The sequence below is a fragment of the Ferrimonas pelagia genome, from assembly GCF_039543565.1.
Lineage (GTDB): Bacteria > Pseudomonadota > Gammaproteobacteria > Enterobacterales > Shewanellaceae > Ferrimonas > Ferrimonas pelagia.
On record NZ_BAABJZ010000106.1, the window covers coordinates 1 to 114,412 of the forward strand.

Annotated in this window: 102 protein-coding genes and 2 pseudogenes (1 of these 104 cut by a window edge); 56 read left to right on the plus strand and 48 right to left on the minus strand. The window is 55.8% G+C overall.

Annotated elements, in window-relative coordinates:
* Positions 1-161: 161 nt before the first annotated feature.
* On the minus strand, positions 162-1,172 hold the full coding sequence (gene gap, locus ABEA08_RS20660) for a type I glyceraldehyde-3-phosphate dehydrogenase (protein WP_345337334.1): 1,011 nt from the start codon (positions 1,170-1,172) through the stop codon (positions 162-164).
* A 1,109-nt stretch (positions 1,173-2,281) separates the two neighbouring features.
* Here gap and ABEA08_RS20665 point away from each other — a divergent pair.
* The 4 genes from ABEA08_RS20665 to ABEA08_RS20680 all read left to right on the plus strand — a co-directional run bounded on the left by ABEA08_RS20665 (position 2,282) and on the right by ABEA08_RS20680 (position 4,921).
* Positions 2,282-3,706, plus strand: coding sequence for a glyceraldehyde-3-phosphate dehydrogenase (locus ABEA08_RS20665; protein ID WP_345337336.1), 1,425 nt, complete (start codon positions 2,282-2,284; stop codon positions 3,704-3,706).
* Between the two features lie 54 nt (positions 3,707-3,760).
* On the plus strand, positions 3,761-4,258 hold the full coding sequence (locus ABEA08_RS20670) for a TlpA family protein disulfide reductase (protein ID WP_345337338.1): 498 nt from the start codon (positions 3,761-3,763) through the stop codon (positions 4,256-4,258).
* 66 nt (positions 4,259-4,324) lie between these two features.
* Positions 4,325-4,648 carry a zinc ribbon domain-containing protein gene (locus ABEA08_RS20675; protein WP_345337339.1) on the plus strand — a complete coding sequence of 108 codons (324 nt, stop codon included), beginning with the start codon at positions 4,325-4,327 and terminating at the stop codon, positions 4,646-4,648.
* Entirely contained in the window at positions 4,649-4,921 is a 273-nt protein-coding gene (locus tag ABEA08_RS20680; RefSeq protein WP_345337340.1) for a YeaC family protein, read from the plus strand. It begins immediately after the preceding gene.
* A 106-nt stretch (positions 4,922-5,027) separates the two neighbouring features.
* Here the strand turns inward: ABEA08_RS20680 and ansA are convergent, their stop codons facing one another.
* Positions 5,028-6,038, minus strand: a complete 1,011-nt coding sequence (gene ansA, locus ABEA08_RS20685; RefSeq protein ID WP_345337341.1) for an asparaginase — start codon at positions 6,036-6,038, stop codon at positions 5,028-5,030.
* Between the two features lie 87 nt (positions 6,039-6,125).
* The gene (sppA, locus tag ABEA08_RS20690) at positions 6,126-7,961 is read right to left on the minus strand and encodes a signal peptide peptidase SppA (protein ID WP_345337343.1); all 1,836 of its coding nucleotides are present in this window, start codon (positions 7,959-7,961) and stop codon (positions 6,126-6,128) included.
* A 160-nt stretch (positions 7,962-8,121) separates the two neighbouring features.
* Here sppA and ABEA08_RS20695 point away from each other — a divergent pair, with 160 nt between their 5' ends.
* Together ABEA08_RS20695 and ABEA08_RS20700 are read left to right on the plus strand one after the other, a co-directional pair.
* The gene (locus tag ABEA08_RS20695) at positions 8,122-10,134 is read left to right on the plus strand and encodes an oxidoreductase (RefSeq protein WP_345337345.1); all 2,013 of its coding nucleotides are present in this window, start codon (positions 8,122-8,124) and stop codon (positions 10,132-10,134) included.
* A gap of 99 nt (positions 10,135-10,233) precedes the next feature.
* The gene (locus ABEA08_RS20700) at positions 10,234-10,611 is read left to right on the plus strand and encodes a VOC family protein (RefSeq protein WP_345337346.1); all 378 of its coding nucleotides are present in this window, start codon (positions 10,234-10,236) and stop codon (positions 10,609-10,611) included.
* A 93-nt stretch (positions 10,612-10,704) separates the two neighbouring features.
* On the opposite strand, the gene ABEA08_RS20705 is transcribed toward ABEA08_RS20700, so the two are convergent.
* From ABEA08_RS20705 to ABEA08_RS20770, 14 genes are read right to left on the minus strand one after another with little or no spacing between them, the layout of a single operon-like run.
* Entirely contained in the window at positions 10,705-11,304 is a 600-nt protein-coding gene (locus ABEA08_RS20705) for an OmpA family protein (protein WP_345337347.1), read from the minus strand.
* A 25-nt stretch (positions 11,305-11,329) separates the two neighbouring features.
* Complete coding sequence (locus tag ABEA08_RS20710; protein WP_345337348.1) at positions 11,330-12,715, minus strand: TadE/TadG family type IV pilus assembly protein; 1,386 nt, start codon at positions 12,713-12,715, stop codon at positions 11,330-11,332.
* Between the two features lie 2 nt (positions 12,716-12,717).
* Complete coding sequence (tadF, locus tag ABEA08_RS20715) at positions 12,718-13,305, minus strand: tight adherence pilus pseudopilin TadF (RefSeq protein WP_345337349.1); 588 nt, start codon at positions 13,303-13,305, stop codon at positions 12,718-12,720.
* Positions 13,271-13,729, minus strand: coding sequence for a pilus assembly protein (locus ABEA08_RS20720; RefSeq protein ID WP_425557393.1), 459 nt, complete (start codon positions 13,727-13,729; stop codon positions 13,271-13,273). Before ABEA08_RS20720 ends, tadF begins: the two co-directional genes overlap by 35 nt.
* Before the next feature lie 38 nt (positions 13,730-13,767).
* Entirely contained in the window at positions 13,768-14,514 is a 747-nt protein-coding gene (locus ABEA08_RS20725; RefSeq protein ID WP_345337351.1) for a hypothetical protein, read from the minus strand.
* Positions 14,511-15,422: a type II secretion system F family protein gene (locus ABEA08_RS20730; protein ID WP_345337352.1), complete on the minus strand. Its 912-nt coding sequence runs from the start codon at positions 15,420-15,422 to the stop codon at positions 14,511-14,513. The genes ABEA08_RS20725 and ABEA08_RS20730 overlap by 4 nt, the downstream gene beginning before the upstream one ends.
* Before the next feature lie 2 nt (positions 15,423-15,424).
* A complete protein-coding gene (locus ABEA08_RS20735; RefSeq protein WP_345337353.1) occupies positions 15,425-16,342 on the minus strand; it encodes a type II secretion system F family protein in 918 nt (305 codons plus the stop codon).
* Positions 16,339-17,625, minus strand: coding sequence for a TadA family conjugal transfer-associated ATPase (locus ABEA08_RS20740; RefSeq protein WP_345337354.1), 1,287 nt, complete (start codon positions 17,623-17,625; stop codon positions 16,339-16,341). Before ABEA08_RS20740 ends, ABEA08_RS20735 begins: the two co-directional genes overlap by 4 nt.
* Positions 17,626-17,628: 3 nt before the next feature.
* On the minus strand, positions 17,629-18,843 hold the full coding sequence (locus tag ABEA08_RS20745; protein ID WP_345337355.1) for a CpaE/TadZ family protein: 1,215 nt from the start codon (positions 18,841-18,843) through the stop codon (positions 17,629-17,631).
* A 12-nt stretch (positions 18,844-18,855) separates the two neighbouring features.
* Positions 18,856-19,344 (minus strand): hypothetical protein, encoded by a 489-nt coding sequence (locus ABEA08_RS20750; protein ID WP_345337356.1) that lies wholly within the window; start codon positions 19,342-19,344, stop codon positions 18,856-18,858.
* On the minus strand, positions 19,341-20,675 hold the full coding sequence (locus tag ABEA08_RS20755) for a type II and III secretion system protein family protein (RefSeq protein ID WP_345337357.1): 1,335 nt from the start codon (positions 20,673-20,675) through the stop codon (positions 19,341-19,343). Before ABEA08_RS20755 ends, ABEA08_RS20750 begins: the two co-directional genes overlap by 4 nt.
* Positions 20,676-20,712: 37 nt before the next feature.
* Positions 20,713-21,510, minus strand: coding sequence for a Flp pilus assembly protein CpaB (cpaB, locus tag ABEA08_RS20760; RefSeq protein WP_345337359.1), 798 nt, complete (start codon positions 21,508-21,510; stop codon positions 20,713-20,715).
* A gap of 12 nt (positions 21,511-21,522) precedes the next feature.
* Positions 21,523-21,930: a prepilin peptidase gene (locus ABEA08_RS20765; protein WP_345337360.1), complete on the minus strand. Its 408-nt coding sequence runs from the start codon at positions 21,928-21,930 to the stop codon at positions 21,523-21,525.
* A 21-nt stretch (positions 21,931-21,951) separates the two neighbouring features.
* On the minus strand, positions 21,952-22,179 hold the full coding sequence (locus ABEA08_RS20770) for a Flp family type IVb pilin (protein WP_345337361.1): 228 nt from the start codon (positions 22,177-22,179) through the stop codon (positions 21,952-21,954).
* 367 nt (positions 22,180-22,546) lie between these two features.
* Here ABEA08_RS20770 and ABEA08_RS20775 point away from each other — a divergent pair, with 367 nt between their 5' ends.
* Complete coding sequence (locus ABEA08_RS20775) at positions 22,547-23,221, plus strand: hypothetical protein (protein WP_345337363.1); 675 nt, start codon at positions 22,547-22,549, stop codon at positions 23,219-23,221.
* A 57-nt stretch (positions 23,222-23,278) separates the two neighbouring features.
* Here the strand turns inward: ABEA08_RS20775 and ABEA08_RS20780 are convergent, their stop codons facing one another.
* Positions 23,279-26,131 (minus strand): hypothetical protein, encoded by a 2,853-nt coding sequence (locus ABEA08_RS20780; RefSeq protein ID WP_345337364.1) that lies wholly within the window; start codon positions 26,129-26,131, stop codon positions 23,279-23,281.
* Positions 26,132-26,762: 631 nt separating this feature from the next.
* Between ABEA08_RS20780 and ABEA08_RS20785 the strand changes: the two genes are divergently transcribed.
* On the plus strand, positions 26,763-27,467 hold the full coding sequence (locus ABEA08_RS20785) for a GTP pyrophosphokinase (protein ID WP_345337365.1): 705 nt from the start codon (positions 26,763-26,765) through the stop codon (positions 27,465-27,467).
* Here ABEA08_RS20785 and ABEA08_RS20790 read toward each other — a convergent pair.
* The 4 genes from ABEA08_RS20790 to ABEA08_RS20805 form a co-directional block, all read right to left on the minus strand.
* Positions 27,434-27,955 (minus strand): GNAT family N-acetyltransferase, encoded by a 522-nt coding sequence (locus ABEA08_RS20790; RefSeq protein ID WP_345337367.1) that lies wholly within the window; start codon positions 27,953-27,955, stop codon positions 27,434-27,436. The two genes, ABEA08_RS20785 and ABEA08_RS20790, sit on opposite strands and share 34 nt — an antisense overlap.
* 28 nt (positions 27,956-27,983) lie before the next feature.
* The gene (locus tag ABEA08_RS20795) at positions 27,984-28,256 is read right to left on the minus strand and encodes a DksA/TraR family C4-type zinc finger protein (RefSeq protein ID WP_345337368.1); all 273 of its coding nucleotides are present in this window, start codon (positions 28,254-28,256) and stop codon (positions 27,984-27,986) included.
* Positions 28,257-28,312: 56 nt separating this feature from the next.
* Complete coding sequence (locus ABEA08_RS20800) at positions 28,313-29,602, minus strand: NAD(P)/FAD-dependent oxidoreductase (RefSeq protein ID WP_345337369.1); 1,290 nt, start codon at positions 29,600-29,602, stop codon at positions 28,313-28,315.
* A gap of 150 nt (positions 29,603-29,752) precedes the next feature.
* On the minus strand, positions 29,753-30,079 hold the full coding sequence (locus tag ABEA08_RS20805) for a DMT family transporter (protein ID WP_345337370.1): 327 nt from the start codon (positions 30,077-30,079) through the stop codon (positions 29,753-29,755).
* A gap of 511 nt (positions 30,080-30,590) precedes the next feature.
* Between ABEA08_RS20805 and ABEA08_RS20810 the strand changes: the two genes are divergently transcribed.
* The 4 genes from ABEA08_RS20810 to ABEA08_RS20825 all read left to right on the plus strand — a co-directional run bounded on the left by ABEA08_RS20810 (position 30,591) and on the right by ABEA08_RS20825 (position 33,619).
* Entirely contained in the window at positions 30,591-31,016 is a 426-nt protein-coding gene (locus tag ABEA08_RS20810; protein WP_345337371.1) for a hypothetical protein, read from the plus strand.
* A gap of 41 nt (positions 31,017-31,057) precedes the next feature.
* Entirely contained in the window at positions 31,058-31,327 is a 270-nt protein-coding gene (locus tag ABEA08_RS20815; RefSeq protein ID WP_345337372.1) for a hypothetical protein, read from the plus strand.
* Entirely contained in the window at positions 31,315-31,725 is a 411-nt protein-coding gene (locus ABEA08_RS20820) for a hypothetical protein (RefSeq protein WP_345337373.1), read from the plus strand. The genes ABEA08_RS20815 and ABEA08_RS20820 overlap by 13 nt, the downstream gene beginning before the upstream one ends.
* A 499-nt stretch (positions 31,726-32,224) precedes the next feature.
* Positions 32,225-33,619 (plus strand): sodium-dependent transporter, encoded by a 1,395-nt coding sequence (locus ABEA08_RS20825; protein WP_345337374.1) that lies wholly within the window; start codon positions 32,225-32,227, stop codon positions 33,617-33,619.
* A 72-nt stretch (positions 33,620-33,691) separates the two neighbouring features.
* Here ABEA08_RS20825 and fghA read toward each other — a convergent pair whose 3' ends face one another.
* Both fghA and ABEA08_RS20835 read right to left on the minus strand, forming a co-directional pair.
* The gene (fghA, locus tag ABEA08_RS20830; protein WP_345337375.1) at positions 33,692-34,534 is read right to left on the minus strand and encodes an S-formylglutathione hydrolase; all 843 of its coding nucleotides are present in this window, start codon (positions 34,532-34,534) and stop codon (positions 33,692-33,694) included.
* A 67-nt stretch (positions 34,535-34,601) separates the two neighbouring features.
* Positions 34,602-35,747 carry an S-(hydroxymethyl)glutathione dehydrogenase/class III alcohol dehydrogenase gene (locus ABEA08_RS20835; protein WP_345337376.1) on the minus strand — a complete coding sequence of 382 codons (1,146 nt, stop codon included), beginning with the start codon at positions 35,745-35,747 and terminating at the stop codon, positions 34,602-34,604.
* Positions 35,748-35,894: 147 nt separating this feature from the next.
* Between ABEA08_RS20835 and ABEA08_RS20840 the strand changes: the two genes are divergently transcribed.
* From ABEA08_RS20840 to ABEA08_RS20855, 4 genes are all read left to right on the plus strand, one after another.
* Positions 35,895-36,803: a LysR family transcriptional regulator gene (locus ABEA08_RS20840; protein ID WP_345337453.1), complete on the plus strand. Its 909-nt coding sequence runs from the start codon at positions 35,895-35,897 to the stop codon at positions 36,801-36,803.
* Positions 36,804-36,828: 25 nt separating this feature from the next.
* A complete protein-coding gene (locus ABEA08_RS20845) occupies positions 36,829-37,185 on the plus strand; it encodes a sigma factor-like helix-turn-helix DNA-binding protein (protein WP_345337377.1) in 357 nt (118 codons plus the stop codon).
* Positions 37,186-37,356: 171 nt separating this feature from the next.
* Positions 37,357-38,154, plus strand: a complete 798-nt coding sequence (locus tag ABEA08_RS20850; RefSeq protein WP_345337378.1) for a class I SAM-dependent methyltransferase — start codon at positions 37,357-37,359, stop codon at positions 38,152-38,154.
* A 43-nt stretch (positions 38,155-38,197) separates the two neighbouring features.
* Positions 38,198-38,926 (plus strand): rhomboid family intramembrane serine protease, encoded by a 729-nt coding sequence (locus ABEA08_RS20855; RefSeq protein ID WP_345337379.1) that lies wholly within the window; start codon positions 38,198-38,200, stop codon positions 38,924-38,926.
* Here ABEA08_RS20855 and catB read toward each other — a convergent pair.
* Positions 38,881-39,531, minus strand: a complete 651-nt coding sequence (gene catB / locus ABEA08_RS20860) for a type B chloramphenicol O-acetyltransferase (protein ID WP_345337380.1) — start codon at positions 39,529-39,531, stop codon at positions 38,881-38,883. The genes ABEA08_RS20855 and catB overlap by 46 nt on opposite strands.
* Before the next feature lie 80 nt (positions 39,532-39,611).
* A complete protein-coding gene (fusA, locus tag ABEA08_RS20865; RefSeq protein ID WP_345337381.1) occupies positions 39,612-41,699 on the minus strand; it encodes an elongation factor G in 2,088 nt (695 codons plus the stop codon).
* 437 nt (positions 41,700-42,136) lie between these two features.
* Here fusA and ABEA08_RS20870 point away from each other — a divergent pair, with 437 nt between their 5' ends.
* A complete protein-coding gene (locus tag ABEA08_RS20870; RefSeq protein ID WP_345337382.1) occupies positions 42,137-42,538 on the plus strand; it encodes a septal ring lytic transglycosylase RlpA family protein in 402 nt (133 codons plus the stop codon).
* Between the two features lie 218 nt (positions 42,539-42,756).
* Here the strand turns inward: ABEA08_RS20870 and ABEA08_RS20875 are convergent, their stop codons facing one another.
* Together ABEA08_RS20875 and ABEA08_RS20880 are read right to left on the minus strand one after the other, a co-directional pair.
* Entirely contained in the window at positions 42,757-43,245 is a 489-nt protein-coding gene (locus tag ABEA08_RS20875; protein WP_345337383.1) for a hypothetical protein, read from the minus strand.
* Between the two features lie 14 nt (positions 43,246-43,259).
* On the minus strand, positions 43,260-44,060 hold the full coding sequence (locus ABEA08_RS20880; RefSeq protein ID WP_345337384.1) for a cytochrome C: 801 nt from the start codon (positions 44,058-44,060) through the stop codon (positions 43,260-43,262).
* 401 nt (positions 44,061-44,461) lie between these two features.
* Here ABEA08_RS20880 and ABEA08_RS20885 point away from each other — a divergent pair, with 401 nt between their 5' ends.
* Positions 44,462-45,199 carry a winged helix-turn-helix domain-containing protein gene (locus tag ABEA08_RS20885; RefSeq protein WP_345337385.1) on the plus strand — a complete coding sequence of 246 codons (738 nt, stop codon included), beginning with the start codon at positions 44,462-44,464 and terminating at the stop codon, positions 45,197-45,199.
* Complete coding sequence (locus ABEA08_RS20890; RefSeq protein ID WP_345337386.1) at positions 45,189-45,722, plus strand: hypothetical protein; 534 nt, start codon at positions 45,189-45,191, stop codon at positions 45,720-45,722. The genes ABEA08_RS20885 and ABEA08_RS20890 overlap by 11 nt, the downstream gene beginning before the upstream one ends.
* 114 nt (positions 45,723-45,836) lie before the next feature.
* Here ABEA08_RS20890 and ABEA08_RS20895 read toward each other — a convergent pair whose 3' ends face one another.
* A complete protein-coding gene (locus tag ABEA08_RS20895; protein ID WP_345337387.1) occupies positions 45,837-46,847 on the minus strand; it encodes an alpha/beta hydrolase family protein in 1,011 nt (336 codons plus the stop codon).
* A gap of 152 nt (positions 46,848-46,999) precedes the next feature.
* Positions 47,000-47,713, minus strand: a complete 714-nt coding sequence (locus tag ABEA08_RS20900) for a pseudouridine synthase (RefSeq protein WP_345337388.1) — start codon at positions 47,711-47,713, stop codon at positions 47,000-47,002.
* Positions 47,714-47,859: 146 nt separating this feature from the next.
* Here ABEA08_RS20900 and ABEA08_RS20905 point away from each other — a divergent pair, with 146 nt between their 5' ends.
* Positions 47,860-48,594, plus strand: coding sequence for a hypothetical protein (locus tag ABEA08_RS20905; protein ID WP_345337389.1), 735 nt, complete (start codon positions 47,860-47,862; stop codon positions 48,592-48,594).
* Positions 48,595-48,646: 52 nt separating this feature from the next.
* Positions 48,647-48,967: a cupin domain-containing protein gene (locus tag ABEA08_RS20910; protein WP_345337390.1), complete on the plus strand. Its 321-nt coding sequence runs from the start codon at positions 48,647-48,649 to the stop codon at positions 48,965-48,967.
* Between the two features lie 77 nt (positions 48,968-49,044).
* On the opposite strand, the gene ABEA08_RS20915 is transcribed toward ABEA08_RS20910, so the two are convergent.
* The 4 genes from ABEA08_RS20915 to ABEA08_RS20930 all read right to left on the minus strand — a co-directional run bounded on the left by ABEA08_RS20915 (position 49,045) and on the right by ABEA08_RS20930 (position 52,979).
* Positions 49,045-49,695, minus strand: a complete 651-nt coding sequence (locus ABEA08_RS20915) for a transglycosylase SLT domain-containing protein (RefSeq protein WP_345337391.1) — start codon at positions 49,693-49,695, stop codon at positions 49,045-49,047.
* A gap of 152 nt (positions 49,696-49,847) precedes the next feature.
* Positions 49,848-50,282: a hypothetical protein gene (locus tag ABEA08_RS20920; RefSeq protein WP_345337392.1), complete on the minus strand. Its 435-nt coding sequence runs from the start codon at positions 50,280-50,282 to the stop codon at positions 49,848-49,850.
* A 114-nt stretch (positions 50,283-50,396) separates the two neighbouring features.
* On the minus strand, positions 50,397-52,283 hold the full coding sequence (gene pepF, locus ABEA08_RS20925) for an oligoendopeptidase F (protein ID WP_345337393.1): 1,887 nt from the start codon (positions 52,281-52,283) through the stop codon (positions 50,397-50,399).
* A 189-nt stretch (positions 52,284-52,472) separates the two neighbouring features.
* The gene (locus ABEA08_RS20930) at positions 52,473-52,979 is read right to left on the minus strand and encodes a YgjV family protein (RefSeq protein WP_345337394.1); all 507 of its coding nucleotides are present in this window, start codon (positions 52,977-52,979) and stop codon (positions 52,473-52,475) included.
* 536 nt (positions 52,980-53,515) lie between these two features.
* Here ABEA08_RS20930 and ABEA08_RS22065 point away from each other — a divergent pair.
* Positions 53,516-53,887 (plus strand): annotated as a pseudogene (locus tag ABEA08_RS22065) (methyl-accepting chemotaxis protein); the annotation flags it as partial.
* A gap of 153 nt (positions 53,888-54,040) precedes the next feature.
* Positions 54,041-54,358 carry a CZB domain-containing protein gene (locus ABEA08_RS22070; RefSeq protein WP_425557394.1) on the plus strand — a complete coding sequence of 106 codons (318 nt, stop codon included), beginning with the start codon at positions 54,041-54,043 and terminating at the stop codon, positions 54,356-54,358.
* Positions 54,359-54,465: 107 nt separating this feature from the next.
* Here ABEA08_RS22070 and lon read toward each other — a convergent pair whose 3' ends face one another.
* Positions 54,466-56,916, minus strand: coding sequence for an endopeptidase La (lon, locus tag ABEA08_RS20940; RefSeq protein ID WP_345337396.1), 2,451 nt, complete (start codon positions 56,914-56,916; stop codon positions 54,466-54,468).
* A 318-nt stretch (positions 56,917-57,234) separates the two neighbouring features.
* Here lon and fdhF point away from each other — a divergent pair, with 318 nt between their 5' ends.
* On the plus strand, positions 57,235-61,356 hold the full coding sequence (gene fdhF, locus ABEA08_RS20945; protein ID WP_345337397.1) for a formate dehydrogenase subunit alpha: 4,122 nt from the start codon (positions 57,235-57,237) through the stop codon (positions 61,354-61,356).
* Positions 61,357-61,457: 101 nt separating this feature from the next.
* Here the strand turns inward: fdhF and ABEA08_RS20950 are convergent, their stop codons facing one another.
* The 3 genes from ABEA08_RS20950 to ABEA08_RS20960 form a co-directional block, all read right to left on the minus strand.
* The gene (locus ABEA08_RS20950) at positions 61,458-62,255 is read right to left on the minus strand and encodes an SDR family NAD(P)-dependent oxidoreductase (protein ID WP_345337398.1); all 798 of its coding nucleotides are present in this window, start codon (positions 62,253-62,255) and stop codon (positions 61,458-61,460) included.
* 197 nt (positions 62,256-62,452) lie between these two features.
* A complete protein-coding gene (locus ABEA08_RS20955; RefSeq protein WP_345337454.1) occupies positions 62,453-62,866 on the minus strand; it encodes a DUF1643 domain-containing protein in 414 nt (137 codons plus the stop codon).
* A gap of 209 nt (positions 62,867-63,075) precedes the next feature.
* Entirely contained in the window at positions 63,076-64,455 is a 1,380-nt protein-coding gene (locus tag ABEA08_RS20960) for a PepSY-associated TM helix domain-containing protein (RefSeq protein WP_345337399.1), read from the minus strand.
* A 173-nt stretch (positions 64,456-64,628) separates the two neighbouring features.
* Here ABEA08_RS20960 and ABEA08_RS20965 point away from each other — a divergent pair.
* The 6 genes and pseudogenes from ABEA08_RS20965 to ABEA08_RS20990 all read left to right on the plus strand — a co-directional run.
* Positions 64,629-65,236: pseudogene (locus ABEA08_RS20965) on the plus strand (transposase); the annotation flags it as partial.
* A gap of 269 nt (positions 65,237-65,505) precedes the next feature.
* The gene (locus tag ABEA08_RS20970; protein ID WP_345337400.1) at positions 65,506-65,781 is read left to right on the plus strand and encodes a hypothetical protein; all 276 of its coding nucleotides are present in this window, start codon (positions 65,506-65,508) and stop codon (positions 65,779-65,781) included.
* A gap of 235 nt (positions 65,782-66,016) precedes the next feature.
* Complete coding sequence (locus ABEA08_RS20975) at positions 66,017-68,170, plus strand: TonB-dependent receptor (protein WP_345337402.1); 2,154 nt, start codon at positions 66,017-66,019, stop codon at positions 68,168-68,170.
* A gap of 194 nt (positions 68,171-68,364) precedes the next feature.
* A complete protein-coding gene (locus ABEA08_RS20980; protein ID WP_345337403.1) occupies positions 68,365-69,084 on the plus strand; it encodes an ABC transporter ATP-binding protein in 720 nt (239 codons plus the stop codon).
* Positions 69,084-70,517, plus strand: coding sequence for an ABC transporter permease (locus tag ABEA08_RS20985; RefSeq protein ID WP_345337404.1), 1,434 nt, complete (start codon positions 69,084-69,086; stop codon positions 70,515-70,517). The genes ABEA08_RS20980 and ABEA08_RS20985 overlap by 1 nt, the downstream gene beginning before the upstream one ends.
* Positions 70,517-71,794 carry a DUF3526 domain-containing protein gene (locus ABEA08_RS20990; RefSeq protein ID WP_345337405.1) on the plus strand — a complete coding sequence of 426 codons (1,278 nt, stop codon included), beginning with the start codon at positions 70,517-70,519 and terminating at the stop codon, positions 71,792-71,794. Before ABEA08_RS20985 ends, ABEA08_RS20990 begins: the two co-directional genes overlap by 1 nt.
* A gap of 311 nt (positions 71,795-72,105) precedes the next feature.
* Here the strand turns inward: ABEA08_RS20990 and ABEA08_RS20995 are convergent, their stop codons facing one another.
* A complete protein-coding gene (locus tag ABEA08_RS20995; RefSeq protein WP_345337406.1) occupies positions 72,106-73,611 on the minus strand; it encodes a PH domain-containing protein in 1,506 nt (501 codons plus the stop codon).
* A gap of 1 nt (position 73,612) precedes the next feature.
* Positions 73,613-74,263: a PH domain-containing protein gene (locus ABEA08_RS21000; RefSeq protein WP_345337407.1), complete on the minus strand. Its 651-nt coding sequence runs from the start codon at positions 74,261-74,263 to the stop codon at positions 73,613-73,615.
* Between the two features lie 303 nt (positions 74,264-74,566).
* On the opposite strand from ABEA08_RS21000, the gene ABEA08_RS21005 reads away from it, so the two are divergent.
* The 4 genes from ABEA08_RS21005 to ABEA08_RS21020 all read left to right on the plus strand — a co-directional run bounded on the left by ABEA08_RS21005 (position 74,567) and on the right by ABEA08_RS21020 (position 78,315).
* Positions 74,567-74,983 (plus strand): thiol-disulfide oxidoreductase DCC family protein, encoded by a 417-nt coding sequence (locus ABEA08_RS21005; RefSeq protein ID WP_345337408.1) that lies wholly within the window; start codon positions 74,567-74,569, stop codon positions 74,981-74,983.
* The gene (locus tag ABEA08_RS21010; protein ID WP_345337409.1) at positions 74,983-75,747 is read left to right on the plus strand and encodes an SDR family NAD(P)-dependent oxidoreductase; all 765 of its coding nucleotides are present in this window, start codon (positions 74,983-74,985) and stop codon (positions 75,745-75,747) included. Before ABEA08_RS21005 ends, ABEA08_RS21010 begins: the two co-directional genes overlap by 1 nt.
* A 133-nt stretch (positions 75,748-75,880) precedes the next feature.
* Positions 75,881-77,428: a YjjI family glycine radical enzyme gene (locus ABEA08_RS21015; RefSeq protein ID WP_345337410.1), complete on the plus strand. Its 1,548-nt coding sequence runs from the start codon at positions 75,881-75,883 to the stop codon at positions 77,426-77,428.
* A 35-nt stretch (positions 77,429-77,463) separates the two neighbouring features.
* Positions 77,464-78,315 carry a YjjW family glycine radical enzyme activase gene (locus ABEA08_RS21020; RefSeq protein ID WP_345337411.1) on the plus strand — a complete coding sequence of 284 codons (852 nt, stop codon included), beginning with the start codon at positions 77,464-77,466 and terminating at the stop codon, positions 78,313-78,315.
* Positions 78,316-78,425: 110 nt separating this feature from the next.
* Here the strand turns inward: ABEA08_RS21020 and ABEA08_RS21025 are convergent, their stop codons facing one another.
* The 5 genes from ABEA08_RS21025 to ubiG all read right to left on the minus strand — a co-directional run bounded on the left by ABEA08_RS21025 (position 78,426) and on the right by ubiG (position 83,797).
* Positions 78,426-78,683, minus strand: a complete 258-nt coding sequence (locus tag ABEA08_RS21025; RefSeq protein WP_345337412.1) for a 2Fe-2S iron-sulfur cluster-binding protein — start codon at positions 78,681-78,683, stop codon at positions 78,426-78,428.
* Position 78,684: 1 nt separating this feature from the next.
* Positions 78,685-79,821 (minus strand): class Ia ribonucleoside-diphosphate reductase subunit beta, encoded by a 1,137-nt coding sequence (gene nrdB, locus ABEA08_RS21030; RefSeq protein WP_345337413.1) that lies wholly within the window; start codon positions 79,819-79,821, stop codon positions 78,685-78,687.
* Between the two features lie 8 nt (positions 79,822-79,829).
* A complete protein-coding gene (gene nrdA / locus ABEA08_RS21035) occupies positions 79,830-82,112 on the minus strand; it encodes a class 1a ribonucleoside-diphosphate reductase subunit alpha (protein WP_345337414.1) in 2,283 nt (760 codons plus the stop codon).
* Between the two features lie 301 nt (positions 82,113-82,413).
* The gene (locus ABEA08_RS21040; protein WP_345337415.1) at positions 82,414-83,079 is read right to left on the minus strand and encodes an HAD family hydrolase; all 666 of its coding nucleotides are present in this window, start codon (positions 83,077-83,079) and stop codon (positions 82,414-82,416) included.
* Between the two features lie 4 nt (positions 83,080-83,083).
* Positions 83,084-83,797: a bifunctional 2-polyprenyl-6-hydroxyphenol methylase/3-demethylubiquinol 3-O-methyltransferase UbiG gene (gene ubiG, locus ABEA08_RS21045; RefSeq protein WP_345337416.1), complete on the minus strand. Its 714-nt coding sequence runs from the start codon at positions 83,795-83,797 to the stop codon at positions 83,084-83,086.
* Positions 83,798-83,981: 184 nt separating this feature from the next.
* Here ubiG and gyrA point away from each other — a divergent pair, with 184 nt between their 5' ends.
* The 11 genes from gyrA to ABEA08_RS21100 all read left to right on the plus strand — a co-directional run bounded on the left by gyrA (position 83,982) and on the right by ABEA08_RS21100 (position 97,339).
* Positions 83,982-86,612, plus strand: a complete 2,631-nt coding sequence (gyrA, locus tag ABEA08_RS21050) for a DNA topoisomerase (ATP-hydrolyzing) subunit A (protein WP_345337418.1) — start codon at positions 83,982-83,984, stop codon at positions 86,610-86,612.
* A gap of 55 nt (positions 86,613-86,667) precedes the next feature.
* Complete coding sequence (serC, locus tag ABEA08_RS21055; RefSeq protein ID WP_345337420.1) at positions 86,668-87,732, plus strand: 3-phosphoserine/phosphohydroxythreonine transaminase; 1,065 nt, start codon at positions 86,668-86,670, stop codon at positions 87,730-87,732.
* A gap of 31 nt (positions 87,733-87,763) precedes the next feature.
* Complete coding sequence (gene hisC / locus ABEA08_RS21060) at positions 87,764-88,870, plus strand: histidinol-phosphate transaminase (RefSeq protein WP_345337421.1); 1,107 nt, start codon at positions 87,764-87,766, stop codon at positions 88,868-88,870.
* Between the two features lie 21 nt (positions 88,871-88,891).
* Positions 88,892-90,181 (plus strand): 3-phosphoshikimate 1-carboxyvinyltransferase, encoded by a 1,290-nt coding sequence (gene aroA / locus ABEA08_RS21065; RefSeq protein ID WP_345337422.1) that lies wholly within the window; start codon positions 88,892-88,894, stop codon positions 90,179-90,181.
* A gap of 118 nt (positions 90,182-90,299) precedes the next feature.
* Positions 90,300-90,992 (plus strand): (d)CMP kinase, encoded by a 693-nt coding sequence (gene cmk, locus ABEA08_RS21070; RefSeq protein ID WP_345337423.1) that lies wholly within the window; start codon positions 90,300-90,302, stop codon positions 90,990-90,992.
* 93 nt (positions 90,993-91,085) lie between these two features.
* Positions 91,086-92,756 carry a 30S ribosomal protein S1 gene (gene rpsA / locus ABEA08_RS21075; protein ID WP_345337424.1) on the plus strand — a complete coding sequence of 557 codons (1,671 nt, stop codon included), beginning with the start codon at positions 91,086-91,088 and terminating at the stop codon, positions 92,754-92,756.
* A gap of 69 nt (positions 92,757-92,825) precedes the next feature.
* Positions 92,826-93,107 (plus strand): integration host factor subunit beta, encoded by a 282-nt coding sequence (gene ihfB, locus ABEA08_RS21080; protein WP_345337425.1) that lies wholly within the window; start codon positions 92,826-92,828, stop codon positions 93,105-93,107.
* 92 nt (positions 93,108-93,199) lie between these two features.
* The gene (locus tag ABEA08_RS21085; RefSeq protein WP_345337426.1) at positions 93,200-93,493 is read left to right on the plus strand and encodes a LapA family protein; all 294 of its coding nucleotides are present in this window, start codon (positions 93,200-93,202) and stop codon (positions 93,491-93,493) included.
* Complete coding sequence (gene lapB / locus ABEA08_RS21090; RefSeq protein WP_345337427.1) at positions 93,493-94,653, plus strand: lipopolysaccharide assembly protein LapB; 1,161 nt, start codon at positions 93,493-93,495, stop codon at positions 94,651-94,653. The genes ABEA08_RS21085 and lapB overlap by 1 nt, the downstream gene beginning before the upstream one ends.
* Before the next feature lie 20 nt (positions 94,654-94,673).
* Positions 94,674-95,372, plus strand: a complete 699-nt coding sequence (gene pyrF / locus ABEA08_RS21095; RefSeq protein WP_345337428.1) for an orotidine-5'-phosphate decarboxylase — start codon at positions 94,674-94,676, stop codon at positions 95,370-95,372.
* A 212-nt stretch (positions 95,373-95,584) separates the two neighbouring features.
* Positions 95,585-97,339 (plus strand): acyl-CoA dehydrogenase family protein, encoded by a 1,755-nt coding sequence (locus tag ABEA08_RS21100; protein ID WP_345337429.1) that lies wholly within the window; start codon positions 95,585-95,587, stop codon positions 97,337-97,339.
* Between the two features lie 6 nt (positions 97,340-97,345).
* On the opposite strand, the gene ABEA08_RS21105 is transcribed toward ABEA08_RS21100, so the two are convergent.
* From ABEA08_RS21105 to dacB, 3 genes are all read right to left on the minus strand, one after another.
* Complete coding sequence (locus ABEA08_RS21105; RefSeq protein ID WP_345337430.1) at positions 97,346-97,666, minus strand: hypothetical protein; 321 nt, start codon at positions 97,664-97,666, stop codon at positions 97,346-97,348.
* 145 nt (positions 97,667-97,811) lie between these two features.
* Positions 97,812-99,065, minus strand: a complete 1,254-nt coding sequence (locus ABEA08_RS21110) for a hypothetical protein (protein WP_345337431.1) — start codon at positions 99,063-99,065, stop codon at positions 97,812-97,814.
* Positions 99,062-100,474: a D-alanyl-D-alanine carboxypeptidase/D-alanyl-D-alanine endopeptidase gene (gene dacB / locus ABEA08_RS21115; RefSeq protein ID WP_345337432.1), complete on the minus strand. Its 1,413-nt coding sequence runs from the start codon at positions 100,472-100,474 to the stop codon at positions 99,062-99,064. The genes ABEA08_RS21110 and dacB overlap by 4 nt, the downstream gene beginning before the upstream one ends.
* A gap of 455 nt (positions 100,475-100,929) precedes the next feature.
* Here dacB and pssA point away from each other — a divergent pair, with 455 nt between their 5' ends.
* The 11 genes from pssA to ABEA08_RS21170 all read left to right on the plus strand — a co-directional run.
* The gene (gene pssA / locus ABEA08_RS21120; RefSeq protein ID WP_345337433.1) at positions 100,930-102,282 is read left to right on the plus strand and encodes a CDP-diacylglycerol--serine O-phosphatidyltransferase; all 1,353 of its coding nucleotides are present in this window, start codon (positions 100,930-100,932) and stop codon (positions 102,280-102,282) included.
* A gap of 108 nt (positions 102,283-102,390) precedes the next feature.
* Entirely contained in the window at positions 102,391-103,551 is a 1,161-nt protein-coding gene (locus ABEA08_RS21125) for a GGDEF domain-containing protein (RefSeq protein WP_345337434.1), read from the plus strand.
* A 31-nt stretch (positions 103,552-103,582) separates the two neighbouring features.
* The gene (locus tag ABEA08_RS21130; RefSeq protein ID WP_345337435.1) at positions 103,583-104,776 is read left to right on the plus strand and encodes a methyltransferase; all 1,194 of its coding nucleotides are present in this window, start codon (positions 103,583-103,585) and stop codon (positions 104,774-104,776) included.
* Between the two features lie 155 nt (positions 104,777-104,931).
* The gene (locus ABEA08_RS21135) at positions 104,932-106,122 is read left to right on the plus strand and encodes an amino acid aminotransferase (protein ID WP_345337436.1); all 1,191 of its coding nucleotides are present in this window, start codon (positions 104,932-104,934) and stop codon (positions 106,120-106,122) included.
* A gap of 286 nt (positions 106,123-106,408) precedes the next feature.
* Complete coding sequence (locus ABEA08_RS21140) at positions 106,409-107,764, plus strand: oligosaccharide flippase family protein (protein WP_345337437.1); 1,356 nt, start codon at positions 106,409-106,411, stop codon at positions 107,762-107,764.
* Positions 107,758-109,104, plus strand: a complete 1,347-nt coding sequence (locus ABEA08_RS21145) for an O-antigen ligase family protein (RefSeq protein ID WP_345337438.1) — start codon at positions 107,758-107,760, stop codon at positions 109,102-109,104. The genes ABEA08_RS21140 and ABEA08_RS21145 overlap by 7 nt, the downstream gene beginning before the upstream one ends.
* Entirely contained in the window at positions 109,083-110,159 is a 1,077-nt protein-coding gene (locus ABEA08_RS21150) for a glycosyltransferase (RefSeq protein WP_345337439.1), read from the plus strand. The genes ABEA08_RS21145 and ABEA08_RS21150 overlap by 22 nt, the downstream gene beginning before the upstream one ends.
* 147 nt (positions 110,160-110,306) lie before the next feature.
* Positions 110,307-110,651, plus strand: coding sequence for a hypothetical protein (locus tag ABEA08_RS21155; RefSeq protein ID WP_345337440.1), 345 nt, complete (start codon positions 110,307-110,309; stop codon positions 110,649-110,651).
* Positions 110,641-112,071: a GumC family protein gene (locus tag ABEA08_RS21160; RefSeq protein ID WP_345337441.1), complete on the plus strand. Its 1,431-nt coding sequence runs from the start codon at positions 110,641-110,643 to the stop codon at positions 112,069-112,071. Before ABEA08_RS21155 ends, ABEA08_RS21160 begins: the two co-directional genes overlap by 11 nt.
* Positions 112,072-112,083: 12 nt before the next feature.
* Positions 112,084-113,163: a glycosyltransferase gene (locus ABEA08_RS21165; protein ID WP_345337442.1), complete on the plus strand. Its 1,080-nt coding sequence runs from the start codon at positions 112,084-112,086 to the stop codon at positions 113,161-113,163.
* On the plus strand, positions 113,160-114,412 hold the 5' portion of the coding sequence (locus ABEA08_RS21170) for a sugar transferase (RefSeq protein ID WP_345337443.1). It continues 481 nt past the right edge of the window; only the first 1,253 of its 1,734 coding nucleotides appear in the window; it begins with the start codon at positions 113,160-113,162; its stop codon lies off the right edge, out of view. The genes ABEA08_RS21165 and ABEA08_RS21170 overlap by 4 nt, the downstream gene beginning before the upstream one ends.

A 114,412-nucleotide genomic window follows, 5' to 3' on the forward strand; every position in this document is an offset into this window, starting at 1 on the left:
CCTTTGTACTGCCAATCCGGCGAGAGCGCCATTACCCTCGAGCTGTGAAGCGTCGTCCCCAGAAATACGCAGTTCGGCGACCACGAAAGAAAAATGCCAGTCAGCTTAACTGACTGGCATTACCGCCGAAGCGGTGCTTTTCATTATTCGTGACGGACGACTTACTTAGCAGTCATCAGAGCAACGGCGTTGTCCAACATACGGTTGGAGAAGCCCCACTCGTTGTCGTACCAGGACATAACCTTAACCAGACGGCCGTTTACGCGGGTCTGGGTGGCGTCGAATACGGAAGACGCTGGGCAGTGGTTGAAGTCAGAGGAAACCAGCGGCTCGTGGTTTACGTACAGAACTTCAGCCAGTACAGGGTTAGCCGCAACAGCTTTCTCAACGATGGCGTTGATCTCTTCAACAGAGGTGTCTTGCTTAGCAACGAAAGACAGGTCAACAACAGAAACGTTCAGGGTTGGTACACGTACCGCACCGCCGTCCAGTTTGCCAGCCAGCTCTGGAATAACCAGACCAACAGCGGCAGCAGCGCCGGTCGCAGTTGGGATCATGTTGGACGCAGCAGCACGGGCGCGACGCAGATCGGTGTGGTAAACGTCAGACAGACGTTGATCGTTGGTGTAAGCGTGAACGGTGGTCATCAGACCGTTCTCGATACCAACGGCATCGTGCAGTGCTTTGGCGAATGGGGCCAAGCAGTTGGTGGTACAGGACGCGTTAGAGATAACGGTCATGTCAGAGGTCAACACATCTTGGTTTACGCCGTAAACAACAGTCGCGTCTACTTCTTTACCAGGAGCAGAGATGATCACCTTCTTGGCACCCGCAGCGATGTGGGCAGAGGCTTTCTCTTTGGTTGTGAAGATCCCGGTACATTCGAATACCACGTCCACACCCAGCTCGGCCCATGGCAGATCGGCAGGGTTACGCTGGGAGAAGGTTTTGATCAGATCGCCATTGATCTTGATGCCGTCTTCTACTTGCTCAACGTCCGCGTTAAAGCGACCGTGTACGGTGTCGTACTTGGTCAGGTGAGCGTTGATCGCTGCGTCACCCAAGTCGTTGATGGCAACGATCTGGATTGGGTAGTCTTTGTTGCTCTCGTACAGAGCACGTACAACGTTACGACCGATACGGCCGTAACCGTTAATGGCAACCTTAATCATACAAGGAGTCCTAGTTTTTAAGTTAGCAGTTCATTATGTTGTAAATTTACAATAGATAAGGCGCGTAGCAAAGCGACACACCGCAAATTGTTTGTAATCAAACAAAAAAAATTCGGTGTTCTGGCCAGTTAATCAACTTTAGTACAGGGCTTAGCCAGTTTTATGCGAAGAAGTGGAAATTTTCCGGGTTGAGCCTGGGCTCCGATTACGCTTTGCGCAAACAAAATGTAAGTAACTTACATTTTGAACGTTTCTTCAATGTGTTGTGATGGTCGTGAGCGCGGAGGGAGGCGAGTGGTTATGTCGAAATGAAATGGCACTCAACCGGCACCGCGCGGCTCCCTCATCATGGGTTGCTGCCGTTGTCCTAGCCGTGGGGAGTTCGCCGCATCGTGCTTGGTCGTCGGCCACAGCCGTGTTGGGTGCTGGTGCAGATCAAGGGCTTCATGCATCAGCCGATACTGGGCGCTAGGCACAATGGTGGATCGCACGCTCGCTGTGCGGCAAGGCCGTCCGGCCTCTCGAGTTGGCGGTATTCAGTACATAGCGCTGCGCCATTTGTGAGCAAACCTTAAGCATAAGCGAATGAGTTTAATATTATTTTCGAGACTTGTTCGGAGTGCAAGTCAGTTGGATGCGGTCTGAAGGGATTGAGGGCGATGAGCCACTAGTGACCGACTCCTGCGGACGTCATGGGGAACGCGGCGATGGGCAGATCGCTTGGTTCGGTGCGTTGCGCAGATTCTGCTGGCGTTGACCGAGGCGAGCAACAGGCTGGGGGAGATCGCCTTGCGGCTCAGCGCCGGAGGCAACCATTGTTCGAGGCGATATCCGAGACAGGGACGTTGATGAGGTTCCGTGTCGACCGGGATCGGCTTACGAAAAGGATGGGGTTATATAATTACAGGACGCTCGGCGCTTGGAGATTTTTCGTTATTTTGTAACGGCTTAGCGTTTGAGGCGGTGGTGGATTGCTTCCCGAGATATTTGTAGAATGGATGGATAAAAACTGGCCATTCATGGGTTTGATTTGTGGGTACGAACTCGAGTCCATAGCCAATTTTCTGTAGCTGTCCCAACCTCATGGGCGTATTTTAGGATGATGCAAAATGACCGCGGATAAATACCTTCAAAGCTGGCAAGAGCGTTTTGAATTGGCGGAGGCGATGCAGCCTTTGATCGGTAAGTTGTACCGAAACCAAGGTGTCGAGGTGCTGATCTACGGAAGGCCTTTGTTGAATGCCTCGACCATCGATATCACCAAAGCGCATCGGTTGGTGAAGAAATACGAAGGCAGCAAGTTGCGCTTGCGCGAGAGCTTTCCCTTTATTGAAGCGTTAAGTCGTTTGAATGTGAAGCATGCGCGGGTGGATATTGGCAAGATGGCGGTCAGCTATTGGCGTAATCACGGCGATGCCTCCGAGATCGAAGCCTATATGGCCGAACAATTAGCACCTGCGGTCGATAAGGTGTTGGCCCCTCGGGATGTGGTGCTGTATGGCTTTGGTCGGATCGGTCGCTTGCTGGCTCGGTTGTTGATTGAGCGCACCGGTGTGTCCAATACCATGCGTTTACGGGCGATCGTGGTCCGTGGCGGTCGTGAAGGCGACCTGGAGAAACGTGCAAGCCTGCTTCGCCGTGATTCCATTCATGGTCCGTTCAATGGCTCCATTGAGGTGGATGCTGAGAACAATGCGTTGATCGCCAATGGCACCTACATTCAGGTGATCTACGCCAACAGCCCGGATCAGGTCGATTACACCGCGCATGGGATCGATAATGCGCTGGTTGTCGATAACACCGGGATCTGGAGCGATGAAGAGGGTTTGGGCCAGCACTTGCAGTCCAAAGGGGTAGCAAAGGTTTTGCTGACCGCGCCAGCCAAAGGCGAGATAAAGAATGTGGTCTTTGGTGTGAATGATGATCAAGTGTTGGAAGATGATCGGATCATCTCGGCCGCCTCCTGTACCACCAACGCCATTACGCCGGTACTGAAAAGTGTGTATGACAAATTCGGGATCAACAGCGGTCACGTTGAAACGGTGCACTCCTACACCAACGATCAGAACTTGATCGACAATTATCACAAAGCCGATCGCCGTGGCCGCAGCGCACCACTGAATATGGTGATCACCTCGACCGGTGCCGCCAAGGCGGTTGCGAAGGCCTTTCCAGAGCTGAAGGGGAAACTGACCGGCAACGCGATCCGGGTGCCCACGCCGAACGTTTCGATGGCCATCATGAATCTGAACCTAGGGCAGCAGACCACTCGGGAAGAGATGAATGAATATTTACGCTGGGTTGCGTTGCACTCTGATTTGCAAAATCAGGTGGATTACACCACCTCTACCGAATTGGTCTCGACCGATCTGGTTGGCAGTCGATTCGCCGGGATCATCGATTCTGAAGCGACCATTGTCGAAGAGGATCGGACGGTACTTTATGTCTGGTATGACAATGAATTTGGTTACAGTTGCCAAGTGGTTCAGGTTATGCAAAAAATGCTAGGTGTTAATGCCTTGTCACTGCCATAATCGCCGTTAAGCACCAGTTAGAGGCCAGCTCTTTCGGAGCTGGTTTTTTTATCGATGGATAAACTTCTTCAAAACATGGTGATCTACAGTACGATCCTTGCTGTCGGCTTCTGGTTAACCGGCCAGTGGCGTGCGCATGGGATGATCCCTGTTGGAGCACCAATCAGCCATTATGAGCTCAATGATCTTCAAGGCGGGCGAGAGTTCTTACCGTCGGACGGTCGTGCTCAATTAATTTATCTCTTTGCTCCCTGGTGCCGGATCTGCTCAATAACGATTGAGGACATCAACAGTCGCCACGCGGATTACAATAATGTGGTTTCAATCGCATTGTCCTATCAGTCAGTGGAAGAAGTTCGGGTATTTGTGGGCGAAGGGGCCGCTCCTAACCAGGTGTTACTCGGTAACCCAGCCTTGGCGGGAGAGTTTAATATCTTGGCTTTCCCTAGCTATATCATCATTGACTCGCACGGGCGGATCGCGGCGCGGCGTACCGGCTATATGCCGGGTTGGATGCTGTCGCTGTACCTAGCTTGGTACGGTGTCGAATAGCGCACTTTTGTTTTTGCGACGCTGTGCCAGTATATTGGCCCAAAATCTCTCAACACGGAGTGCCCAATGGCGTTGATCCGATGTGCCGCCTGCGGCAAACGCATTTCTGATAAATCCCCACATTGCCCTCATTGCCAGCAAAGTCTTTCGACCGATCCGGCTGCACTAGAGCGTGCCGAGCGAATGAAGGCGATCAATAATGAACAACAATTGATGACCCACAGCTTCATCGCCATGTTTTTCTTGGTCGGCGGCTTTGCTGTCTGGTGGTGGGGGGGAGAAGCCGCGCAAGGCTGGCGTGAAACCGTCGGCGTTACCTCGATGGCGGCGGGCTCTATCTTTTACCTGATCACCCGGGTGCGAGGGATCATCGCCAAAAGGAAACGTTAAATGGATTTTCAGCAAACTGTTGATGGATTAACCCAGGAGATGGTCGCGCGCTTGCAAAGCGCCATCGAATTGGGGAAATGGCCGGATGGTCGAGTGTTAACTCAAGCACAGCGTGACAGTGCGATGCAGGCGGTCATACTCTGGCAGGCAAAATATGCCGATCAGACCCAGCACCTGACGGTGGCAAAGGGTGGGGAGCTCAATCACCTGTCCAAAGCCGAGCTAAAACGGCAGTTTAATGAAACGCCGATAGCCCGGTTCAAGCCCGAATAGGGTATGCCAACAAAAAAGCGCCGAGAGGCGCTTTTTTCATGGCAGTTTTTGGCTGCGCTGCGCGCGCTAGATTGGCTGAGTTCAAGGCACAGGCGGTGTGGTGCGCCTACTGGCTAAGCTCACCGCGCAGTGATTGCTGCATTAACTGCTGACGCTGCGCAAAGCTCAGTGGCTGAGACAGCAAATAGTGCAACTTGGTCAGCGCCGCTTCGGTGGTCATATCAAAACCTGAGATCACACCTGAGCGGGAAAGGGCGTTGCCGGTGGCGTACCCTGCCATATTCACTTTGCCTTGCAGGCATTGTGTCAGGTTGATCACCAAGATCTCCCGTTGCTTCGCCTGCTCCAAGAGATTGAGCAGGTCGGCACGCTCAGGGGCATTACCGACGCCATACGAGAGCAGGATCAAGGCTTTAACGGGCTGCTGCAGCATATTGGCGATCACTTCGGTGCTGATCCCCGGGTAGAGCGTTACCACGCCGATGGCTTGAGGTGTGATGGGGTGTACGGTTAACTCTCGGCCAGCGACCGGTGCGATCGGATCTTTGCCCATGCGGATGGCGATCCCCGCTTCAAGCAGCGGATCCATGTTCGGGCTGTCGAACGCGGCAAAGCCGTCGGCATGCACCTTGGTACTGCGATTGCCGCGCAACAGCACATTGTTGAAGAACAAGCAGACTTCGGCGATCGGGTAGTTGGCCGCGATATATAGGGCATTGAGCAGGTTTTGCTGGCCGTCGGAGCGCAGCTGCGCCAGCGGGATCTGTGAGCCGGTGACGATCACCGGTTTGTTCAGATCGTCGAGCATAAAGGACAGCGCCGAGGCGGTGAACGCCATGGTATCGGTGCCGTGTAGGATCACAAAGCCATCGAACTGATCGTAATGGGCTTGGATATCATCGGCGATCAACTGCCAGTCATCGGGACTCATGTTGGAGGAATCGATCAGCTGATCGTATTCGTGGATCTCAAATTCTGGCATCTCTGCCCGGAAGAATTCGGGGTTGGCCTGCACACTCTCTGTAAGAAAGCCGGTCACCGGCGCGAAACCGTGTTCGGTACGTTGCATGCCAATGGTGCCGCCGGTGTACGCGACATAGATCCGTTTGCGTTGCATCTGAGGAGATCCTGAAACTTTAGATGGCGCGATTATAGCGGTGAAGGCGGGAAAAGAAAGCCCGGCGCAAGCCGGGCAGGGGAGGGATCACAAGCTGGTTTCACACTCAAGACAGAGCATATAGATGTGTTTGGGATCATCCAGTTGCATCTGCAGTTGGAACGGCGCGAGCAATTGCTGCGCCAAGATCTCTATACTGGACACATCCCGGCTCGGCAGCCAAGCCTGTACCGTGCCAAAGATATGCTGCAGAAACTCCTGCTCCGGGCTCAGTTTAGGTCCGATCACCCGTTGTTCAAAATCGTCCAGTTGCGTCAGGGCGGCGGCGGTATCGATGGCCTGTTGCAGGCCACCCAATTCATCCACGAGGCCTAATTCCAGCGCCGCACTGCCGCTCCACACGCGGCCCTGTGCGACGGCATCCACCTCTTCGAGGCTCATATCACGGGCATTGGCCACCAGATCAATAAAATCTTGATAGCCTTTATTCATGTTGAGTTGGAGGATCCGCTTAAAGCTGTCGGGCAGCGGGCGCAACACGCTGAGTCCGGCCATTTCTGTGGTGCCGACACCATCGGCGCTGACTCCGATGGCTTCAGCGGCCTCTTCGAAGGTGGTGATCAGGCTGATGATCCCGATGGAGCCGGTGATGGTATTGGTTTGCGCGTAGATATGATCGGCGTTGGCGGCTATCCAGTAACCGCCGGACGCGGCCACGCTGCCCATCGACGCGACCACGGGTTTGCCCGCCTCTTGCAGTGCCAGTACTTCCTGGCGGATCTGCTCTGAGGCGTAGGCACTGCCGCCGCCACTGTCGATGCGCAGTACCACGGCCTTGATCTTGTCATCTTGACGAGCTTCGCGCAGCAGGCGTGCGGTGCTGATCCCGCCGATGGTGCCGGCCGGTTGTTCGCCATTAAGAATGGTGCCCTTGGCAACGACGATCCCGATCTGATCCTCGCTATTGGGCTCCAGCATCGGTTTGACGTGACCCAAATAGCCGTTCAGGCCAATGGCTCGCAATTCCTTTTTGTCGGCGCTGCTGGCACCGAATCGGGCAAACAGATCCTCTCGCATCTGGATGTCGGTATAAAGCTGATCGATCAGGCCGGTTTGCAGTGCCATTTCGGCAAAGTCACCTTGATGATCCGCCAGGACTGAACTCAAGTGTTCCAGATCCATGTTCAGTAGAGCAGACTCGATATTGCGGTTTTGGGCAACGGTGGTGGTGTAGCTGCCCCAGAGATCGTTCAACAGTGCTTCATTGGCTTCCTTGGCCGGCGCTGACATGCCTTGCTCTGTGTAGGATTCGGCAAAGGATTTGTACTTGCCGACGCGGAAGAGGTGGGTGTTGACCTTGAGTTTGGCTAGGGCTTCTTTGTAGTACAGGCGGTAGATCCCCATCCCCTCAATCGACACCATGCCGCCGGGATTGAGCTGGATCTCATCGGCAAAACTGGCCAGATAATAGTTGCGCTGATCCAGCCAGCCGGCCTGCATTAATACCGGTTTGCCGCTTTGCTTAAAGCGGTCGATAGCATTGCCAATGTCATCCAGTTTGGCCTGTCCCGCGACGAGTTGCCCCGGACGCAAAACCAAGCCGCCTATGCGTGAGTCCGCTGCGGCCTGGTCGATGGCAAACAGCAGATCGGCCAGCAATATCTCCTGTGGCCCATCGGAGCTGCTACCGGTGATCATCTCAAACGGATCGAGCTGTCGTTTCTGCTCTACGATGATCCCGTCTAACTCGAGGATCAGAGCTGCGCCTTCTTCCAGTTTGGCCTGATCGTCGCCGCTGACGGTCACCAAGAGGAAGCCTAGGAAGATGAAAAACACCAGATTGACGACGATGCGCCGAAAGGTATTAAGGAGCGAGCCAATCAACTTGATGAATCGCATAAACATTGAGGGTTGTTTCGACATGATGTCCGTCCGTATAAAGCGTCAAACGTATGCTATCGCATGACGGGCGCTCGAGGGGAGTGCTAATTGTAACGCTTTATAATTCAGTGCTGGACTTGTGGTCAGTTTTGCTTCGATCTAATCTGGAACACAAGTTTCAAACAGTCGTTTAAGGAAGAGCATGAGCTATCCCAATTTGTTAGAACCGCTGGACTTGGGCTTCACACAACTCAAAAATCGTGTGCTGATGGGATCGATGCACACTGGCCTTGAGGAGGAGAAAGGCGGCTTCGCCAAGTTGGCCGCGTTCTACGCCGAGCGGGCGAAAGGCGGCGTTGGCCTCATGGTGACGGGTGGGATCTCGCCGAACTTTCGAGGACGGCTGTATCCGCACGCCAGTCAGCTGTCCTTTTCGTGGCAGGTGAAGAAACATCGGCTGATCACCGATGCGGTACACGCAGAAGGGGGCAAGATCTGTATGCAGATCCTGCACGCCGGGCGCTATGGTTACCATCCGCTTTGCGTGGCACCGAGCGCGATTAAGTCACCCATTTCCAAATTCAAGCCTAAGGCATTGAGTCTGGGCGCGATAAAAAGCACGGTGCGTGACTATGCCCGCAGTGCCAAATTGGCGCAGAAAGCGGGCTATGATGGGGTCGAGGTGATGGGCTCAGAGGGCTATTTCCTTAACCAGTTTTTGTGCCGCCATACCAATCACCGACAAGATCAATACGGTGGCAGTTTGGAAAACAGGGCGCGACTCGCTTTGGAGGCGGTGCGGGCGATCCGCGATGAAGTTGGTGAACAGTTTATCCTGATCTTCCGGTTGTCGATGCTGGATCTGGTCGAAGGCGGTAATCACTGGGATGAGGTGCTGAAGCTGGCGAAATGGCTGGAGCAAGCGGGCGTCACCATCATCAATACCGGGATCGGCTGGCACGAAGCGCGGGTGCCAACCATTGCCACCAGTGTGCCGCGAGCGGTCTTCGCCGGGATCACCGAGCGGCTGCGTCAGCACGTATCCGTGCCGGTGATCGCGACCAACCGGATCAACACGCCAGAGATCGCCGAGCAGATCCTGGCAGGCGGTCAGGCGGATATGGTGTCAATGGCGCGACCCTTGCTGGCGGATCCCCATTTTGTCAACAAGGCGGCTGCCGGGGAGCGCGCCGATATCAATGTGTGTATTGGCTGCAATCAGGGTTGTTTGGACCATACCTTTAAGCTGAAACGCGCCACTTGTCTGGTTAATCCCTTTGCGTGTTATGAGACGGATCTGTTCCTACCCGCCGCCGAAAAGCGGCAACGGGTGGCCGTGGTTGGGGCAGGACCTGCCGGGATGGCGAGCGCTTGTTACGCGGCAGAGCGGGGCTTTGAGGTGGTGCTGTTTGAGGCACGCGCTGAGCTGGGGGGACAGTTTAATCTGGCGGCGCAGATCCCGGGTAAAGAGGAGTTTCAGGAAACCCTGGCGTATTTCCGCCATCGGTTGGAAAAATTTGGGGTGGAGGTCAAACTCAACTGCAAAGCCAGTCCGGACACACTGCAAGGTTTTGATCGCGTCTTGCTGGCCACCGGCGTGACGCCGCGGGTGCCCCAGTTTAGCGGGGTTGAGCGTGCTGTGACCTACCAACAAGTGCTACGTGGCGAGGTCGAGGTGGGCCGCTCCGTGGCCTTGGTCGGCGCAGGTGGGATAGGGTTCGATATGGCTGAGTATCTGTCAGAGCCCCATGAGTCACCGACCTTGCACCCGCAGCAGTGGCTGGCCCAGTGGGGGATCGATCTGGATTATGAGGAAAATGGCGGACTGACCGAGCGTCATAGCTCGGCATTCGAATCGGCCCGTGAGATCTTCCTGCTACAGCGCAAAACGACCAAACCTGGCGCGGGGCTGGGTAAGACCACAGGGTGGATCCACCGCGCAGTATTGAAGGACAGAGGGGTGAATACCCTGATCGGCGTCAGCTACCACAAGCTTGATGAGCAGGGGCTGCACATCGAACGGGATGGAAAAGCACAGTGCTTGGCCGTCGATTCCGTGGTGCTGTGCGCCGGTCAAGAGTCCAATCGAAGCTTGGCGGATGAGCTTGATCAGCACCAGATCGCCTATCAGTTGGTCGGGGGGGCCGATCTGGCGGCAGAGCTGGACGCCAAGCGGGCGATCCGGCAAGCGGCCGATGTGGTGGCGGCGCTGTAGATAATGGTCGGAGCGCAGCTCGACAGAATAGGACTGGCATGAGCCGGTCCTTTTCTTTATGTTTTTGACTCACCGTCATAAACCACAAGGATGAATGGAATGATTGGATACGTAACCTTGGGCACCCATGATCTGCCTCGCGCTGCCGCGTTTTACGATGCACTGTTGGCGGAGTTGGGCGGCAAACGCTTTCTGGACACCGAGCAGTATATTGCGTGGATGGCAGGCGAAGATCAGGCTGGGCTAGGTTTGACCTACCCTCAAAATGGTGAGCCTGCGAGTGTGGGCAATGGCACCATGGTCGCGTTAGCGGCGGATTCCCCGGCGAAGGTCGATGCGGTTTACCGCAAAGCCATCGAGTTGGGCGCGCAATGTGAAGGCCCTGCGGGGCCGCGGGAGTCGGGGTTCTACGCCGGCTATTTTCGCGATCTGGACGGCAACAAGCTCAACGTCTTCTATATGAGCGCTGCGCAGTAGCTTACTTCAAGCGGAACGAGGCGTTAGGCATTCACACGGCGGGTTGAAACCGTATGAATGCCTGTGGCTGTTTTGGCTTTACTTGTCTCTGTCTCATTGCTTTTTAATGATCTCCACTCGGCGGTTTTGGCTGCGGCCCGCCTCGGTGTTATTGGGCGCGATAGGTTGGGACATTCCCTTTGAGTCCGACGTTAACCTTTCGGCGTTGATCCCCTGCTGGACTAAGTGGTCGTTAACGGAATGGGAGCGTCGCAGCCCTAACGCTTGGTTGTATTCGGGGCTGCCAATGGCGTCGGTGTGGCCCGTCAACTGTAAAGAGGATGACTGAGCGTGTTCTCGCTCTGCGACCCGATTGAGGATCGTGATAGAGCTTCGCGTTAATTGTGAGCGGTCAAAATCGAAATAGACGCGTGCGTGAACCGCATCATCCATCTCACCATATTCTCTGCAATCGTCTCTGCTCACTGCCATTCTGGCGTGTGCACTGGCAAGGGCTTGTGTCGGTTGATAGGAAGTGGTCGTTTCAATTTGCATGAATTGACCCTGATGCGGCAACACATCGCTACCGGTATTGATACGGACAACGTATTCATGTCCCCCACCGTCTGCCTGGCCGCAATACTGTATGTGATTGGCTTGTGCCAAGCAAAGTCCAGGAATAAGAGATAAAACACAGATGGACAGTGTTTTCATTGGATTTCTCCTGCTAAATGTATGGTTAGGTACTTGGGCTAAGTCGGCCGATCTCTTCGGTGATCAGCTCAAGGATGGTATTTAAAATCTCGTCTCTATTATTGGCCTTATAAACATTGTCTTCACCGACACAAGCGCGAAGCCCGGGGTTGGTTGAGTCGACTTTATAGTCAAAGCCGATTAGGGCGATCTTGGCTTCTATCTCTTTTTGTGGGTCGCTTAAAGCGCCTCGGATCTCGTCGCATAATCCAGCGTCATTGAGGCGTGTCATGGTCGTCGGATAATTATCTTGTCCGTCGGATAGGATGATCAACAAGCGTTGATCGTTGGCTTTGTTTGCATCTACCCGTTCTTTAAATAGTCGCGCGGCGCGGATCAGTCCTTGGTAGGACGAAGTGCCATACCAAGGGTCAAAGGTGCGTATGGTGCCTTCGACCTGTTTAAAGTTATCGGTAAATGGTATGTCCCAAAATTTCGACTTGAGGTACAGGTTTTGGTAGTTCGTTTTTGAGCTGGAACTGCTAATACTTTCGTAATTGAGCCGGCAACCACCAGCCGTATCTTTGAAGTCATCTTTCCCTAACTCTATTTGGCGGAAGTAGTTTGGTTCGTCCCAGTTATTGGCGGTCTTAGTCGCATTGCTTATAGTGATGGTTGAACTTCCATTCGGGACGACATAGCTCATATAGCATCGGCGCATCTCTTCATCGTTTCCGCTCTTTCCATCTTTAGGGTAACTAAAGGTCTCTTCTGCCGGGCTGGTATAACGATTATATGGAATAAAGGCCACATGGTTGGTGTCATCGGCTTCGAGGTCATTGTATTTTTGCAGTTCGGCCATGACCTCACTGACCACATCAAACAGGTCCTGATATTTCTCTTTAGAGCCACCTGTCCACTCATCCTGCATAGAGCCGGAGAAGTCGGCAATAAAAGCGACATCAATGGCTCGGTTTTGGTATTTGTTGACAAAGGAGCGACCGGCGACGCTGTAGGTTTCTGGTAGAGTCTGTAATCCACCGATAAACCAAGGTTGATGCTGGGTTTGGGCGATTACCTGATACTGAAAATAGCGATGTCCGCCTTGTTGTAAGTTGGCAAGGCATTCAGGGATCTGATCGCAGTGCTTTTTGATAATGTTTGTCGATTCTATTTTGACGATGTCACGCATGTACTCCAGTAGATATTCATTGACCAGAGTTTCAGCCAGTTCAAGATCGGTGCTGTCATCAACATCGACGGTTCTCGCTGAGACCGCAAGGCTTGCGGCTTCTGTGGCATCTAAGAGGCGTGCCTTATCTTGCAATGCCTTTACGCCGTCGATCCCAAGCACAAACATCCCAAACAAGGCGGGAATTAAGATAGCAAAGAGAATGGTAGCGGTCCCTTTCTGCCTGGCATAACGAGTCATAGTTATCTCCCAACGATCACGGCAGTGGATGCCACATATCGATATTGGTCAGAGCCGGTCAGATCGCCAAACCAACTTCCGGTTTCATAGCAGAGTGTGACTCGATACAAGCGAGCATTACGGCCCCAGCTGGTAACAACGCCCAGTTGTTGTTGGCGCTGGTCGAGTGATTGAGATGGAAGGCAGGTGGCAACCGCTGTTTGTCCTGCAACCGTGCCTGGAACGTAAAAACGGACTGGCAATGGTGTTGTGCCGTTATAAAGCTGCTCTTCAACGTAGGCGCTCAAGCGCTGCTCGTCGAAGCTTGCTGTGGTTCTGCGCAGCGAGTGCTTAATCAGTTGGTGGACCTTGTCCACGTCCTCTTGATTTAGCTCATCTACGCTGTCGTAGAGCTGGGTTCGTTCTTTGAGCAAACCGACAGCGGAAAAGGAGAGCCGGTCCAACTTCCCCCTCATCGACAACTTGCTGACGATGTCACCGGTGAACGCCAGCATCAGTGAGAACACCACCGCAATAATGGCGAATTCAACCGTAAAGGAGCCTTGGAGCTTACGTTTACTGATTGGCGAACTGGAATTGATCTCTTTCATATTCTTGTACCACGATGACTTCTCGGGTGATTGGAATGCCTTGAGTCGTAAAGTAGCTAAACAGGCTATTGAAGTCGTAGGAAAGGCTGTAGATAGCGATGGCACCGTTGTTGACTTGGCCGCAGGTGGCCAGTGTTTCGTCCTCAAGTGGCAGGCACTCCTCGGCAATAGCATCATCAAACAGCTCGATAAGATCGGCATAATGGCGAACTGACAGGCGAAACTTGTTTTTATCAACGAGTGAATACCAGATCGCATTGCTGTCATTGAGTTGATCTAAAAAATGATCGCCATACCCACTATTGAGCCGCTTAGATGAGCGCGACACCTCAGCGATAGCCAGATCGGACAGCCCATTGACATAGGACAAGTAGCTCATCTCCACCCACGCCATGATCAATAGCCAAAAGGCAAAAAAGCCCATGGCAAACTCAACCGTGATTGAACCTCGATGATGGGTTTTCATGGCGCTACCGATTCTCTATTGCTGAACAGACGGTTTATTTCATGGCGGATCTGACTTTGGTCAACGTACTTGAACTGCTCGTTAGCTAGCTCAGTAAAGGGGTGGTCGACATTGGTCATCGCGAGCGCAACCAATAGATTGGTCTTTACCTTTTTATTGGCTAGGCCATTGTCATAGATTGGCATCAGTCTTTTTACCGCGTCATCAAAGCGGGACTCAAGAATGTCTAACATCGCCAAGTTATTTATAATGGTTATATCGCTAAAGTGTAATGAGCGAGCTTGGTTGAGTTGACGTCGAGCATCCACGTAGTCGCCCTGATAGGCTAACACCACACCGAAAAGGTTGTATGCTTGTGCATTTTTAGGAAAGGCTTTGAGTTCCTTCTGGAGATGCAGCTCAGCCTTTTGCAATTGATGATTGTGGAAAAAGGCTTGTGCTTTGGTAAAGTTCAGGTTGATCGGTTTTGAATCATCGGGTAACGCTTCCATATGAAATAGCGCTGAGTCGATGTCGCCAGCGTGCACGTAGCTGTCTACGAGCTTAATGCGCAGATGAAGATTTTCGCCGTTCTCAAGTTGATACTTATACAACTCTATGAGCGAGTGGTAGTCGCTATTTTTGATATACACCTCTTCACTGGCGATAAACTCAGGGGTGACCTTGTTCAAGTTAGCGACCGGTGTTGTTGAACTGCAGGCGGCCAAGAATAGAAACGATGTGAATAGATAAAGCCATTTCATGATAACATCCTCATTACGCCAGGGGCGGCCACTAATATCACGACGGGCATCATGACAAACAGGATCAAAGGGATAGACATCTTGGCGCCTAACTTTCCTATTCTTTCTTCCAGAATCAACATCTGCTCTTGTCGGATGTCCTCGGCTAGGGTCACTAATATGGTGTAGATACTGGCACCATACTTAAGGCTCTGTTTTAACGTCATGACGAAGGAGCGAAACTCGGGTGTTGGTACAAATTCATAAAGATCGTCTAAGGCGAGCTCCATTCCTACGATTTTTGCTTTGTCATTGAGCCGACTAAGCAAATAGCTGAGATCTTTGTCAAATAGGCTTAGCTCTTGAGATAAATACCGAACAGAGGACTCGATGGTCATACCACTTTGAACACAGATAGCGATGAGATCAGTAGTGTAGGGCAGAAGTCCAGAGAGCTTCTTTTTTAACGCATTTCTTTTTGCATTCAAGTAAAAGTCTGGACCGACAATGGTTAGGCTCAACCAAACTGCAATGGCCATTACGTTGGTGGGCAGCTCTGCTTCTTTGCCGTAGTAGAGATAGTAGCCCAATACCCCAAGGAGAAAGAGCCCATACTTGATGGGAGCAAAGTATTTTGACAAGCGGGTGTCATAGAGTCCGGCCGCTATCCATTTGTCTTTCATCTCCTGTTCATCGGTCATCAGCACATTTTCAGCGGTTTTTGTCACCAGTGTGACGGAACGCTGTAATGGAGACTGGTCTGATCGTGTTATATCAATGCCCGCGCGGCTCAACTGTTGGTTACGACGTAGTAGGTTAACCGTCATTACCATCATTAAGATCACGCCGGTAAAAAGCAGACACAACATTAACGTCAGTTGAGCTCGTGGGGAAAGTTGACTCAACGTCGTCATGGCAACATCAATCATGATCACTTCACTCCCTTCATTAGCAATGTGATGATGCCAAGGCCAATCGCTTCACTGATAAGCACGTAATAGAGGATCGGCCGTCCAGCCTCACTGAACATGACAAACTCGTAGTTCTCGGGACTGATGTACTGCATCATGATGAGAAACAGAAACGGGATGGCCGCGACGATCTTGGCCGAGCCGCGCGCTTCAGATGTGAGCGCCAGCTTTTTCTTTTCTATCGTTCGCGCATTAAACATGAGGCGGTTTAGGCGAGAGATGATCTCTTTGAGTTGACCGCCCTGATTCATGTTGGCTCTGAGCGTGATAACAAAGAAGTAAAAGTTGTTATAGGGGAAGCGTTGACACGATTTTCTAAAGACCTCATCCGGGTTTTCACCGATCTGCAGTCGCTGACTCATCCTTTTAAACTCGCTACCTACCGGGCCTGTCATGGTGTCGCCGACATAGCGGATGGCATGCACCAAACTTTCGCCGGACGATACGGCACTGGCGAGCATATTTAGTGCATCAGGGAACGCTTGATTGAAGGTATTAAACTCACGCTTTTTAAGCCAAAGCGTGATACAACCAAGACCAGCAATAATCACTATCATCGCGACAAGGAGCGGATCGCCTCGGACAAAACGGCGGTTGAATTCGATGGAAACCAGTCCAAGGGCAAGGACCGTCACTAGGATCTTAAGCCATGCCAGCTTGCCGATGTGTTGATAGAGGTTGTTGATGGCATCCAGCTGCTGCTGCCACCAGTTGCGATGGTAGAGTGCCGCAAAATTGACACCGAGTTCATCCTCCTGCATATGGTGAAGCAGCTCGGTTTTGGCTCTTTCAAGATAGGGGTGTTTGACTTTCGAGTCGCGCCACGCAAGCACTAACAACACGAGGCTGAGGGCCAGCAGCGACAAGTAGAAGATCATACCGCCTCCATTTGTGGTCGCATCGCGTTGGTAAGCTCTGCGTGTAAACCGAAAAAGGCAGATTTCTCAAGCAAGACTGAGCGCTTCATTAGGCCGTGGGTGACAAAATCTCCGGCGATCATGCTTTGTGGGCTGGCGCTGTGGTTCGGGACAAATCGATAGATCTCCTCCAATACAACGCTGTCACCCTCCAGCCCTATCACCTCGCTAATGTTCATTATCTTGCGCGACCCATCGTGCAGGCGGCTGACCTGGACGATCAGATCGATGGCGCTGACGATGGTGCGACGGATAGCATCGAGAGGCAGATTGTTGGTGGCCATCATTACCATGGATTCGACCCGCGCAATGGCGTCGCGGGGAGAGTTGGCGTGCAGTGTTGACATCGAGCCATCGTGCCCGGTGTTCATCGCTTGGAGCATCTCAAACGCCTCACCGCCCCGACACTCACCAACGATGATCCTATCTGGGCGCATCCGTAGAGCATTGATCACCAGATCGCGTTGATTGACGGCGCCGGTGTTTTCGACACTGGGTGCGCGGGTTTCGAGTCGGACGACATGGGGCTGTTGTAGCTGCAGCTCTGCTGCATCTTCGATGGTGACGATGCGCTCTCTATCCGAGATATAGCCAGAGAGCGCGTTTAATAGCGTGGTTTTCCCTGAGCCTGTCCCGCCGGAGATCAAGATATTGAGTCGGCAGCGTGCGGCGATGGAGAGCAATTTGGCCATCTCAGGTGTCATTGAGCCAAATTCGCAATATTTGTCGAGGCCAAAGCGGCCTTTTTTGAACTTACGGATGGAGATCACCGTGCCATCGATGGCAAGGGGAGGAATAATGATGTTTACGCGGCTACCGTCGACAAGGCGGGCATCGCACATCGCCTGTGAGTCGTCGATCCGGCGGCCAACCTGGCCGGCGATCCGTTTGGCTATCGTCAGCAACTGCTTTTCGTCGACAAACTCTACCGGCGTTTTTTCAACCATGCCTTTGCGTTCGATAAAGACACTTTGATGGCCGTTGATCATGACGTCGGAAACTGAGTCATCGTCCATTAGATCTTGCAGCGGACCGAGCCCTAACAGCTCGTCCAACAGACTTTTGACATAGTCCTGTCGAACAGCCAGAGGAACGGACCAGTCTTCTCTTTGTAAGATAAGCTCAACCGCTTTATCCAGCTGTTTGGATAGCTGTTCCCGCGACAGCTTTTCGATGGCTTCAGCTTCAAGAGCCTGAAAGATATGCTCCCTGACGACGGTAAATATGTGCTTAGCGTTGACCATGGTTTATCTCCCTTTGAGGCCGAATATTCCACGACGATGCGATTGACAAGATCTACCCAGAATATGGTTTGCGAGCTTCTGAACCGCCTGGCCAAACCCGGATTGGAATAGCTTGTTATCATCCTGGGCGAGGACCAGTTGATTGATGTTCTTGGTATAGGGGATCACCACATCAATCTCATGTTTTAGATACTCCTTGATCTCAGCTTGCGTTACCGTTGCCAATTTAGGCGGGAAGATATAATTGAGCACGATGGTGATCTTGGCGGAATTAATCGATTTATTGAGGAACTGCTGCAATCGACCGGCATCGCGCAGTGCCGATACCGTGGGGGACAGGATAATGACGAGCTTATCCGCACTGTCGGTAAGATGGTTACTGTGATATCCCACGGACAGAGGGAAGTCCTCGACCACGAAGTTAAATTCCGTTGTCAGTTCTTTGATCACAGCACTGGTGTAATCGGTCATTTCGCCCAAGCGCTTTTCCTCGGAGGCGAGCGACAGCACGGAAAGTGAGCTATTGGAGCGCTTTAGTAGTCCGTGTGCCGCGGATGAATCGAGTCCAGTTCCGACCGTTGACAGGGAGAGGTTTCGCTTTTGAAAATCGGTCATCCCCATCATGATGTCGAAGTTGCCGCCCCAGTAGTTATGGTCGACCATGACGCAGCTGGATCGACCGCGATGGGACAATATCTTGCTGAGCTCAGTGGTGATCGCGGTGGTGCCGACCCCACCTTTGGCGCCGATCAATCGGATCCGTTTGGCTTTTCGAACCGGTAAACCGATTTTTTTGTCGGTACCTTCGTCGAAAGTCGATTGCAGGTAGCCCAGAAAGTCATCGCGGGGGATGGGCCAAAGGACGTAATACAGGCCCATCTCGCGCAGCTCACGGATAAGGGTGATGCTATTTTCACAGCCCAAGACAATGACTCGGGTATTGACAGGTAGAATGCTACTGAGCTCTGCAGCTTCGGTGGCGACATCCTTCTCTTGCGTCAAATCCAGGATAACGAGTTGCAAGTCTTCGCTTTTTTTCATTTTTATAATGTTGTTGGTTTGCAGCGACTCAGAGATAGAGAGCGTTAAACCGTCAAAACGAAAGGCCTCTTCGACGAACTCTAGGCATGCCTGGGATTGGTAAAATAGAGCACCCGTCAAGGCACTCTCGCTCTTGGCTTGCGTTTCGGTGTTGATGGATTCGGCGAGGTTAAACATGATGTCTCCAACCTATTTCTCTGATACTGCTTTTTCTGGGCTTGTCATCGATTTCCAGCGCAGGCCTTCGGTAAAGCAGCCGACATTCGCTTGCCAGTTTAATTTTCCGACGGTGGTTGGCTGACAGATCGGTGAGATGACGATATAGGCCGAGGTGCTTATCTGGAGATCGGCGTTGTTCTCAAGTGGCTCCAGCCGTTGGCTAAGGTGGATCTGATCTCGAGACAGCCCGCGTTGATTGAGCTTGTCGGCATAGCGCTTGGCGAGCGTCTTTCCGGTGACGGAGTGCCAGCGCAGCGATATCGAGTGAGAAGCGATGATCGGCCAATGGTGATCGGTAAAGGTGTCCAACACTTGCTCCGCTTGCTCTGGATCGGCTATCAGCAGGTTGAGTTCATAGTCTGCTGGCAGCAGGCTGATATCCGGGCCGCTATTTAGGCTGACACCGCATCCAGCGAGCACAATGAGGGCTGGGAGCCAAGTAACTAGGAGCCGTTTCATAATTTGAAGCCTCCGTCCGAGAGAATGGCCTCAACCCAAGGCTGGGGACGCTGCTTGGCCTTGACGCCAAAGAAGCGATGCAGTGTTGAGGAGCGCTGAATGTAGGGCAGTTGAACCTGGGTGGCGGCAACCGGTTGGATCAGGTTGACGGTGGCGACGATCACCAGCTCGGTTTTGCTGCGCTCGGTTAAGGTGTGGCGGAATAGGGCGCCCAGCACAGGGATATCGCCGATAAAGGGGATACGACGAAGCAGCTCCTTATCCTCTGAGTTGATAAGACCCGCGAGCATAAAGCTTTGGCCGTCGGCCAGCTCGATGGTGGTTCGAGCTCGACGGGTTTTTAACGCAGGCAAGCTGTAAAGCTCGTTGGAATATTGGGTATCTAACGCACTGACTTCAGGCATCAAGGCCAGCATGATTTTGTCGTCGCGCATCACCTTGGCAGACACGTCCAGTTTGACCCCGAACTCCTTGTATTCCACATTAGTGCCGCCATCGACGATGGTGACGATAGGCAACTCGCCCCCCACCAGAAAGCTGGCGGTTTCATTGCTGATCACCGAGAGGTTTGGCTCGGCAAGAATTTGCCCGACCGTGTCGTCTCCAATCGCCGTGATGATGGAGACGATGTCGCTGGCGCTGAAGCTAGTGAGCTGATCGATAAATACGCCGGGGTTGCCGTCGGAGCCGAGTTGGATCCCGAAGCTCTCCATAAAGGAGTGAGAGACTTCAGCGATGGTCAGTTTAACGTTGACCTGGCGGGTCATGGCGACCTCGATCTGATTGACGAGGCCCGGGTAACTGCGCTTGGTCAAGAACGGTAATGGGTAGCTGTTAGAGTTTGAGGAGCCTTGGCTACCATCGGGTTGCCACTCGAACTTGGTTTCCGCTGGGGATTTGGCCAAGAGCTCGCCCACTAACTGATGGATCTCATCTTTGTCTTTTTCGGTGGCCACTTTGCCACTGAGCACCGTTTGTTCGCCAAGGTTGAAGACGGTGACATTGGCGTCGGGATAACGCAGCTGGATCTGCTGTTGGATGGAAACCAGGCTTTTGTTGACCTCGAGATGCCGCGACAGCAGTGTCTCGCCATTTTCGTCGTAAACGATAAGCGCACTGGCGCCGGATCGTTTGCCGAAGATCACCACATGGTTGGCGTCGACCACCTGATAGTCCGCTATTTGGGTGTCGGAAATAAACACCGTCCCGACGTTACTGGAGAAGGAGAGGGGGTGGGCCCCGCCTTCGCTTAAATTGAGTATCTGCATGGCGTGACCGATCGGTGCTCCGATCAAGATCAACAGCAGGCTGATGGTCCTTAGCGCTTTCATACTCGCTCCGTGAAGACTGACAAACTGGATCCGTGGTTTACTTGATCACCGTGGTTTCGGCCCGAAGTTCGGTGATGGCCCGGAAGTTGGGTAGTACGTCACCTGAGTTGGCTAACATCTCCTCAGCCCCTTTCTGACCGACGGACTTGTGCACCTCTATCGACGCCAACTGCCGTGCGATACTCATGGTGGCCACCTGGCGACGAGTCAATTCGAGGATAAGGCTGACTTTTGGTGGTTTCTTATTGCTGCCTTCTTGCTCTATCACCTGCAGCACCGGTACCTCGATAAGGACCGGACGCAGCTCTAGCGATTTGTCGCTGTTGCCCACCTCGCGATCTCGCGCTAGATTGTTTTGCGTGGAAGACATAGCAACAATGTCGACGACGCTGCCGTGACGGATGATCCCGCCGATGATCGCGCTGGCCGACACCTCGATTGGGAAGGGCACATAGCCATCGCGCAGCGTCAGCTCGACGTAGCCATCTTCATGGGGGGCGACAAAGTCACTTTGGATCACGTAGCGGCCCTGTGCGATGTCATGCTGTGCCACCATATCCGGCCAGATCTCCAGCGCGACATCGCCATCAAAGCCTGCCTCGAAGGCATCCGCTTGGTTGATGGACTTGATGGCCAAGTGATCGCGCTTTGCGATCTCACCCTGCTGAAGCGGGCGCTTGGCATACCAGACTCGGTATGTGACCGTCGGTTCGGTGGGGACGCGTTCGACCTCATTATTGAGGGCCGTCTGCTGGGGTTGCAGCAGGCCGGACAGGCCATAGGCACTCATACCGACCAGGATCAGCGATACGAGGATGAGCAGTTTGGATCTCATGGCGGTAACTCCTTAGCCAGAAGCAAGCAGACCGAACGTTCCTGCCAGGCAGATAGGGACGGCATAGGGCACGGTGTAGGCCCGAGGCCGTTGCTGAATCATGCAGGCAAGCCAACACAACCCAGCGACGATACCGCCCGCCCAGACCATCAGCAGCAGGGTCAGGGTGAAGTAGGGCGCGGCGATAAATAGGGCGATGACGGTCAGCAGTTTGACATCGCCCCCGCCGATAACTCGATAGCGAAACAGCAGCAGCCCAAGCAGTAAGCATCCCATCGCTTGGAGGCAAGCCTGCCCAGTGGGCAGGCCAAACACCATTAGCAGCACCAGCAGCAGGAGCAGGACGCTGCGATTGGGAATAGTTCTTGCGACAACGTCGGTCATCGCAATCACGAGTAGTAACGCTAAGTAGGCATACATAATGCTAAAGAACTATGCGGCTTAAGGGTTTGCATTAGTGATGTTGGTTGTTATGGTTGCTATTGCACCTGTTAAGGCTGATTTTAAACCAGCTGCATCAGTAACAAACACCGCTAGTACCATCGCAGACATGGCGACGGCCAAAATGGCGTATTCCACTGCAGTTACACCGCGCTCGTCTTTGAGCATGGCGCGGAAGTCATTAATCCAGAGCTGGGTGTGAACGGTGGCTTTGGTTAACATGTTCATCATCATTTCCTTTTGTTGGCTAAAACATGGGGGTTGCAGTCAAAGAGTGACCATTCGGATATATACGCTAGACTGCGAACCGTCGTTCTCTTTGTCGTAGTTATATTGGCCCAGTATCGGTTTGGTTTCAGTATCAAGTCTGCATCAGTTGTTTGTTGCTGGTTTGTGGTCTTTGAGTGAGCCCTTTGTTTTTGATTAAGTAATTCATGCGTTTACAGGTCAGACCTGTTGTTTTGTGGTTTCGTGTGTCTCGCTGATATTAAATTGATACTGACTTGATACGCGAATTAGTTGGTGTGGCCCGATAAGGGAAAGGTATTTTTGTTGCTATCGCATCACCTCTAATTTTGTTTGCTGGAGCTGCTCTATGACCTTGTCGATTAATATAGTTGACCAACACTCAAGCGCTTTGGTGTCAATGGGGGTTAAAAAGAGCAATCCAAGTCAATTAACCATCGTTTATCAGACCTGCGAGCAATATACCGTACAGGGTGAACGGTATAATAATTATATGGTGGTTATCACGGAAGGTCTGTCGAATCCGGTCGGTAAAGCACCCTTGCTTATTTTTAGCGGGTTGGCCGCGAGCCGAACCCCGAAGCAGCTTGTGCTTGATACTCAGTTAGACTTGCTCAATAACAACTATACGGTGGCGCTGGCGCTGGGTGATGAGATCCCAAAGACGATCTGCTCTTATTCCCAGCTTACCAAGGGACAAACCGGTGCGTCATTTGTCAACAAGGTTGCATTAGAGGCGATTGAGACGACAGGTAACGAATTGACGGTTTGCGTGCGATATCAATGTCTCGATGGGGTTGAGCCGGCTGAGAATGGTGATAGCATCGTGGTGTTTGATATCACCGGCTGTGCACAAGCGATAGGTAGCGAAAGACTTAATACGGAACGCCGCTCTGGGGTTATTCCTGTGACTCTGAAAGGCGTGCAAGCGGGTGCGCTGATGAGCGTTGGTTATTATTTGGGTAATGAGTATGGCGCTTGTGCTTCCCGTCAGAGATTTCGGCTTCAGGAGTCGAAGGCTTAACATTCATGACTAACGTGTTGAATGTTATTGAGCTAAGGATATCGCCAACAGTCCTATTTAATCGACGAGCGCCTCTATGCCGTGGTGTGTTTCAATAAGCCGGCGCTGTCTGGGTGAGCAGTATGGGTGACTGAGTGCGTCGTCGAGGTAGCGGCGATCGTTGGTGCAGATGGACTTTAGCGCGAGCAGTTCAGAAATATAACAGTTGGACTGGTTTTGAAGTGATGCAAGCGCTGCGTCATCGATCAGCTCGAGAGCAGTATCATACTGACGTTCGGCGATGAGTAGTTCACCGAGGATAACCGCGTAGAGACTGAAGCAGAGTGTACCGCCGGCGTTGGTCATCCAATTTTCGTACGCAGCCACAACCTGGCCGATTTGATTGCTGTCACCCGAGATCTGATATTCTGCCCAACCTTGGATCATCGTTGCGAGACCTTGATAGTAGGCGAAGGTATTCTCGCTACTGAGGGAGAAAAGCCGTTGTGCATGATATTTTGCTTGGCTAGGGGCGCGCATATGTAAGTGAAACAGTGCTGCGGTTTGGTAGGCGATGGCCTGGCTAAAGAGGTTTGATGTCTGCGCTGCGATATCGAGCAATTCTGCCAGTGCATCCGCACTGTCTGATTCATCCAGCATCAGTTTTGCCATCACGATGATGTAGTAGGGCAGTACTCTGGGATCTTGCCCTTCGACAGACAGGATCTCGTCTAGCTCAAAGGGGTTAAAGTAGCTCAGTGCTCGTTTGGCATTGTCCACTGCGTTTTGGTGCTCCCCTCGCCAAAGGCTGGTGTTGCTCAGTGCTGTCAAAGACAACATTTTATAATAGTTGTTTTTTCCCATTTTGGTGAGTTCATCAGATTTTACGGCATAGTATTGCGCCATTTTTAAGTTTCCGTTTGAAAAATAAAATGACCACAATCCAAACAAGCTTTCCATCTTTCGCGTGGTTGTTGACAGGAGTTCACATTTATCGAGAGTTGATAGATAGATCTCCTCTAATTTGTAATGGCCCCAGCCGTGCTGTTGTTTATATAGGTTGGCTTGAAGCAAGAGCAGATCTATTTCGATACTTTCACTTATCGGTTGCTCGCAAGTCCTGGCCTGAATTGGGCTCGCGTCGGCCTTGTTCAGGTAACGGAGCCCTTCTGTGATCGCGTGCTCCGCTGCTATATACTCTGCGGACTCTAGGTTTAGGTAGGCGATCTTACGGCAACACCACGCGACGTTCGCGAATAGCATGGCACTTTTGTAATGCTGGTTTGCGCTTTCAAGCAGAGCAAGCGTTATATTGTCTTCGTTCGAGGTGAGTATCTCCGCGATACGTTGATGTATATGCTGGCGTTGCTCCGGTTCGATTAAATCTAATATGATGGCCCGCGTGATGCGGTTTATTAGGGTTACCTTGTGAAAATCACTGTATGTAACAAGCCCACATTCAATGATTTGGTTGATACAATTACCAGCTCCTAGAATACCATTGGCTTGAGAGATGGTTAATTCATTGTCATAGATGGCTAAGATATGGATAAGTTGCTTTTGAGCCGAAGAGAGCAGTTCCATTCTGCTCTGAATTTCCATGCGTAAAGCGTCTTCGATGTTGTCTGTCTCGCGTAGTAGTAAAATCCGTAAGAAGGTCGGAATGCAAGATGAACTCACGATGATTTGTTCGGCTTGCGCTCGCTCTAAATTAAGACGATCTTGTAGTTGTTTGCAGCACTCTTGCTGATCAAGTTGTGTTAACTCGAACTGGTGATCAATTTGCAGTCGGTCATTGACCTTTGTCAATGTAGCGGTGTTGGTAGAGACGAGTATCGATAAGTTACACTGCGCGTCGGGCGAGCGGATCTTATTGATCCTATCTATGACGCGATCAGAAGCTAGGTCGATATTATCTATGATAATGAGCACTTTAAAGGCCTTGGCTTTCTGATCGGACAAAGGTAATAGAAGTTCAGTTATCGACCACCAGTCCAGTTCACCCCTCGCGAGATCCGCGTAAACAACGTGGACATCATTGCTGTGGAAGTGGCGACCGATCTCTTCAAGAAATCTTGTTTTACCTATGCCTTTTATGCCATGAACGCACGCCAATGTTCGTTTGTTATGCGACAGCGAACCTGCAATGATGGAGGTTAACTGATTCAATTCCCCACTACGTCCGAGAAGACCGATGCGCGAACCTTGATACAGGTTGAGCTCATGGTCCAATGACCATAGTGCGCATTGACTTATTGTTTCGATGTGATTGAAATAAAAGTGCTGCTGAAATGCGACTTTTACCTCCTCGGTAACAATCAGGCGATTGTTTGGTATGCGATTGAATAATGTCAGGTGATACGCTGCCTTTTCGGTGACCTGGCTGAGCGCATGCTGATCCGTTTCACAATAGAGTGCAGATACGCACAGTGAAAAAGGTTTGATTATCGAAGCGGCCTTGCGAGCGTTGTTCCAGATATAGACCAGTTGATTGAGTACCTGTTCTTTGGGCATGGCATCGGCCGATGGCAATGGGACAAGTTGCAGTTTGGCTGAGTGATGGCCGATAGCCGGCAGTGTGGTTAACCGGGATATGTCTTTACTGAGCTGTGCCATCAACTCGTCGCTGGAGGTGTGAATGGCGATCAAAAGGTAGAGTTTTGACTTCTGTTTTCTTGGCGTCTTTTCAACCGTTGCGCTGGCTTTGTTTGTCAGTAAATCAGCAACATCAATATTGAAGAAGTTGGCAAGGTTGTGGGCGGTTCTATTGCTAACTGGGCGATCGGTTTCGGCACGTTTAATGGTCGCAATAGAGACGCGGATCAAGCGTTGCTCGCAGGCATCGGCAAGCCCCTCTTGACTCAGCCCCATGTTACTTCGTAGCTGTTTCAATCTTGAGCTGTTGATGACTAACCTTGTCGCGCCATTCATGTGTCGGCCTCCATGGTTGACCTTTGATGCGTGCACTTCTAGCTCTAATCGTTTAGTAACCTAGGCTCTATCGATGGTTGGCTGTGTTAGCACCTGAGTAAAGAGTCTTAGTCAGTGAGCGGTTTGCAGTGCTTCCGGTTTCAATTCGTCCCTTTCATCTTGCACACATACACAATGGCAATGTCGCAACCAAAAAAAGGTGACGAGCGTCAATGTTTTGGCGGGATGAGCGTGAGAACACTGCCGATTTGAGTGAATTATGGTCACGGCATTCAATGGTTTGCTTTTGAAACTGAACCCATCTTGCGATGAACTCTCGCTGTCTGTCTCGATTAGGTTGTCGTCGTCTCGATAGTTGTTGGCTTACAAAGGATTGGCTAGGTTTGTTTTTATCGCGCACCGGAATTCTGCCGTGAGTCAAAAGGCAGAGGGGTGTGTAGAAACCGTACGAGGAGATAGGGTGTGGGATCGTGTTAAACGAAGCGGATTGGAGCGATAACAGCAGCTTTGAGCTTGGCTGGTCGAATGGATTTTAACTGCGTTAAACGCGTCCTTTCTATGAGACGATGCACGTATCAGCGATGATGACTAACGAGTCGATGGTTCAGGCTTGACATTGATGGAGAGGCTAATGGATAAGCAGCGAGTGCAATCGCAACAGATAGAGCGGTCGCGGGCGAGGGCAGTCGAGTTCTATGGCCGTTATGGTGAGACCTTGGAGCAGATCCGCGCCTTGTTGGCTATTCGTCTGTCTCAGCTGGCGTTAGCCTACACCAGTAAGCATCGCTTGCCGCCGGAGGCGGTCGAGGTTTCGACTCGGGTTAAGTCTCTGCCCAGTTTTCTTGCCAAGCTGGAGCGCAAGGGCTGGCCGGAGTTTACTCAGCCGACATCGGTGATCCAGGATCTGATCGGCGCCCGTTTGGTGTGCTGGTTTGTGGATGACTGCAGCGGGGTATTAGCGTTTGTCTCGCGTTCGCATCAGTTGCGGTTTGAGGCGGAGATCGAGGACTACATCGATCAGCCCAAGGCGTCGGGCTATCGCGCGATCCATCTGCTGGCCCATGTGGGTTACGACAAGGTACATGGGGAGCCGCCGCATACCGAGATCTGCGCGGCGGAGATGTTGTGTGAGATCCAGATCCGCTCCAAGATGCAGGATGCGTGGGGGGACATCACCCATGAGTTTCATTATAAGGCGAAGGATCAAGGCGTGGACTCCATGGCCTATGAGCAGGTTTTGGCTCAGATAGCCGCCCGCCTGGCGCAAGAGGATCGCACCTTGATGCAGTTACGCGACGCTTATCAGCGTTTGTTACCCTCCCCGAGTAAGCCGTAACTGGGCTCAGTCACGGGCTTGCTGGTCGTAAAGCGCATGCGGGTGACGATGCCCCAGTAGCGATCCCGGTACGGGTCTTCCCTAAAATCACTCTGCGAATAGCTGCTGATGGCGCGGCGCCAGAAGTGTACGGCGTGCTCGGCGCCGGCGATCTGCTTGCTCAGCCACTCGCCTCGGCGTTGATCAAACAGGGCATGGGCAAACGCTCTGCCTAGGGCACCGCGTCGAGCAGAAGGGATAATGTAGAAGTCACACACTTCGCTGTGGTGATCTTGGCGATCCACCGCGGCCATGCCGATGGGCACGCCATCCTGCAGCCAAAGGTAGCCACGGACACGGCCGCCAAGCTCGGTATCTTTTGATAACCGGCCTAGCTTGTCTGGCATTCGTCCGGTGAGTGATGAAAATTCCGCTTCATAAGCCTGTGACAGATTGTCGTAGACAGTGTGTTCTGCTTCGGAAACAAGCTGCAGTTGCAGAATGGGCATCTCGGCGCCTCCAGAGTACGCGGTCGCTTTACCGTAATTGGCTGTCTTTACTGCCGCGACGGTTATAGTGCGCGGCCAATTGCTGGCGCTGATCGAGTTGGGTTTGACAGGCAACACACAGACGCACTCCGGGTAGCGCGGCACACCGTGGCTCGGGGATCCGCTCGCCACATTCGTCGCACTCTGTTGCACTGGGCTGTTGGGCGTGTTGATTGCGCGTGCGGATCTGCTCGATGGCGTCATCGATGGTGGCGTCTATCTGCTCTTGCAAGGCGTCGTCTTTACTGAAGCCTCCAGCCATAGTGAACCTCTTAATCGGAAATGGGTGGCCCAGAGGGCCACCTCAGTGAATTGCCGTTACCAAAGCTTAAGCTGTGGTCGAACGATTCGCTGTAAGCCATTGAGTGCGAGCAGCATGGTGCCTTTCACCGGGCCGTGCAGGGCCAACATGTGGCGCCGATACAGCGAGGCATAGACAAACCGTGCCGGGCACCCTGCAACCGCTAAGCCGCCGCGCAGGAACGAGAACATGTTACCCACAGTGTGGAAACGAGACAGGTTCACGAACGAGCCCAGATCCTTATAGACGTATTCTTTTAAGGCGGCGTTGTCGTCCTTGATCAGGCGGATCAGGTTGTCGCCAACCAACAGGGCCATCTGGCGTGCCACCTGACCGCGGGGCGGCGTCCATTGACCGTCGGCCTGAGGTGTGGGTGCACAATCACCGAAGGCGAAGATCCGAGGATCACTGGTGGTTCTGCCGTTCGCTTCGATCACCAGTTGATTGCCACGGTGATTTTCCAGCCCAAGGGTGGTTAACACCTCCGGCGCTTTAACACCGGCGGCCCACAGCACCAGATCGGCTTGGATCACCTCGCCCTCGGCAGTGTGCAGACCCTGCTCAGTGACTTCGGTCACGCGGGTCTCGGTACGAACGTCGACGCCGATCTCAAGCAACTTGTCGTTGACGGCCTGTCGCAGTCCTCCTTTGTCGAGCGCAGGCATGACCGAATCGGAGGCTTCCACCAGCGTGATGTTGAGCAGATCGTCCGACAGGTCGTAGCCATAGCTGCGCAGGGTTTCGCTCATATGGTGCATCTCTGCCGCCATCTCGACACCGGTTGCGCCGGCCCCGACAATCGCCATATCAAAGCGATCTTTATCGGCTACGCCGTGGGCGTGTTGCAGAAACAGCTGTTGGATCCGTTCGCGCAGTTTCATGGCTTGGCTGGTGAGATCCAGAGAATAGGCATGCTCTTTTACGCCGGTAACACCAAAGTCGTTGGTCACGGCGCCGATTCCGATCACCAGATAGTCATACTCAAGTGCGCGCTCAGGCAGGATCTCGTTGCCTTGTTCGTTATACAGCGGGGCCAGTAACACTCGGCGATTGATGCGATCCAGCCCGGCCATGGCACCCTGTTCAAAACGGTAATAGTTATGACTGCCATGGACTCGGTAATCGACCGCATTCAGGCCTTCATCCAGGCTGCCGGTCGCTAACTCATGCAGCAAGGGTTTCCAGATATGATGGTCGCTGACGTCCACCAGGGTGATCTCGGCCTCACCTTTTCGGCCCAGCTTGCTGAGCTTTTTAAGCAGCTCCATGCCTCCGGCACCGCCGCCGACAACTACGATTTTGGTCATAATACGCTCCACGATTGAATAGGGTGAGTCAGCCAAGGACCTGTGGTTGTGGACGCTTGGGCGCCTTGATTCACGGTGCACGCCTCTTTAGGTTAGGCGCTTAGCTGAATGTTGCGAGTGGCCCTGTTGCTCAAGGGTCCCAAGCTTTGCTTAATGGCTGTGGCCACCGTGCAGGTTGATCAGCACCACGCCTGCTGCGATCTGGGCCATACTGAGCCAGGCGCTGGGCTCAAGATGTTGGCGATAGAGCAGAGTTGACATCAAGCTGACCAGCACGATGGCCAGTCCGGCCCACAGCGCGTGCACGATCCCGACGGGTAAGCCCTTCATTGCCTGACTGAGAAACAGAAAGGCACTGAGGTGACCGAGCAGAACCAAGATCGCCGGAACGGGACGGCTGAAACCATCGGTGGCCTTAAGCGCGACGTGGGAAAGTGCTTCGGCAATCACGCCCAATGTCAAAAACAACCAGCTCATTACAGTGTCCTTATGTGCGTTTGATGCGCCCATTATATTGATCTGTGAGGGAGTGATAATTGCCCTTGTGGGTAAATCATGTTTGCCAATTGGTAACAATGTTGGCAGATCTTGACTGATGGCTCCCTCGTTGCAACCGCTTCCCCCGATGAAGCCGGCATCGCGACTTGGGTTGGAAAGCGGTCTCGGCTCGACATTGCATCGACCGGCTCAGCGACACATTGGCTTGGCGCTGGCGGGTGTGTTTCACGCCGAGGTGGCGGCAGTCTCGACGCTGGCGATGCGCGCACCAACGCAGTGGAGCGATCTATGTCGTGGGTGAGTCGGACTGGTATCGGTTGGCCGTTGGTTGACGTCATGCAACGCACGCTTATGGCGTGCTCCGGATCGGCCAGACACTGTCACCTTCGACACTGTCACCTTCGACACTGCACCTTCGACAGTGTCACATCGCGTCACTATCACCTATGTTCAGCGCAACGTGTACGCTGGGCAGGGCAGGGAAGAGCGCATGGATCAGGTAACGGAGCAACGTTCGGCGAGTGACGCGCCGCGGCAGGCGGAGGTTGCACAAAAGCCGGAAGGGATCGAGCATCTGACGTTGCCCGGACAGCTGGCCGCGAGCCGCAGAGAGGTGCAGTCTTATCGCGGTGAGCCTTCGATGGTATCTTCGGTGTCGTGTGAGACAACGGGATTGGTGGCGATATTGGAGCAAGAGTGTCAGGCGATGGCCCGGTTTGTGCTGTCGAAAGGCAGTTGTTTGCCACCGAGTGTCGGTCAGCAGTTAGCCACCCTGGCGGATCACCAAACGCTCAGCCCGTGCCAGCAGGGCGCTTATTTACGCCAGCGCGCTGCAGAGCTCACCGAGATCCACAATCGTCTGAGCGAGCTGGTGGCGCCGGCTAAACCCGAAACCATCGTGTTAATGGATAAATAGGTGGGTGCGGGCAGCCCTTTCTGTTTCTGGGTCCGGTGCCCTTGACCCGCCGGATGATGTTGGTGGCGATCGGCTCTTTGACCGCCATGTTGCTGCTGAGTCTGTCTAGCTTGATCAACAATGACAATATGGTCGCCAGCATGTTTGAGCTTCAAGGCTGGACCCTGTTGTTGGTTCAGGCCATCTTGCTGGCTTCCGCTGCCGTTGGCGCCTCTTTCGCCGCCTTGTTTAAGGCCAATTCGTTTGTCACGGCCGGGTGTACGATCCGCGTCACGAAAGCGCCTATTGGGTCCGATTTGTGGTTGGCTTGATCTCTGGGATCATTCTCACTCAGTTGATCCCCATTAATCTGGATGCCGTGGCCCAAGCCGCCGGCGATGAGGTGGACACCGGGCCGTCGAGTGAGGCGGCTATCCGCATTACGCTGGCGTTGATCGGCGGGTTTTCGGCGGATCTGATGTATCGGATCCTGAATCGACTGGTGGAGGCGGTGCAATCACTGCTGTCACCCAGCGCGCTGCGGGATCCCAATCTGGATCGCGAAGCGGTGCGTACGCAATTCCAGCGTGAGCAACAGCAACATATGCAAACTCTGAGTCGCGAGTTGAATCAGTTGCAGCAGCAGCTACTCGCGCAGGATGCGATCACGCCGCAGGAAGTACAACGCCTGTTGGGTCGATTTTCCGATCAATTGCATAACAAGGATTAAGGCGACAGTGCTGGCAACATAAGAGTGTCAGCCAGCGAGAGGTTAACGATAACCCGGCGAGCGGTCGGGTTCCCGCGCGGTGGCGTCTCATCGCCATGAGCAGCCCCATCCGAGCGCACCACGTCCTGCCCCGCGTTTCGATAGGACAATCTTTCCTCTTACGGGCTCAGTGGATTGAACTACCAAGCGGCCGCTTGGCGTTGGCTAAAGTCATTCCGTTATTCATCTTGCAGCGCTTGAGTCTGATGATGGCTCAAATATACGCCGCTTGCTTCGCTTGCGGCAAAAGAGGTGTTCCTATCGCAAATGGTGTCAATGACAGCAGACATTGCTGTACTGCTGTCGCGCTGTATCGCTAAGGCAGTACGCCCTGTGTTGATGCAGCGGATCTGACTGGTCGGGGCGGGCTTGGTCGGGATGGTGTCGTTTGCACCGACGGATCTGGAGTGGTATTTGTGTTCGCAACCTGAGAAAAATATTTAAAAAACAGGAATGTATAATGTCAGATGCGACTTTAAGTTTTGATGCAAAGGTAGGTCGGGCCGGAACCGAGCAGTGGTCCAGTCGGATGGTGTATGTGTTGGCAATGACCGGGTCAGCCGTTGGTTTGGGCAACATTTGGCGCTTTCCCTACATCATGGGCGAGCATGGCGGTGGTGCCTTTGTCTTGGTTTATCTCCTGTGTATCGGCCTGATCGGTCTGCCAGTGCTGATGTCAGAAGCTTTGGTGGGTAAATTTGGTCGCCGCTCTCCGGCCAAATCGGTCGCTGCGATCGCGCAGGCATCGGGTAGCAACCGCGGCTGGTCGGTCGTTGGCACCACGGGCTCCATCGCCGGATTCTTGATCCTATCGTTTTATGTGGTGATCGCCGGTTGGGCGGTCGCATACACCTGGTTTGGTTTCTCCGGTCAATTTACCGGTAAAGACGCGGAGCAGATCGGTGAATTGTTTGGTGGTTTGCTGGCGTCGCCGTCGAGCTTGATGGTGGTGAGTTTGGTGATGATCGCGGGGATCACCTTCGTGGTGTCCCGTGGGATCCGCGCCGGCCTGGAAGCGGCCGTTAGCAAGATGATGCCTCTGTTGTTTGTTCTGTTGAGCGTGCTGGTGGTGTATGCCGCGGTGACCGGCGAGTTTGGGCAAGCGGTGCAGTTTATGTTTGCGCCGGACTTCTCCAAATTAACCTGGACCAGCGTTCTGGTGGCGTTGGGTCACAGCTTCTTTACCCTGTCGTTGGCCTCCGGCATCGTGATCATGTATGGCGCTTACCTGCCTGAGGGAACGTCGATCGCCCGCACCTCGGTGCAGATCGCTTTGCTTGATACCGTGGTGGCGTTGCTGGCGGGTCTGGCTATCTTCCCCATCGTCTTCGCCAATGGCTTGGAGCCAGGCGCAGGCCCCGGCTTGTTATTCCACTCCTTGCCGATCGCCTTTGGTAGCATGCCGATGGGTCAGATCGTCGGTGGTTTGTTCTTCTTGATGGTGGTGGTGGCCGCGTTCACCTCCGGGATCTCTTTGATCGAATCGACCGTGGTGCGTTTTTGTGAGATCACCGGCTTAAGCCGGATCAACAGCGCGATGATCGTGGCCACCACGCTGGGTTTGATGAGTTTGCTGACGGTCTATTCCTTTGCCGGCGCAGACTGGGCCAGCCCTGAGTGGTTAGGTATGAGTTACTTTGATGCGATTGATCAGTTGACGGAGAAGGTGATGTTGCCGCTTGGCGGCCTGGCCATTGCGGTGTTTACCGGTTGGTTTGTATCCCGTGAGATCTCCTTGAAGCTGCTCAATGGCAATGCGCTGATCCATGCGCTGTGGTTGTTCTGTGTCCAGTTCCTGGCGCCCGCGGCGATCGTGGTGGTGTTCCTGCAATCCGTGGGCGTGCTCCGCTTCTGATCTCAGCCATCAATGGAGCCACTCACGGTGGCACTAAAAAAGCCGAGCCTTAACGGGCTCGGTTTTTTACGGTTAGCGCGCCAGATGCTCGGCGTGGAAACGCAGGTGCTGCTCAATAAAGCTGGCGATAAAGTAGTAGCTGTGATCATAGCCTTCGTGCAGGTTGAGCTGCAGCGGGTAGTCGCTGGCGCGAGCGGCATCGCTGAGCGCGGCCGGGATCAATTGCTCGCTCAGGAAGGGATCGGCTTTGCCTTGATCGACCAAAGCGGGCACCCGTTGCTGAGCTTGTTGCATCAGCAAACTGGCATCGTATTGTGCCCAGTCGGCGGTCTGGGTTCCCAGATAGGCGGCAAACGCCTTACGGCCCCAAGGAACATTGACCGGGTTGCTGATAGGGCTGAAGGCCGACACCGAGCGATAACGCTCAGGATTGCGCAAAGCCAAAACCAGTGCGCCGTGACCGCCCATGGAGTGGCCAGAGATGGCCCGCTGCGCCGACACCGGAAAGGTGGCTTCGATCAGGCTGGGTAATTCATCGAGGACATAGTCGTACATCCGGTAATGTTTGTGCCAAGGGGCCTGCGTTGCATTGACGTAAAAGCCGGCGCCCTGGCCGAGATCATACCCCGGATCGTCGGCCACCTGCTCGCCGCGCGGGCTGGTATCGGGGGCGACGATGGCGATCCCCAGCTCGGCGGCGATCCGCTGTGCCCCGGCTTTCTGCATGAAGTTTTCATCGGTGCAGGTCAGGCCAGAGAGCCAATAGAGGACAGGGACCTTGTGGTTGGCGCTGGCCTGCGGCGGCAGGTAGATGGCAAAGCGAGCGGTGCCGTCGAGTGCGGTTGACTGATGTTGGTACTGTTTGTGCCAGCCGCCAAAGCTTTTGTTGGCGCTGAGCATTTCGATCTTAGGCATAGGGCCTCCGCTGAAAAGGGTTCGGGCCGCTCAAAGGCGGCCCGAACACGCGATCATGAATGGATCATTACTTGTCGAAGTGGATCACGGTACGAATGCTTTTGCCTTCGTGCATCAGATCGAACGCTTTGTTGACTTGCTCTAGGCTCATGGTGTGGGTGATGAAATCATCCAGCTTGAATTCACCCGCCATGTAGCGTTCTACGTACTCTGGCAACTGAGAGCGGCCTTTAACGCCGCCGAAGGCGGAGCCTTTCCAGACGCGACCGGTCACCAATTGGAATGGGCGGGTGGCGATCTCCTGACCGGCACCGGCGACACCGATGATCACGGACTCGCCCCAACCTTTGTGGCAGCACTCCAGTGCGCTGCGCATCACGTGCACGTTACCGATGCACTCGAAGGAGTAGTCCACGCCGCCGTCGGTCATCTCGACAATGACTTCCTGGATCGGCTTGTCGAAGTCTTTCGGGTTGATGCAATCGGTGGCACCGAGTTTGCGCGCCAGTTCGAACTTGCTCTCGTTGATGTCGATAGCAATGATCCGGCCGGCTTTGGCCATGGCCGAGCCGATGATGGCAGAGAGACCAATGCCACCCAGGCCAAAGACCGCGACGGTATCACCGGGCTGCACGTTGGCGGTGTTGGCCACTGCGCCCATGCCGGTCGTGACGCCACAACCGAGCAAGCAGACCTCTTCCAGTGGGGCCTCTGGGTTGACCTTGGCCACGGCGATCTCAGGCAGCACGGTGTACTCGGAGAACGTCGAGGTGCCCATGTAGTGGTAGATCGGCTGACCGTCTTTGGAGAAGCGGGTGGTCCCGTCCGGCATCAGACCTTTGCCCTGGGTCTCACGAATTTTCTGACACAGATTGGTCTTGCCCGACTGACAGAATTTGCATTCGCCACACTCTGGGGTGTAAAGCGGGATCACGTGATCGCCGACCTTTACACTGGTGACGCCTTCGCCGATGGATTCGACGATCCCACCGCCTTCGTGGCCGAGAATAGCGGGGAAGATCCCTTCTGGATCATCACCGGACAGGGTAAAGGCGTCGGTGTGACAGACACCGGTCGCCACCATCTTGATACGAACCTCGCCGGCTTGCGGCGGCATGACATCCACCACTTCCATCGACAGTGGCTGACCGGCTGCCCAGGCAACGGCGGCTTTGGATTTCAGTACTTGTGGGGTTGGGTTTTGTTCGGACATCTTTGTCTCCTTGCTAACCTCGGCGAAGTGCCGTGTACAACGGGGCGATAGGGGGCCCGCGTTTTGATGGAGCCAGTATATTCCCAACGGAAGATTTGATAATCCGGCTATAATGTAAATTACTTTTACTGGTTGGTAATAATGTCGATGTTTAACTGGGAAGGGATCAGTGAATTTGCTGCAGTGGTGGAGACCGAGAGCTTTACCGCCGCCGGTAAGCGGATCGGGAGCTCCACGGCGCAGGTCAGTCGTCAGATCAGCGCGCTGGAGGCCCGTTTGGCCACCAAGCTGTTCTATCGCACCACCCGTCGGGTGTCGGTAACCGAGGTGGGGCAGATCTATTATCAACACTGCCGCCCCTTGCTGGATGGCTTGGAGGAGGCGGAGCGGGCGGTGACACAGTTGCAAAGTACGCCGCGCGGCAAGTTGAAACTGACGGCGCCGGTCACCTTTGGTGAGCAACGGGTTGCGCCGCTGCTTAACGACTTTTGTCTGGACTACCCGGAATTGGAAGTGGATCTGCTGCTCACCAATCAGCGGGTGGATCTGGTCGAGGAGGGGATCGATCTGGCCATTCGCTTGGGCCAGTTGGCCGACTCCAGCATGATGGCCAAGCGGTTGGGGGCGAGAACCCTGCATGTGTGCGCCTCGCCGGCCTATCTGTCGGCTCGCAGTGAGCCCCACACCCTGTCTGAGCTTGAGCGTCACAGTTGTCTACTGGGCACGTTGGATCACTGGCGTTTTCACGAAAAGGGGGCCAGTAAGATGATCCGGGTGGCAGGGCGGCTGCGCTGCAACAGTGGCACAGCGCTGCTCGATGCCGCACTCAAGGGATTGGGGTTGGTGCAGTTGCCGGATCTCTATGTGCAGTCGTATTTGGCCACGGGTCAATTGCACGAGGTGCTCACTGCGTTTCGAGAGCCGGATGAAGGGATCTGGGCGTTGTATCCCCACAATCGCCACCTGTCTCCTAAGGTGCGTTTGTTGCTTGATGCGCTGGAGGCGGGATTGCAACTGACGGAGCCGCGCAACTCGGCGGGAAGCCTCTCCAGCTAGGGAATGCGCTTAGCGTGCCAGCCGGATGATGAAGCTCAACGAGAAGACGGGCTCATTAAATATCGCGATTGGCGGTGAAGGTGACAAGCAGTTGGTTGATTTCGTCGAAGACGAGCGCAGCGCAGGGCCATCGGAGCAAGCGCAAAGCAGTGGACTCCACCAATCGTTATCACGTTGGCTCGATACCTTGCCGGATAAACAGTGTGAGATCCTGGCACGCCGCTTTGGTTTGCGTGGACACGAGCCCACCACGCTTGAAGTGATCGGCAAGGACATTGGTTTAACGCGTGAGCGGGTACGACAGTTGCAGGTCCAAGCGTTGGCGACACTGCGCAATCGCGTTGCCGCAGAGGGCTTGGATCTGTCCGATCTGTTGAGCTGAATCGCTGGATGAGTGAAGCGCCCGCCGATAACGGCGGGCGTTTTTTTGTTTTTGGTTTTGAGCGAGCCGAACGACTGAGCGGCCAACTTATTCTATAAGTTTTTGTTTTTATGATATTTGTTTGTAAGCTGTTACTCTCTATGGCCGTTGAGTCGATCGAAAGGAACAGCGATGGAATTGCTTGAACGCTATTACACCCACTTTAACGAGGATGCTCGATTAGGCTGTCAGCACACGGCCCGACTTGAGTTTGATACCACCTTAGCGTTGTTGCGTGACGACATGCCAAGCTCGGGGGCCGTAACCGAACTTGGGGCGGCGACGGGGCGTTATTCGCTGTACTATGCCGCGCAAGGCTGCCAAGTCACGGCGGTGGAGCCGGTGGGGTCGTCGTTGCTGCAACTGAAGGAGAACGCGACGGCATTGGGGCTCTCGGTGACTTGCCGACAGGCCTGTGCAACGGCTCTGCCCTTTATTGCCGATGGCTCGCAACAGGCCGTGCTGATCCTTGGTCCCTTATACCATCTTAAAGCGTTGGCCCAACGTCAGGCGGTGCTGGCGGAGGCGTACCGGATCCTCAAGCCCGGCGGTGTGGTAGCGGTCGCCTACATCAGCCGACTGTTTATCGCCGGTCACTTGATGCAGCGCGCGAGCGAGGCGGTGACCCCTGCACTGTTGGATCAACTGTATGAGCAGGGCCGGATCGACAGCGATCAGGTCGATCCCTTTTTTCGTATTGGCTATTTTGCCAAGCCAGAAGAGATGGTTTCTTTGATCGGGGAGGCGGGGTTCACCGTGGATGTTCATGCGGCAACGGACGGCTATAGTCGATTGATGGGCCCGACTGTTAACCTATTGGACGAGGCGGGCTATCAGCGTTGGTTGCAGTATCACCTGCGTTCTTGCCAGGAGCCCTCCTTGCTCGGTGCCAGCAATCATAATCTGGTTATTGCACGTAAAAACAGCTAGAAAGTCAGTTTAGCGGCTGTGCCAGCGCCCTGTGGAGTCAGCAATGAAAGCGATCAAACAGCAATTGTTCAGTCTCAAACAAAGCATCAAGCTAACGGCGGTGTTTGTGCTGCTGTTGTGGGTGATATGGGGACTGGAGTGGTTGCTGGACGGACAACTGTTTCGTTACGGGATCGTACCCCGGGAGGTGGGAGCGCTATGGGGGATCGTATGGGCGCCCTTTATCCACGGCTCTGCCGCCCATCTGGCCGCCAACAGTACGGGGCTGCTGATCTTGGGATCCGCTCTGCTGTTTGGTTACCCCCGCTCCAGATCTAAGGTGCTGCTGTTGATCTGGCTGGTCAGCGGTGTAGGTGTTTGGTTGGCCGGGCGAACCAGTTACCATTTTGGTGCGAGCGGGCTGACGTACGGCCTATTTTTCTTTCTCTTTATCGTCAGTTTGCTGCGGCGTGATCCCCGCTCGATCGCACTGATGATGGTTGCTTTCTTTATGTTTGGCGGCATGATCTATGGGATCTTCCCGCGCGATCCTGGCGTGTCCTTCGAGTCCCACTTGTTTGGTGCCGTGGGCGGAGTGCTGGCGGCGATCTGGTTTTGGCGGGACGATCCGCTGCCCCGGCGCAAGCGCTATGACTGGGAAGGAGAGAAGGAAGGCGAGGGGGAAGCGGCGGAAGAGGATAAGGTGGGCGATCTGTGGCAAGCGGCGTCGGCCCCAGAGCAACCTCGCTATGACGTGACCGAGTCGGATGATCGATCCAAGCCTTCCCAATAAGCGTACAGCGCATCAATGTCACCAGAACACATTAGCGCCATAGCCCCATGAAGTTGGCCCTCGCTCCAGTCCCACCAGCGGATCTCTAGCAGCATTTGACGTTGCGCTTCCTCGAAGCGATAGCGGATCAGTTTGGCTGGGTTTGCGCCAACGATGGCGTAAGCAGGGACGTCTTTGGTCACGACGGCTCGGCTGGCAATGATGGCGCCATCGCCGATGGTGATCCCGGGCATGATCATGGCTTCTGAGCCGATCCAAACGTCGTTGCCGATGACGGTATCGCCGGCGCGGACAAAACCGTCCTGAGCGCCGTCAAAGGCGTCGTTCGTTTGGTAGAAGAAGGGAAAGGTACTGGCCCAATCGTGTCGATGGCCTTGATTTCCGGGCATCATAAACACAGCTCTTGAGCCGATGGAGCAGTAATCGCCGATGATAAGCTGGTCTACATCATCACGATCTGGCGTCAGATAGCGGACACAGTGCTCAAATGGATGGCCGTGATAGTAGCCGGAGTAATAGCTGTGGCGGCCGACCCGAATATTGGGATTGTTGATCTGCTCGTGCAGTGGCTTGCCCGCGAAAGGGCTATCGAAGTCGTTATTCATTGTCTCGATCCATCTTAAATAAAAACCCCCGCAGGTTTACACCGGCGGGGGTCTTTTAAAGCATTAGCTTAAGAAGCAAATTACTTCTTAGCTTGACGCTCTTTTTCTTCCGCGATCACGTGCTCAGCCACATTCTGTGGGCAAGCAGAGTAGTGGGAGAACTCCATGGAGAACTGACCACGACCGGAAGTGATGGTACGCAGGTGACCAATGTAACCAAACATTTCGGACAGAGGTACGTCTGCCTTGATGCGAACGCCGGTAACACCAGCTTCTTGGTCTTTGATCATGCCGCGACGACGGTTCAAGTCACCAATCACATCACCTACGTGATCTTCTGGGGTGAACACGTCAACCTTCATGATTGGCTCCAGCAGCTGTGGACCCGCTTTAGGCATGGACTGACGGAAAGCGCCTTTCGCAGCGATTTCAAACGCAACAGCAGAGGAGTCAACGGCGTGGAAGCCACCGTCGAACAGCTCAACTTCAACGTCCAGCACAGGGAAGCCAGCCAGAGGACCGGTTTCCATCATGCTAGCAAAGCCTTTCTCAATCGCAGGCCAGAATTCCTTAGGAACGTTACCGCCAACAACAGAAGAGGTAAACTTGAACCCGGAGTTCTGCTCGCCTGGCTTGATGCGGTAATCGATCTTACCGAACTGACCTGAACCACCAGACTGCTTCTTGTGGGTGTAGCTGTCTTCGATTGGGGTGTTGATGGTTTCGCGGTAAGCAACCTGTGGCTGACCCACTACCAGCTCAACGCCGTAGGTACGCTTCAGGATGTCTACTTTGATGTCCAAGTGCAGTTCGCCCATACCTTTCAGGATGGTCTCACCGGAATCTTCGTCAGTTTCAACACAGAAGGTTGGATCTTCTGCAACCATTTTACCGATCGCAACGCCCATCTTCTCGGAACCGCCTTTGTCCTTCGGAGATACAGCGATGGAGATCACTGGCTCTGGGAAGATCATTGGCTCCAGGGTGCACTCGTGCTTAGGATCACACAGGGTGTGACCGGTTTGCACGTTCTTCATGCCAACAACAGCGATGATGTCACCGGCTTGCGCGCGGGAGATCTCGTTACGCTCATCGGCGTGCATCTCTACCATACGACCGATACGCTCGGTCTTACCGGTGAAGGAGTTCAGGATGGTATCACCCTTGTTCATTACACCGGAGTAGATGCGGATAAAGGTCAGGGCGCCGAAACGGTCATCCATGATCTTAAACGCCAGAGCACGCAGTGGCTCTTCTGCAGAAACCAGAGCAACTTCGCCGTTTGGCTCACCCGCTTCGTCGGTCAGAGGCTGTGGATCAACGTCGGTTGGGGATGGCAGGTAGTCAACTACCGCATCCAGAACCAGCTGAATACCTTTGTTCTTAAAGGCAGAACCACAGTAAGTCGGGAAGAACATCAGCTCTTTGGTACCCTTACGGATACAACGCTTGATCTCTTCAACCGCTGGCTCGGTACCTTCTTCCAGGTACTCCATCAGCAGATCTTCGTCCGCTTCCAGAGCGGTTTCGATCAGCTCTTCGCGGTACGCCGCAGCATCGTCAACCATGTCGGCTGGGATGTCGAGGATCTCGAAGTTCTCTGGACGGCCGGTATCGTCCCATACGTAAGCCTTCTGGCTCAGTACGTCAACAACACCAACGAAGTCATCTTCACGACCGATAGGCAGGGTCATGATCAGTGGGCGAGCGCCCAGAACGTTCTTAACCTGATCGGTTACGCGGTAGAAGTCTGCACCCATACGGTCCAGCTTGTTTACCAGGATCAGACGAGCAACGCCGGATTCGTTCGCGTAGCGCCAGTTGGTCTCGGACTGTGGCTCAACGCCGCCGGAACCACAGAATACACCGATACCACCATCCAGAACCTTCAGAGAACGGTAAACTTCAACAGTGAAGTCAACGTGCCCAGGGGTATCGATGATGTTCAGGCGGTGGTCATCCCAGAAACAAGTCGTTGCTGCGGACTGAATGGTAATACCGCGCTCAGCTTCCTGCTCCATGAAGTCAGTGGTAGCTGCACCATCGTGTACTTCACCGGTTTTGTGGATCTTACCGGTCAGTTTCAGGATACGCTCGGTGGTAGTGGTTTTACCGGCATCTACGTGTGCGAAGATACCAATGTTACGGTACTTAGATAAGTCAGCCATTTTTCACTCTACAAAAATCAGCGCTAAAATTCCGCGCAAGTATACAAGATTTTTGCCCCATTGTTATGTCCAATCTGAAGTTTACTGATCTCTAAGACATTGCAAGGGGGGCAAAAGCCGGTTTTAGGTCCGCAAACCTATGATTATAGCGGGTCCTGCGCAGAGGTGGATTGTTGTTATCACCATCAGAACTGGCGGTTTAATTAAACAATAAGAATAAAAAACAGTCTCTTAAGTGAAGGGCGAGAAGAAATCGGCGAGGTTTTGTGCGATCAGCATCGCGTCTAACATCGTTCGGCATATTTGATGCGTTTGCTCATTGTGGCAGCATTTTTATTGAAACTAATGGCGCTAAGCGCGTGATGCATCAGACTCTTAGGGGAGGCGTGCCCTTGGGAGCGCTCAATATCTCAACGAAACACGCAAGGAGTCAGTTTATGTCGCGGACTTTTCATCGCTGGGTGAAGCTATTGTTCTGCCTGATGTTGAGTTTTGGCTTTACCGGGTGCTCATCGATGTCGAGTGGAGCCCAATCGGGTGCTGTGGGCTATAGCCAGACGGGCATCGCGTCTTTCTATGCCGATAAGTATCAAGGCCGGCTGACTGCCAATGGGGAGCGCTTTGACCAAAACGGGGATACGGCGGCGCACAAGACATTGCCTTTTGGCACCCGAGTGCGCGTCACTAATGTGGCGACAGGTCAAAGTGTGGTGGTTCGGATCAATGACCGTGGGCCCTTTGTCCGTGGCCGCATCATCGATCTCACCCGCAAAAATTTTGGTCAGCTCGGCTTGCACAGCGCCGGCTTGATCAAGGTACGCATCGAGGTGGTGAAATAGTCGCTGAGTCACAGGGTTGCAATAAGGGGCGAAAATCGAAACCGTCACTGCCTTGCTATATAAGGAAGGCGATTGACAGAGCGGCACCGGATCCGTCAACGATCGCCTGAGGTGAGCGCGTTGGGCTCAGTAGAAGTGAGCACAAGATCTTGGGTGGGGGTTACGCCCCTCTTCGCGTACCGGCCTAGGCGGCGCGGGGAGAGGCGTCGGATCGTCGCTCATTGACCGAGCAGCTGGCCGCTGGCGAGCTCGCCATCGATCTCCAGCATCATCTTGAACTCCTCGATGTTGGCTTGCCAATAGAGTTGGCTGGGCAGCAGTTGATACTGGCCGAGCGTGATCTCCTCTACGCTCAGCGCACAGTGTTCGCCGATCTGGCGGCAGTCATAGTTCTCCGTCTGGTGCCAGGGCAATCCATATTTACTGGAGGTGGGCCCTGCGGGCGGAAACCCCAGATACAGCACTCGGACTCGCTGCACTCCGATGACCGGGAGGGCATCGTCGCCAGTGAGGGTGAAGTAGACCGCGCCGCTAGGCCCATCAAATTGATCCAACGCCAGTTCTAGCGTGGTCGTGGCATCGATATCAATGCTGTCAGGCAAGGGTAGCGGTGGCTCGGGCGTTGGATCGCCGTTGTTGTTATCCCCACCACAAGCGATCAGGATGGAGCACAATCCAACGGGCAGCAGCAGTTTGCGATAGCTCATGTGGCCTCCTTAGCCTAGTGGCCACCGTGGCAGGTGTCGCATTCCATATTGGTCATCACGCTTGGGCCAAAGGAATCGGCCTTGCCATGGCAAGATTTGCAATCGGAGACGGTGGATGTGAAGGGATAGACCGTGCTGAGATCCTCTCCGTCCATCGCCAGATTCAGGAACTCGACGATCTTGTAGGTCACGGAGGCGGAGAGCTCAGAGCAGCGCTCGCCTTTGTCTGCCGCGGTTTTATTGTTCTCACGCGCCCAATTGGTGATGGAGGAGTGACACAATACGCTGTTGGCCTGCGTCGCTTTGCCAACCTTGGCTTTCTTCTCTTCGGTGTTGGCGCCGATCCCACTTAGGAAGGTATCGTCTCTAAAGGGCAGGGTTTCTTGCTCGTAGAAGCGCAGCACCTTGGTCAGTAACGGGTTGGCTGCAGCCCCATTAATGCTCAATAGGTTGAATAGCATGCCGGTGGCATTGACGTTGCCGCAGACGGAGCCCTCACCGAGGATCCCGGCATAGCCATAATGCGCGAGGGCGGTTGGGATCTGGGCGAATTTGTCGGCATCGATGGAGTCGGACTGTGCAAGCGTGTTGATGATCCCATGGAAGACCTGATACATGCAGCCATTGCCAGCGAGGTAGGCATTTTTTGCGGCGGTCATGGGATCGAGTTTGGCGTAGGCGAGTCGTTCTCCGATGGCAAGCTGCCAGCCTGCGTCGCTGTTGGTGACGGCAAAGACCGGTTGGTGGAGCATGAGGGCACCGGCACCTGCGCCGGTGAGGCCGATGATCTTAGTGATGGCTTGTCTTCTGTCCATGGTGGTCACCTCATTGTTTATTGATTGTTTGACGCAATCGCTAACTCGCTGCGTCGTCGCCTGCGGTGTTCTGCCGGGCTGATCTCAGTGTCGGATAGCGTCCTGAGGCGGCGCGTGATCTTAGTCACAGTAATCGGGCTCGTCGTTGGGCGTCTCGGCGAGATCTGCGCGCGACGCTGTGTTCGTCGAAAAAGGGCGAATTTTGAGCGATTAATTGGCGGCAGGGCGATATTTGGGGTCAGTAATAGGGATTACCTGCGATTATTCCTGTTGATTACACCATGGTGAGATTGATCTAGGACAAGATCCGGGCCGATCTGGGCGGATCGCACGGTGAACTCTGGCTTGCTTGGGTTAGCCCTTGTTATGGTTGAGGTACAGTCACCGAGGGTGAAGATAAGATGCAATGGCAAGCGATGAGCTTTATTCGCGAGCGGCGCCAGCTGGTTGATCTCGAACGGGAGCGAACGTGGGAGTTACCACGGGCCGAGTTCTTGGTGCTGACCCAGCTGATCGATCATCCCAACATCGTTTTGAGTAAGCATCGTCTGCGCTGCGCCGGTGAGGTTGAACCTGTGATGAGCAGCTCTGCGGTGGTGAAGGCGGTGTTTACCCTGCGCCGCTTTATGGGGGCCGATGAGACTGGACCTATCGTCACCGTTGCCGGTAAAGGGTATGTGTGGCGTTTGCCCAATACGCAGCCGACCAAGGCGCGTCCTCAACGGCTCAAACGGGTGGGCGCTGCACTGGGCGTGCTGCTTGGCAGCGGTGTCCTGCTCGGACTGTTGTTGCTAGACCCACTGTCATCCTCGCCTTCCGCACTATTGCACCCGAGCGTGACCCCGTTAAGCGGCGGCCGGCAACTGCATTTGGTGCAGGTTCGTCCCAATGAGCGTGACACGGCCTTGCTGCAACGGATCGAACTGGCCATGACACAGGCATTTGAAAGTTGCAGTGAGCTGCCCTGGCATACGGTTTATCTGGCCCGTTCCGTTGATGGTCAGGTGCTGAATCTGACGCTCGCGGGCACGCACCAGAACCTCCCTGTACTACGGAACGTCAAGATCAGCGATCAACGGTTGGAGCCGGAATTTGAAGTGAAGCACTGGTGGCAGGAGGTACCGCTCTGTGAGCCTTAAACGTCAAACGCAATGGTGGTGGTTGTCGGGGCTGTTATTACTGGCCGCCGTGGCGTTGGCCGCGTGGCAGTGGCAACGTCCGATCGATGCCGATCTGGTGTTATCGTGCCGTGGTGAGTTGGTCGAGCTCGGGCCGGACGGCGCTGCGCCAGCCCAGTTCTATGTGCAAGCGGACTTTTTGCTGCAAGGAGACAGGGCAAATCTGCATTATCGTTATTTTAATCACAGCGGTGAGGCACTGGGGGAGATCGCCATGAATGGCGAGATCCTAAGCGTGACACAGCGTCAGACAGTATATCGACTGAATCTCAGACAAAGTGGTGCGCGTCGCATGGCCGCTGAGCATCAGCTGCCGCAACATATGCGCCACCAAGATGCGCTCGGCGAGCGCAGCAAAGCGGGGGAAGGGGTCCATTCGATGACGCTTGAGCTCTTAGAGATCAATCAACAGGAAGACCAAGCGATCGTCCTGTTCCTGCCCAGTTGCGCCGTCTGCGGTTGCACCTATACCCACACAGGTTAACCCTGTAGCGGCTTGGTAACTTGAGCGCGCGCGAGACGGCGCGCAGCAGCTTGCATGGTGAGGCGGGGCGAGTTCTCGACCAAGGCAAGCCGAAGCTTGCCTTGAGGGCGTTACTTAGAGGTGGGCGTCAAGCCAGCCAAAGATCTCTGCCATCGCTTCGTCGCGGTAGGGGAGAAGGCTATGATCCGCCTCGGGGTAGATCACAAGCTTGTAGGGCTGACCGGTTTGCTGAAATTTCTCCGCCAGCTTGATCCCATGCAGGGCCGACACCCGCTGGTCGTTTTGACCGTACAGTAACAGCACGGGCATCTCTTTGGGCAGTTCGTCCGCCCATTCGATAACACTGCGTTGTTTCAGAGATTCGGATTTGTTGACGGCATAGTCTGGGATCCGAGCTTTATACACTCTCTCCATTTCGGGACGAATGCTCAGCCCCATGTTGAGATCATTGTCTCCGGCGACGGTAACCACGGCTTTGATCTTGTCGTTATTTCTGGCAGTCAGGAAGTTCATCATGCCGCCCCGGCTCCAGCCAAATAAGGCAATTCGGTTTGGATCGGCTTCCGGGATGCTTTCAATCATTTCGATGAGCGCTTTTACGTCATCGACGTCTTTACCACCAAATTCATCTCTGCCATAGGCTTCCGGGTCTTGTCCCGGTAAGCCCCCCCTGTAATTGCTGGCCAAGACGATATAGCCCTGTTTCGCGATGGGGATGAGGTTTCTCAGTACCTGACCAAAGACCAAGGAGCCATATTCTGCATTGCCGCCACGGTTGTAGATCACCACGGGCAGGGGCTGGTCGCTGTTGGCTATATTGGGAACAATTTTGTAGCCGAGAACATTGACGCCATCCACCTGATATAAAAAGCTGTCGCAGCGAGCTTGCGTTTTTCCCCAAGTAAAATCTTGCTTAGGTAAGGCCATTTCCAATTTTGCACGGGCCGAAGGGGCTGGGAGCTTTTTCTTTTTTTCGACGAGTACATCGATAAAGTCGTCGTAGTTCTCAAATGGACCTGAATAACAGCTTTTATCCTGTCCTACCTTTCCAAGCGCGGCATTACCGGGGAGGCTGAGCATCAGTAAACCTGCGAGCAACGCGCTGGTCATAATATGTCTGAACATGGAACATCCTTGTGCGTGAAATCCGAGAACACCAGCCGAGCTGGCTTCGGCTTCTAATCTCCTTTAAAACACCTGTGGATGCAACAGTTGTTAGGTTTAGGGGTATACGCAATGGGTATGTAAATCAAAGAGATGCTGCCACCGCTCAGAGCTCACACAAGCGCAGACTGCCAACCCATACGCTCAATAATGGACTGCCAGATCGGGTCCAGGGGGGCTTCGAGTTTGACTGTGTCGCGCGTGATGGGATGGATAAAGTGGAGCTTCCAGCAGTGCAGCAACATACGATCCACCCCAAAGTGATCGCGAAAGTAGTGATAGTGGCGGTTCTTGCCGTAGCGGCTGTCGCACAAGATGGGGTGACCCAAGTGGCGCAGATGGCGACGGAGTTGATGCTTGCGGCCGGTCAATGGCTCACACAGCACCAGCGAGTAGCGCGAGGTGGGGTATTTATCGATGGCAAGGTCCAATTCGGCCTCGGCCAGCGAGGTAAAGCGGGTTTGTGCCGGCTTCTCTGGCCCTGGCACCCAGTTTTTATCGAACTTGTCTCGTGGCGGCGCCAGCGGCAGATCCAGCAGGGTGTCCTGCAAATGGCCACGCACCACCGCCAAATATTGTTTGTCCACCTCTGACCACTGTTTCACCAAGGCAGACGCGACTTCGGAGCTGAGCGCGAACAGCAATACGCCGGAGGTTTTTTTATCCAGCCGATGCACTGGATAAAGGGTCTGGCCGATCTGATCCCGCAGCGTTTGCAGCACAAACTCTCTGCCATGAGATAGGCGCTCGCCCTTATGCACCAGCATGCCGGCGGGCTTGTTGATCACCACTAGGTGCTCATCGTGATACAGGATCTCTAAGGTCATAACCGCTCCGAAATTGAACCGGGCGATCCTAGCCTGTCTTTGCGTTGGAGGCTAGGGTGTGATCTCGCTCCAGCTGCGTTAATCACAAGGTTTGCCTGTCTGCGCGGATCCGCGATACTCAGGTAAAAGCATGACGGAAGAATGAAATGGTGTGGAACAAGAAGCTGCTGGGCAAGATCCTTCGTGATGGCGTGATGAAAGAGGGGTTGATCGACACCTTGAAGCCAGCGGTTGAAGCGGTGCAGCCCGAGCTGAAAAAGGCACAAACCGTAGCGCGGCAGCAGCTGAACGAGGCGGGCTGGAGCCATTGTCCCGATCCGGCCGAGGCGCCGCGCGAGGCGCTGCGGTTTCAACTCAATGAGATCGTCCGTCATCTGCTGCAAACCCCCAAGAGCCAAGCCTATTATGTGCTAGGGGAGTTGACGGGCCTGGTGACCTTGCTGCTGTCGGCGCATCCCAAGCTCGGGGGCTTGTTAGGCCTGGCACAGGTGATGGGGTTGAAGGTTCCGGGCCGGCGCTCCGGCGATCGGGCCGCGGCTATCAGTCTGAACGCGTTGCTGGGCAATGGCCGGGTTGCCCGCACCATGGCAGAAGGCGGCCAGGCGCTGTTCTCGGGCAACCGCGCCTATGAGGCGGCGCAACAGCACGCGCGGGGTTATCAGCAGTTAAATCCCCTGCAGCAGCAGGTGATCGATCAATGCGCCTTGATCGCCTCGATGCTGGCTGAAGAGTCAACGGCCACGGCCGATATTCAGGCGAAGTGCGCCATACTGAGTCAGATCGTAACATCAGAGCGGCAAGAGCTGCTGGAAGGCTTATTGCCCGAGCATCAGCAGGGTATACGCGAGGTGCTCGATCAGGGCTTAACCGCCATCAGCTAAGGTGGGCGACGTGCCGGCGTGGCGATTGCACGGGCAGTGGGGAGAGTGGGGCATGCAGGCAGTAAGCAATTTCTGGGCGTCGTTGCCGGATGATCTTGAGCATGAGGTGATAGACACCTTACTCGATGATGACTCGGTCCGTATCGAGCGGATCGTGTCTCATGGGCAAAGCTCGCCAGAGCAGGGCTGGTACGATCAGACCCAGAGCGAATGGGTCATGGTAGTGAAGGGCGCTGCCGTGTTGGCCTTTGACGATGGCCGGGAGGTTCGACTGGAAAGTGGCGATCACATCAACCTTCCTGCCGGTTGCCGTCACCGCGTGGCCTGGACCGATCCGGACCAAAAAACCGTCTGGTTAGCGGTATTCTATTGAGCGGTTCGCCTGCTCAGCCACACTGGCCTTGAGTAAAAAGCCCGACACTCAGGTGTCGGGCTTTTTGTTGGGTAAGCTTACCAGACATCGGCCAGGATGATGGGTTCACGCTCCATCGACAGATCTACCATCACCTCATCATAAACGGCCAACGCGTTAGACATTTTATTGAGATAGCGGTTGGCGGCTGCCAGGCTGCTGTCTGGGCGCCGTCTCAGGTTACCCGGTCCGACATTGTAGTTGCTCAATGCACAGGCGTAAGGTGCGCTGTCATCGGCACAGAATCGGCGTTTATAGTGCTGCAGGACCACACCGGCACACAAGATATTGGTACGCGGCTCATGCACATCACCACAGGCTGCATTCCACAGTTGTGGCATGATCTGCGCTGGGCCAACGGCGCCAACAACCGAGATCACATCGTCGCGGAAGTGACTTTCGGTGTGGATCAATGCTGCGAGCAGCTCCTTGGGAACGTCAGAGTACTCTGCGGATTCAAGGATATAGTTGCTGTAGGTGTACGCCTTTTCCGGACTGAGCTGATAGGCTGTTTCCAACCGTTGCGCGTACTCACGCACATCCTGCTCAATGGTGATTGAGCTGGCCGTAAAGGGAGGCAATTCGAGCGCTTGGCGCTGTGGGGCAGACTCGTTATTCCTTAACTGAGATCCCGCCGCGGCCAGCACAAGGCAGCCGGCGCCCAAGACAGTTCGTTTTTTGTTAGTCATTTCCATGGCGCGCAATATGCCAGAGTTTTGACTAAGAGTCTCTGTGGTGAAGGTAATTACCGTTGCTAAATTACTCTTTCATTTCGGATGTTTGTGCAAGTTGTAACAAAATTAACCTGTTTCGCCATGTGATAGATGAATTGAAACAGGGGTCAGTGCTGTTCGTCGTCGGCTAAAGCGTTCGCGGCATCACACACCTCGAGCCATCCTGGCGTCTTCTGATGATGGAGGTGGCTGATCTTCTCGGCCTTGGCTGGGTGACGCCGCACCCACTGGCATAGGCCCCGAAAGGCTGGACTATTGAGAAAATCGCTGCCGCTGACGGTTTCCGCCGGAGTGGTGCGCATGGGGAGGCCGAAATGGGTGGCCAGCTCCAACACTTGGGATTCATCCAATTGACTGAGAGGAATGCTGTGACGGGGGCCGTAGAGGCGCCAGCCCGGCTCGATGGGATCGCCGTAATGCAGGGCCGACTCGCCAATGGGAATGCTGTCGCCGCCGACCAGCTTGATGTGGGGCCCGTCTTGGCTGAGCATACCTTCGAACTGCATCTCGCCCAGATCCAGCAAATAGAAACGCATGGACATAACACTGCTCCACCATGCCAATATCCGTTTAAGTGTAACAGTTGCGCCTTGCAACGTAGAAAAAACCGCGCTGTGTGAGCGCGGTGGGTTGCGTTGAGCGGGTATCCGATGGGGCTAGGGTTTATCGAGGATCGCTTCCATCTGATCCATCAGCGCATTCATCCGCCGGATCAGGGCTAAGTAAGGGGCAGGCTGAGCCATATCGATCCCGGCTTGCTTCACCAGTTGATAGGGGTAGTCACTGCCGCCGGCTTTGAGCAGTTCAAGGTAGCGTTGATAGGCGGCCTGATCGCCGCTAAGGATCTGCTCGGCAAACTGGGCAGAAGCCGCGATGGAGGTTGCGTACTGGTAGACATAGAAGTTGTAGTAGAAGTGGGGAATGTAGGCCCACTCGACGCCATAGCGTTCATCGATGGTCATCACGCCCTGATCGTGGCCATGGTAACGGCGTTGGATATCAAGAAACAGCTCGCTCAAACGGTTATCGGATAGGGGCTTGCCGCCTTCCACCTCTTGATGGATCGCCAGCTCGAACTCGGCGAACATGGTTTGACGGAAGTAGGTGCCGCGGATCTGATCCAGCGCCTGGCCCAGATAGAACAACCGTTCATTGTCATTCTGCGCGTGCTCTAACACGTGCTCCACTAACAGGTGCTCCTGCAACGTGGAGGCGATCTCGGCGACAAACGTGGCGTAGCCAGCGGTGGGGTAGGGCTGGCTCTCATTGCTGTAGACCGAATGGATGGCATGGCCCCACTCATGGGTCAGCGTGGATACCGAGCCGAAATCATCGGTGTAGTTCATTAGCACATAGGGGTGGACATCGTATGCGCGCCCGCTCATGTAGGCACCGGAGCGTTTGCCGGGCTTGGGATAGGTATCCATCCATCGCTGCTCCAGCCCCGTCGCGATCCGTTGCTGATAATCGCTGCCCATCGGGGCCAGCGAGTCCATCATCAGCTCGATGCCGGTCTCGATCCCAAAGCTCAGCTCGGTGCTGACCACGGGCGCGTAGATATCAAAGTAGGCCTGATCGTCCAACGCCAACAGGCGGGCACGCAGCTTGAGGTAGCGATGAAAGGTGTCCAGATTATCGTTGGTGGTGTCGACCAGGGCGCGATACACCGCCTCCGGCACCTGCTCATTGGCCAACGAGGCGGAGAGCGCGTTATCGAAGTGGCGCGACTCGGCGGTAAAGACCTGCGCATTGACATGGGTGTTGAGCAGCGATGCCAGGGTCCGCTGATATTGGCTAAGCGAGCCAAAGAAGGTGTCGAACACCGTTTGGCGCAGCGCGCGGTCTTCATTGGCACGGTATTGGCCATATTGAGCCGGGGTCAAGGCGATGGTTTTGCTGTCGATCTCCACTTCGGCCCAAGGCAACTCGGCATTGGTAAAGGTCGAAAAGCTGGTCATCGGGCCAGAGCGGATCACCCCGGTGCCCGCCATCAACGCTTCATTATCCGGGCTCAAGGTATGGGGGGAGGCATCGAGGATCCGCTGCAGCGGGAAGCGGTAGGGCGCCAGCGCCGGATCCTGCGCCAGTTGCGCCGTGACCGCGGTTTCGCCCATGGCGATCAACTCAGGCCGCAGGTAGGCGGTGAGCTGGTTGTAGCGATTGTACAACATCCTGATCTCGCTGCGACGGGCGCCGTTTTCCGAGTCACGCAGATCGGTATCGGCATTGAGACTGGCGTAGATACTCAAGCGACTTAACGCCTTCCCTTGTTGGTACCACAGCGGCAATACTGTGGCCAACACCCCAGGCTGATCCAACTGTCCCTGATAGTGGCCAATGCGGTTCAGTTGGGCTTCAATGCTGTCCTTGTCTTGTTGCCACTGGTTCCAGTCCGCATAAAGCGGCGTGAGATCCCAGTCATGGCTGGTCGGCACAGGCAAAGGGTTAAGCGGGTTTGGTGTGGGTTGCTGCACTGCGTTCTGAGCGCAGGCCAACGAGGAGAGCGCCAGTCCACTGGCGAGAGCAAGGGCTTTATACGACATCCCAAGATCCTTCTGGTTATTGTTCTTAGAGGGTTTTGTTTGGCTCTGACGCTAACACCGCTATGTTAACCAGATCAAGCGATGAGGTAATAAGCCAGTAGATAGGTCTCTTTATCTGCGTGTGCAGTAAGCGCTTTGGGAGTGCCCTCGGCTCGTTTCGTTGGGGCGATCACGTGGACGAAAGCCGGATCAGGCCGGTACCGCCGGTTGCACCCGTTGTTGCCAGAGGACACGCGTTAGCATCAAGACGGTCATCACCTGATAGGCGATCCCAGACCAGGACAGCAGGGTGATCGACAGTGTCAGGTTCAGTAGATTACAGAGGATCAATCCGGCACGAAGCTGGGTGCCTTGGCTGCGAAACACTAAGGCACTGCTGATCATCGCCGCGAATACCACGCACCATTCGCTCCAGTGCTGGGCAAAGGCCAGACCCTGGGCCAGTGATAACAAGGCGAAGCCACCCGCCATGAGCCATGAACGGGTGCGCTGAGCGATGGCAAAGCGACCGGCATTGACCCACTGATTGGTCATCCCCAGGACGCTGCCGAGCAATCCCAGATGGATGGCGGTCAGGCTTGCTGCCAGCATATTGCCGCGCAGCAATTGTCGATCGCAAGAACGTCCATTGGCCCACCAGCCGACGGCCATTGAGATAAATCCCAGTCCCTGTGCGATCCAGGCTGTTTCCGTCATAGCTGTGTTGGTCCGGATAAAAAATGAGCGCGCCATTGTCGACATTTTTGCGGTGCACACTGTGAGCTGGATTCAACTTGAGTCTTTTAATTCACCGACGGGAGGTGAAACTGTGGGGCGGTAGGCGTTTAATGTGACAATTGAGACGCAGGCGGTTGCGGTTGCTTTTGTTTCAATTGGTAGCGATATTTTCGCTATTTTTGAATTTTGCACGCCAATGCACGTTTTAACCCACTGACTTTGTGGAAAAAAACCGCATGGCTATAGTCAATAGCTGCATTTTAGTTTATGGAGTTTGGTCAGTGTGGTTTAAAGCAAGTCAGCGGTTGCGACAGGTGGAAGCGGAATACGAGGCTCTGGCAAAAGAACATGCTCGCTTACAGCAGGAAAACCAGCAGTTGCAGGCGGAGCTTATTCATCAGCAACAGCAGGCTCAGATGCACCCAGAGGTGCAGGACCAAAGCGTGGATCTGCTTCTGCGCAGCTTTGCGGGGATCGGCGGTGTGCGGGAAACCGTCGCGAGCCTGTCTCAGTCCATGCTGGCCCAACGGGATCAGGTGGCGGAGTCGGCCGCCTTGTATGATCAGTCAGCGGTCACCTTGACCAAGATCACCCAAGAATTACAGCGCGTGTCCGAACACGCTGCAGTGAGCTTGACCAGCCTAGCTCAGCTCAAGCAGGTGGCGGGGGAGATCCAGCAATTCGTCACGGTGATCCACCAGATCTCCGAACAAACCAATCTGCTGGCGCTGAATGCGGCCATTGAGGCGGCGCGGGCCGGCGAGCAGGGCCGCGGTTTTGCGGTGGTGGCCGGTGAGGTACGGACACTGGCAGAGCGGGCGAACACCGCCAGCGGCAGTATTGCCGAGCTGGTGGCTAAGATTGTCACGGATACCGACTCGACCGACAACCACATCAGTGATACCCATGCGATCAGCGAGGCGCTGTACACGGAAGCCTCGGAGGGGATCGAAGCGGTGACCTACGCGCTGGATCTGTCCAAACAGATGCACACCTTGATCAGCCGTAACGCGGAGCTGGCGTTTTTGGAAACGGTTAAGATGGATCACCTGGCGTGGAAGTCCAGTGTCTACAAGGCGGCGGTCTCGGGCGAAGGGGATGTGAACGCGTTTGCCGATCACACCATGTGTCGTCTCGGCAAATGGTACTATCAAGGCGAGGGGGCGGAAAATCACGCGACCAAGCAGGGCTTTCGGGCGCTGGAAGCGCCGCACAAAGCGGTGCATACCAATGGCATCGCCGCGTTGCGCGCCGTGCGTGAAGATGACATTGCCTCCGGCACGCTTTTTGTGGCGATGGAGGATGCCAGCGATCAGGTGGTTGATTGTCTGGATCGGCTGGCGGCCAGTCTGGATTAGACGCAAGCAAAGCATACACAAAGGGCAGCCCATGGGCTGCCCTTTGTCGTTGCGCTCAAACTGGACTCACTGCCGACGTGACTGAGGGCGGCGAGTCAGCAGGTGCATCAAGCGGGCGCGGTAAACATCAGCTCAGCCACCTGCTCATAACGGTCGGCGAAGTGAACGGTGATCCCGGCCTTGACGTAATCTGGCAGCTCCTCGAAGTCACTGCGGTTGGCTTCCGGCAGGATCACCTCGAAGATCTTCTGCCGTTTGGCGCTGATCACCTTCTCGCGAATGCCACCAACCGCCATCACTTGTCCGGTCAGCGACAGCTCACCGGTCATGGCGACGCCTTTGCGCGGTGCCTTATCCAGCGCCAGCGACAGCAGCGCCGTCGACATGGTGATCCCCGCACTGGGGCCATCCTTTGGCGTCGCCCCATCGGGCACATGCAGATGGATATAGGCTTTGTCGAAGAAGGTGGGATCGGCGCCGTAATGGCTTAACAATCCGCCCTCGGCAATGCCGGAGGCGACAAAGCTGTGGGCAATGCCGGCCGACTCTTTCATCACGTCGCCTAATTGGCCTGACAGATTGAGGTTGCGGCTCTGGTTGTGGATCTTACGGGCTTCCACCGGCAAGGTGGCACCGCCCATGGAGGTCCAGGCCAAGCCGGTGACGATCCCGGTACCGCACAACATGTCGTCGGGCTTAAAGCGTGGCATGCCCAGTAGGGATTCGATCTCCTTGTGGCCGATCGACGCCTTCTCGGCTTCGGCTTCCATCAAGCCAACCACGGATTTGCGCACCAGCTTGGCGAGCTGCTTATCCAGCGCTCGCACCCCGGCTTCGCGGGCATAGCCGTCGATCACCTTGCGCAGGGCGGCATCGCTGATCCGCAGCTGACTGCGTTTTAATCCGGCTTTTTCCAGTTGGCGCGGCCACAGGTGGTGCTTGGCGATCGCCAGTTTTTCTTCCGCCAGATAGCCGGACAGGCGGATCACGTCCATTCTATCCAGCAGTGGGCCGGGAATGCTGTCTAGGGTGTTGGCGGTACAGACAAACAGGGCCTTGGAGAGATCGAGCCGCTCATCGAGGTAGTGATCGAGGAAGGCGACGTTTTGCTCTGGATCTAGGGTTTCCAACAGCGCCGAGGCGGGATCGCCCTGATAGCTGCTGCCCATCTTGTCGATCTCATCGAGCATGATCACCGGATTCATCACCTCCGACTCTTTGAGCGCCTGCACCAGCTTACCCGGCATGGCGCCGATGTAAGTGCGGCGGTGGCCCTTGATCTCGGCTTCGTCGCGCATGCCACCGACACTGAAGCGGTAGAATGGGCGGCCAAGACACTGCGCGATCGATTTACCGATGGAGGTTTTACCGACCCCAGGTGGGCCCACCAGCAGGATAATGGAGCCGCCGATCTCGCCTTTGAAACTGCCGACCGCGAGGAACTCCAGGATCCGATCCTTCACATCGTCCAGACCATCGTGGTGTTTATCCAAAACCTTGCGGGCCTTGGTCAGATCGATGCTGTCTTTGGAGAACATGCCCCAAGGCACATGGGTCAGCCAGTCGAGGTAGTTGCGGGTGACGGCGTACTCAGGTGAGCCGGTTTCCAGCACCGACAGTTTGTTGATCTCTTCGTTAAAGCGCTTCTGCACGGCATCAGGCAAGGTCTTGCCCTTCAGACGTTTGCGAAACTCGTCCGCGTCGGCGGTTTTGTCGTCTTTTGACATCCCCAGCTCACGTTGGATCACCTTGAGCTGTTCGCGCAGGAAGAACTCTCGCTCATGCTTCTCCAGCTTCTGGTTGACCTGCTGGCTGATCTCACCGTGCAGTTTGGCCGCATCCAACTCTTTCTTAAGCAGGGACAGCACCTTTTGCATGCGCGGCAGCAGCGAAACGGTATCCAGTACCGCCTGCAGCTCCGGCGCTTTGGCCGTGGTAATGGCGGCGCCAAAGTCGGTCAGTGGCGACGGCTCGTGCGGACCGAAGCGCTCCAGATATTGCTTGAGCTCTTCGGAGTAGAGTGGATTGAGCGGCACCAGCTCCTTCAAGGCGCTGATCAAAGCGATGGCGTAAGCCTTGATCTCTTTGCTGTCCGGGTGCTCGTCAATGGGGTAGCTCAATTCTGCCAGATAGGGTTGCTCTTGGGTGATCCAGCGCAACACCTGAGCGCGCTCCACCCCTTCGGCGACAAACTGATATTGGTCTTCGTCGGTTTTATTGATCTGATGGATCCGGACCACACACCCGGTGTCAGCCAGTTTGTTGACGTCCAACGTCCCCTCAGCGGCGTCCTGCTGCTGAGTGTGAAACAGCACCATCATCTTGTGGCTGCTGTTTTCTACGGCGTCCAGGGTTTTGGCCCATGCGCCGCCCTTGACCGCGACGGGCATGATCTGGGCGGGGAAGAAGGGGCGATTTTGCAAGGGCATGACCGGCAACACTTCCGGTCGGCTCGGCACGCTGGGCAGCAACTCGCTGCCGGTTTCCGCGTCCACTTCATTGTCGTCGAGATGGATGTGCCAGTTGGCACTGAATTCATCGATGGGGTTGTGACTCATTAAGACTGCCGTGATCCAGTAAAACACTGAGGAACTAATGGGGACGGCGTGGCTGAAAAACAAGGCGGTGGCTCAGGTTCGTGGCCGAACGGTTACTTCTACAGCAATGACTGTCCAGGTAAACGCTTGTTGGCGCTTTAATTTTGACCAGTGTCGGCGTGTAAATGAGACATTCGTCGCATTGTGAGCTGCTGGTGCGGGATCTGTTGTTACTGCTGGTTACTATTGGTGAAAACCTGTTAATGCTGGCCAACTCTCGAACAAGGAGAGTGGCAAGTGTGAGCGCCTTTCGTCACGAACAAGAAGCGTTTTGAGTCCATGATCAATATTTCATTAAACAGCGTCCAATTGCAGGCACCGATGGGGGTGCGACTGCTGGACTGGTTACGCCAGCAGGGGATCAACGTCCCATCATTGTGCGGCGCCAGCGCAAATGCGCAGAAGACGCCGTGCGACTTGTGCGTGGTGGAGGTGAATGGTGCCTTGGTGCGCAGCTGTGAGCTCAGCGTGACTCAGGCGATGGCGATCAGCACCAGCTCGGATGCGATCACCGAGCAGCGTCGTGCGGCGTTGACACGTTTGCTGGCGGACCATCCGGCGGACTGTGAGGCTCCCTGTAAGACGGCCTGTCCGGCGGATGTCGATATTCAGTCTTATCTCTATCACATTGCCCAGGGCGACGCAGTTCGTGCCAATGCGGTGGTGAAGCAAAGCTTGCCGATGCCCTTGTCGATCGGTCGGGTGTGTCCGGCGTTTTGCGAGTCCGAGTGTCGTCGCAGTGTGGTCGACGAGCCCCTGGCCATTCGTCAGCTCAAGCGTCACGCGGCGGATCTCGATCTGGCGCAGAAAGACCCGGACTTGGCGCCCATCGCTGCCCCCATCGGCAAGCGGGTGGCGATCATCGGCGCCGGGCCTGCGGGATTAGCAGCCGGCTATTCCCTAAGTCATGGCGGGGTGGAGGTGGATGTCTTCGAAGCGATGCCGGAAGCTGGGGGCTGGTTGCGCTACGGCATTCCCGAGTATCGCCTGCCCAAGGCGACGCTGGCCAAGGAGATCGCCTTGATGTGTCGCGCCGGGATGAAGATCCATACCGATCGCGCCTTGGGGCGCGATCTCGATCTGGCGCAGCTCAAGCATGATTACGACGCCGTGTGTCTGGCGGTCGGCGCGCAAAAAGCGGTGGCAATGGACTATCCCGGCTCGGATCTGCACGGTGTGGTGCTCGGGGTCGACTACCTCAAGCAGCACGCGCTGGGTCATCGTTTTGATGTGGGCCAGCGTGTGGCGGTGATCGGCGGCGGCAATACCGCCATCGATTGTGCCCGCACGGCGCTGCGTCAGGGCGCCGAGGTTACCATTGTTTACCGTCGCGGCAAGGCAGATATGCCGGCGGAGCCCTACGAGATCCATGAAGCCGAGGAGGAGGGGATCCGCTTTCTGTTTCTGAGTCAGCCGGTGGAGAATCTGGGCAATGAGCAGGGGCGTGTGGCACGGGTGAAGATCGAGGCGCTGGCACTTGGCGAGCCCGACAGCTCAGGACGGCGGCGGCCGCAGCCGACAGGCCAGTTCAGTTGGCACGAGTTTGATACCGTGATCCCGGCGGTAAGCCAAAAGCCGGACACCAGCTTCATTCCTGACGGTGCCATCCTGCTGACCCAATACAATACCGCCGATACCTGTCCCGATACGTATCTGGCGGGCAGTAATAACCTGTTCGCCATCGGCGATTTTCGCTTGGGGCCGGCGACGGCCGTAGAGGCGATCGGCGAGGGACGTCGCAGTGCCGAGGCGATGCTGCGCCTTTTTCGCGATGGCGGATTGACCTGTGTGCCGGCGCAGTTCAGCGCTCGCAAGGCTGAGCATTTAAAGCAGGTTGAGGCGCGGATCTATGGCGAGATCGTCGCCAAGCCGCGTCAGCGCATGGCAACGCTGGAGGGATTGGATCGCAGCTTCCACTTTGGTGAGGTTGAGTTGGGATTCACGCCGGAGCAGGCGATCAGCGAAGCCGCGCGCTGCCTCAGCTGTGGTTGCCAGAAGAGCGAGGATTGCGCGCTGCGTGATTGTGCCACCGAGTATCGCATCAAGGATGAGGAGATCGCGACCGATCCGGCACGGGTGCGGCCGATCGACGAGAGCACGCCGTTTATCCGGCTCGATCCCAATCGCTGTATCGGTTGTGGTCACTGTGTCGAGGCTTGCACGGAGCAGGGCGTGCATGGCGCTTTGACGTTGACCGCCGCTGGCGCGGGATCGCGGGTGAGCCCAACCGGTGCCGATCTGGCCCACTCCGGCTGTGTCCAATGTGGTGCTTGTGTTCAGGCGTGCCCTGTGGGGGCGATCACCGCCCGAACCCGCGAGCCCCAGACGCGCTCGACGGCGCTCAACGCGGTCGACACCTTGTGTACCTATTGTGGGGTTGGCTGTGGCGTACGCTTGCATGTGGATCCGGCGCGCAACCGCGTGGTCGAAGTGACCGGTGTGACCGAGTCGCCGGTCAATCAGGGCATGCTTTGTGTCAAAGGCCGGTTTGGTTTTGATTTCCTGCACTCGCCCCAGCGCCTGACACAACCCTTGATCCGCCGGGGCGATCAGCTGGTGCCCACCAGTTGGCCGATCGCGCTGCACTTTGTGGCCGATAAGCTGATGGCCTTGAAAGCGCAGTATGGCGGAGCGGCGCTGGCAGGGATCTCCTCGGCCAAAACCACCAATGAAGACAACTATCTGTTTCAGAAGTTTGTCCGCACTGTGTTGGCCAGCAACAATGTCGATCACTGCGCGCGATTGTGCCACGCCACCACCGTCACCGGATTGGAGCCCGCCATTGGCAGCGGGGCGATGACCAATGACATTGCGGGGATCGCCGAGTCGGATCTGATCCTGATCATCGGCTCCGATACGGCCAATGCGCATCCAGTGATCGCCTCACACATCAAACAGGCGATCAAACGCCATGGTGCGCGTCTGGTGGTGATCGATCCCAAACGCACCGATATGGTGGATCACGCCCTAATGCACCTGCAGCAGCGTCCCGGCAGCGACGTGATGTTGCTCAATGCCGTGATGCAGCAGATCTTGCTCGGTGGCTGGCAGGACGAGGATTATATTGCCGCGCGCACTGAAGGCTTTGAGCGGCTACGCCAAGAGATCGAGCAGCCCTGTTATGAGCCGGAGCGGGCGGAGGCGATCACCGGCGTGCCCGCAGCGCAGATCCGCCGTTTGGCGCGACTCATTGGTCAGGCAGAGAAAACCGCGGTTTTCTACGCCATGGGGATCACCCAGCACAGCACCGGCACCGACAATGTCCGCTCGCTGGCCAACCTGCAGTTGATGTGCGGCAATGTCGGCGTGACGGGGGCGGGGATCAACCCGTTGCGCGGCCAAAGTAATGTGCAGGGGGCGTGCGACATGGGCGCGTTGCCAGATTATATGCCCGGGTATCAGAAGTTGCTCGATCCTGCGGTGACGCGCCGCTTTGAGCAGCACTGGCAGACTCCCTTACCCAGCGAGCCGGGTTTGAAGCTGACCGAGATGTTCGGGGCGATGCAAAGCGGCGATCTTAAGGGGCTGTACATCATGGGCGAGAATCCGGTGCTGTCGGATCCGGATCAAGCCCACGTGCTGGCGGCGCTTAAATCGTTGGATCTGCTGGTGGTGCAGGATCTGTTCTTGACCGAGACCGCGCAGCTGGCGGATGTGGTTCTGCCGGCGGTGGCTTTCGCAGAAAAGGAGGGGCACTTTACCAACACCGAGCGTCGGGTGCAGCGGCTACATCGCGCGCTGCAACCGCCCGCGGGCGCGAGCACGGACTGGGAGATCTTGCAGTATTTGGCCCAATATATGGGCCATGAGTGGCATTACCCGAACGTGCGGGCTATCCATGACGAGCTTTGTCGGGTCACGCCCCAGTATGGCGGGATCAGCTGGGAGCGGACCTTAACCGAGTCGCTGCAATGGCCCTGTCCGACCCCGGATCATCCCGGCACCCCAGTGATGCATATGGATGGCTTTTCTCGCGTTAATAAGGCGCAATTTGCTGCGGTCGCGTATCGGGGCTCGGCGGAGCGGGCGGACGCGGACTATCCCTTGGTGCTGACCACTGGCCGTCAACTGGCCCAGTTCCATACTGGAACCTTGAGTCGCAAGACCGCCGGATTGGAGCAACTGGCGCAGCCTAAGGTGATGATCTCGGTTGAGGACGCGGAGTCGCTGGGGATCGGCAATGGCGATCGGGTACGGGTGCAAACCCGGCGGGGTGAAGTGACCGTGCCCGCATTTGTCACCCGCCGGATGCAAATGGGCGTGATCTTTATGCCGTTTCATTTTGTTGAGGCGGCGGCCAATGTGCTGACCCATGCGGCGCTCGATCCAGAGGCCAAGATCCCTGAGTTTAAGGTGAGCGCGGCACGTGTGCGGCCCGTAGCGATGGCGCAGGTTAGCTAGTCGGCTCTGCGGAGCAGATTAATAAAGGGCGCAGAGCAAAACTCTGCGCCCTTTGGCCATCAAGCGATGACGTCGCTGTGACGGCGCGTCCCCAAGTGGGGTTACAACGCGCGGATGATCCCGCCTTCGACACGTAGGCCCTGACCGTTCATGGCACGATTGCTGGTCAGGTACACCGTGGCGTCGGCCACTTCATTAACGTCGACAAAGCGCTGAAGCAAAGAGGTCGGCTCGTGATCGGCAAAATAGTTGCCGGTCAGCTCGTCGACCGACTTACCCTCTTCGGTTGCCAAGGTGTCGAAGTAGTTTTCTACGCCCTCGGTCCAGGTCGGTCCCGGCAGCACAGAGTTGACGGTGACGTTCTTGCCCTTGGTCAGCTCAGCCAATGCACGGGACAGCGACAGCAGAGCGGTTTTGGTCACCGAGTAGTGCACCATCTGACCCAACGGCTTGATGGCGCACTCGGAGGAGACGTTGACGATGCGGCCATAGTCGCGCTCCAGCATCTTAGGCAACAGCGCCCGAGCTAGGCGCACGGCGGAGAGGATGTTGACGTTGAAGTAGTGCATCCACTCGTCGTCGCTGATCTCGGCGAAGGCTTTTACCTCAAAAATGCCGGTGTTGTTGATCAGGATATCGATCCCGCCTTCAGTTTCGAGCTTGGCTAACAGTGCGTCGGTGCTGGCGGCGTCGGACAGATCGGCAGCGGCACACAGCGCTCGGCCTTCGGCGTGGGTTAGGCTGGCCAACTCTGCCGCGACTTCGGCGCAGCGCGCCTCGGTGCGACCATTGATGTATACCACGGCCCCTTCGGCCAGGTACTTCTCGGCGATCTTCTTGCCAATGCCACTGGTTGAGCCGGTCACCAAGACCCGCTTGCCCTGCAGTTGCAGATCCATATATTCACTCCCATTGATTCATCCACGATCAGGCAACGAGTGTAGTGCGCCCCTTCCCATTGCGGTAAATGATGTTTGATAATTATTGTCATAACGCATTGTTATGAATCACGGCGCGGAAAAACGTGCGCCACTTCGTTTACGCCGCCACGTCGCAATGGGTCTTGGCGGTGGGCATTGGCGCCCAGAATAGGGTGCTAAGTCGGCGTGGGGAAAGGGAAGGGCCGGGCGCTGGCGGGCAGATAGAGCGGATGGGCTGGACGGCCGCTGCAGTTGAGCGCAAGGCACTGAGGCTCGGATAACTGTGCCAGTACCTGGCGATCCCGATCCCAAAAGGCGCCATCATTGCCCCAGGCCACGAGGGTGAGATCGGCACTTTGGTGTAGGCGCTTAAGCCAGCAATCGTTATCTGGGCCGATAGGCGCCGCCGCTCGTTTGAGCTCTGCTGGTAAGGTGGCGCGGTAGGCAAACAGATTGGCGACCACCAGTTGGTTAAAGCCCAGCGATCGAGCAAAGCCCATGCAGCGGCGAATGGTGGGGTCGTCCCGATAGGCGTCGGCGGTGGCCGGGCGACAAGTGATTGAGCTGTTGCAGGAAACTATTGAAGGCAGTTTCTTTCATTGGGAATTCCTCATTTATACTAATTCTCACTTGGATTTGCGGTTGGGTGTTGTCGAAGTTGGATCTGCTCACATGTTGTATCTCGCAGTAAACCTACGGGCACACTCTGTTAACTTACGTCTGTTACCGGGCTGGAAACCTAAGAGAAAACCCAGTGCCGCGAAGTTCAGCGCAGCACCGGACAAGCTAAAACCATGTGCTAAGTCAACTTATTGGCCTTGGCTGGCTGACGTAAGATACCGGATGCCGTGCCCTTGGTACGGTTGCGGCTGCGTTTCGGTTTAGGCTTCATTCCCTGCAGCATAGCGATCACCCCAGTAATTGTGACAATGGTCATCCAGCCACATAGGACAGTAATGAGGAAGGTATACCAAGCTGGCATGGTTCGCCCTGAATGAAGGGGCATGACAAAGCGGCGCAATTTCTGACCGAAGCTCAATTCACCGAAATGGTAGGCAGAGAGAATATCCCCGCTCGTGATATCGAGGTGGGCAACACTTCCAGGTACACCAAACCAATCAGCGGACGACGTGAAGATGAAGCGGATAGTATTCCCGAGATCAGGACGCTGAGAATGGCTAACCTCCGGACTCGCTCGTCCTGGCTGCTCGTGGTTGCGTTGAGCCATGCGTTCGAGGGTCAGCTCCTCGGTTATTTCTTGGCTCTGCATCGAAGTTCGGATTGTCTTTTTATCCATCGAAGCATCGGCCAGCTGCCCTTGGGGACGCTGACGGGTGGTGCTCTGTTGCTCAACCTCATTTCCTTGGCCATTAGTGCGCCTAAAACTCTTTGGCCAGTTTGCAGAGACAAACTCCCCATCGGGGAATAAGCGGGCAACCGCATCAATACGGTCACTCCATTGTTCACCGGTGATGATCGGCTCTTCCAGCAAAAAGTTGTACTCCACATCATGCGCGCCCAGCAACTTGCCGGTGACCGTACGATAAGTGATCCCAGCCCCGGTCAAACATAAGAAAACCAAGGGTAGCAATATAACCGTGGAGCCGTGAATGTGGTTTTTGAACATGTCACTTCGGCGCGATTTGCGAGGTACCACTGTTGTCTTCCAGCGGAAACCTTTACGTAAAGGCCACCAAAGGACAAAGCCGACGATTGAGATCACGGTTCCCAGCAAAGTGACAATAGCTGCCAGATCAGCCCCGTTAAGTCCGAGTAACACGGGCTGGCGTCCAAGCAGAAAATCACGATGCAAGTGCAGTACAACAGCAAAAAAACCGGTAACATTTCTTGCTGGACGCTCATACAGTTGCTCAAGATCATCCGCAGCAAACCCCTGCTGAGTTGCGCCGTTATTGATACGGTAATAGGGCGATCCTTCAGTCGGTGCCGTTATACCGGTCACAGGCAGCGCCTGCTGCTGCATTAACTCGTCAAGCCGATCGACGGTCTGACCTTTGACAAAATTACTTTGCGCTTCATATTGCTGCCCAAACGTTTCCGGAGTTACCTGTCCCCACCAGATCATCGCCCCAACAATCGTGCCGGTCGCCAAAAGAACCACAAAGGGGATCCCGATAATAAGCCCGACCCATTTATGTAACCAGCGCATAAATGCCATTTAGTATCCCTTACATTGCATGTGAATAGTCAACGATAGGTTTTCACATTACTGGCAAAAACAATGTGATAGGAAGTCTCATTTGCATTTACTTAGGCTGGTAAATTGTATAGTTGCGATGCGTATCACAAATGCGAATCATTGCCATTCGCTGCGTCGTGCTCCGTTGCCGCTTGGTTGTCGCTGCCACTAAACTCAAGGTTTATGCCGAAGGCGAGTGGAAAGCACCTTAGCACGGTAAGGAAAAGCGCCGCTTCTGGTGCAAACTGCACCTCGCGATTGATGCCGAAACGCATGAGGTCGTGGCCGCGAAAGTCAGCCTCGTAAACGTTGCTGATAAAGAAGTACTGTCGACGCTATTGAACTTTTTACGTCGCTGTATCAAACCGGTCTCAACCGATGGTGTCTAAAACACCAAGGAGTGTCTGTCGCAAACTACTTCAGAGGAAGAAAGCAAAACCAACGATACTACCCGTGTTCAAACGCTGGATATTGGGAAGAAGAGCACCCGCGAAATGAGGTCGTCGAAGCTTTGAAAACCGGTTAATTCAAGCCGTGGAAAGTGGACAACGACTATCATCGGCGATCATTGTCTGAGGCCGGTGTTGGTCGTGACAAGAAATTCATCAGTCCGAAGCCCGGCTTGCGCGATTACGATGAGCAAGTCAGTGAAGCATTAGACTGCATGAAGGCGATGAACAGAGCCATAGGACTCGGTATGCCTGTTCGTCAGGCAGTTAATCCTTGGAAAACCCATTGGGATGGGCTTTTTCAAGATTAATTGAGCTACAACGCCGATTGGGATCCGTGTCAGAAAGAACAGGATTGATGCAAGTGGCGAAGGGACGGTTTCTGCTTGAAACCTGAAGTTCAGGCTTGCCTTAAATGTCAACACTAAGCCTTGGGTAAGGTTAAATTTGTGATGTTACGTGAATTTCCATGTTTTTTCGGTAGCTAACGTACGCCTAAATCGTCAACAATTTGCCAATGCTGCTTTCTCGAACGCTGTCAATTCTGCTGATTATATGGACTGTACTGGTAAGCCAGACGGTGCGAGCAGTTGCGTTTGAAGAATACCTGCATGGCTTGGGGTTGGAATACGGTAACCATCATATCCACGATAGTTACGACCAGCACTCCCACGCTGACAATGCCTGTCTGGCCGGTTTGTTGGTGGATTACAGCCGTGATAGCACAGTGTCGTTCATCTTTGTGTTGCCGGTGCAGCGCCCTCAAACCGTCGTTTACCGGCCCATCGTCGCGCCTATCTCGCGACTTCCCGCATTGGAACCTTCCAGCCGCGGTCCCCCTGTCTTTTCTGCGTAAACCTTAACTATTCATTGCTGTCGTTCTGTTCCCTAGACGCTCGGTGCACGGTTGCACCAGCACTTTGGCGAGCAAATGCTTTGTGTCTGCCCGTTTAAGCTGATGGTCTGTGGCATTTGCCCATTGGCTAATGGGATCACAACGGTGGCGATCGCTGTACCGATTTGATGTTGTTAGGCGCATGGCTGCCCCACATCAGGTTGGCTGTGTTTATTGCAAAAAAGACAAATTAAAAATGACAAAACCAACACTGTTAAGTGTGGCTATCGCTGCCACCCTGAGTCTTCCGACGACGTTCGCTGCCGAACAGAACACGACTGAACGCACTGCCACGACAGCAGACTCCACGTTGAACGAAGACATTGAAGTCCTGCAGATCCGCCACGTGCCACAGCCATACCGAGGCAACGTGTCCACGGATGAACTGCCTCAGGCCGTGGTTGAGATAGCCGGTGCCGATCTGGATACGATGGGGATCACCGATCTGCAGACCGCTTTGTCTCAGGTCAATGGCGTAGTGCCGATGCAGAACTTGGGTGGCCTGTGGGATGCATTTGCCATCCGCGGTTTCAGCGGTGATGAGAACCTACCGTCGGCTTACCTGATCAACGGCTTTAGCGCCGGGCGAGGCTTCAGTGGCATTCGCGATACCGCCAGCGTCGAGTACATTGAGGTGCTCAAGGGCCCTGGCTCTGCCCTGTATGGCCGGGGCGAGCCCGGCGGAACGGTTAACATTGTGACTAAGAAGCCTCAGTTCACCACCGAAGGCTCCTTGCTAATGGGCGCCGGACGCTATGACGACTACCGTTTCGAAGGGGATTTCACCACAGGTCTGACCGAAGATCTGGCATTTCGGATCAACGGCAGCTACCTCGACAGCGGCAGCTTCCGAGACACCGTCGAGACCGAAGCACTGGCGATCTCCCCCTCCCTGCATTATCACATCAGCGACGCCACCTCCGTGCTGTACGAGGGCGAGTTCCAGCGTCAAAGCAAACCGTTTGACCGCGGGATCGTCGTTCTGGAGGGACAGGATCCACTGGACCGTCATACCTATTTGGGTGAACCCGGTGATGGTGATCACGAGGTGGACGCCCAAGGTCACCAATTGACCCTGTTTCATGACATCGCCGACAACTGGCGCCTGTCTGCAGGTATGGGCTACCGTACCTCCTCACTGGTAGGACAATCGAGCGATCCAGAACTGTCTCCTGGCCGCCAGCTGATCTTTGAAGACGGCGAAACCCTGAGCCGTCAACAACGCAACCGTAACCACAGCACCGAAGACGTTTCCGTCCGTTTTGAGCTCAGCGGCGAGCTGGATTGGATGGGGGTTCGTCACAACCTTCTGTCCGGTGCCGATGCCTACGACTTCACCTACGACAACATAATGAGTCGTTGGCGCCCGAACCCGGGTGAAACCACCTATTCCATTAACATCTACAATCCGGTTTATGGCCAGGTTGCGCCAGATGTCTCTCCGGTCACGGACCGCACCGAGCACCACCAAGCCATTGGCTTCTACCTGCAGGACATGATCGAGCTGAGCGATCAATGGCAGGTACTGGTGGGGGCACGCTTTGACCATCTAAAACAGACCATCACAGACCACTTGCTAGACCCGTCCGATGACGGCCACGAACAAGAGATCAGCCAGTCCCGAGTAAGCCCGCGGGCCGGTCTGGTGTATCAACCTGTTGAAGGGCTGAGCCTCTATGCTAGCTACTCCGAAGGCTTTAACCCCAACTCCAACACCGACCGTAATAACGAAGGCTTTGACCCAGAGGAAAGCAAGGCCACTGAGCTGGGAGCGAAGTTTGAAGGCGAGTGGTTCTCCGGATCTGTGGCGCTGTTCCAAGCCAACAAAACCAACGTGCTGACCGGCGATCCTATCGATCCGACCTTTATGGCGGCGATCGGCAAGGCGCGTAGCCAAGGGGTCGAGCTGGACCTTACCGCCATGCTGAGCGAGAGCACTCAGTTAGATCTCAGCTACGCCTGGATCGATGCCGAGACCCGCAATACTGTCACTGACGCCGATTGGGGTGTGGAGATCCCTGCCGGCAGCCCACTGCTCAACATCGCCGAGCACAGCGGCTTTGTGAATCTGCGTCACAACGCCCACCTAGCCGGCCGCCCGCTCGAGGTCGGTGGCACCTATCGCTACGTTGGCGAGCGCTTAGGAGATACGGTGGATCCTGACTTCTGGCTGCCAGCCTACGACCGGGTGGATCTGTTCGCTACGGTTGAGCTGAGTAACCACCTGCTGCTGCGCGCTCGGATTGAAAACCTGTTTGATACCGAGTATCTGGCTTCTTCCTACGCCCGTCTTTGGGTTCAGCCGGGCGAGCCACGAAACGCGCAGTTGACACTGCAATACCGATTCTAAAACGGATGAGATAACTCGGCGCCTCCGCTCTTTTGGAGGCGTTTTATTTGCTAGTGTTTTTGGGTTTCTCCACTCGCAGAGTGGAGCAGCTCCACACTTCGGTTGATTCAGTGGGACAGCGAACGCATTCACCTCAGCCGAGGCCAAAATCATTAATCGTATTCGTCGTATTTTAACAGAATTAGGGAGTTACCATGGTTAACCCTGTCGTTGTCGCAGAGTCACTGTGCGTGAAATTTGGGAATCATAACGTACTTGATGACGTTAGCTTTTCTGTCAATCAGGGTGAAATATTTGCGCTGTTAGGTGGCAACGGGGCGGGTAAATCCACCACCCTAAAGACCTTCCTTGGGACAGTGACTCCTTCTGCGGGCAGCGCATCGGTAATGGGGCATTCGGTTGGCTCAGAGAATGGTGCGATCCGCAATAAAATCGCCTATTTACCAGAGTCTGTGATGCTCTATGGCCACATGACCGGCATTGAGAATATTGAGTACTTTTTGTCGCTGTCAGGTCTAAATCAAACGCGCTCCAGTGTCGAAGCAGCCTTAACGCGCGTGGCGTTGCAGCCAATGGCCTGGCATAAAAAGATGTCAGATTATTCCAAAGGCATGAGACAGAAAACGGCCATTGCGCTGGCTTTGCTGCGTGAAGCGCCAGTTCTGTTCTTGGATGAGCCCACTTCCGGCCTGGATCCAAGTGCCATTGATGAATTTAACCAATTGGTCACGGCTTTAGCCCATGGCGGTGCAACCGTCTTTATGGTGACGCACGATGTGTACGGCGCTTGTCAGGTTGCCCATCGCATCGGTTTGTTGGACAGCGGAAAAATCGTCGGCGTATTTGAGCGCAATGGCAATCAACCGATCGATACCGAAGCGGTCCACACCGCTTTTGCCAAGAGAACAGCGTAATGAACATCATCAAGTTAGTTATGCGTGACGAATGGCGTTATTGGCGACGAACACGGGTCGCAACCACCGTTATTCTAATTGGTGTTGTCTTGTCCCTCGCCTCGGTTGTGATTAATTCGATTGAAATGCGTCAGGCCGCCGTTGAGCGAGCTGAGCTGCAACGCACATCAGAAGCCAATTTCATCGAGCAACCTGACAAACATCCGCACCGCATGGTCCATTACGGCCATTATGTGTTTAGAGCACCTTCTCCCCTTAGCATCATCGATCCTGGTGTTGATGCCTATACGGGAACGGCCATTTTTCTGGAGGGTCACCAACAAAACAGCGCCATGTTTGCTGATCAGCGCCAATCCAGCGGCATGACGCGTTTTAGTAGCCTATCACCGGCGTTTATGTTGCAGGTTATTGTGCCTTTGATGCTGATTATGGTGGGCTACTCCTGCATGACCCGCGAGCGCGAAGCCGGCACCTTACACGTTTTGATCACTCAAGGGGTGAAGGTGAGAGACATCCTGATAGGCAAGTTTCTCTCCGTCTTGGGCAGTGGCGTTCTCATGCTGTTACCGCTCATCCTCGCCAGTCTTTGGGCGAGTGTAAGCGGTGAGTCAGTGACGATCACCGCCAGTTTTGTCCTGGGATATGTCCTCTATATCCTTATTTGGAGTGCGATTGTCCTTTGGGTTTCGAGTATAAGTGCGCGCAGTAACGCAAGCTTCGCCATCTTGATTGGCCTATGGGTTGTCTTCTGTATTCTCGTTCCACGGATCGGTAGCTCGACTGCAGCCACCTTGGTTACATCGGCAGGGAAACTTGAAACGGACTTTGCTGTTCGAGAGGAGCTACGTACCCTGGGCAACGGGCACGATGCGTCCGATCCAGCCTTTGTAAAGCTGAAGCAGGACTTGTTGGATCAATACGGTGTTGACGACATCGCTGACCTTCCGATTAACTTCCGTGGTGCCGTGGCAACGCATTCTGAAAAAGTGCTGACAGACGTGCTTAATAAATATGCTGACGCACGGATGGAAGAGGAGCTCTCGCAGGCTGAGATCGCGCGCCAGTTTGGCTGGCTATCCCCTATGGTGTCGATGCGTACCTTGTCGATGATGATCTCAGGGACAAACCTGGAAACCCATCATCGATTTTTACGGGAAGCTGAAAGCCTCAGGTACGACTTTGTCCAAGCACTCAACCACGTTCATGAGCATGATTTGGATTATGACGCGGATGTCAGTCGCTATAAAAATGAAGAAACGGCCAAAGCCGCGCGCGTTGATGCCAGTCACTGGGATGTACTTTCGGAATTTTCATTTGAGCCGGAGTCCAGCACCTTCCGATTGAGTCACAGCATGGTTTACGCCCTCCAACTGTTGTTTTGGTTGGGGCTGATGTTGTTACTCATAAAGCAAGCAAGCAGAAGAATACTGTAATGGTTCTATTTTCCGATTTGGTTCGAGAGTTTCGATTCCTCTCTAAACAGCGTTACATCGTCCTGTTTTTGTTCGCGGTATTTTTGCTCTCCGCGTTTGCCGTCTGGAGCGGTGTGACGGACTCCCATCAGCAGCAAGTGGCGATTGAACGCTTGTTGGAGAAGGATGCGGTCGATAGAGAGAGCGTATTGGCCAAGCAGGTCGATTATGGCGATGCTGCCTATTACAGCTTTCATTTTACCTATGATGAGCCTTCGCCCTTGGCCTTTGCGGCCATGGGGCAACGCGATGTGTATCCTTGGAAGCATCGCATTCGTATGTTGGCACTGGAAGGGCAGATCCACGAAACGGATGCAGAAAACCCTGAGTTATCGCTATTAGGGCGATTCGACTTTGCCTTTATCATCAGTGTTCTGCTGCCCATCTTCGTCATTCTCCTATTGCACGACTTACGCTCTGCTGAGCGTGAAGCCGGACGATACGATCTCTTGGTAGTGACGGCGAAGAACCCATATAAGCTTTGGACGGCACGGGCACTGGTGCTTTCTGCTTTTCTTGCTGCGGCCATGCTTTTGCCTCTTATCGTCGGGGCCGTTGTCATGCAAGCGCCGCTGTTGAAAACAGGGTTAATGGCGCTTCTCGCACTGGGCCATTTACTGTTTTGGGTGGTGCTGACCATGGTGGTCGGGCGCGTGATGATGGCCCGTGGGCAAAGCTCCCCTCGCATCGCGTCGGCCTTGCTTGCCGGATGGCTCGCGCTAACGGTGATCCTGCCGGTTGTGGGTGAGACTGTGATCAATCAACTTATCAGGAGCCCTAACGGTGGCGAGATTGTTCTGCTGCAACGAGAAGCGGTGAATGACGCTTGGGATAAACCTTTCGCAGCGACATGGGATGAGTTCTTGAAAACGCATCCTGAGTGGGCAGAGCACACTGAAATGGAATCGTCGTTTCATTGGAAATGGTACTACGCATTCCAGCAAGCGGGCGACCAGCAGGCGGCAGAGCTATCGCAGGCCTATCGTGATGCGATTGTGAAAAAAGACCATGCTGCAGGCTTGCTGTCATTGTTCTCGCCACCGATGTTGGTGCAGAGGTTGATGTTATCGCTGGCGGAGACCGACGTTGCTGCATCACTGGCTTATGAGCAAAGTGTTCGAGACCACCATAGAGCGTTGCGCCTTTATTTCTACCCGCTGCTGTTTGAAAAAGGTGAATTCGACAGTCAGGAATTAGCTGACATTCCAGTTTACGGTTCTCACACCGTTAGGTATTGATGCGCCTGGTTGATACCAGTTTGTTCGAAACATTGTTGTATATGATCAGGGCCTGAAGCAAAGCAATGCTTCAGGCCCTGTTTTTTGGGCGCCCAGTAATGCGAAATTGATGGAGCCTGGCGGGCTGCCCGCATTAAAGGTGCTCCTTGTCTATCCGCGTGATGCTCGCAATTGCAATACTGACGTGCTCTCAGGGCAGAGCAGGACTGAACGGCACTCAATTCAACACGATTGAATTCTGCCGGATCAAGTAGAATTTCAGTGATCGCTACTGGCGCCTTTGCGCTCCTTTGTCTCTCTGCTTGCTCCCGCTAAATCCAGTTGCCGTTATCCGCTGAGATCAGCGCCAGTGCGCGCTCGGCGATTGCGCGGGCGTCGTTTAGGGGAAGATACGGGATGGTTTGAGCGCCACAGGCGAGGCCCAGCTCTAGGGATGCCAATTGGTTGCGGCGCTGGCTCGGGCTTTGGGTGATGGCCACGTGCTGAACCTTTTGCAGGGCGATTAAGGTCCATTGATGGCCGAGTGCGCCGGAGTGGATCCAGCAGTCGTTGCCTTCGAGCCGATAGCCCCAATTGCGATAGCGTAAGTAGAGAATGCCGCAATACAGCGTGGCACCGAGCCAAAGCAGTAACGTTAGCGGTATTGGCGCGTGCGCCAGCGTGGCCAAAGCGGGGGCAATAAAGGTCAGGGGCCCTCGACGCCAAAACCAACCGATATGGATGCGGTGGTAATGGGTGGGGAGCGCGCTGGCGCGGCTGCTGAGCTGACTGAGTTGCGGCAGGAGGCTGGCAATGTTCTGGCGAAGCAGACTGGGGATCAACATAGGGCGGCTGCCCCGTTGCTCTATCTCACTGCCGGTGACTTGCTTGAAACTCACCGTCCACAGCTTGAGGATGCGGGCCAACAGCGGCTGGCGAAATTGCACCGCTTGAACCCGGTGCAGCGCGAGGACGTCGTGTTGTTTGGCGACTAAGCCGCCGGTGCGATGCAGGGCGTTATCCTGCAGCGTCAGTCGATAGGGGTGGTATTTGAGGACGGCGGAGAGGATGGAGATCAGCGAGAGCAGCAACAGCAGGCCCAGCGCAGCACTGAGCCCCAGCAAGAGCAGGCTGGACAGGGTTTGTGGCTGCAGTTGGTCAAGCCAATGACTGACGCTTTGAAACAGGGCGCTTTGCTGAACGGCGGGTTGATCTAACTGGCCGAAGATCGGGCTGAGGAGTATGGCCAACCAGAGTAAGTTGTTTTGGTAGAAGCCAAACTTGATCAGCGCTGAGGCCGGTGGCTGACTCAGCACCTGGCTGGTTGGGCTCTCCGGGCGGGTGGCGTTCTCTGCGACTTGGGTGGCGTTTTGGCGCGGCGCTGTGCTGATCAGCCGCTGCTTAAGCTGCAGGGCTTGCCGGTAGCTGATGGCGGCGAGCGTTGCTTCGTCCTTTTTCGAGCCGGCGGTTTCAACCACCAGACTGTAGAGCCCCATCGGCCGGTAGTAGAGTGGCTGCTCAAGCCGGACGTTCTGGATCTTATCCAGCGGGATCTCCTGCGCCTTTTTCACTAGCACACCCAGCGTCAGCCCTAGTTTGTCATCGAGCAGGCGAAAACGAAACTTGGCCCACTGAACGACGGCGTACAGCAATACCAGTAGACCGAACCCTGTGCCGATCAGCCCAAGCCAAAACGCACTGAACCCTTGTTGCCAGCCGGCAAACAGCAGGGGAATGAGGGCGTAGCCATTGCTGACGATGCTGCGGATAAAGCTTAGCGAGAAGCTGACGATGGACCAAGCCGACAGGCGGGACCAATGCTCGAATCGACGGGCCATGTTAGCGCTCTGTCCGGTTGTCGCTGGCGTGCGGCGCGGGGGGGAGGGAATCCTCAGTGCGCTGGGCTAGTTCGTTATCCTTGTTAAGCCCGCTTCGGGCCAACAGATGTTGGCGCAATTGCTCGGCTAGCGGAGTGGACAGGCCGGGCAGCTCGATCTCAGCCGCGCCGCTGCCGGCACTGAAGCAGCGCAGTGTGCTGAGCTTGAATCGACGCTCTACGGGTCCCTGCGACAGGCTGATGTGTTGCAGGCGGGTGTAGGGCAGTGAGATCCGGCGCTGCCAGAACACGCCGTATTGCATCAGCAGCTCGTGCTGGCACACACCATAGTGGCGGGTTTTGGCCAGTGCGTGTCGCCACAGCAGCAAGAGGCACATTGCCAGTGCAAAGCCACTGAGCAGGGTCATGGCGATGGCCGCTGGTGGGGTAATGATAAAGACAATCAGGCCGGTAAAGAGCGTGAGTAGCAGAATGACCGGCAGCGCGGTGCTCAGTAGCACCTCCTGCGGATGGGCGGGATCGACCGGCGTCAGTGCGATCTGATCAAATCCTTGCCAGTGTTCGGGCGGCAGCAGCGTGCGGGTGTGTTGGGGCGCGCCGCCAGAGTTTGCATTATCGGGATCGGCTGCGGTGATCTGTGAGGGGTCGGTCATCAAACGGGCTCCGGCGTGGTGTCTTGCTCACTATATCAGTGGCTTAATCTCAGGAGCCAGCACCAAAACGTTGATAAAGATGTCTGCTGCCGATCGCCTTGGATGCCTACATACCTACGTGCCGGTCAACATCAACAACAGCCACGCAGGGCCGGGGAGCCTTTGCACGCGTTGTTAGATCAACGTTTGCCATGGGGTGTGGTTGCGATGATCTGCTTGTTGTTTCCTCTCGTACAAGGCGGTTCAAAACTCGATAAAAGCCGTTTGCCCCGGAGATGAAACGCGGGCAAATAAGGAGGTCACATGGCTGCACGCTTGACCATTTTCAATGACAGCGAGTGCACTTTGTGCAGCAAAGAGATGGCACATCTGATGGCGCGGGATCCATTGCATTTGATCCGCCTGGAACCGCTGGGTCAAGCTGATCTGGCCCAGCGCTACCCTTGGCTCGATATCCGCTGTGCGAACCAAATTTTACATGGCGTCACCGCAGACGGTGAGGTATTGACCGGACTGGATGTAACCCACGCCGCCTGGTCGCTGGTGGGGTTGGGCTGGTTGACCGCGCCGCTGCGCTGGCCGGGCCTTCGCTGGTTTGCCGATAGGGGGTACGGTGCGTTTGCTACTCATAGGCAACGGATCTCCGCTTGGTTTGCCTCTGGCGAGAGATGCCAATGCGGTCAGCGTGGCGGCGAGGCTCCCGGACGGGAGCGGCGCTGATGGCGCATTATGTACTGGTGGTGGGAGCCAGCGGCGGTATTGGCACGGCGGTCTGTCGGGCTTATGCCGAGCGGGCCTCGACCGCCCGCGTTGTTGCCATTAGCCGAACCGGGTTGGATTTTGATCACCCCAAGGTGCGCGCTTTGAGCTGCGATCATCAGCCGGGTTCTATCCGGGCGTTGGTCGAAGCGCATCCCGCTTGGTTTCGCCAGCTCACCCGCGTGGTGATCTGCAACGGTCAGTTGCACAGTGACGACTTTCAGCCGGAAAAACGCATCGAGCAGCTCGACAGTGAGGCGATGATGATGCTGTTTCAGATCAACACCGTCACGCCCATGCTGTACCTCAAAGCCTTGCTGCCTTGCCTACCTCCAGACAATACGTTTCGGCGCGAAAAATTGGCGGCCTCGCTGCACAGTCAACCGCGGATCGTTGTCACTGTGCTGAGCGCCCGAGTGGGCTCGATCACCGACAACCGGGCGGGCGGCTGGTACAGCTATCGCGCTTCCAAAGCCGCACTGAATATGGCGCTGAAAACCGCTGCCATCGAGTGGTGGCGCCGTAATAGTGCAGTGAAGCTGTTGGCGTTTCACCCGGGAACCACGAATACGCCATTGTCCCAGCCGTATCAGTCTCGAGTGCCGCCGGCAAAGTTGTTCAGCACCGATTTTGTGGCGCAAAAGCTCATTGCTCAGATGGACAGGGCCTTGCCGGACGGAGCGTTGTCCTTCGTTGATTGGGCCGGTTGCGACATCGATTGGTAAGCATTGATGGGAAAAGGGCGCCAATTCTTCAGGCTTTTGTTTGCGATGGTGATCAAGTCTGATCCGACTCACGGATGGTTTTATTCAACGGGCGTACAATTCGGCCATCAAAATAAGACGCTAGTGAGTTACTGTGCCGCTCAGATCCCTACATCAGCAGGCGTTAGGCCTGATCCAGAACCCCAACCTGACCCCAAAACAGAAAGAGCTGGCGCTGTATCAGACGCTGGAAGCCAGCTTACCCACCTGTGCGTATCCCGCTGCAGTCTCGGCGGCGGTTGAGCAGGGTCTTCTGCATGAGATGTTCGAAAGCGCTGCGCCGTTTAAGCCGCGTTATCTGTTGCCGGACTACCAGAAAGCGTTCGCGCAGGGCAGTGATTATCTGGAACTCGCGCCGCCGCAAGATCTGGATGAGGCGATCCAGTTTCTGATCATCCTCTATCAAAACGTGCCGTCGGTGACCACGTTCCCGGTGTTTCTGGGCCATCTGGATCAATTGCTTGAGCCCTTTGTCTGCGAGCAGCTTAGCGATCCTCAGTTGGACCGAAAGATCCGCCTGTTCTGGCAGATGATCGATCGCACCGTGCCGGACTCCTTTGCCCACGCCAATTTAGGGCCGAAGGACAGTCGGGTGGGGCGCGCGATCTTGCGCGTCGATGCGGCACTTGGCCAGTCGGTGCCGAACCTGACCTTCCGTTATGAAGCGGGTGTGACGCCGGACGATCTGTTGGCGCAAGTGGGCCAGAACATCATCGATTGCAACAAGCCACACATTGCCAACCATCCAGCCATTGCAGCGGACTTCGATGGCGATTACGCCCAGGTGAGTTGTTATAACTCGTTACATGTTGGCGGTGGCGCCCACACCATGATGCGACTGAATTTGCGCGTTTCGTTTGCGCGTTGTGATGGCAGCGTCGATGACTACATCCGCCGCGTCGTACCTGAGTGTACGGCGTTGATGGTGCAGGCGATGCGCCACCGCATCGATTTTTTGGTGGAGCAGTCCGGCTTTTTCCTGGGCAACTTCCTGGCGACGGAAGGCTTGATCGATCTCAACCGCTTTAGCGCCATGTTCGGGATCTACGGTTTGGCGGAGCTGGTCAATCAATTGATGAAGGCGGGCGGTATGCCGGGGCGTTACGGTCAGGATCCGCAGGCCATGGAACTGGCGGAGCGGATCGTCAGCGCCTACCGCGACGCCATGCGCGGCCATCAGGTGGCGCACTGCCACAACGGCCGGTTGGTGTTTCATTCGCAGTCCGGGATCTCCAGCGACACCGAGGAGACGGCGGGAACCCGTATTCCCATTGGCGAGGAGCCCGATGCGGTCAGCTACATTCGGTATTGTGCGCACCTGCACCGCTATTTCGATGCTGGGATCAGTGACATCTTCGCGTTGGAGCCGACCATCCGTCAGAACCCTCAGGCGCTGACGCGGCTGATCAAAGGCGGCTTTGCTCTGGGGCTGCGCTGTTTTACCGCCAATGTCAGCGATAACGATCTGGTGCGGGTGACCGGCTATCTGGTCAAGCGCTCGGACATTGAAAAATTCCGCGTTGGGGCAGAGCGCCATCAATCGACTTTGCTTGGGGCGGAAGCGGTGGATGTCGCGGGGATCCTCAACCGCCGGGCGCGGGTGATCAGCCATGAAACGGTGCCACTGACGACGTGGTCCTAACCGCGATGGGCGAAACCAGGTGCACCGAGTTGGGCGTGATCAACCGTATCTTGCCGTTTAGCTGTGTTGATGGCCCGGGCAGTCGCATGGTGGTGTTTATGCAGGGCTGCAATATGGACTGCCCCAGTTGCCACAATCCGCAGACCATAGGGCAGTGCAACCATTGTATGAGCTGCGCACCGCACTGCCTTGAGGGCGCTATCGTGGCGAGTCGCGCAGGAGAAAGTGTGCGGCGGCTTCATCTTTGCGCGCAGTGCCGTCAGTGCGATCGCTGTCTTGCTGCCTGTCCACGGGGGGGCGATCCTCGCAGTCGCCAACTGAGCGTGGCGGACTTGGTGACGGAGATCGGCCAGCACGCCATGCTGCTCGATGGCGTCACCTTCTCCGGCGGTGAAGCGACGCTGCAACACCGGTTTTTAGCGCAGGTGTTTACCGCGCTCAGGCGCGAGCCCAATTGCGAGCATTTGTCAGTCTTACTCGACTCCAACGGCTTGTTGTCCGAGCGTCACTGGCCAGAGTTGCTGCGCCAATGCGATGGCGTGATGTTGGATATCAAGGCATTGGATAACGGCTTGCATCGACAGCTCACCGGGCGAAGCAATGTCCGGGTGCTCGACAGCGCGCGCCAGTTGGCACAGGCCAACAAATTGATGGAGTTGCGTTGGCTGGTGATCCAAGACGTTAATGATACAGCGGCCGAGCTTGAAGGTTTGATCGAGCTGATCCGCGGTTTCCCTCACCCCGTGCCGTTGCGTCTTAATGGCTATCGACATCATGGTGTGCGTCAGCAGGGCAAGCAGTGGCCGGAGACCACCGAGCATCGATTAAGCGAGCTGATCGCCTATCTTCGGGCGCAGGGGATCGAGGCGTACAGCGGCCAGCTTTAGATCGATTAAATAAGGTTGTTAAGTGGACGAGCAATAGTTTCGTCAGAACCGTTTAGTGCAACGCGAATGGTGCTGAATGGTCATCCAGTCTGGTCACTGCCAGTCGCTGCTCATGGCGTTATGTCGGCCAGCACCAGATCGGTCAGCGGGGTGCAACAGCAAGGCAGGATCTCGCCGCGCCGGACGTATGCCATCGGCGGCGTCAAGTAACGGACTTCACCGCTGAGCAGTTGGGTCTTGCAGGCGCTGCAGTAGCCTTGCCGACACTCGCTGTAGTGGCCTCGGGGCGTTAAAGAGGCGAGCAATGGCTCGCCTTCTGTGTGCGCCCAAGTGTCGCGCCCTTGGTTGATGCGGTGGCGTTTGTTCACGTTAGAGCTTAAATCCGGCCAGATCGTCGTGATCGATCTCATTGTCGATCTGATTGGTCAGATAGGAGCTCACTTCCACTTCCTGTGGCGCCACTTGGACGGCATCCGACTCCAGCCACTTGCTCATCCAGGGCAGGGGGTTGGTGCGTTTATCGAAGATCGGTTTCAGGCCGATCCCCGCCATGCGTTCGTTGGTGATGAACTCGACGTAATCTTCGATGATCTGCTGATTCAGTCCCATCATGGAGCCGTCTTTGAACAGGTAAGACGCCCAGGCTTTTTCCTGCTCGGCCGCGCGGCGGAAGATCTCAATCGAGTCGGCGTGACATTCCAATGCGATCTCGGCCATGTCGGGATCATCCCGGCCATCGGCCATTAGGTTGAGCATATGCTGGGTGCCCACCAGGTGCAGTTGTTCGTCACGGGCGATCAAGCGAATGATCTTGGCATTGCCCTCCATCTTTTCCCGCTCGGCAAAGGCGAAGGAGCAGGCGAACGAGACGTAAAAGCGCACCGCCTCCAGCACATTGACGGACATTAGGCACAGATAGAGCTTTTTCTTCAGCCCCCGCAGGCTCACGGAGACCGTTTGCCCGTTGATGGTGTGCTCGCCCGGGCCCAATTGCTGGTAGTGCTGGGTGGCGCTGATCAGATCGTCGTAATAACCGCTGATATCGCCGGCGCGCTTGAGGATCTCCTCATTGACGACGATGTCATCAAACACGGTGGCCGGATCCGCCACGATGTTGCGGATAATGTGGGTGTACGAGCGTGAGTGGATGGTCTCGTAGAAAGACCAGGTTTCTATCCAGGTTTCCAGCTCGGGCAGCGAGACCAGCGGCAGCAGTGCCACGTTCGGGCTGCGGCCCTGAATGGAATCGAGCAGGGTCTGATATTTCAGATTGGACAGGAAGATGTGCTTTTCATGCTCCGGCAGCGCGTTGAAGTCGATGCGATCTTGGGTCACATCCACCTCTTCCGGACGCCAGAAGAAGGAAAGCTGCTTCTCGATTAGATCTTCGAAGATCCGATGACGCTGCTGATCGTAGCGCGCCACATTGACCGGGTTACCAAGAAACATCGGCTCCTTGAGCGCGTTGTTGTTTACCCGGGAAAAAGTGCTGTAGTGATGGCTCATGATGGCTCCTAGATCTTGCACGCGCCGCCGGCACAATCGTCCTCGGCTTCGATTTTGGCACTGGTTTGCGAGTCGGTCTGACCGTCCCGGGTGTTTTGGTAATACAGGGTCTTGAGGCCATAGCGGTATGCCAATAACAGATCCTTGAGCAGAACCGTCATGGGCATGCGGTTGCCGTCAAAGCGGCCTGGATCGTAGTTGGTGTTGGCCGAGATCGCCTGATCGACAAACTTTTGCATCAGGCCAACCAACTGCAGGTAGCCGTCGTTGGAGGGAATGTCCCACAGCAGCTCGTATTTATTGGCCAGCTCCTCGATGCCAGGCACCACCTGCTTCATCACCCCGTCTTTGGAGCCCTTGACGCTCACCAGGCCGCGCGGTGGCTCGATGCCGTTGGTGGCGTTGGAGATCTGGCTTGAGGTCTCCGATGGCATCAGCGCGGACAGGGTGGAGTTACGCAGGCCATGCTCCTGAATGTCGGCTCGCAGTTGCTCCCAGTCCAGATGCAGCGGCTCGTCGCAGATCTGATCCAGCGCCTTTTTGTAAGTATCGATCGGCAGTATGCCTTGGGCGTAGGTGGTTTCAGCAAACGCAGGGCAAGCCCCTTTCTCTTTGGCCAGGTTATTGGAGGCCTTGAGCAGGTAATACTGGATCGCTTCAAAGGTCTGATGGGTCAGCGCATTGGCGCTGCCATCGGAGTAGCGCTTGCCGCGCTTGGCCAGGTAGTAGGCGAAGTTGATGACACCGACGCCCAGGGTGCGGCGGTTCATGGTGCTGATCTGTGCCGCTTTGATGGGGTAGTCCTGATAATCGAGCAGGTTGTCCAGGGCGCGTACCGCCAGCTCCGCCAGCTCCTCCAACTCGTCCAGATTGTCGATGGCCCCCAAGTTAAAGGCGGAGAGGGTGCAGAGGGCGATCTCTCCTTGCTCGTCCTCGGTATGGGAGAGCGGCTTGGTGGGCAGGGCGATCTCCAGACACAGGTTGGACTGTTTGATCGGCGCCACCTTGGGATCGAACGGGCTGTGGGTATTGCAGTGATCCACGTTTTGAATGTAGATCCGCCCGGTGCTGGCGCGCTCTTGCATCATAAGGCTAAACAGCTGGATCGCTTTGACGCGCTTCTTGCGAATGCTGTCATCCTGCTCGTATTGGCAGTAAAGCCGCTCGAACTCGACCTGATCGGCGAAGAAGGCGTCGTACAGGCCGGGCACGTCCGAGGGGGAGAACAGGGTGATCTCGCCGCCATCCACCAAGCGCTGATAGAGGGTGTGGTTGATCTGCACGCCATAATCCATATGGCGAATGCGGTTAGCGTCAGTGCCTCGATTGTTCTTCAGCACCAGCAGATCTTCCACTTCCAGGTGCCACAAGGGGTAGAACAGGGTGGCGGCCCCGCCACGGACGCCGCCTTGGGAGCAGGACTTGACCGCGGTCTGGAAGTGCTTAAAGAAGGGCAGCAGGCCAGTATGGAAGGCTTCGCCGCCGCGGATCGGGCTGCCCAGGGCTCGAAGGTTACCGGCATTGATCCCGATCCCGGCACGTTGGCTGACGTATTTGACGATGGAGCTGGAGGTGGCGTTGATGGAGTCCAAGCTGTCGCCACATTCGATCAACACGCAGGAGCTGAATTGACGTGTTGGCGTGCGCACCCCGCTCATGATCGGCGTTGGCAGGGAGATCTTGAACTGGGAGCTGGCGTCATAGAAACGCTTGACGTAGTCCAGCCGGGTGGTTTTGGGGTAGTGCGCAAACAGGCAGGCGGAGACCAGCATGTAGAGGAACTGAGCACTTTCGAACACCTCGCCGGTGACTCGGTTTTGCACCAGGTATTTGCCTTCCAACTGCTTAACTGCGGCGTAGGAAAACTTGGTATCGCGCCAATGATCGATATGGCGGTTGAGCTCGTCGAGTTCATCAAAGCTGTAATCCGCCAAGATATGGGGATCGTAGCGGCCGGTTTCGACCAGCTTGACCACATGATCATACAGGTGCGGCGGCTTGAATTGTCCGTAGGCCTTCTTGCGCAGATGGAACACCGCCAAGCGTGCGGCCAGATACTGATAATCCGGCGCTTCGGCGCTGATCAGATCGGCGGCGGCTTTGATGATGGTCTCGTGGATCGCTTCGGTTTCAATGCCATCGTAGAAATGGATATGGGCGGCTAATTCAACCTGTGAGACAGAGACGTTGTTCAGGCCGTCTGCGGCCCAGTAGATCACCCGGTGGATCTTCTCCAGATCGATAGGTTCCTTGCGACCGTTGCGCTTTGTAACGAGAAGGTTGCTGTTCATTGGGCGCGTTCCTTCGCAGTAGTATTGTTTGCGCTTGTGTTATTAACGTGTGGATACATTGTGGGCAACTACAAGATGTAGTGTTTGTGTGGGTGATGTAGCCAACATAGTGTGCCTGTGCGTGGCATGCAATAGGAACGGCAGAAGAAATTTTCAGCAGTTGGTCAGCAGCGCAGGCGGGGAGCGGAGAGGGCAGCTTAATCGCATTTGTTAATCGTTGTAATCGGAAAAACAAGTTGATTACAAGCTGGGCGGGAATGGGTGGATTCTTGCCCAGCGTGACGAACAGCGAGCGGGAAGATCAGCTCAATCCGACCAGATCCAGGATCGCCAATGGGGATTCAATTGCATGTTGGGCGGGCCAGCGCTCGGGCTGATCCTGTGCGCTGAGATAACCCCATAACGCAACGACCCCGGTCATCCCAGCCCGCTGGGCAGCCACCATGTCCCGCTCAGCATCGCCGATGTAGAGGATCTTCTCCGGCTGGACGCCGATCTGCTCGGCGGCCAGCAACAGCGGCTCTGGGTGCGGCTTAGCAACCGTGAGCGTATCGCCGCTGATCTGGCTTTTGCTGTGGCGAAACAGCGGCCATTCGGCGAGCAAGGGCGTGGTGAGCCAGCCGGGCTTGTTGGTCATGATCCCCCAAGGGATCTGGGCGTGATCCAACGCTTGGATCAGGGCATCGATCTGGTCAAAGGCGCGGGTGTCGACGCTGATCGCCTGGCGATAGGCGTTCAGCAGCGCTGCGCGCAGCGGGGCGACGTCGGTACGAGCATAGTGCGCTCCCAATGCGGCGCCGAGCAGACCGGCGGTGCCGTGGGAGCTGACTTGGCCAGCGGTTGTCATGCTGATCGGCGGATAGCCGTATTGCTGGAGTGCGACGTTGGTGGCCCGGCCGAGATCCGGTGCGGTATCCAGCAGGGTGCCATCTAAGTCAAACAACACCCCTTGATAAGCGTGGGTCATGTTTTCAGGCCTCTGGCTTGGTGGCGTGGATCAGATAATTGATCTTGGTGGAGCGGGTCATGCTGAAGCTTTGGATCAGCGGGTTGTAACGGACGCCATCGGCGTGCTCGGCCCGCAAACCGGCTTGTTCGCACCAACGGATCAGCTCTGAGGGGCGCAGGTACTTGTTGTAATCGTGGGTGCCCTTTGGCAGCACCTTGGCGATCTGCTCGGCGCCGACGATGGTCAACAGGTAGGCTTGTGGCGTCTTGTTGATGGTGGAGAGAAACAGGTGGCCACCGGGCTTGACCATGGCGGCGCAGGCGGCGACGACGGAGGCGGGATCTGGTACGTGCTCGAGCATCTCCATGCAGGTGACCACATCGTATTTGCCAGCAAAGTCGGCGGCGTGTTGCTCGGCGGTGCAGTTGAGGTAGTCGATCTCGACGCCGGACTCGAGTGCGTGCAGGCGGGCCACCTCAAGCGGCTCTTCGCCCATGTCCAGTCCGGTGGTGCGCGCGCCGGCTTTGGCCATCGCTTCACTGAGCAAACCGCCGCCGCAGCCCACATCGACGATCCGCTTGCCAAATAAGCCGTCGCTGTGTTTTTCGATGTAGGCCAGGCGCAGAGGGTTCATTTTGTGCAGGGGGCCGGAATGCCCTTCGGGATCCCACCAGGTGGCGGCCAGTTGCTCAAATTTTGCCACTTCCTTTGCATCAACATTGAGATTTTGTGTCATTTTTATTCGATCTGCCTTGATTGGGTGACTGCCCGCCGATTATATCGGCAGGAGAGGGCCGACGGATAGCGCCTTGAGACTTCTTTTGCCTTTTGCTTGTGTTAGAATCCCAAACCACTGTTTTTACCGGTAGGACCGGGGCGGAAACCACTGTGGTAACCGCTGTGAGGGGATCGAGCATTTTATGACTGATCTGGCCAAAGAAATCACGCCAATCAACATCGAGGAGGAGCTCAAGAGCTCTTACTTGGATTACGCCATGAGCGTAATTGTTGGTCGTGCTTTGCCTGATGTTCGCGACGGACTGAAACCAGTACACCGCCGCGTACTGTTTGCAATGAATGAACTGGGCAACGACTGGAACAAGCCCTACAAGAAATCGGCCCGTGTGGTCGGTGACGTGATCGGTAAATATCACCCACACGGGGATAGTGCGGTTTACGACACCATCGTCCGTATGGCTCAGCCGTTTTCATTGCGCTACACCCTGGTGGATGGCCAGGGCAACTTCGGTTCGGTCGACGGCGACTCCGCTGCAGCGATGCGATACACCGAAGTGCGCATGGACAAGATCGCCCACCAATTGTTGGCGGACTTGGATAAGGATACCGTGGACTACGTGCCGAACTACGACGGCACTGAGCAGATCCCAGCGGTACTGCCCACCCGGGTGCCGAACCTGCTGGTCAACGGTGCCTCCGGTATTGCGGTTGGTATGGCGACCAATATCCCACCTCATAACTTGAATGAGGTGGTGGATGGCTGCTTGCACCTGATCGATAACGAAAACGCCACCATCGATGAGCTGATTGAGATCATCCCGGGTCCGGATTTTCCGACCGGCGGGATCATCAATGGCCGCAAGGGGATCTTCGACGCGTACCGTACCGGTCGCGGCAAGATCTACGTGCGCGCGCTGACCGAGGTAGAAACCGATAAGAACAACCGTGAAGCGATCATCGTTAACGAACTGCCTTATCAGGTGAACAAGGCGCGTCTGATCGAAAAGATCGCCGAACTGGTCAAAGACAAGAAGATCGAAGGGATCAGCGGTCTGCGTGATGAGTCCGATAAAGACGGTATGCGTATCGTTATCGAGCTCAAGCGCAACGAAGTGCCAGAAGTGGTGCTGAACAACCTGTATGCGCAGACGCAAATGCAGACCGTGTTCGGTATTAACATGGTCGCCTTGACCAATGGCCAGCCGAAGATCTTCAACCTGAAAGAGACGCTGGAAGCCTTTGTTCGCCATCGCCGTGAAGTGGTGACCCGTCGTACCGTGTATGAGCTGCGCAAAGCGCGTGACCGTGCTCATATCTTGGAAGGCTTGGCGATCGCTCTGGCCAATATCGATCCTGTGATCGAGTTGATCCGTAACGCCGCTACGCCGGCAGAAGCGCGTGAAGCGCTGCTGTCGCAGGGGTGGGATCTGGGCAACGTTGCAGCGATGCTGGAGAAAGCCGGTGATGACGCGGCGCGCCCTGAGTGGCTGGAGCCGGAATACGGCATTCGCGATGGCCAGTACTTCCTGACCGAAGAGCAGGCGAAGGCGATCCTGGATCTGCGTCTGCACAAGCTGACCGGTCTGGAGCACGAGAACATCCTGGACGAGTACCGTGAACTGCTTAAGCAGATCGCGGAGCTGCTGCATATCTTGGCCTCGACCGAGCGACTGATGGAAGTGATCCGCGAAGAGCTGGAGGAGGTGAAAGCCAACTTTGGTGATGAGCGTCGCACCGAGATCAGCGCGTCTTCCGCCGACATCTCAATGGAAGATCTGATCACCCAGGAAGATGTGGTGGTGACCCTGTCCCACGAAGGCTACGTGAAGTATCAGGCTTTGGCCGATTACGAAGCGCAGCGCCGTGGGGGTAAGGGTAAAGCCGCGACGAAGATGAAGGATGAAGACTTCATCGAGCGCTTGCTGGTGGCCAACACCCACGACACCATTCTGTGTTTCTCCAGCATCGGTAAGGTGTACTGGATGCGGGTGTTCCAACTGCCGTTGGCCAGCCGTACGGCACGGGGACGTCCTATCGTTAACCTGTTGCCGCTGGGCGAAGGTGAGCGGATCACCGCGATCCTGCCGGTCGCCGAGTACTCCTCGGACAAACACATCCTGTTCGCGACTGCCAAAGGCACCGTGAAGAAGACGGCGTTGGATGCGTACAGCCGCCCACTGTCTTCCGGGATCCGGGCGATCAACCTGGCCGATGACGATGAACTGATCGGCGTCGACATCACCCATGGTGATGACGAGGTGATGCTGTTCTCTGATGCGGGCAAGGTGGTGCGCTTTAATGAGGATCAGGTTCGCTCCATGGGTCGTACCGCGACGGGTGTTCGTGGTATTAACCTGGATGGCGTGGATCGCGTGGTCTCCTTGATCGTCCCTCGCGGCGATGGGGCCATCCTGACCGTGACCGAAAACGGTTACGGTAAGCGGACCGAGCAGGCCGAGTACCCGACCAAGAGCCGGGCGACCAAAGGGGTGATCTCCATCAAGGTGTCTGATCGTAACGGCCCGGTTGTCGGCGCCGTTCAGGTCAATGAAAACGATGAGATCATGATGATCAGTAATCGTGGCACCTTGGTACGTACCCGGGTTTCTGAGGTCTCCGAGGTGGGTCGAAACACCCAAGGGGTGATCTTGATCCGGACTGCGGACGGCGAACAGGTGGTCGGCTTGCAGCGGATCGACGAAGTGGATGAGGATGAAACCGAGGTACTCGAAGGCGAAGCCATTGAGAGCTCGGACGAAACCGAACGCACTGAGACAACCGGCGAGCAGCCGGGTGAGCAAGACCAGCAGTAATCACTGTTGAAACAGGCGCCCTTGTGGCGCCTGTTTTGTTTTTAGGAAAAGGAACATGACCGTATATAACTTCTGTGCAGGCCCGGCAATGTTGCCAGCGGACGTGATGCGCAGCGCCCAACAGGAATTTCTTAACTATCAGCAGCTGGGGGTATCCGTAATGGAGATCTCTCATCGCAGCGCTGAGTACATGGCTGTCGCAGAGGAAGCGGAGCAAAACCTGCGCGATCTGATGGTGATCCCCGATGAGTATGCCGTGTTGTTTATGCACGGTGGCGCCCGTGGTCAGTTTTCAGCGATCCCACTGAATCTATTGGGGCAGGGCGAAGCGCTCTACTTACTCAATGGCCAGTGGTCGGTTGCGGCAGCCAATGAGGCGGATAAGTTCGGCGCGGTCGTTCGCCGTGATCTGCGCACTGAGCAAGGCCCGTTGGATCTGTCTTTAATCGGTGACACGGCGGGCTTCAGCTACGTGCATTACTGTCCGAATGAGACGGTGGATGGCGTTGCTATGCATGACATTCCACAAGTGGATAGCCCACTGGTGGCCGATATGTCCTCCTGCATTTTGGGGCGCGAACTGGATGTGTCTAAGTTTGCCTTGATCTACGCTGGCGCTCAGAAAAATGTTGGACCGGCCGGCTTAGCCATCGTAATCGTGCGAAAGGACCTGCTGGGTCAGGCCGATCCGAAAACCCCCGCGATCCTAGATTACGCCTTAGCGCAGAAGACTGACTCGATGTACAACACGCCGCCGACGTTTGCCTGGTATCTGTCCGGCGAGGTGTTTAAGTGGATCAAGCAGCAAGGCGGTGTGGCCGCCATGCAACAACGCAACCGCACTAAAGCCGATGCCTTGTACCAATTTATTGACGCCAGTGACTTTTATCGAAATGAGATCGCGGCGGATTTTCGTTCAGAGATGAATGTAACCTTCCAACTGCACGACGATGAGCTCAATAAGCGCTTCGTGCGTGAAGCGGAGGCCGCCGGCTTAAAAGCGCTGGAAGGTCATCGCATGGTCGGCGGGATGCGGGCCAGTATCTACAACGCGATGCCGTTGGAGGGGATCCACGCCCTGATCGACTTTATGGAGCGGTTTGAGAAGGCTCATCGTTAATTAACGATCTCTCAGGAAAGAGGAAAAGGATTTGGCAATTGATCTGAATGCCCTGGCGAACCCGGGCGTCACCGGGTTACACCCCTATCAGCCGGGCAAGCCCATCGAAGAGCTTGAGCGTGAGCTGGGGATCAACAACATCGTTAAGCTGGCCTCCAATGAAAACCCATTGGGGCTGAGTGCCAAGGCGCAGCAGGCGATCCAGCAAGCGACGTCGGATCTGACCCGCTATCCCGATGCCAACGGCTTCTACCTTAAACAAGCGCTGGCCGAGATCCTTCGCTGTGACACGGCGCAACTGACCTTAGGCAACGGCTCCAACGAAGTGTTGGAGATCCTGTTTCGGACCTTTGTTTCACCCGGCGATGAGGTGATCTTCGATGCCCACGCCTTCATCGTCTATGCCTTGTTAACCCAGTCCAGTGGCGCCACGGCGAGAGCGATCCCATCACTAGATTGGGGGCATGATCTCGATGCCATGTTGGCGGCGATCAATGACAAGACGCGATTGATCTGCATTGCCAATCCGAATAACCCGACCGGAACCTATCTGGAGCCCGAGCAATTGTCGGCGTTTTTGCAGCAGGTGCCGGAGCAGGTGCTGGTGGTGCTGGATGAGGCCTACTTTGAGTATGTGCCAGCCGAGCGTCGCGCCGCCTCGGTTGAATGGCTGCAGCGCTATCCCAACCTGTGCATCACCCGAACCTTTTCCAAAGCCTACGGCTTAGCCGGGTTAAGGATCGGTTATCTGATCAGCAGTGCGGAGATGGCGGGCTTGCTTAATCGGGTTCGGGAACCGTTTAACTGTAACAGCCTGGCATTGGCCGCGGCGACGGCATCGCTGGTCGATCAGGATTATGTGCAACGGAGCGTGGCGTTGAACCAGAGCGAAATGGCGCGATTTGAGCGTTATTTCGCGGCAAAAGGGATCAATTACATCGCCAGTTTGGGCAACTTTATTACGGCAGAACTCCAGCCCGCATCGCAGATCTATCAAGCGTTGCTGGAGCAGGGGGTTATCGTACGGCCAATTGGCGGGTATGGTATGCCGAACCACCTACGGATCAGCGTCGGCTTACCGGAGGAGAATGACCGGTTTATGACCGCCTTGGAGGCGGTTCTTAGTGACACACAATAATCAGAACAACGCTGGAGTAGTATGAAGCAGTTAATCCTGGATCCCATTAACCACGTCGAAGGGGAGATCCGCCTGCCGGGCTCGAAGAGCATCTCGAATCGCGCCTTGTTGTTGGCGGCGATGTCCCAAGGCACGACTACCTTGACCAACTTGCTCGACTCTGACGATATCCGTCATATGTTGAACGCCCTAAAGCAATTGGGAGTTGAGTATGACTGGCAGCCTGAGCTGCGTCAGATCACCGTTGTCGGTCAGGCGGGACACATCGCCCAGGCCGAGAGTGCTGAGGTGATGGAACTGTATCTGGGCAACGCAGGCACGGCCATGCGTCCATTGTGTGCGGCATTAACCGCAGGTAAGGGACACTTTGTACTGACCGGCGAGCCGCGGATGAAGGAGCGGCCCATCGGCCACTTGGTTGATGCCTTACGTCCGCTGGGCGCCAAGGTGGAATACCTCGAGCAGGAAGGGTACCCGCCATTGACAATCGAGGCGGGGAAGTTGTTGGGCGGCTCGATCAAGATCGACGGCAGCATCTCCTCTCAGTTCCTGACGGCCGTGTTGATGGCGGCGCCGCTGTGTCAGGACGATCTGCACATCGAGATGATCGGCGATCTGGTGTCCAAGCCTTACATCGATATTACCATTGCCCTGATGGCTCGGTTCGGTGTGGTGGTGGAGAACCAGGATTACCAACGTTTTGTGGTGAGAAAGGGTCAAGCTTACCTCAGCCCAGGCCAGTTTATGGTCGAAGGGGATGCCTCCTCGGCGTCTTATTTCCTCGCGGCGGGCGCGCTGGGGGGAGGGCCGGTTACCGTACATGGCGTCGGGCGGGCGAGCCTGCAGGGCGACAAGTACTTTGCCGATGCCTTGGCGGCTATGGGAGCACAGATCGAGTGGCATGACGATAAGATCGTGGCACGGGGTGCGCCGCTAAAAGGGATCGATATGGACATGAACCACATTCCAGATGCGGCCATGACGATTGCGACCACCGCCTTGTTCGCCTCGGGCCCGACCCGGATCCGTAATGTCTACAACTGGCGGGTCAAGGAAACCGACCGTCTGGCGGCGATGGCTACCGAATTGCGCAAAGTGGGCGCCACCGTCGAAGAGGGCGAAGACTACATTGTGGTAACGCCTGTCGCCTCACTGCGCCATGCAGCGATCGATACCTACAATGATCACCGTATGGCGATGTGTTTTGCTCTGCTCGCCGTGGGGGGCCAGAGCGTGACTATCAATGATCCCGATTGTACGGCGAAAACTTTTCCGGATTATTTTGAAAAACTTCAAGATATCAGCAGTTAAATAAAAATTGTTGTAGGTTTTTCTGCGAAGGCGGGGGCGTTTATGTATAATGCCCCCGCCTTTTTGGTCGGAGCATTCGTCCTTGAGTGTTCTGTGATTGAATTTTTGGAGGATAACTATGCCTGAACAGGCACCGGTTATTACCATCGATGGCCCAAGCGGCGCTGGCAAAGGGACCATCTGCCAGTTGTTAGCGGGTCGGCTGGGCTGGCATCTGCTAGACTCTGGCGCAATTTATCGGGTGCTTGCGCTGGCCGCGCTGCATCACGACGTCGAATTGGAAAACGAGGATGCGCTGGCGCTGCTGGCCGCGCATCTGGATGTGCAGTTCAACCCGTCTGAGGACGGCGTGCGAGTGGTCCTGGAAGGCGAAGACGTCTCCAGCGACATTCGCAGTCAGGACTGCGCCAATGCAGCATCAAAAGTGGCGGCTTTGCCACGGGTGCGCGAGGCGCTGCTGCGTCGTCAGCGTGGCTTCCGCCAGTCTCCGGGCCTGATCGCCGATGGGCGAGACATGGGAACCGTGGTGTTCCCTCAGGCCGAAGCTAAAATTTTCTTAACTGCCAGTGCAGAAGAGCGTGCCGAACGCCGCTTCGCCCAGTTGAAGGAAAAGGGCTATGATGTTAGCATTGACCGCCTTTTAGTCGAGATCCGCGAACGGGATGACCGTGATGCCAACCGCAAGGTGGCGCCACTGAAGCCTGCGGCGGATGCGCTTGAAGTTGATACAACGGGGATGGCTATCGACCAGGTTCTGGATACGGTACTCAGCCACGTCGTAAAAAGTTTGGATCAAGTCAAACCGGCTTGAACCATTGGAGTCTGCGTCAAGGATGAGGCAGGCAAAGGACAATAACCCCGCGTCCAGGATGGCCGTGGATGACCTCTATTATTAAGTATTTACATGACTGAATCATTTGCTCAACTGTTTGAAGAGTCCTTAAACACTCTGGAAACCCGTCCGGGTGCCATTGTTAAAGGTACTGTAATCGCCATCGAAAACGGCATCGTATTGGTAGACGCGGGCCTGAAGTCCGAATCTCCAATCCCTGCTGAGCAGTTCAAGAACGCCAAAGGCGAGCTGGAAATTGCTATCGGCGATATGGTAGACGTTGCTCTTGACGCTATCGAAGACGGTTTCGGTGAGACTCAACTGTCTCGCGAAAAAGCCAAGCGCCACGAAGCTTGGGTTCGTCTGGAAAAAGCCTACGAAGACCAAGAGACTGTTACCGGTGTTATCAACGGTAAAGTTAAAGGTGGTTTCACTGTTGAGCTGGACGGCATCCGTGCCTTCTTGCCTGGTTCTCTGGTTGACGTTCGTCCAGTTCGCGATACCGCGCACCTGGAAGGCAAAGACCTGGAATTCAAAGTGATCAAGCTGGACCAGAAGCGCAACAACGTTGTTGTTTCCCGTCGTGCAGTGATCGAATCTGAAAACAGTGTTGAGCGTGAGCAGCTGCTGGAAAACCTGGCCGAAGGTCAGGAAGTGAAAGGTATCGTTAAGAACCTGACCGACTACGGCGCGTTCGTAGATCTGGGCGGCGTTGACGGCCTGCTGCACATCACCGACATGGCTTGGAAGCGCGTTAAGCACCCAAGTGAAATCGTTAACGTTGGTGACGAGATCAACGTTAAGGTTCTGAAGTTCGATCGTGAGCGTACTCGCGTATCTCTGGGTCTGAAGCAGCTGGGCGAAGATCCATGGGTATCCATCGCTAACCGCTACCCAGAAGGCGCTCGCCTGACCGGTCGCGTGACCAACCTGACTGACTACGGTTGCTTCGTTGAAATCGAAGAAGGCGTTGAAGGTCTGGTACACGTTTCCGAAATGGATTGGACCAACAAGAACATCCACCCATCTAAGGTTGTTAACCTGGGTGACTCTGTGGAAGTTATGGTTCTGGACATCGACGAAGAGCGTCGTCGTATCTCCCTGGGTCTGAAGCAGTGTAAGTCCAACCCATGGGAAGACTTCTGCCAGAACTTCAACAAGGGCGATAAGGTTTCCGGTAAGATCAAGTCTATCACTGACTTCGGTATCTTCATCGGCCTGGAAGGCGGCATCGACGGTCTGGTTCACCTGTCCGACATCTCTTGGGCTGCTAACGGCGACGAAGCCGTTCGTGACTTCAAGAAGGGCGACGAAATCGACGCAGTAGTACTGTCCGTTGACCCAGAGCGCGAGCGCATCTCCCTGGGTGTTAAGCAGATCGAAGAAGATCCGTTTAACAAGTACCTGTCCGATAACAAGAAAGGTGCTATCGTTGTAGGTACCATCACTGCTGTTGACGCCAAAGGCGCCACCGTAGAGCTGGGCGAGAACGCTGAAGGTTACATCCGTGTAGCTGACATCTCTCGCGACCGTATCGAAGATGCGAGCACCGTTCTGAACGCGGGTGAGCAGGTTGAAGCGAAGATTATGGGCGTAGACCGTAAGAACCGCACCATCAGCCTGTCCATCAAAGCGAAGGACGAAGCGGAAGAGAAAGAAGCAATCGACGCGCTGAACCAGAAAGACGAAACCGTCTTCTCCAGCGCCATGGCTGAAGCTTTCAAAGCTGCACGCAACGACTAATCGCCTGCAGTTTAGAGGGGATTTATTCCCCTCTAATAGGCGACTGTACTGGCTATCAGGAGAGCGAGGATGACGAAGTCCGAACTTATTGAACGACTTGCCACAAAGCAGTCGCACCTTTCCGGTAAAGACGTGGAAGGTGCCATTAAGGAGATGCTGGAGCAAATGGCAAGCACTTTAGAACACGGTGATCGTATCGAGATCCGCGGTTTTGGGAGCTTCTCATTGCACTATCGAGCTCCGCGTGTGGGTCGTAACCCAAAGACCGGGCAATCGGTCGACCTCAATGGCAAATACGTTCCGCACTTTAAACCCGGTAAGGAACTGCGCGAACGCGTTAATAACAGCTGAGTCTGTTGCATAAAACCCCGCCAATTTGGCGGGGTTTTTTTATCTTAGGTGGCATGCTTTTGTTTTTTGGTGGATAATTCGGGTTACTCGCTATGGACAAAAGGGTTGGTGTGAAAGCCTTTATCATTACGGCCTGTGTGGCCGCACTTTTTCTGGTTGCGTTAGCGTTTGGCGCCCGCAACGAGCATCTTGTGTCTATCAACTACTTCATAGCACAGGGCGAATTCTTGTTGCCTTGGGTTATGGCGGCGGCGTTTCTCGCTGGGTTTGTGGTCAGCTGGTTATTGGCTTTGGTCTTGGTACTGAAGCAAAAGCTGATGATCCGCCAGCTCAAGTCCCGTTGCCAGCGTTTGCAAAACAGCCTTGATAAAGACCAACAAGGCTGATGTTTGAGCTGTTGTTCTTGCTTCTGCCGATCGCGGCAGCGTACGGCTGGTATATGGGCCGGCGCAGCATTCGTATTAATCAGCAGCACAGCCAACAAAGCCTTTCCCGAAACTATGTTGAGGGGCTGAACTTTCTTTTGTCCGATCAGCCGGATAAGGCGGTCGACCGCTTTATCGAGTTACTTCAGGTTGACTCCGAAACCTTCGATACCCACCTCTCTCTTGGTAATCTTTTCCGCAAGCGCGGCGAAGTGGATAGGTCGATCCGCATCCATCAAAACCTGATCGCTCGACCTCATTTGTCGCTGGAACAAAAAGATCTGGCCATGATGGAGTTGGCCAAAGATTATCTGGCGGCGGGTCTTTACGATCGCGCTGAGGAGATCCTGCTGCAACTGGTCAAGGATCCGGATCATAGTCAAGAAGCAGAATTGCAGCTGTTGTCTATCTACCAGGCGACCAAGGAGTGGTGGAAGGCGATCCGTTTGGTGAAAAAATTCAAGCGGGCCGATCGGCAGACGATGGTGCCTCAGGTCGCGCATTACTATTGTCAGTTGGCGGAGCAATCGGACGAGTTGGCGGAAAAGATCAAGCTGTGGTTTAAAGCGCTGAAGATCGATCCCAAATGCGGCCGGGCCAATCTTGCCCTGTTTGAAGCGGCACTGCGTGATGGGCAGGATAAACAAGCGATAGACGCGTTGCAGCGACTGGCGAAGTTCAGCCCAGAGTGGGTCAGTGAAACCTTGCCTCAGGCTGAGCAGCCATTTGCCCGGCAAGATCAACGAGCGCAATATCGAGATTGGCTCGAATCGGTGATGGCCTCGCATGCCAGCACCAGCACAGTGTTGGCATTGGCTGAGGTATTGGCCGAAGCTCAGGGCCCCGAACAAGCAGAGCAGTTGATCCTCAGTCAGCTGAAACGTCATCCGACCATGAGAGGTTTTCATCGCCTAATGTCGATGCGCACTGACGCATTGGGCGATACAACGGCGAAGGATAGCCTACTACTGCTGAGCGATCTGGTTGAAAAGCAGATCCGGCTCAGGCCGAAATACCGTTGTTTGCAGTGTGGTTTTCCTGGCCACAGCCTGCATTGGCAATGTCCTTCTTGCAAGTCGTGGGGTCAGATCCAACGGATCCGTGGCCTCGACGGCGAATAGTACCCAATCGGAGAATAATGATGATGACCGGATCAAAAGTATTGGTGGCGCTGGATTTCGCCAGCGAAGCAGAAGCCATGACTTTTGTTGAAAAATTAGAGCCTTCTGAATGTCGCCTAAAAGTGGGCAAAGAGATGTTTACTCTCTACGGTCCGCAGTTTGTCAAAGATCTGGCCGAACGTGGGTTTGACGTGTTTTTGGATCTGAAATTCCATGATATTCCCAACACGGTTGCGCGTGCCGTCGCGGCTTCGGCTGAGCTGGGTGTCTGGATGGTCAATGTGCATGCCAGTGGCGGCAGCAAGATGATGAAAGCTGCGGCGGAAGCGCTTAAGCCTTATGGCGACAAAGCCCCTAAGTTGATCGCGGTCACCATGCTGACCAGCATGGGCGAGGAAGAGTTACCTGAGCTGGGCTTGGCTGGCGATGGTGAAGCGCATGTGCTGCGCCTGGCCACTCTCGCCAAAGCGTCGGGACTGGATGGAGTGGTCTGCTCGGCAAAAGAGGCGAGCTTGCTCAAAGCCCAACTGGGCGAGTCGTTTGAATTGGTGACGCCTGGGATCCGTCCTGCCGGGGCAGCACTGGGCGATCAGCGCCGGGTAATGACACCGGAGCAGGCAGTTGCAGCGGGCAGTGATTATCTGGTGATCGGTCGACCGATCACCCGCTCTGAGGATCCTTTGGCGACGTTGAAAGCGATTAACAGCACGCTTGTTTAATCGCTCGGGCTGAAGCGCTTAGAGCGTGATTAAGTGCTATCCCTCCGGTTGTCCCCGGGGGGATTTTTTTGTCTCTTTTGAACTGGATCGCGCCGAATAGGCCGGGATGTTGCGACAATGCCGGCACGGTTGCGCTTGATTTGATCTGCGTTCCGCTTAATATTAAACAAGTGTTTTAAAAGACCGTTTATCTTCACCGACAAGGGAAAGCCATGAACTATCAAGCCCCACTGAAGGATATGCAGTTTCTGCTGAAGGATGTCTTTGCCGCCGAGGCAGAGTGGCAGCGCATGCCAGCAATGGAAGAGACGCTCGATCTGGACACCGCGAATGCGATCCTGGAGGAGGGGGCGCGGATCACCGCGGAGCTGATCGCCCCATTGAACCGCCCTGGCGATGAGCAAGGGGTTCGGCATATCGAGGATCAAGTGTTGGCTCCGGATGGTTATCAGCAAGCGTACGCCACGTTTGCTGAGTCCGGTTGGGTTGGGCTTGGCGGCGATCCTGAGTACGGGGGCATGGGCATGCCCAAGATGTTGGGGGTGCTGTTTGACGAGATGTGTTACAGCGCGTCGAACGCCTTCACCCTGTACGCCTCATTGACCGCAGGCGCGGCGCTGTGTATTTCGAGCCATGGTGACGAGGCGCAAAAAGCACTCTATCTGCCCAAGCTCTATAGCGGAGAATGGGCCGGCGCGATGGACATGACCGAGCCACAAGCGGGTTCAGATCTGCGTAACGTCCGGACCAAGGCCGAGCCGATGGACGATGGCAGCTACCGGATCACCGGAACCAAGATCTTCATCACCGGCGGTGATCATGATCTGGCAGACAATATTGTCCACCTGGTGCTGGCGCGCCTGCCGGATGCACCCGCAGGCTCACGTGGCCTGTCGTTGTTTATCGTGCCGAAATATCAGGTGACGGAGCAGGGCCAGCTCGGTGAAAGTAACGGTGTGGTGTGTGGCTCCGTCGAGCATAAGATGGGGATCAAGGGCTCGGCGACATGCGTGATGCACTTTGAGCAGGCTCAGGGTTACTTACTGGGTAAAAAGAACCGTGGCCTGATCGCGATGTTCACCATGATGAATTATGAGCGCCTGTCGATCGGGATCCAGGGTTTGGGTTGTGCCGAAGCAAGCTATCAGATGGCCACCCGTTATGCCAAGGAACGCCAGCAAGGGCAGGGGGGCAGTGCCAGTTTGGGCGGGGAGTCCGATCCTATCCTAGTGCATGCGGATGTGCGTCGTATGTTGATGACCAACGCGGCACTGACAGAGGCCGGTCGCGCCCTTGCGGTGATGACGGGTTTGCAGCTGGACAAGGTAAAATACGGCGCGGCAGTGGATCCAGAAGCCGATATGTTGGTTGGTTTGCTGGTGCCCTTGTGTAAGGCTTTCTTCACTGATACCGGGCTTGAGTCTACGGTACACAGTCAGCAGGTATTTGGTGGCCACGGTTACATTCGCGAAACCGGGGTTGAACAGTGGGTTCGCGATGTGCGGATCGCGCAGATCTACGAAGGAACCAATGGGATCCAGGCGCTGGATCTGCTGGGCCGGAAAGTGATGCCAAAGCAGGGAGCTGCCTTGAAGCTCTTGATGCAAATGCTGGACGACACCCTCAGTGTGCTGCCGGCGAACTACGCCGGCTACGGCGATAAAGTGGCACAGGCGTTTGATCAGTTGCTGGATGGCGCGATGGCGTTAAAAGCGCGTGATGGGCAGGCCGATGTGGTCAATGCTGCGGCGGTGGATTATCTGCATGCGTTGGGTTACGCGACGTATGGTTTGATGTGGTTGAAGATCTTGGTGGCCTTGCCTCAAGCCGATGAAGAATTAGCGGCGCGGAAACGACATCTGGCTCAGTTTTACTTTGAGCGGCTGTTTCCACGTTTTAACGCTTATTTGACTGCGGCCTTGGTGGATGCGTCCGTCACCCAGGAGATGCCAGCAGCGCTGTTCTAAGCCGAGCTATTGGTGAAGTTTCACCTTTTTCGGCGACTCTAGGCTGTGGATATTGGTTGTCGTGGGCTGTTGATAGCGGTCTGCGACATCTTTCCAATAGGTCTTGGGAAGGTAAAACAGGTAGTACTTTTCTTTGAGCGTGTCGGTGACAAAGCCCAAACCGTGCCGCGTCAGTTCGAAATGCACATCCGCGATAAAGTCCTGTCTTAGTGCCTGCCGGCCAGACAGTTTTTTTAAGTCGTCCCGCTCAAGATAAACCCCATCCTGTTGGTTGCCAAAGCGGTCGATCATCCAGAGCGCAAACTCTTTTGCACTTTTCATCGACATAAAGCCATCCCCCTCTGTATCTGGCGGGCTTTTGCCCACCAATGAGTTAGTTATAGTCAATGATCGGCGATCGTGAGTGGACGATGATAAAAAGGGCATCGGCGAAATACGGTCTGAGCGGCGTCATCAGCGTCAGTAACGCAGCTCAGGACTTCTGGGGCTCAATCGACAGTTGCCATGGGGTGGCGCCTGCGGGATCGAGCAGTTCCTCGATGTTGTGATCCCATTGGGTGATCACGCGCACCTTAAGTTGTAGTGGCAGATGTTGGCCCATTTGTTGTGCCGCTAGGGACAGTTGTTGGTGCAGCTTGGTGGTAATGGCCTGAAGTTGAGTCCGCGGCGCCGAGCCTTGGTGATCGAAGCAGGCGGTGAGCGCGCCAAGCACGTGAGGGCTGATCTGGGCGACGAGATCCTCCGCTCTGAGTGATGGCCTGACGTACCGCGTGATCTGCTGCCAATCGGGCGGGGCCGCCTGTTTGTCCGCCATGATAAACACGAGCGCGGCCACTTGATGATTCCTGTGTAAGCGGGCGAGTTCATGCTGCAGGCGTTGACGCAGTAATGGCGTGGTTGACGGGGTGTCAGAATGCGCAGAGATGACTTGGCGGGCGGGCTCGGTGATGGTCAGCAGGTGGCCGGTCTGGCTGTCGAGAGGATGGAGTTGGATCTGGATCCGAACCGGCGTTGTGCCAATCGCGGCTTGATACCAATGTTCGCTGCTGCTGGGCTGAGACGCACGTTGCGCATGACCAAGCAGGCCGCTTTGCTCTGGACACCAGCGACTGAGTAGTGTTCCCTCCATTCGGTCTCTGGGCTGTTCAAACCACTGGGCAAATCCTTGTGAAACCTGATGAAGATATCCGTCCGGGTCGAGTCGCGCCTGGGCGATAGGGTTGGACTGGCTGCACGCTTGATGGGCCATGAGCGCGAGGCCCTGGCGGGTTTGGCTGAGATCTGCGGCAAGACGTTCGACGGCGCAACGCAGCAGGGCTCTGGGCAGGGCGTCGCTGTCATGCCGTGCAGGGTCCAATAACAGCAGATGGAAGTCACCTAAGGTAGCGTCGAGCGGTAGCCGCATGGCGTAGTAGCACCGTGCGCCGGTGAGGTGGCGCAAAGGCCATTGTGGGTAGTGGTTGAGATCCGCGCAAAACAGCTGGGCGTCGATCGGGTGCTGAGGCCGATAGAGCAGCCGACAAGGGGCGTGCTGGAGATCGTAAACCGTGCCCGGCCGAGGGTGGCCGCGCTCACTTAACAGGAGCACGCGGCACTGCTGCTGTTGACGCTGCACCAGAGCGAGCAAGGGCCAACGCCCGGTCATCTCCATCGATTCGGCGATCTGGTGGAGCAGGGCTGTGCCACTGGCCTGTTGCGCGAGATGACGCCAAGGATCGGGCGTCATGGCCGTTGCCTCTTCTGCTGGGGGGCGAAACAGTCCGTTTGAATGCATTGGTACAGGTGATGCTCAAATTGTGACAGCAGATCTTGCGTCACACTGGGATCGCCCGCGATGCCATTCACCAGCTGAACCACAATGACCGGCGCTTGATCAGGGCGTTGGACAATACCGGCCAGGTTGCTGACTTGATTAAAGCTGCCGGTCTTTGCGCTGACTTTGTATGGGAGCTGTTTCAGGCTGCGACGGTATTTGAGTGTGCCGCTCTCTCCAGAGACGGGCAACAATTCGAGCAAAGGCGACAGCTTGGGGTTGTTTAGCCAGTGCGTGAGCAGTGAAGCGAGCTGATCGGCACTGAGCAGGTTGTAGCGAGAGAGACCTGAGCCATCGAACAGGGTTCCGCTGTCAAACGCGAGTCCGAGATCTCGCTGCAAGATAGATTTCATCGCCTGGATCCCGAGTTGAAAGCTGGCATCTTGCTGATAGAGATCGTGCGCCAGGGTGCGCAGCAGGCTGTCGCTGATCTGATTATTGGAGTCTTGCAGTACGCGTGTGAGCAGGGCAGGCAGGGCCTGGGACTGGTGCTGGAGCAAGCGCTTGGGCGCAGTGGATAGAGGCGCGTCGACATGGCGTACCGAGCCCGCCAGAGTGATCCCCAGTTGCAGCAGTTGCTGGCTCACGACTTGGCTAACGTAATGGCCAGGATCGTCGATGGCGATGGCCAACGGGGTTGGTTTGTCGATGCAGCCGCTGAGTTGATAATGATTTTGGCTGTGACGCTGCATCTCGAGCGGGCACGACTCGGTGCCATTGCCCAGCTGCACGTTGTGGCTAAACCGCAAGGGAAGATGGGCTGGCTTGTCGATGCGGACCGTGTCGTTGGCAATGCGCAACCAAACTCTGGCACAGTTGCCATCGAGGATCACCGCCGAGCTTTGGGCCGCGTAGCAGATCCCCAGATCATCCCATGGCCATCCGGGGGCGCGATCGTATCCGGAAAAACCGAGTCCCTGGATCAGTAGATCGCCGTCAATATGATCAACGCCCTGTTGTTTTAGCTGTTGCAGCATCCGATAAAGATCGGCGCGTTCGAAGGTCGGATCGCCCACCATGGAGAGCACCAGATCGCCCGGCAGGCGGTGGCCGTCTGGGGCTGGGCCGAGCAGTTGGGTGCGATAGCGAAAGTCGGCCCCGAGCTGGAGCCAGGCGGCGGATGCCGTCAGCAACTTTAAGGTCGAGGCGGGTGCCATTAAGGCCTCGCTGCGGTATTGATACTCTGGCTCGCCGTTGGCGCTGTAGATCGCCAAGGCGAGTTGGCTGCCCTGGGGCAGCAGGGTCTCAAAATCGCGATATTGAGCATGGCTCGCAGCGGGTAGCATCATAATGACGAGGCCGATGTAACGAAGCAGGGCCATGGATCCGATCTCTTAGGTTGTGTTGCAATGATATTCTTGACCATAATGAAAACTCACTCGTAATTCTAGGAAATAGAGATGGATCAAGATCTTCGATATGCATTGAGGCTGACCGCTTTTACCTTGACGGTGATTGTTCTACTGGCAGCAACGGCCGTTACTTTTGCTTGAGCGCAATGAGTGGTTTCTCGGTAATGCACCACCGACTGTCGACTGGAGTTGGTGGTGATCTGGCGCACAAAAGCGTTAAGGTTCCGCTTGGCTTGAGCACACAGTCCACAACTGGCTCTTGCTGAGGCTTGCTCAACCCACAAGGGTCTGATTTACTAGCGCGCTAAACCTCAGTCTTTACGGGCCCTTGTGGCGGTTGAGAGATTGGGCTGGCATTTGTGTATAAGTATTGAGTGGACGTTATTTTTCAGCATGGATCGGATCGATGCTGGAAGAAAAAAAATATGCAATCGGTAACCAACTCTGAAAATCATTGGTACGACAGCTTAGCTGGACGTACCGTCCGGGCAGATAACATCGACGTTATCACCGATACTGCTGGCTACCGTCAGCGTCTTCTGGATCTTATTAAAAACGCGACCCGACGGATCCATCTTGCGGCTTTGTACCTGCAAGACGATGAGGCCGGTCGGGCGGTGCTTCATGCGCTCTATCAGGCTAAGCAACAGCGCCCTGAGCTGGACATTCAGGTGCTGGTTGATTTTCACCGTGCACAGCGGGGCCTGATCGGCAAAGGGCCACAGATCGGCAATGATCAGTTCTATCGTGATCTCGCGCAGCAGTACGCGCCGGTTGAGATAGGGATCCACGGTGTACCGGTAAAAAGTCGTGAGTGGGCCGGCGTTCTGCACCTCAAAGGCTTCGTGATCGATGACACCGTGGTGTACAGCGGCGCCAGCATTAATGACGTCTACCTCGGTTGGAATGGTCGCTACCGTTATGACCGGTATCATTTGATCCACGACGTGGTCCTGGCCGACAGCCTGTCGAGTTTTCTGACCCAAGATCTGATCGCCAGCGATGCGGTGGTCTCGCTATTACATTTGCCGATCGCCAACGCCAAGGCGCTGCGCCGCAGCATCAAGCAGCTGAAGATGCGCTTGAGCCGGGCGCGCTATCAGCTGCCGGATGACATCGGTGACGGTGAAGTGACGATCTTCCCGCTACTGGGACTCGGGCGCCAGGGCAATCAGTTGAACCGTACCATCATTAACTTGTTGCTCAGCGCCGAGAAACGGGTCTTTATCTGCACCCCTTATTTCAACCTACCGAGCCAGTTAACCTCGGTGATCGGCAAGCTGCTCAAACGAGGCGTTGAGGTGCAGATCGTGGTGGGTGATAAGACGGCGAATGATTTCTACATGCCGCCAGAAGCGGAGTTCTCGCCGGTGGGTGCCTTGCCATACCTGTATGAGCAAAACCTGAAGCGGTTTGCTAAACGGCATCAACGCTCGATCGACAAGGGGTTGTTGGATCTACGCCTGTGGTGGCATGAAGACAACAGTTATCACCTCAAAGGCATCCAAGTGGATGATCACGCGTATCTGTTGACAGGGAACAACCTCAACCCCCGAGCCTGGGCGTTGGATCTGGAAAATGGACTCATGTTGATCGATCAGCAGGGCGCGTTGCAAAGCAAGTTCGCCGATGAGCGAGCGTGCATTTTGCAAAATACCACGCGACTGCAAGGGCACGGTTGCATCGAGCCTGTGGACAAGTACCCAGCTCAGATCGCTAAGTTATTGAAAAGGCTTAAGCGACTTCGGGCGGATCTCCTGCTCAAACGTGTTTTGTAAAAAAAGCGGCGCAAGCCGCTTTTTTCATTCAAAACCGCAGTGTTTAAGGTCGTCTTTTGTTGTTAATACAAACAGGATCCTGCTGTCTGGTTTAGGTCGGAGTAATTGATGGTTCGGGAGCTTAGCCCCATCGCTTGGGGGGGCGTCATTATCGTATTGGTGGTTGTGGGGTTGCCTTGGTGGCAGCAACACCTGACCCCCCACACTCTGGCGTTCGATTTGATCCCCTGTGTGGTTCTGTTGCTGTCGGTGTCGATGGCTCATCGTTTTCGCCAGCCGTTCTACAGCTATCTCGGATTGATGCTGCTGGTGCTCTATCCCTTTCACGTGGGGACGTTAGGGATCGAGGGGAGCTTGCGGCTGTCGACTTACGATCTCTATCTGTTGATCGCGTTGAACATGCTCTGGCTGCCGGCTCGTCCAGCCACCTTACTCTACCTGACGGCTTGGGTTGGCTTTCTGATCGCACAGATCCTGTTGATGCAGCAGCTATCCTGGCACTGGTTAAGCAGCATTATGCCGGTCAGCAACCGGGAACTGCCCTGGCTCTATTTGGGGCTTTTGCCGGCCTTCCGTTATGGGCAACGATTGTTAGAGGGTAAGTCTGACCACCTGATGCCCCTCGTGCTGGGCGGGATGCTTTGGCTGGTAAATACTTGGCCGATGCCCTGGCCAGGACACATGCTGATGTACACCGGCATGAGTTTTATCCTACTACTGGGTGTGTTCGACAATGCGTATAGTCAGGCATTTCGCGATGGCCTGACCGGCCTACCGGCACGGCGAACGCTGGACGGGGACATGCTGAACTGCGGTCGTCAGGTGCATGTGGCGATGATCGACGTCGATCACTTTAAAGAGTTCAATGATGGCTTCGGCCATAATACCGGTGACGATGTATTGCGGTTGGTCGCCAAGAAACTCCGGCGGGTCAAAGGCGCCCGGGCGTATCGTTATGGCGGTGAGGAGTTCACTCTGGTTTATCGTAACCACACTCCGGAAGAGGTTGAGCGCTCATTGGATGCGCTGCGTCAGAGCATTGAGACCTTGCCGCTGTTGGTGAGCGACGATCGCTTGGTTGAACGTCGTGAACTGTTGATGATGCGCAACGCGGATAAGCGTGAGTTACAAAAGACGCAGATCACGGTCAGCCTAGGGTCGGCTCAGCGCCACGGCTTGCATGAAGAGATGAGTATTGTGTTTAAACGGGCTGATCAGGCGCTGTATCGAGCCAAACAGAATGGCCGTAATTGCGTTGTCATGGGATAATGAGGACGTTTCAAGCTCATTAGGTCATTTTATGTTGTTGCAAAAACAGTTTGCTGACTTGGTCCCGCACTTGTTGCGGGATCAGTCATTTTGGCGTCCTCAGCCCTTTAATGACCGTGATCCTGACTGGCTGACGGAATACCCACGCTTGGCCTCTGAGTTACTCAGCCTCAATGACGCGCAGGTGAGCAAGATGGAGGCGTGTGATGATGCGCTGTATTCTTGGTTCAGCGCTTACCTGCCCGCGCTCAGCGCCTTGCTGCCACTGCTTGAGTTGCCACTATTGAAGGGGCAGCTGGGCTTTGAGCCCAACGCGCGTCAGTTTGCCCATATTCCCGGGCGTAAATGGACTCAGATCCAGGCGTTTTGTGCCAATACCGATCGGGTGGATCTGCCGTTTTTGGAGTGGTGTGCCGGTAAGGGTCATTTAGGGCGACTGATGGCGCAGCGCAGTGATCAGCCAGTGCTGAGCCTAGAGTATGACGAGAGCTTATGTGAGCAGGGGGTGACGCTCGCCCAACGGGCTGGCACGGCGCAAAGCTTCCGCTGTCAGGATGTGATGCATGCGCAGGTATCCGACCACTTTACGGCGCAGCAGCATGCCGTTGCCTTGCACGCCTGTGGTGATCTGCATCGACGCCTGCTTGAGCAAGCGGTTCAACATCGATTGCAGGCGGTGACGTTCAGCCCTTGTTGCTATCACCTGACCCAGCAGCAAGCCTATCAGCCGTTATCGCGCTTGGCCGGGCAATACCCGTTGGCGTTATCACGGGCGGATCTGCGCCTAGCGGTTCAGGAGACGGCGACCGCGCCAGCGCGGGTGAAACGCTTGCGCGCCATTGAGGTGGGGTATCGGTTAGCGATGCAGGCTGTGTATCGTGCCCAGTGTGGTTGCGACGATGTGCCGCCTTTGCCCTCCTGCGCCAAGAAGATCTTCAGTGAAGGTTTTCCCACGTTTGCCGATTGGGCCACGCAGCAGTGGGGGATCCCGCTGCCCTCGGCGGCCGCGCTGGCCGAGTTCGAACGCGAAGGCCAAGGTGCCTGGCAACGTTTGCGCCGCATGGAATTGGTCCGCCAGCTGTATCGACGCCCGCTGGAGATCTACCTGGTGCTGGATCGCGCGCTGTATCTGCAGGAGCAGGGCTATCGGGTCTCGATCGGTTGCTTTACCGACCGTCAGACCACACCGCGCAATGTGTTGATCAAGGCCGAGCGACCGGATTAACCCTACCTCCTGGATGGTTATAGCGAACGTGAATTATGTCATAGCGCTGCTGCAACGTGCTGCGATCAAGAAAGGCGGTGCTGGCCACTGACAGTGGGGTCTTGGGAGTGGTAAAGTGGCCTGTCCTTCTTAATTCTGAGTTAAGCCCTAAGCCCATGTTTGAAAAGATAGAATTTGCCCCAGCTGATCCCATTCTTGGCTTAAATGAAGCCTTCCGTGCCGATCCTCGCAACGACAAAGTGAACCTTGGTGTTGGCGTCTACAAAGACGAAGCCGGCCAGACCCCTGTGCTGAACTGCGTTAAGCAGGCAGAGGCGCGGATCTTGGCGGATCAGCAAAGCAAAAGTTATCTTGGGATCGACGGCCATGTGCAGTACCGCGCCTTGGTTCAGCCGTTGTTGCTGGGGGAAGCCCATCCGGTGTTAGCCACCAAGCGCGCGCACACTATCCAGGCCCCGGGCGGAACCGGCGCACTGCGGATCGCCGGCGACTTTATTGCCAGCTGTCTGGGGGGCAAGAAGGTGTGGATCTCCAATCCAAGCTGGGCCAACCATCGCGGGATCTTCGAAACTGCTGGGCTCGAGGTGGGCGAGTATCGCTATTACGATGCGGCGGCCAAGGCGCTTAATTTCGATGCCATGCTGGCCGATCTCGATCAACTCGGTGCCGACGATGTGGTGATCCTGCATGGGTGTTGCCACAACCCCAGCGGTATCGATCCCACCCTGGCGCAATGGCAGTTGTTGGCGCAGAGTGCCAAACGCAACGGCTGGTTGCCGCTGTTTGATTTCGCCTATCAGGGTTTTGCCCAAGATGTTGAGAGCGATGCGGCGGGACTGCGTCACTTTGCGAGTGAGCTGCCTGAGCTGTTGGTGGCCAACTCTTTCTCCAAGAACTTTGGCTTGTACAATGAGCGGATCGGCGCGCTGACGGTGATCGCCGCCGAGCAAGAGGGGGCCGATCGAGCGCTGTCTCAGGTAAAGCGGATCGTACGGGCGAACTACTCCAACCCGCCGAGTCATGGTGCCGAGGTGGTGGCGACGATCCTAGCGTGTCCACAGCTCAAGGCGTTGTGGCTGGAAGAGCTGGCGCAGATGTGTCTGCGGATCCGTCGGATGCGCACCGAGTTGGCCGACGGCTTGCTCGCTGCAGGCGTTGCCGGTGATTTCAGTTTCATCGAGGCCCAAAATGGCATGTTTAGCTTCTCTGGCCTGAACAAGGCGCAGGTTGCGCGTCTCAAGGAGGAGTTTGGGATCTATATCGTAGGCTCTGGCCGGATCAACGTAGCCGGCCTGACCCCCGATAACCTGCCTAAGATCATCCAGGCCATCGCGGCCGTGAGCTGATCCGCTCGCACACTGCGAACCCTAAGAGCCCGGCGGAATGCCGGGCTTTTTGCGTTTTGCAAAGCGAGAGCGAGTTTGGCGCGGCACAAGATGAAAAGTCACTGTTTATCAATCAGATAAAATATGGCCTAAAGCTTGAATAACCCGTCCATGGGCAATGGGCTGGAGCAAGCATGCAAACACAGTGGAAGCGATCAAGGTGTCAACCGGGCGGCCTGTTCACTGGCGCTGAATGGGCGACCGCGACGCTGGGCCTATCGAGTCGTCGCCGTGCGGGGCGCACCTTGTGAATGCCGCCCTCTGTTACGGCTTAGCGGTGGCGCTAACCCGAGGGGTGAGTGTTGTGATCTTGCCTTGGCTTGCGCATCAACTCACGATTGAGGCGTACGGTCAGTTGGGGCTGATCACCGCGCTAGCGGGTTTGGGCTCAATGCTGTTTGGCTGTGGCCTAGCCGAGGGCTCCCTGCGTTTTGTCCGCAGCGAACAACAAGCCGGGCAGGTGATGGCACTGGCCTTGGCGTTAGATCTGGGACTGATGCTGGCATTGGGCTTTACGCTGCCGGTGTGGGCTGGCTGGCTACCCGGCGGTTTGCAGTGGCACTGGTTGGCGCTGTTGTTGCTGAGTCTGGCCGCGGGCAGTGTGCTGGGCTTACTGCAGTGTTTTGCCCGACAGCAAGGCAAGCCGCAGCGCTACTTGCAACTCGCTGTCGGCCAGGCGGTGCTTCACGCGGGCTTATTGCTGCTACTGGTCAATCTTGGACTCGGGATCAGCGGTGTGTTACTTGGTGGGGCGCTGGCAGCGCTGACGGTCGCCGCCGTCGCATTGGTGGCTTTTTACCGGGTGCATCGTGTTGAGTTTAACTGGGCGTTTTCCCGCCGACTCCTCGCATACAGTGGGCCGATAGCGGCAGGGGCCGCATTGCTGTGGCTGCTCAATGGTTACGAGCGGCAATGGATCGCGGCGTTAGCGCAACCCCAGCTATTGGCTGAGGTCGCGCTGGCAGGGCAGTGGGGCTTGTTGGCGGCGCTGGGTTGTGAGCCGTTTAACCTTTGGTGGTTTGCGCGCCGTTTTCCTTTGATCGAGTCCGGCGCATTGCACAGCCACGGTCGCAACAGCATGATCGGGGTGCTGTGGCTGACCGGATCGGTCTGCATCACCACCCTGTTGGCGTACGGATTGACGCCATTGCTGTTTCCCGTGGCGTTGCAGGGTGCGCTCGACTGGGTGCCGTGGTTCATGCTGTTGGTGTTGTTGCGTCAGCTTCCCACGCTGTTGAACCTCGGGGTGTATTGGCAGCAGCGCAGTCACCATGTGTTCAGCATTAACGCGCTGTGGGGCGTGCTGGCGTTGTTGCTGTTGCCTTTGGCCGGGCAAACGGATGCCCAGGCGATCTTTTCGCTGTTGGCGGCTTTGTGCGCGGGGCGGGCGATACACATCATTTGGCTGGCGCAGTGGCTCAAGCCGTTGCCCTATCCCTGGTGGGCGCTGTTGCCTTGCATTGCCACTATGCTGCTGCAGTTAGCGGGCGCATTGGGCCAGATCCCCATATTGGGCGGCAGTGGCGTATTGCTGGTGCTGGCGCTTATTCTGGCGCTCGCGCTGTACCTGCGGGCGCAACCGGAGGCGACGGCGCTATGCTAGTGCCGATCGCTCTGCTGCTGTTGCTGATCCCGCTGGCGCTGGGGGCGGCGCAGCTGCTGGCGTTTCGCCCTGTGTTATCGCTTGGTTTACTGATGATAGCGCCGCTGGCTTGGATCCTACGCCGCCACCCCTATCTGCCCGCCGTGGGCTTTGTGATCCTGTCCTATTTCCGCTTGCACGAACTCTATCCCCCCGCCATGAGCTGGCGATTGCCCCAATTGTTTGCCGTGCTGGCGATCATGACGGTGGGCCTTGGCCTCTTGGTGCGCGGCCGCGCGTGGCTTTATCTGCCGGCGCAGGGCAAATTGCTGCTGCTGTTTGGCGGCCTGACGGCCATTGGGGTGATCCTGGCAACCAATCGCTCACTGGCGATAGGCTACTTCACTGCGACGTGGGTCAAGATCTTGCTGATGACCTTCATCATCGCCTGGCTGGTGGACACGCGTCGCAAGCTGAATGTGGTCGCCTGGATGGTTTTGCTCAGCGGCGCGGTGGTCGCTGTGGTGGCGATCTATAACAAACTCAACGGGATCGGGATCATCGAAGGCACCCGGGTGACCATAGGTCGAAGCTATGGCTCTGTCCTGGGGGATCCGAATGATCTGGCCTTGGTGTTGCTGTTCCCGCTCAGCTTTGCCATTGGTCGACTTTGTGCGCCTGGCTGGCAACGCGGCGTGGCGGCGATGATCGCCGTGTTGGTGTGCTGGGCCATCATCGCCACGCAAAGCCGGGGTGGCCTATTGGGGATCGTCTCGGTCAGCGGCTTCTTCGTCTATCTGCGCTGGGGGCTCAACGTTAAGGTGATCGCGGCAGGCGCGCTGGCGCTGATGATCTTGGTGGCGGCGGCGGGGATCAGCGGACGCAGCTCCGGCGGCGCGGCGGAAGGGGGCGTAGATGCGTCAGCGATGGGGCGGATCTACGCCTGGCAAGCGGCTTGGAGCATGGCGTCGTCGCATCCCTTGACCGGGGTGGGCCTGAACAATTTCTACAACAACTACTACTTCCACTCGCCGCATTGGGACGGCAAGAATCACGCGGTGCACTCGACCTGGTTTGATGTGCTGGCGCAAACCGGCTTTCTCGGCTTTGCGGTGTTTGTCTGTTTCTATCTCAGTTTGTTGCGTCAGGGCTGGCGTAACCTGCGGGCGCTGTCGGGGGATCCCCACGTGTACCACTGGAGCTGCGCCGTGATGGCGGGCCTGATCGGTTTTGGCGTAGGCGGCACCTTCCTAACGCAGGGGTTTACTTGGCCTTTGTATATCTATACCGCATTAACCTGGAGTTTGACCCACTTGGTCAGCACCCCGAAGGAGGGCTTATGGCACGCAAAAGACTCATGATCTTTGGTGAGGATTGGGGGCGGCACCCGTCCAGCAGCCAGCACCTGGCGATGGCATTGCGCCAGCGCTATGACATTGTGTGGATCAACTCCATTGGCCTGCGTCAGCCGGGGTGGCGGGATCTGCCCCGGCTCTGGCACAAACTGTGGGCGCCAAAGGTGGCGGCAGACGCGGCGCCCAGTGGGATCCAGATCCGCAATGTTCGGGTGTGGCCGTTGGCACAATCGAAGTGGCTGCGGCGGCTCAATCGCTGGTTGTTTCGGCGGCAGATGGCCGATCAGCCGCTCCCGGATCGGATCATGGTCAGCCTCGCCAGCGCGGAAGCGTATCTGAGTCTCTACCCTCAGGTGCCGGCCGCGTACTATTGCGGCGATGACTTTTCGGCACTGGCTGGGGTGGATCACGCCAAGGTGGCGCGGGCGGAACAACGCCTGCTGGACAAAGTGGCGTGGATCTTCACCGCCAGCGAGATCTTAACTCAGAGTTTCCGCGGTGCTATCCATCTGCCACACGGCGTCGATACCGCTTGGTTTGCTAAGCACTTTGAGCGGCCCGCCGATCTGCCCGAAGGCAAGATCATTGGCTTCTACGGCAGTTTTGCCAATTGGTTGGATGACGCGTTGCTGGTGCAGATCGCCACCCGTTTCCCGCAGCATAGCTTGGTGATGATCGGGCAGGGCAGTGGCTTGTCGTCTCGGCTGTGGCGTTTGCCCAACGTGATCAACCTGGGCGTGAAGCCGCATAAGGCGCTCGCCGCTTACGCCAATCACTTCGATGTCGCCCTATTGCCGTTTCGCGATGATCCCCAGATCCAGGCGTGTGATCCACTCAAACTGCGGGAGTATCTTGCGGCCGGCTGCAGTGTGGTCAGCACCGATTTTCCCGCGGCGCACAACTGGTTGCCCCACGTTCGGATCGGCCGTGAGTCCAACGAACTCCTGGCGGCTATCGAGCAAAGCCTAGAGCAACCGGCGTGCCGACAGGCTCAACGCGCCGCCGTGAGCGAGTGCGGATGGTCGGCGCGTGCCGAGCAGCTGGCTTGCTACCTCCAATAACCGAGTCGCGTTGCTTTGCAGAACGCAACGCGCCGACGTTCCCTCCATAAATCTGTCTATTAATTTCAGCTAATCAGCGACATACATAGTTGGCCTGACTCATGCATTCTTCGGTGTCTCCCCAGGATAAAGGTAGGATCCGTCATGATGAATCGATTGTTACTGTGCCTGCTGCTGATCACCATGGTGGGGTGTGTGAGTACCCCATCGCAGCAACAGCCATTATTGGTGAAATGGCCACAAGGCGGGTTGGATGAGGTGACGTTGGCCCCCGTGAAGGCCTATCTGCTTGAGCATCAAGGGGAGATCGTACTCCTGATGGGCCCCGTGGCGGATCTGCCCGCGTGGCAGCAGGCGCACGTGGGTCAGCAGCGCCTGGCTCAGTTATTGCGGGCACTGCCGAAGGATGCCGAGCGGATCCAGGGACGCTTTACCCCCTCGATGGCGAGCAACGGTTTTATGATCAGCGTCGGTGTGCCGAATGCTGACTGATCGGTTGCTGTCCTTGCTGTACTACGCCCTGTTGGCGATCTGGCAGCGTCGGCTCTGGCTTGCGCTGCCGGTGGTGATGGTGGCTGCGGCGTCGTTGGCGCTCAATGTGACCGCGCCCGATCGCTTCTTGGCCAGCACCACCTTGTTGGTCCAGGAGCCAGAGTTGAACAATCCCACCCTCGACGGCTGGTCGGTGGCGGTTCGAGTTAAGGATCGCCTGGAAGGGCTGCGGACCTTGTTACGCAGTCGCCATATGCTCGACAAGGTGGTCAGCGGCAGTGGCTTTTGGCCCGAGGCGGATGACGTCGAGCGTCAGCGTCTGTACCGCCAGCTGGCGGCCGGCCTTCAGATCGATCTGAAAGGCAGCAGTTTGATCCGGCTGCAATTGAGCTGGCCAGATCAGGATCAGATCGCCCCCCTGTTAACCATTATCAGTGAGCAACTGGTCTCTGGCCTGATGGCGCCCGGCTCGGCCGCCGTTGAGCGCTCCGAGCGGTTTTTAGAGCAACAGATGCAAGCGCAGATCGAAGAGCTGTCTGGCGCAGAGGCAGAATTGGCCGCTTACAAACAGACCTACGCGGATCTGCTGCCGAGCCTGTTCGGCGCGACCAATCAGGCGCTGCAGGATGTGGAAAAACGGCTGCGACAAAATGTGATCGCGAAAGAGTCATCGACGCGTCAACTCAGCAGCCTAAACACGGCGCTGGCGGGCTCGGATCCGGTGATCGGTGAGCTCGAGTCGCGGATCGTCATGGCTGAGGCTGAGCTGGTGCTGCTGCGCGCCCGCTATACCGATGCGCACTCCAAGGTGAAGGCGCTGCTGGCCCAAGTGAAGCGGCTGCAAAAAGAGAAAGGGCGATTGCTGGCCCGAGCGCAGCGTCTCGATAGCCAAGATCTGGATACCCTCTGGCAATTGGCCAGTGCGATAGAGCAAGACAACGATAGCGATACCCCGCCATTACTCTTGTCTCAGCTGCAGTCTTTGCAGCAAGCCAAAACCGCGCTGTCGGCTTTGGAAGGGCAGCAAGCGATGTTGCAGCAACAGCGCAGCGAGTTGATGGCCAAGTTATCTCAGAGCGCTGAGGTAGAGCGGGAGCTGCTGCGCTTGTCGCGCTCGGTAGAGGTGAAGCGGTCGCTGCTGGATCAGCTGCAACTGCGCTATGAAAAAGCCCAGATCACCTCTGATCTGGGTGACTTTGAAGCCGGTGACAAGACCAAGATCATCGATCAACCCAAGCGGCCGCACGGGCCGACCAATGCGCCCGCGAGTCTGGCGCTGTTGGGGGGAATGATCGGTGGCCTGGGCCTTGGGCTGATGTTGGTGTTAATGCTTGAGTGGTTGGATCCCAGATTGATCCGATCCGATCGGATCGCTCAGTTGGCTCAGTGCCCGGTTTTGGCCCGGGAACGAGATTGGTAGCAGGAGAAGACAATGACAAAACCCGTATTGGTGGAAGTGGTTCAGCGCTTCGCCTCTGGTGGGCTCGAGGCTTTGGTACTTGAGCTGGCCGAGCAGCTGCAAAATGAGTACGAGATCCACATCGTGTCGTTGGAGGGGCAGGCACCGACGTTGATCAAGGCGTGGCCGCGGCTAAACCAGTCTCAGGTAACCTTGCATGCGCTCAATAAGCCGGTTGGGTTGCACGGAGGAACGGTATTGGCATTGCGACGACTGTGCAAGCAGTTGCAAGCCGAGATCATCCATAGCCATCATATCGGCCCGCTGCTGTACGCCAGCGCCGCGACCTGGGGCATGCCCTTACGCAAGCTGCATACTGAACACGATGAGTGGCATCTGCAAAGTGGCAAGCAGCGGCGCTTGACCCAATTGGGCTTTCGTCTGGGCAAGATCGCGCCGGTGGCGGACGCCTGCCGCGTGGCTGAGGCGCTGGAGCCGTTAACCCAACGTCAGGTGCCGGCGGTTATCTACAATGGCATCGACATGGGGCGATTTCGGCCGGGCGATCGTGACTTTGCTCGGGACAGCTTGGGCCTCTGTGCTGAGCGATCGCAGTGGATAGGTTGTGCGGCGCGACTGGTGCCGGAGAAGGGGTTGGAGCATCTGCTGCAGGCCATGGTTCGGTTACCGGGTCGTGTTGGACTGGCGATCGCCGGTGATGGGCCGCTGCGCGAGAGCTTGGTGCGACAGATCCACGAGCTGGACCTGGAGTCACGAGTGGTGATGTGTGGCCGGCTCGACGCCATCGAAACCTTTTATCAGGCGTTAGATCTGTTCTGTTTACCGAGCCTAAAGGAGGGCTTCCCCATGTCATTGTTGGAAGCCCAGGCGTGTGGGATCCCGGTGGTGGCGACGCGTACCGGGGCAACGGCGGAAGCAGTGTGTCCCTATTCGGGCACACTGGTCGAGCAAGGCTGTAGCGAGGCATTGAGCGATGCGATCGCCATCGGCTTGCAGCGCGCTGCTGGACAGAAGCCTCGAAATTTTATTTATCAGCGCGGCAATGCCGTTCGTATGGCGCGTCAATATCGTGATCTGATGGAGGCGCTATGACGGTCTTTTGGGTGTTACTGGCTGCGGTGATGGGCCACTTGGTACTGTATCCCCTCTGGATGGGTTGGCTGGGTCGGCGCCCCTGCAATGACACGCAGTGCTGGGCGGACACGCCTGCGGTCACGCTGTGGATCCCGGTCTATAACGACGCTGCGGTGCTCGAGCAAAAGCTGCGCTCGGTGCTGGCACAGGACTATCGTGGGCCGCTGTCCGTGGTGGTGTGTTTGGACGGTTGTGCTGATGACAGTCAGGCCATCGTTGCCGATCTGCAGCACGATTTTGCCCAGCGGGGCCGGGCGCTTCGAGTGCTCGATCACCGCACCAACCGCGGCAAGCTCTATCGCTTGAATCAACAGATCGCGCGGCAGCGAGATCCCATCTTGATCCTGTCCGACTGCAGTGCCTGGCTGCCTGCGCAGTGCGTGACTGCGGTCGTCGACGGTTTAGCACAGCCCGGCCGCGGTGTGGTGACGGCGAGTTATGGTCATTCGGCGGACCAAGGCCAATCCAGTTACTGGCGTTTGCTGAATGGGATCCGCCGGGGTGAGAGTCAGTTAGGCGCGGCAATGGGCGGCACCGGTGCCTTACTCGCGTTTCGAAAGGCGGCATTAGCGCCGCTGCCACCGGGCACCATCAACGATGATTTTGTCGCGGTGCTCCAAGCCATGGGGCGGGGCTATCGCGCGGCGCTGCTGCCGGATCTGTGTGTGCAGGATCTCAATCGCAATGACGGTGGCCAGTTTGCCAAGCAGCGACGGCGGATCGGCGCGGGCAATCTGGCTCAGTTGCCGTTGTTATGGTCTCTGTTACCGCGCATGACCTGGCCGCAGCGGATCGTGGCGCTCCTCGGCAAGGGCTTGCGTGCTCTGCTGCCTCTAATAGCGCTGATGATGTTTGTCTCGACGGGGATCAGCGCGTTCACGGCGCAGGCGCCGGAGTGGGCGATGCTGCTGACTGGCGCGCAGGTGCTGTTTTACGGCTTGCCCCATGTAGTGCGGGTTCCTGGGCCATGGCGGGTGTTCAGTTTAGGACTGCAGCATAGTCTGGTGGGACAATTGGCCTATCTGAGCGGTTGGCGACCGGCGTGGATGGGGGGGACGCAAGAATTTCAGCCTTTTGTGGTGCGGCAAAGTAAGCGACTGTTGGATATCGTGGCGGCCTCTCTCCTGCTCGCCGTGACCTTGCCGCTCTGGCCGCTGGTGGCGCTGGCGATCCGCTTGGACTCGCCTGGGCCCATTCTCTACCGACA

Excerpts from the sequence above, each read along its gene's own strand:
- gap (WP_345337334.1), bottom strand. The coding sequence starts at position 1,172 with ATGATTAAGGTTGCCATTAACGGTTACGGCCGTATCGGTCGTAACGTT.
- ABEA08_RS20665 (WP_345337336.1), top strand. The coding sequence starts at position 2,282 with ATGACCGCGGATAAATACCTTCAAAGCTGGCAAGAGCGTTTTGAATTG.
- ABEA08_RS20670 (WP_345337338.1), top strand. The coding sequence starts at position 3,761 with ATGGATAAACTTCTTCAAAACATGGTGATCTACAGTACGATCCTTGCT.
- ABEA08_RS20675 (WP_345337339.1), top strand. The coding sequence starts at position 4,325 with ATGGCGTTGATCCGATGTGCCGCCTGCGGCAAACGCATTTCTGATAAA.
- ABEA08_RS20680 (WP_345337340.1), top strand. The coding sequence starts at position 4,649 with ATGGATTTTCAGCAAACTGTTGATGGATTAACCCAGGAGATGGTCGCG.
- ansA (WP_345337341.1), bottom strand. The coding sequence starts at position 6,038 with ATGCAACGCAAACGGATCTATGTCGCGTACACCGGCGGCACCATTGGC.
- sppA (WP_345337343.1), bottom strand. The coding sequence starts at position 7,961 with ATGTCGAAACAACCCTCAATGTTTATGCGATTCATCAAGTTGATTGGC.
- ABEA08_RS20695 (WP_345337345.1), top strand. The coding sequence starts at position 8,122 with ATGAGCTATCCCAATTTGTTAGAACCGCTGGACTTGGGCTTCACACAA.
- ABEA08_RS20700 (WP_345337346.1), top strand. The coding sequence starts at position 10,234 with ATGATTGGATACGTAACCTTGGGCACCCATGATCTGCCTCGCGCTGCC.
- ABEA08_RS20705 (WP_345337347.1), bottom strand. The coding sequence starts at position 11,304 with ATGAAAACACTGTCCATCTGTGTTTTATCTCTTATTCCTGGACTTTGC.
- ABEA08_RS20710 (WP_345337348.1), bottom strand. The coding sequence starts at position 12,715 with ATGACTCGTTATGCCAGGCAGAAAGGGACCGCTACCATTCTCTTTGCT.
- tadF (WP_345337349.1), bottom strand. The coding sequence starts at position 13,305 with ATGAAAGAGATCAATTCCAGTTCGCCAATCAGTAAACGTAAGCTCCAA.
- ABEA08_RS20720 (WP_425557393.1), bottom strand. The coding sequence starts at position 13,729 with ATGGGCTTTTTTGCCTTTTGGCTATTGATCATGGCGTGGGTGGAGATG.
- ABEA08_RS20725 (WP_345337351.1), bottom strand. The coding sequence starts at position 14,514 with ATGAAATGGCTTTATCTATTCACATCGTTTCTATTCTTGGCCGCCTGC.
- ABEA08_RS20730 (WP_345337352.1), bottom strand. The coding sequence starts at position 15,422 with ATGATTGATGTTGCCATGACGACGTTGAGTCAACTTTCCCCACGAGCT.
- ABEA08_RS20735 (WP_345337353.1), bottom strand. The coding sequence starts at position 16,342 with ATGATCTTCTACTTGTCGCTGCTGGCCCTCAGCCTCGTGTTGTTAGTG.
- ABEA08_RS20740 (WP_345337354.1), bottom strand. The coding sequence starts at position 17,625 with ATGGTCAACGCTAAGCACATATTTACCGTCGTCAGGGAGCATATCTTT.
- ABEA08_RS20745 (WP_345337355.1), bottom strand. The coding sequence starts at position 18,843 with ATGTTTAACCTCGCCGAATCCATCAACACCGAAACGCAAGCCAAGAGC.
- ABEA08_RS20750 (WP_345337356.1), bottom strand. The coding sequence starts at position 19,344 with ATGAAACGGCTCCTAGTTACTTGGCTCCCAGCCCTCATTGTGCTCGCT.
- ABEA08_RS20755 (WP_345337357.1), bottom strand. The coding sequence starts at position 20,675 with ATGAAAGCGCTAAGGACCATCAGCCTGCTGTTGATCTTGATCGGAGCA.
- cpaB (WP_345337359.1), bottom strand. The coding sequence starts at position 21,510 with ATGAGATCCAAACTGCTCATCCTCGTATCGCTGATCCTGGTCGGTATG.
- ABEA08_RS20765 (WP_345337360.1), bottom strand. The coding sequence starts at position 21,930 with ATGTATGCCTACTTAGCGTTACTACTCGTGATTGCGATGACCGACGTT.
- ABEA08_RS20770 (WP_345337361.1), bottom strand. The coding sequence starts at position 22,179 with ATGAACATGTTAACCAAAGCCACCGTTCACACCCAGCTCTGGATTAAT.
- ABEA08_RS20775 (WP_345337363.1), top strand. The coding sequence starts at position 22,547 with ATGACCTTGTCGATTAATATAGTTGACCAACACTCAAGCGCTTTGGTG.
- ABEA08_RS20780 (WP_345337364.1), bottom strand. The coding sequence starts at position 26,131 with ATGAATGGCGCGACAAGGTTAGTCATCAACAGCTCAAGATTGAAACAG.
- ABEA08_RS20785 (WP_345337365.1), top strand. The coding sequence starts at position 26,763 with ATGGATAAGCAGCGAGTGCAATCGCAACAGATAGAGCGGTCGCGGGCG.
- ABEA08_RS20790 (WP_345337367.1), bottom strand. The coding sequence starts at position 27,955 with ATGCCCATTCTGCAACTGCAGCTTGTTTCCGAAGCAGAACACACTGTC.
- ABEA08_RS20795 (WP_345337368.1), bottom strand. The coding sequence starts at position 28,256 with ATGGCTGGAGGCTTCAGTAAAGACGACGCCTTGCAAGAGCAGATAGAC.
- ABEA08_RS20800 (WP_345337369.1), bottom strand. The coding sequence starts at position 29,602 with ATGACCAAAATCGTAGTTGTCGGCGGCGGTGCCGGAGGCATGGAGCTG.
- ABEA08_RS20805 (WP_345337370.1), bottom strand. The coding sequence starts at position 30,079 with ATGAGCTGGTTGTTTTTGACATTGGGCGTGATTGCCGAAGCACTTTCC.
- ABEA08_RS20810 (WP_345337371.1), top strand. The coding sequence starts at position 30,591 with ATGGATCAGGTAACGGAGCAACGTTCGGCGAGTGACGCGCCGCGGCAG.
- ABEA08_RS20825 (WP_345337374.1), top strand. The coding sequence starts at position 32,225 with ATGTCAGATGCGACTTTAAGTTTTGATGCAAAGGTAGGTCGGGCCGGA.
- fghA (WP_345337375.1), bottom strand. The coding sequence starts at position 34,534 with ATGCCTAAGATCGAAATGCTCAGCGCCAACAAAAGCTTTGGCGGCTGG.
- ABEA08_RS20835 (WP_345337376.1), bottom strand. The coding sequence starts at position 35,747 with ATGTCCGAACAAAACCCAACCCCACAAGTACTGAAATCCAAAGCCGCC.
- ABEA08_RS20840 (WP_345337453.1), top strand. The coding sequence starts at position 35,895 with ATGTTTAACTGGGAAGGGATCAGTGAATTTGCTGCAGTGGTGGAGACC.
- ABEA08_RS20845 (WP_345337377.1), top strand. The coding sequence starts at position 36,829 with ATGATGAAGCTCAACGAGAAGACGGGCTCATTAAATATCGCGATTGGC.
- ABEA08_RS20850 (WP_345337378.1), top strand. The coding sequence starts at position 37,357 with ATGGAATTGCTTGAACGCTATTACACCCACTTTAACGAGGATGCTCGA.
- ABEA08_RS20855 (WP_345337379.1), top strand. The coding sequence starts at position 38,198 with ATGAAAGCGATCAAACAGCAATTGTTCAGTCTCAAACAAAGCATCAAG.
- catB (WP_345337380.1), bottom strand. The coding sequence starts at position 39,531 with ATGAATAACGACTTCGATAGCCCTTTCGCGGGCAAGCCACTGCACGAG.
- fusA (WP_345337381.1), bottom strand. The coding sequence starts at position 41,699 with ATGGCTGACTTATCTAAGTACCGTAACATTGGTATCTTCGCACACGTA.
- ABEA08_RS20870 (WP_345337382.1), top strand. The coding sequence starts at position 42,137 with ATGTCGCGGACTTTTCATCGCTGGGTGAAGCTATTGTTCTGCCTGATG.
- ABEA08_RS20875 (WP_345337383.1), bottom strand. The coding sequence starts at position 43,245 with ATGAGCTATCGCAAACTGCTGCTGCCCGTTGGATTGTGCTCCATCCTG.
- ABEA08_RS20880 (WP_345337384.1), bottom strand. The coding sequence starts at position 44,060 with ATGGACAGAAGACAAGCCATCACTAAGATCATCGGCCTCACCGGCGCA.
- ABEA08_RS20885 (WP_345337385.1), top strand. The coding sequence starts at position 44,462 with ATGCAATGGCAAGCGATGAGCTTTATTCGCGAGCGGCGCCAGCTGGTT.
- ABEA08_RS20895 (WP_345337387.1), bottom strand. The coding sequence starts at position 46,847 with ATGTTCAGACATATTATGACCAGCGCGTTGCTCGCAGGTTTACTGATG.
- ABEA08_RS20900 (WP_345337388.1), bottom strand. The coding sequence starts at position 47,713 with ATGACCTTAGAGATCCTGTATCACGATGAGCACCTAGTGGTGATCAAC.
- ABEA08_RS20905 (WP_345337389.1), top strand. The coding sequence starts at position 47,860 with ATGGTGTGGAACAAGAAGCTGCTGGGCAAGATCCTTCGTGATGGCGTG.
- ABEA08_RS20910 (WP_345337390.1), top strand. The coding sequence starts at position 48,647 with ATGCAGGCAGTAAGCAATTTCTGGGCGTCGTTGCCGGATGATCTTGAG.
- ABEA08_RS20915 (WP_345337391.1), bottom strand. The coding sequence starts at position 49,695 with ATGACTAACAAAAAACGAACTGTCTTGGGCGCCGGCTGCCTTGTGCTG.
- ABEA08_RS20920 (WP_345337392.1), bottom strand. The coding sequence starts at position 50,282 with ATGTCCATGCGTTTCTATTTGCTGGATCTGGGCGAGATGCAGTTCGAA.
- pepF (WP_345337393.1), bottom strand. The coding sequence starts at position 52,283 with ATGTCGTATAAAGCCCTTGCTCTCGCCAGTGGACTGGCGCTCTCCTCG.
- ABEA08_RS20930 (WP_345337394.1), bottom strand. The coding sequence starts at position 52,979 with ATGACGGAAACAGCCTGGATCGCACAGGGACTGGGATTTATCTCAATG.
- ABEA08_RS22070 (WP_425557394.1), top strand. The coding sequence starts at position 54,041 with ATGGATCACCTGGCGTGGAAGTCCAGTGTCTACAAGGCGGCGGTCTCG.
- lon (WP_345337396.1), bottom strand. The coding sequence starts at position 56,916 with ATGAGTCACAACCCCATCGATGAATTCAGTGCCAACTGGCACATCCAT.
- fdhF (WP_345337397.1), top strand. The coding sequence starts at position 57,235 with ATGATCAATATTTCATTAAACAGCGTCCAATTGCAGGCACCGATGGGG.
- ABEA08_RS20950 (WP_345337398.1), bottom strand. The coding sequence starts at position 62,255 with ATGGATCTGCAACTGCAGGGCAAGCGGGTCTTGGTGACCGGCTCAACC.
- ABEA08_RS20960 (WP_345337399.1), bottom strand. The coding sequence starts at position 64,455 with ATGGCATTTATGCGCTGGTTACATAAATGGGTCGGGCTTATTATCGGG.
- ABEA08_RS20975 (WP_345337402.1), top strand. The coding sequence starts at position 66,017 with ATGACAAAACCAACACTGTTAAGTGTGGCTATCGCTGCCACCCTGAGT.
- ABEA08_RS20980 (WP_345337403.1), top strand. The coding sequence starts at position 68,365 with ATGGTTAACCCTGTCGTTGTCGCAGAGTCACTGTGCGTGAAATTTGGG.
- ABEA08_RS20985 (WP_345337404.1), top strand. The coding sequence starts at position 69,084 with ATGAACATCATCAAGTTAGTTATGCGTGACGAATGGCGTTATTGGCGA.
- ABEA08_RS20990 (WP_345337405.1), top strand. The coding sequence starts at position 70,517 with ATGGTTCTATTTTCCGATTTGGTTCGAGAGTTTCGATTCCTCTCTAAA.
- ABEA08_RS20995 (WP_345337406.1), bottom strand. The coding sequence starts at position 73,611 with ATGGCCCGTCGATTCGAGCATTGGTCCCGCCTGTCGGCTTGGTCCATC.
- ABEA08_RS21000 (WP_345337407.1), bottom strand. The coding sequence starts at position 74,263 with ATGACCGACCCCTCACAGATCACCGCAGCCGATCCCGATAATGCAAAC.
- ABEA08_RS21005 (WP_345337408.1), top strand. The coding sequence starts at position 74,567 with ATGGCTGCACGCTTGACCATTTTCAATGACAGCGAGTGCACTTTGTGC.
- ABEA08_RS21010 (WP_345337409.1), top strand. The coding sequence starts at position 74,983 with ATGGCGCATTATGTACTGGTGGTGGGAGCCAGCGGCGGTATTGGCACG.
- nrdB (WP_345337413.1), bottom strand. The coding sequence starts at position 79,821 with ATGAGCCATCACTACAGCACTTTTTCCCGGGTAAACAACAACGCGCTC.
- nrdA (WP_345337414.1), bottom strand. The coding sequence starts at position 82,112 with ATGAACAGCAACCTTCTCGTTACAAAGCGCAACGGTCGCAAGGAACCT.
- ABEA08_RS21040 (WP_345337415.1), bottom strand. The coding sequence starts at position 83,079 with ATGACCCACGCTTATCAAGGGGTGTTGTTTGACTTAGATGGCACCCTG.
- ubiG (WP_345337416.1), bottom strand. The coding sequence starts at position 83,797 with ATGACACAAAATCTCAATGTTGATGCAAAGGAAGTGGCAAAATTTGAG.
- gyrA (WP_345337418.1), top strand. The coding sequence starts at position 83,982 with ATGACTGATCTGGCCAAAGAAATCACGCCAATCAACATCGAGGAGGAG.
- serC (WP_345337420.1), top strand. The coding sequence starts at position 86,668 with ATGACCGTATATAACTTCTGTGCAGGCCCGGCAATGTTGCCAGCGGAC.
- aroA (WP_345337422.1), top strand. The coding sequence starts at position 88,892 with ATGAAGCAGTTAATCCTGGATCCCATTAACCACGTCGAAGGGGAGATC.
- cmk (WP_345337423.1), top strand. The coding sequence starts at position 90,300 with ATGCCTGAACAGGCACCGGTTATTACCATCGATGGCCCAAGCGGCGCT.
- rpsA (WP_345337424.1), top strand. The coding sequence starts at position 91,086 with ATGACTGAATCATTTGCTCAACTGTTTGAAGAGTCCTTAAACACTCTG.
- ihfB (WP_345337425.1), top strand. The coding sequence starts at position 92,826 with ATGACGAAGTCCGAACTTATTGAACGACTTGCCACAAAGCAGTCGCAC.
- ABEA08_RS21085 (WP_345337426.1), top strand. The coding sequence starts at position 93,200 with ATGGACAAAAGGGTTGGTGTGAAAGCCTTTATCATTACGGCCTGTGTG.
- lapB (WP_345337427.1), top strand. The coding sequence starts at position 93,493 with ATGTTTGAGCTGTTGTTCTTGCTTCTGCCGATCGCGGCAGCGTACGGC.
- pyrF (WP_345337428.1), top strand. The coding sequence starts at position 94,674 with ATGATGACCGGATCAAAAGTATTGGTGGCGCTGGATTTCGCCAGCGAA.
- ABEA08_RS21100 (WP_345337429.1), top strand. The coding sequence starts at position 95,585 with ATGAACTATCAAGCCCCACTGAAGGATATGCAGTTTCTGCTGAAGGAT.
- ABEA08_RS21105 (WP_345337430.1), bottom strand. The coding sequence starts at position 97,666 with ATGTCGATGAAAAGTGCAAAAGAGTTTGCGCTCTGGATGATCGACCGC.
- ABEA08_RS21110 (WP_345337431.1), bottom strand. The coding sequence starts at position 99,065 with ATGACGCCCGATCCTTGGCGTCATCTCGCGCAACAGGCCAGTGGCACA.
- dacB (WP_345337432.1), bottom strand. The coding sequence starts at position 100,474 with ATGGCCCTGCTTCGTTACATCGGCCTCGTCATTATGATGCTACCCGCT.
- pssA (WP_345337433.1), top strand. The coding sequence starts at position 100,930 with ATGCAATCGGTAACCAACTCTGAAAATCATTGGTACGACAGCTTAGCT.
- ABEA08_RS21125 (WP_345337434.1), top strand. The coding sequence starts at position 102,391 with ATGGTTCGGGAGCTTAGCCCCATCGCTTGGGGGGGCGTCATTATCGTA.
- ABEA08_RS21130 (WP_345337435.1), top strand. The coding sequence starts at position 103,583 with ATGTTGTTGCAAAAACAGTTTGCTGACTTGGTCCCGCACTTGTTGCGG.
- ABEA08_RS21135 (WP_345337436.1), top strand. The coding sequence starts at position 104,932 with ATGTTTGAAAAGATAGAATTTGCCCCAGCTGATCCCATTCTTGGCTTA.
- ABEA08_RS21145 (WP_345337438.1), top strand. The coding sequence starts at position 107,758 with ATGCTAGTGCCGATCGCTCTGCTGCTGTTGCTGATCCCGCTGGCGCTG.
- ABEA08_RS21150 (WP_345337439.1), top strand. The coding sequence starts at position 109,083 with ATGGCACGCAAAAGACTCATGATCTTTGGTGAGGATTGGGGGCGGCAC.
- ABEA08_RS21155 (WP_345337440.1), top strand. The coding sequence starts at position 110,307 with ATGAATCGATTGTTACTGTGCCTGCTGCTGATCACCATGGTGGGGTGT.
- ABEA08_RS21160 (WP_345337441.1), top strand. The coding sequence starts at position 110,641 with ATGCTGACTGATCGGTTGCTGTCCTTGCTGTACTACGCCCTGTTGGCG.
- ABEA08_RS21165 (WP_345337442.1), top strand. The coding sequence starts at position 112,084 with ATGACAAAACCCGTATTGGTGGAAGTGGTTCAGCGCTTCGCCTCTGGT.